This is a genomic window from Paenibacillus sp. FJAT-27812, assembly GCF_001273905.1.
In the GTDB taxonomy this organism is placed as follows: Bacteria; Bacillota; Bacilli; order Paenibacillales; family Paenibacillaceae; genus Pristimantibacillus.
Genome location: NZ_LIGH01000001.1, coordinates 413,919 through 529,261, shown reverse-complemented (window position 1 = coordinate 529,261; position 115,343 = coordinate 413,919). Strand labels below are relative to the sequence as shown.

General features: G+C 47.0%; 103 protein-coding genes and 8 tRNA genes (2 of these 111 cut by a window edge). 90 read left to right on the top strand and 21 right to left on the bottom strand.

The window, feature by feature from the left end; translation table 11 throughout:
• On the bottom strand, positions 1-1,192 hold the 5' portion of the coding sequence (locus tag ADU23_RS02325) for an NAD(P)/FAD-dependent oxidoreductase (protein ID WP_053372267.1). The gene continues 65 nt to the left of window position 1, outside the view; only the first 1,192 of its 1,257 coding nucleotides appear in the window; the start codon lies at positions 1,190-1,192; its stop codon lies beyond the left edge, outside the window.
• Between the two features lie 59 nt (positions 1,193-1,251).
• Between ADU23_RS02325 and ADU23_RS02320 the strand changes: the two genes are divergently transcribed.
• From ADU23_RS02320 to ADU23_RS02285, 9 genes are all read left to right on the top strand, one after another.
• Positions 1,252-2,091, top strand: coding sequence for an alpha/beta hydrolase (locus tag ADU23_RS02320; protein WP_063845928.1), 840 nt, complete (start codon positions 1,252-1,254; stop codon positions 2,089-2,091).
• A 112-nt stretch (positions 2,092-2,203) separates the two neighbouring features.
• On the top strand, positions 2,204-3,877 hold the full coding sequence (locus ADU23_RS02315; protein WP_053372265.1) for an ATP-binding protein: 1,674 nt from the start codon (positions 2,204-2,206) through the stop codon (positions 3,875-3,877).
• Positions 3,878-3,956: 79 nt separating this feature from the next.
• Positions 3,957-4,409, top strand: coding sequence for a GNAT family N-acetyltransferase (locus ADU23_RS02310; RefSeq protein WP_053377424.1), 453 nt, complete (start codon positions 3,957-3,959; stop codon positions 4,407-4,409).
• Between the two features lie 81 nt (positions 4,410-4,490).
• Complete coding sequence (locus ADU23_RS33095; RefSeq protein ID WP_176707731.1) at positions 4,491-4,631, top strand: hypothetical protein; 141 nt, start codon at positions 4,491-4,493, stop codon at positions 4,629-4,631.
• A 14-nt stretch (positions 4,632-4,645) separates the two neighbouring features.
• The gene (locus ADU23_RS02305) at positions 4,646-5,023 is read left to right on the top strand and encodes a DUF3905 domain-containing protein (protein ID WP_053372264.1); all 378 of its coding nucleotides are present in this window, start codon (positions 4,646-4,648) and stop codon (positions 5,021-5,023) included.
• A gap of 99 nt (positions 5,024-5,122) precedes the next feature.
• A complete protein-coding gene (locus tag ADU23_RS02300) occupies positions 5,123-5,557 on the top strand; it encodes a BrxA/BrxB family bacilliredoxin (protein WP_053372263.1) in 435 nt (144 codons plus the stop codon).
• Between the two features lie 14 nt (positions 5,558-5,571).
• Positions 5,572-6,381, top strand: coding sequence for an ammonia-dependent NAD(+) synthetase (gene nadE, locus ADU23_RS02295; protein ID WP_053372262.1), 810 nt, complete (start codon positions 5,572-5,574; stop codon positions 6,379-6,381).
• A gap of 176 nt (positions 6,382-6,557) precedes the next feature.
• Complete coding sequence (locus ADU23_RS02290) at positions 6,558-7,388, top strand: hypothetical protein (RefSeq protein ID WP_053372261.1); 831 nt, start codon at positions 6,558-6,560, stop codon at positions 7,386-7,388.
• A gap of 7 nt (positions 7,389-7,395) precedes the next feature.
• Positions 7,396-7,794: a ribosomal maturation YjgA family protein gene (locus tag ADU23_RS02285; RefSeq protein WP_053372260.1), complete on the top strand. Its 399-nt coding sequence runs from the start codon at positions 7,396-7,398 to the stop codon at positions 7,792-7,794.
• Between the two features lie 61 nt (positions 7,795-7,855).
• Here ADU23_RS02285 and ADU23_RS02280 read toward each other — a convergent pair whose 3' ends face one another.
• Positions 7,856-8,995, bottom strand: a complete 1,140-nt coding sequence (locus ADU23_RS02280; RefSeq protein ID WP_053372259.1) for an SGNH/GDSL hydrolase family protein — start codon at positions 8,993-8,995, stop codon at positions 7,856-7,858.
• 163 nt (positions 8,996-9,158) lie between these two features.
• Here ADU23_RS02280 and ADU23_RS02275 point away from each other — a divergent pair, with 163 nt between their 5' ends.
• The 5 genes from ADU23_RS02275 (at position 9,159) to ADU23_RS02255 (ending at position 14,902) form a co-directional block, all read left to right on the top strand.
• Entirely contained in the window at positions 9,159-10,790 is a 1,632-nt protein-coding gene (locus ADU23_RS02275) for a hypothetical protein (protein ID WP_053372258.1), read from the top strand.
• Between the two features lie 116 nt (positions 10,791-10,906).
• On the top strand, positions 10,907-11,968 hold the full coding sequence (locus ADU23_RS02270; protein ID WP_053372257.1) for a DUF4198 domain-containing protein: 1,062 nt from the start codon (positions 10,907-10,909) through the stop codon (positions 11,966-11,968).
• A gap of 9 nt (positions 11,969-11,977) precedes the next feature.
• On the top strand, positions 11,978-14,119 hold the full coding sequence (locus ADU23_RS02265) for a copper resistance protein CopC (RefSeq protein WP_053372256.1): 2,142 nt from the start codon (positions 11,978-11,980) through the stop codon (positions 14,117-14,119).
• A 98-nt stretch (positions 14,120-14,217) separates the two neighbouring features.
• A complete protein-coding gene (gene acpS / locus ADU23_RS02260) occupies positions 14,218-14,610 on the top strand; it encodes a holo-ACP synthase (RefSeq protein ID WP_053372255.1) in 393 nt (130 codons plus the stop codon).
• A 67-nt stretch (positions 14,611-14,677) separates the two neighbouring features.
• Positions 14,678-14,902, top strand: coding sequence for a hypothetical protein (locus ADU23_RS02255; RefSeq protein ID WP_053372254.1), 225 nt, complete (start codon positions 14,678-14,680; stop codon positions 14,900-14,902).
• 66 nt (positions 14,903-14,968) lie between these two features.
• Here the strand turns inward: ADU23_RS02255 and ADU23_RS02250 are convergent, their stop codons facing one another.
• Positions 14,969-15,313 carry a c-type cytochrome gene (locus ADU23_RS02250; RefSeq protein WP_053372253.1) on the bottom strand — a complete coding sequence of 115 codons (345 nt, stop codon included), beginning with the start codon at positions 15,311-15,313 and terminating at the stop codon, positions 14,969-14,971.
• Positions 15,314-15,489: 176 nt separating this feature from the next.
• On the opposite strand from ADU23_RS02250, the gene ADU23_RS02245 reads away from it, so the two are divergent.
• From ADU23_RS02245 to ADU23_RS02225, 5 genes are all read left to right on the top strand, one after another.
• Positions 15,490-16,368, top strand: coding sequence for a helix-turn-helix transcriptional regulator (locus ADU23_RS02245; RefSeq protein WP_053372252.1), 879 nt, complete (start codon positions 15,490-15,492; stop codon positions 16,366-16,368).
• Complete coding sequence (mutY, locus tag ADU23_RS02240; protein ID WP_053372251.1) at positions 16,368-17,615, top strand: A/G-specific adenine glycosylase; 1,248 nt, start codon at positions 16,368-16,370, stop codon at positions 17,613-17,615. The genes ADU23_RS02245 and mutY overlap by 1 nt, the downstream gene beginning before the upstream one ends.
• Positions 17,616-17,643: 28 nt before the next feature.
• Positions 17,644-18,276, top strand: coding sequence for a bifunctional 4-hydroxy-2-oxoglutarate aldolase/2-dehydro-3-deoxy-phosphogluconate aldolase (locus ADU23_RS02235; RefSeq protein WP_053372250.1), 633 nt, complete (start codon positions 17,644-17,646; stop codon positions 18,274-18,276).
• Between the two features lie 18 nt (positions 18,277-18,294).
• Positions 18,295-19,272 carry an alpha/beta hydrolase gene (locus ADU23_RS02230; protein ID WP_053372249.1) on the top strand — a complete coding sequence of 326 codons (978 nt, stop codon included), beginning with the start codon at positions 18,295-18,297 and terminating at the stop codon, positions 19,270-19,272.
• 174 nt (positions 19,273-19,446) lie between these two features.
• Entirely contained in the window at positions 19,447-20,631 is a 1,185-nt protein-coding gene (locus ADU23_RS02225; protein ID WP_053372248.1) for a transglutaminase domain-containing protein, read from the top strand.
• Between the two features lie 164 nt (positions 20,632-20,795).
• On the opposite strand, the gene ADU23_RS02220 is transcribed toward ADU23_RS02225, so the two are convergent.
• The gene (locus ADU23_RS02220) at positions 20,796-21,950 is read right to left on the bottom strand and encodes a virulence factor (RefSeq protein ID WP_053372247.1); all 1,155 of its coding nucleotides are present in this window, start codon (positions 21,948-21,950) and stop codon (positions 20,796-20,798) included.
• A 291-nt stretch (positions 21,951-22,241) separates the two neighbouring features.
• Here ADU23_RS02220 and ADU23_RS02215 point away from each other — a divergent pair, with 291 nt between their 5' ends.
• From ADU23_RS02215 to ADU23_RS02170, 10 genes are all read left to right on the top strand, one after another.
• The gene (locus ADU23_RS02215) at positions 22,242-23,348 is read left to right on the top strand and encodes an MBL fold metallo-hydrolase (RefSeq protein ID WP_053372246.1); all 1,107 of its coding nucleotides are present in this window, start codon (positions 22,242-22,244) and stop codon (positions 23,346-23,348) included.
• A gap of 211 nt (positions 23,349-23,559) precedes the next feature.
• The gene (locus tag ADU23_RS02210) at positions 23,560-24,627 is read left to right on the top strand and encodes a Gfo/Idh/MocA family protein (RefSeq protein ID WP_053372245.1); all 1,068 of its coding nucleotides are present in this window, start codon (positions 23,560-23,562) and stop codon (positions 24,625-24,627) included.
• 116 nt (positions 24,628-24,743) lie between these two features.
• Positions 24,744-26,189: an FAD-binding oxidoreductase gene (locus tag ADU23_RS02205; RefSeq protein ID WP_053372244.1), complete on the top strand. Its 1,446-nt coding sequence runs from the start codon at positions 24,744-24,746 to the stop codon at positions 26,187-26,189.
• Entirely contained in the window at positions 26,186-26,767 is a 582-nt protein-coding gene (locus ADU23_RS02200; RefSeq protein WP_053372243.1) for an MFS transporter, read from the top strand. The genes ADU23_RS02205 and ADU23_RS02200 overlap by 4 nt, the downstream gene beginning before the upstream one ends.
• Positions 26,768-26,813: 46 nt before the next feature.
• Positions 26,814-28,433, top strand: coding sequence for an ABC-F family ATP-binding cassette domain-containing protein (locus ADU23_RS02195; RefSeq protein ID WP_053372242.1), 1,620 nt, complete (start codon positions 26,814-26,816; stop codon positions 28,431-28,433).
• A 275-nt stretch (positions 28,434-28,708) separates the two neighbouring features.
• The gene (locus tag ADU23_RS02190; RefSeq protein WP_331459218.1) at positions 28,709-29,722 is read left to right on the top strand and encodes a LacI family DNA-binding transcriptional regulator; all 1,014 of its coding nucleotides are present in this window, start codon (positions 28,709-28,711) and stop codon (positions 29,720-29,722) included.
• A gap of 283 nt (positions 29,723-30,005) precedes the next feature.
• Complete coding sequence (locus ADU23_RS02185) at positions 30,006-31,403, top strand: ABC transporter substrate-binding protein (protein ID WP_053372241.1); 1,398 nt, start codon at positions 30,006-30,008, stop codon at positions 31,401-31,403.
• Positions 31,404-31,563: 160 nt separating this feature from the next.
• The gene (locus ADU23_RS02180) at positions 31,564-32,646 is read left to right on the top strand and encodes a carbohydrate ABC transporter permease (protein WP_053372240.1); all 1,083 of its coding nucleotides are present in this window, start codon (positions 31,564-31,566) and stop codon (positions 32,644-32,646) included.
• Position 32,647: 1 nt separating this feature from the next.
• A complete protein-coding gene (locus ADU23_RS02175; RefSeq protein ID WP_053372239.1) occupies positions 32,648-33,739 on the top strand; it encodes a carbohydrate ABC transporter permease in 1,092 nt (363 codons plus the stop codon).
• A gap of 94 nt (positions 33,740-33,833) precedes the next feature.
• Positions 33,834-35,495: an alpha-glucosidase gene (locus ADU23_RS02170; protein WP_053372238.1), complete on the top strand. Its 1,662-nt coding sequence runs from the start codon at positions 33,834-33,836 to the stop codon at positions 35,493-35,495.
• Between the two features lie 61 nt (positions 35,496-35,556).
• Here ADU23_RS02170 and ADU23_RS02165 read toward each other — a convergent pair whose 3' ends face one another.
• The 3 genes from ADU23_RS02165 to ADU23_RS02155 are packed head-to-tail and all read right to left on the bottom strand — an operon-like array spanning position 35,557 to position 38,487.
• Positions 35,557-36,372 (bottom strand): ABC transporter ATP-binding protein, encoded by an 816-nt coding sequence (locus tag ADU23_RS02165; protein ID WP_053372237.1) that lies wholly within the window; start codon positions 36,370-36,372, stop codon positions 35,557-35,559.
• A gap of 59 nt (positions 36,373-36,431) precedes the next feature.
• Positions 36,432-37,475, bottom strand: coding sequence for a FecCD family ABC transporter permease (locus ADU23_RS02160; RefSeq protein ID WP_053372236.1), 1,044 nt, complete (start codon positions 37,473-37,475; stop codon positions 36,432-36,434).
• Position 37,476: 1 nt separating this feature from the next.
• On the bottom strand, positions 37,477-38,487 hold the full coding sequence (locus ADU23_RS02155) for a FecCD family ABC transporter permease (RefSeq protein ID WP_053372235.1): 1,011 nt from the start codon (positions 38,485-38,487) through the stop codon (positions 37,477-37,479).
• A gap of 265 nt (positions 38,488-38,752) precedes the next feature.
• On the opposite strand from ADU23_RS02155, the gene ADU23_RS02150 reads away from it, so the two are divergent.
• Positions 38,753-39,751 carry an ABC transporter substrate-binding protein gene (locus ADU23_RS02150; RefSeq protein WP_053372234.1) on the top strand — a complete coding sequence of 333 codons (999 nt, stop codon included), beginning with the start codon at positions 38,753-38,755 and terminating at the stop codon, positions 39,749-39,751.
• Between the two features lie 255 nt (positions 39,752-40,006).
• Positions 40,007-40,912 carry a cation diffusion facilitator family transporter gene (locus ADU23_RS02145; protein WP_053377422.1) on the top strand — a complete coding sequence of 302 codons (906 nt, stop codon included), beginning with the start codon at positions 40,007-40,009 and terminating at the stop codon, positions 40,910-40,912.
• Between the two features lie 74 nt (positions 40,913-40,986).
• Here ADU23_RS02145 and ADU23_RS02140 read toward each other — a convergent pair whose 3' ends face one another.
• The 3 genes from ADU23_RS02140 to ADU23_RS02130 all read right to left on the bottom strand — a co-directional run bounded on the left by ADU23_RS02140 (position 40,987) and on the right by ADU23_RS02130 (position 44,653).
• On the bottom strand, positions 40,987-41,640 hold the full coding sequence (locus ADU23_RS02140) for a YqaA family protein (protein WP_082198202.1): 654 nt from the start codon (positions 41,638-41,640) through the stop codon (positions 40,987-40,989).
• A gap of 397 nt (positions 41,641-42,037) precedes the next feature.
• Positions 42,038-43,453: an NAD-dependent malic enzyme gene (locus ADU23_RS02135; protein ID WP_053372233.1), complete on the bottom strand. Its 1,416-nt coding sequence runs from the start codon at positions 43,451-43,453 to the stop codon at positions 42,038-42,040.
• A gap of 84 nt (positions 43,454-43,537) precedes the next feature.
• A complete protein-coding gene (locus ADU23_RS02130) occupies positions 43,538-44,653 on the bottom strand; it encodes an MGDG synthase family glycosyltransferase (RefSeq protein ID WP_053372232.1) in 1,116 nt (371 codons plus the stop codon).
• A 203-nt stretch (positions 44,654-44,856) separates the two neighbouring features.
• On the opposite strand from ADU23_RS02130, the gene kapB reads away from it, so the two are divergent.
• Positions 44,857-45,252 carry a sporulation phosphorelay system protein KapB gene (gene kapB / locus ADU23_RS02125; protein WP_053372231.1) on the top strand — a complete coding sequence of 132 codons (396 nt, stop codon included), beginning with the start codon at positions 44,857-44,859 and terminating at the stop codon, positions 45,250-45,252.
• Positions 45,253-45,258: 6 nt separating this feature from the next.
• On the opposite strand, the gene ADU23_RS02120 is transcribed toward kapB, so the two are convergent.
• Entirely contained in the window at positions 45,259-46,602 is a 1,344-nt protein-coding gene (locus tag ADU23_RS02120; RefSeq protein WP_053372230.1) for a stalk domain-containing protein, read from the bottom strand.
• A 426-nt stretch (positions 46,603-47,028) separates the two neighbouring features.
• Between ADU23_RS02120 and gltB the strand changes: the two genes are divergently transcribed.
• Both gltB and ADU23_RS32620 read left to right on the top strand, forming a co-directional pair.
• On the top strand, positions 47,029-51,633 hold the full coding sequence (gene gltB, locus ADU23_RS02115; protein WP_053372229.1) for a glutamate synthase large subunit: 4,605 nt from the start codon (positions 47,029-47,031) through the stop codon (positions 51,631-51,633).
• A 214-nt stretch (positions 51,634-51,847) separates the two neighbouring features.
• A complete protein-coding gene (locus ADU23_RS32620) occupies positions 51,848-52,009 on the top strand; it encodes a hypothetical protein (RefSeq protein WP_157265553.1) in 162 nt (53 codons plus the stop codon).
• Here the strand turns inward: ADU23_RS32620 and ADU23_RS02110 are convergent.
• Positions 51,984-52,352, bottom strand: a complete 369-nt coding sequence (locus ADU23_RS02110) for a helix-turn-helix domain-containing protein (RefSeq protein WP_053372228.1) — start codon at positions 52,350-52,352, stop codon at positions 51,984-51,986. The two genes, ADU23_RS32620 and ADU23_RS02110, sit on opposite strands and share 26 nt — an antisense overlap.
• Positions 52,353-52,481: 129 nt before the next feature.
• Here ADU23_RS02110 and ADU23_RS02105 point away from each other — a divergent pair, with 129 nt between their 5' ends.
• From ADU23_RS02105 to ADU23_RS02085, 4 genes are all read left to right on the top strand, one after another.
• Positions 52,482-52,922 carry a PilZ domain-containing protein gene (locus ADU23_RS02105; protein WP_053372227.1) on the top strand — a complete coding sequence of 147 codons (441 nt, stop codon included), beginning with the start codon at positions 52,482-52,484 and terminating at the stop codon, positions 52,920-52,922.
• 53 nt (positions 52,923-52,975) lie between these two features.
• Positions 52,976-54,358, top strand: a complete 1,383-nt coding sequence (locus ADU23_RS02100; RefSeq protein ID WP_053372226.1) for a sugar phosphate nucleotidyltransferase — start codon at positions 52,976-52,978, stop codon at positions 54,356-54,358.
• Between the two features lie 532 nt (positions 54,359-54,890).
• A complete protein-coding gene (locus tag ADU23_RS02090) occupies positions 54,891-55,811 on the top strand; it encodes an ABC transporter ATP-binding protein (protein WP_053372224.1) in 921 nt (306 codons plus the stop codon).
• The gene (locus ADU23_RS02085) at positions 55,804-56,598 is read left to right on the top strand and encodes an ABC transporter permease (RefSeq protein ID WP_053372223.1); all 795 of its coding nucleotides are present in this window, start codon (positions 55,804-55,806) and stop codon (positions 56,596-56,598) included. The genes ADU23_RS02090 and ADU23_RS02085 overlap by 8 nt, the downstream gene beginning before the upstream one ends.
• 85 nt (positions 56,599-56,683) lie before the next feature.
• On the opposite strand, the gene ADU23_RS02080 is transcribed toward ADU23_RS02085, so the two are convergent.
• The 3 genes from ADU23_RS02080 to ADU23_RS02070 form a co-directional block, all read right to left on the bottom strand.
• Positions 56,684-57,130 (bottom strand): bactofilin family protein, encoded by a 447-nt coding sequence (locus tag ADU23_RS02080; RefSeq protein WP_053372222.1) that lies wholly within the window; start codon positions 57,128-57,130, stop codon positions 56,684-56,686.
• A gap of 5 nt (positions 57,131-57,135) precedes the next feature.
• Positions 57,136-58,149 (bottom strand): M23 family metallopeptidase, encoded by a 1,014-nt coding sequence (locus ADU23_RS02075; protein WP_053372221.1) that lies wholly within the window; start codon positions 58,147-58,149, stop codon positions 57,136-57,138.
• Between the two features lie 177 nt (positions 58,150-58,326).
• Positions 58,327-60,321, bottom strand: a complete 1,995-nt coding sequence (locus tag ADU23_RS02070; protein ID WP_231637571.1) for an O-antigen ligase family protein — start codon at positions 60,319-60,321, stop codon at positions 58,327-58,329.
• A gap of 582 nt (positions 60,322-60,903) precedes the next feature.
• Here ADU23_RS02070 and ADU23_RS02065 point away from each other — a divergent pair.
• From ADU23_RS02065 to ADU23_RS01965, 21 genes are all read left to right on the top strand, one after another.
• Positions 60,904-62,208 carry a glycosyltransferase gene (locus ADU23_RS02065; protein ID WP_231637291.1) on the top strand — a complete coding sequence of 435 codons (1,305 nt, stop codon included), beginning with the start codon at positions 60,904-60,906 and terminating at the stop codon, positions 62,206-62,208.
• A 1-nt stretch (position 62,209) separates the two neighbouring features.
• On the top strand, positions 62,210-63,286 hold the full coding sequence (locus ADU23_RS02060) for a mannose-1-phosphate guanylyltransferase (protein WP_157265550.1): 1,077 nt from the start codon (positions 62,210-62,212) through the stop codon (positions 63,284-63,286).
• 43 nt (positions 63,287-63,329) lie between these two features.
• Positions 63,330-64,331: a GDP-mannose 4,6-dehydratase gene (gene gmd / locus ADU23_RS02055; RefSeq protein ID WP_053372219.1), complete on the top strand. Its 1,002-nt coding sequence runs from the start codon at positions 63,330-63,332 to the stop codon at positions 64,329-64,331.
• A gap of 16 nt (positions 64,332-64,347) precedes the next feature.
• Positions 64,348-65,280, top strand: a complete 933-nt coding sequence (locus ADU23_RS02050; protein WP_053372218.1) for a GDP-mannose 4,6-dehydratase — start codon at positions 64,348-64,350, stop codon at positions 65,278-65,280.
• Positions 65,281-65,299: 19 nt separating this feature from the next.
• Complete coding sequence (locus tag ADU23_RS02045; protein ID WP_231637290.1) at positions 65,300-65,929, top strand: acetyltransferase; 630 nt, start codon at positions 65,300-65,302, stop codon at positions 65,927-65,929.
• Between the two features lie 14 nt (positions 65,930-65,943).
• Positions 65,944-67,065 (top strand): DegT/DnrJ/EryC1/StrS family aminotransferase, encoded by a 1,122-nt coding sequence (locus ADU23_RS02040; protein ID WP_053372216.1) that lies wholly within the window; start codon positions 65,944-65,946, stop codon positions 67,063-67,065.
• A gap of 41 nt (positions 67,066-67,106) precedes the next feature.
• The gene (locus ADU23_RS02035) at positions 67,107-67,892 is read left to right on the top strand and encodes an ABC transporter permease (protein WP_053372215.1); all 786 of its coding nucleotides are present in this window, start codon (positions 67,107-67,109) and stop codon (positions 67,890-67,892) included.
• A gap of 19 nt (positions 67,893-67,911) precedes the next feature.
• Positions 67,912-68,655, top strand: a complete 744-nt coding sequence (locus ADU23_RS02030; protein WP_053372214.1) for an ABC transporter ATP-binding protein — start codon at positions 67,912-67,914, stop codon at positions 68,653-68,655.
• A 20-nt stretch (positions 68,656-68,675) separates the two neighbouring features.
• On the top strand, positions 68,676-70,922 hold the full coding sequence (locus ADU23_RS02025; RefSeq protein ID WP_053372213.1) for a glycosyltransferase: 2,247 nt from the start codon (positions 68,676-68,678) through the stop codon (positions 70,920-70,922).
• Positions 70,919-72,511 (top strand): glycosyltransferase, encoded by a 1,593-nt coding sequence (locus ADU23_RS02020; protein WP_053372212.1) that lies wholly within the window; start codon positions 70,919-70,921, stop codon positions 72,509-72,511. Before ADU23_RS02025 ends, ADU23_RS02020 begins: the two co-directional genes overlap by 4 nt.
• Before the next feature lie 14 nt (positions 72,512-72,525).
• Positions 72,526-73,101, top strand: coding sequence for a hypothetical protein (locus ADU23_RS02015; RefSeq protein ID WP_053372211.1), 576 nt, complete (start codon positions 72,526-72,528; stop codon positions 73,099-73,101).
• Positions 73,102-73,150: 49 nt separating this feature from the next.
• Positions 73,151-73,894 (top strand): sugar phosphate nucleotidyltransferase, encoded by a 744-nt coding sequence (locus ADU23_RS02010; protein ID WP_053372210.1) that lies wholly within the window; start codon positions 73,151-73,153, stop codon positions 73,892-73,894.
• Between the two features lie 16 nt (positions 73,895-73,910).
• Positions 73,911-74,468 (top strand): dTDP-4-dehydrorhamnose 3,5-epimerase, encoded by a 558-nt coding sequence (gene rfbC, locus ADU23_RS02005; protein WP_053372209.1) that lies wholly within the window; start codon positions 73,911-73,913, stop codon positions 74,466-74,468.
• Between the two features lie 9 nt (positions 74,469-74,477).
• Positions 74,478-75,500 carry a dTDP-glucose 4,6-dehydratase gene (rfbB, locus tag ADU23_RS02000; protein WP_053372208.1) on the top strand — a complete coding sequence of 341 codons (1,023 nt, stop codon included), beginning with the start codon at positions 74,478-74,480 and terminating at the stop codon, positions 75,498-75,500.
• Between the two features lies 1 nt (position 75,501).
• On the top strand, positions 75,502-76,350 hold the full coding sequence (rfbD, locus tag ADU23_RS01995; RefSeq protein WP_442950598.1) for a dTDP-4-dehydrorhamnose reductase: 849 nt from the start codon (positions 75,502-75,504) through the stop codon (positions 76,348-76,350).
• A gap of 8 nt (positions 76,351-76,358) precedes the next feature.
• Entirely contained in the window at positions 76,359-77,297 is a 939-nt protein-coding gene (locus tag ADU23_RS01990; RefSeq protein WP_053372207.1) for a glycosyltransferase family 2 protein, read from the top strand.
• A 95-nt stretch (positions 77,298-77,392) separates the two neighbouring features.
• On the top strand, positions 77,393-78,799 hold the full coding sequence (locus ADU23_RS01985; RefSeq protein ID WP_053372206.1) for an undecaprenyl-phosphate glucose phosphotransferase: 1,407 nt from the start codon (positions 77,393-77,395) through the stop codon (positions 78,797-78,799).
• Positions 78,789-79,763 carry a glycosyltransferase family 2 protein gene (locus ADU23_RS01980; protein WP_053372205.1) on the top strand — a complete coding sequence of 325 codons (975 nt, stop codon included), beginning with the start codon at positions 78,789-78,791 and terminating at the stop codon, positions 79,761-79,763. Before ADU23_RS01985 ends, ADU23_RS01980 begins: the two co-directional genes overlap by 11 nt.
• Positions 79,764-79,916: 153 nt before the next feature.
• Positions 79,917-81,347, top strand: a complete 1,431-nt coding sequence (gene cls / locus ADU23_RS01975) for a cardiolipin synthase (RefSeq protein WP_053372204.1) — start codon at positions 79,917-79,919, stop codon at positions 81,345-81,347.
• Between the two features lie 124 nt (positions 81,348-81,471).
• Positions 81,472-81,657 carry a hypothetical protein gene (locus tag ADU23_RS01970; RefSeq protein WP_053372203.1) on the top strand — a complete coding sequence of 62 codons (186 nt, stop codon included), beginning with the start codon at positions 81,472-81,474 and terminating at the stop codon, positions 81,655-81,657.
• Positions 81,658-81,704: 47 nt separating this feature from the next.
• A complete protein-coding gene (locus ADU23_RS01965) occupies positions 81,705-81,890 on the top strand; it encodes an H-type small acid-soluble spore protein (RefSeq protein ID WP_053372202.1) in 186 nt (61 codons plus the stop codon).
• A gap of 62 nt (positions 81,891-81,952) precedes the next feature.
• Here ADU23_RS01965 and ADU23_RS01960 read toward each other — a convergent pair whose 3' ends face one another.
• Together ADU23_RS01960 and ADU23_RS01955 are read right to left on the bottom strand one after the other, a co-directional pair.
• Positions 81,953-82,264: a hypothetical protein gene (locus tag ADU23_RS01960; RefSeq protein WP_053372201.1), complete on the bottom strand. Its 312-nt coding sequence runs from the start codon at positions 82,262-82,264 to the stop codon at positions 81,953-81,955.
• A gap of 84 nt (positions 82,265-82,348) precedes the next feature.
• Complete coding sequence (locus tag ADU23_RS01955; protein ID WP_053372200.1) at positions 82,349-82,795, bottom strand: cupredoxin domain-containing protein; 447 nt, start codon at positions 82,793-82,795, stop codon at positions 82,349-82,351.
• Positions 82,796-82,961: 166 nt separating this feature from the next.
• On the opposite strand from ADU23_RS01955, the gene ADU23_RS01950 reads away from it, so the two are divergent.
• The 6 genes from ADU23_RS01950 (at position 82,962) to ADU23_RS01925 (ending at position 88,554) form a co-directional block, all read left to right on the top strand.
• The gene (locus ADU23_RS01950) at positions 82,962-83,570 is read left to right on the top strand and encodes a DedA family protein (RefSeq protein ID WP_053377418.1); all 609 of its coding nucleotides are present in this window, start codon (positions 82,962-82,964) and stop codon (positions 83,568-83,570) included.
• 62 nt (positions 83,571-83,632) lie between these two features.
• A complete protein-coding gene (locus ADU23_RS01945) occupies positions 83,633-84,199 on the top strand; it encodes a thioredoxin family protein (protein WP_053372199.1) in 567 nt (188 codons plus the stop codon).
• 7 nt (positions 84,200-84,206) lie between these two features.
• Positions 84,207-84,872, top strand: a complete 666-nt coding sequence (locus ADU23_RS01940; RefSeq protein ID WP_231637289.1) for an MBL fold metallo-hydrolase — start codon at positions 84,207-84,209, stop codon at positions 84,870-84,872.
• A 21-nt stretch (positions 84,873-84,893) separates the two neighbouring features.
• Complete coding sequence (locus ADU23_RS01935) at positions 84,894-87,152, top strand: Tex family protein (RefSeq protein ID WP_082310965.1); 2,259 nt, start codon at positions 84,894-84,896, stop codon at positions 87,150-87,152.
• A gap of 102 nt (positions 87,153-87,254) precedes the next feature.
• Positions 87,255-87,701 carry an RrF2 family transcriptional regulator gene (locus tag ADU23_RS01930; protein WP_053372197.1) on the top strand — a complete coding sequence of 149 codons (447 nt, stop codon included), beginning with the start codon at positions 87,255-87,257 and terminating at the stop codon, positions 87,699-87,701.
• A gap of 178 nt (positions 87,702-87,879) precedes the next feature.
• Positions 87,880-88,554 carry a nitroreductase family protein gene (locus ADU23_RS01925; RefSeq protein WP_053372196.1) on the top strand — a complete coding sequence of 225 codons (675 nt, stop codon included), beginning with the start codon at positions 87,880-87,882 and terminating at the stop codon, positions 88,552-88,554.
• Positions 88,555-88,731: 177 nt separating this feature from the next.
• On the opposite strand, the gene cmpA is transcribed toward ADU23_RS01925, so the two are convergent.
• Positions 88,732-88,875 (bottom strand): cortex morphogenetic protein CmpA, encoded by a 144-nt coding sequence (cmpA, locus tag ADU23_RS32615; protein WP_141680301.1) that lies wholly within the window; start codon positions 88,873-88,875, stop codon positions 88,732-88,734.
• A gap of 77 nt (positions 88,876-88,952) precedes the next feature.
• Entirely contained in the window at positions 88,953-89,315 is a 363-nt protein-coding gene (locus ADU23_RS01920; RefSeq protein WP_053372195.1) for a hypothetical protein, read from the bottom strand.
• A 130-nt stretch (positions 89,316-89,445) separates the two neighbouring features.
• Between ADU23_RS01920 and ADU23_RS01915 the strand changes: the two genes are divergently transcribed.
• The 11 genes from ADU23_RS01915 (at position 89,446) to ADU23_RS01865 (ending at position 92,815) form a co-directional block, all read left to right on the top strand.
• Entirely contained in the window at positions 89,446-89,925 is a 480-nt protein-coding gene (locus tag ADU23_RS01915) for a SprT family protein (protein ID WP_053372194.1), read from the top strand.
• Positions 89,926-89,952: 27 nt separating this feature from the next.
• A tRNA-Asn gene (locus ADU23_RS01910) sits at positions 89,953-90,028 on the top strand.
• Between the two features lie 5 nt (positions 90,029-90,033).
• Positions 90,034-90,124, top strand: a tRNA-Ser gene (locus ADU23_RS01905).
• 106 nt (positions 90,125-90,230) lie between these two features.
• Positions 90,231-90,305: transfer RNA gene (locus ADU23_RS01900), tRNA-Glu, on the top strand.
• A 49-nt stretch (positions 90,306-90,354) separates the two neighbouring features.
• Positions 90,355-90,430 (top strand) — tRNA-Lys (locus tag ADU23_RS01895).
• A 54-nt stretch (positions 90,431-90,484) separates the two neighbouring features.
• A tRNA-Leu gene (locus tag ADU23_RS01890) sits at positions 90,485-90,569 on the top strand.
• Positions 90,570-90,747: 178 nt separating this feature from the next.
• Positions 90,748-91,062 (top strand): hypothetical protein, encoded by a 315-nt coding sequence (locus tag ADU23_RS01885; RefSeq protein WP_053372193.1) that lies wholly within the window; start codon positions 90,748-90,750, stop codon positions 91,060-91,062.
• Positions 91,063-91,163: 101 nt separating this feature from the next.
• A tRNA-Glu gene (locus ADU23_RS01880) sits at positions 91,164-91,238 on the top strand.
• Between the two features lie 50 nt (positions 91,239-91,288).
• Positions 91,289-91,364, top strand: a tRNA-Lys gene (locus ADU23_RS01875).
• 58 nt (positions 91,365-91,422) lie between these two features.
• A tRNA-Leu gene (locus ADU23_RS01870) sits at positions 91,423-91,507 on the top strand.
• Between the two features lie 156 nt (positions 91,508-91,663).
• Positions 91,664-92,815, top strand: coding sequence for a Gfo/Idh/MocA family protein (locus ADU23_RS01865; protein WP_053372192.1), 1,152 nt, complete (start codon positions 91,664-91,666; stop codon positions 92,813-92,815).
• 6 nt (positions 92,816-92,821) lie between these two features.
• Here the strand turns inward: ADU23_RS01865 and ADU23_RS01860 are convergent, their stop codons facing one another.
• Both ADU23_RS01860 and ADU23_RS01855 read right to left on the bottom strand, forming a co-directional pair.
• On the bottom strand, positions 92,822-93,721 hold the full coding sequence (locus ADU23_RS01860) for an AraC family transcriptional regulator (RefSeq protein WP_053372191.1): 900 nt from the start codon (positions 93,719-93,721) through the stop codon (positions 92,822-92,824).
• 82 nt (positions 93,722-93,803) lie between these two features.
• Entirely contained in the window at positions 93,804-94,142 is a 339-nt protein-coding gene (locus tag ADU23_RS01855) for a L,D-transpeptidase (RefSeq protein WP_053372190.1), read from the bottom strand.
• Between the two features lie 157 nt (positions 94,143-94,299).
• Here ADU23_RS01855 and ADU23_RS01850 point away from each other — a divergent pair, with 157 nt between their 5' ends.
• From ADU23_RS01850 to ADU23_RS01785, 14 genes are all read left to right on the top strand, one after another.
• The gene (locus ADU23_RS01850; protein ID WP_053372189.1) at positions 94,300-95,439 is read left to right on the top strand and encodes a GntR family transcriptional regulator; all 1,140 of its coding nucleotides are present in this window, start codon (positions 94,300-94,302) and stop codon (positions 95,437-95,439) included.
• Between the two features lie 228 nt (positions 95,440-95,667).
• On the top strand, positions 95,668-97,221 hold the full coding sequence (locus ADU23_RS01845; protein ID WP_231637288.1) for an S-layer protein: 1,554 nt from the start codon (positions 95,668-95,670) through the stop codon (positions 97,219-97,221).
• Between the two features lie 165 nt (positions 97,222-97,386).
• The gene (locus ADU23_RS01840; RefSeq protein ID WP_053372187.1) at positions 97,387-98,358 is read left to right on the top strand and encodes a carbohydrate ABC transporter permease; all 972 of its coding nucleotides are present in this window, start codon (positions 97,387-97,389) and stop codon (positions 98,356-98,358) included.
• The gene (locus ADU23_RS01835; RefSeq protein WP_053372186.1) at positions 98,355-99,269 is read left to right on the top strand and encodes a carbohydrate ABC transporter permease; all 915 of its coding nucleotides are present in this window, start codon (positions 98,355-98,357) and stop codon (positions 99,267-99,269) included. Before ADU23_RS01840 ends, ADU23_RS01835 begins: the two co-directional genes overlap by 4 nt.
• Positions 99,270-99,307: 38 nt before the next feature.
• The gene (locus tag ADU23_RS01830) at positions 99,308-100,693 is read left to right on the top strand and encodes an extracellular solute-binding protein (protein WP_053372185.1); all 1,386 of its coding nucleotides are present in this window, start codon (positions 99,308-99,310) and stop codon (positions 100,691-100,693) included.
• 32 nt (positions 100,694-100,725) lie between these two features.
• The gene (locus tag ADU23_RS01825; protein ID WP_053372184.1) at positions 100,726-102,954 is read left to right on the top strand and encodes a GH92 family glycosyl hydrolase; all 2,229 of its coding nucleotides are present in this window, start codon (positions 100,726-100,728) and stop codon (positions 102,952-102,954) included.
• Positions 102,951-105,053, top strand: coding sequence for a GxGYxYP domain-containing protein (locus tag ADU23_RS01820; RefSeq protein WP_053372183.1), 2,103 nt, complete (start codon positions 102,951-102,953; stop codon positions 105,051-105,053). Before ADU23_RS01825 ends, ADU23_RS01820 begins: the two co-directional genes overlap by 4 nt.
• An 87-nt stretch (positions 105,054-105,140) precedes the next feature.
• Complete coding sequence (locus ADU23_RS01815) at positions 105,141-106,682, top strand: GxGYxYP domain-containing protein (RefSeq protein WP_053372182.1); 1,542 nt, start codon at positions 105,141-105,143, stop codon at positions 106,680-106,682.
• Between the two features lie 417 nt (positions 106,683-107,099).
• Positions 107,100-108,392 (top strand): ABC transporter substrate-binding protein, encoded by a 1,293-nt coding sequence (locus ADU23_RS01810; RefSeq protein WP_053372181.1) that lies wholly within the window; start codon positions 107,100-107,102, stop codon positions 108,390-108,392.
• Positions 108,393-108,472: 80 nt separating this feature from the next.
• Positions 108,473-109,372, top strand: coding sequence for a carbohydrate ABC transporter permease (locus ADU23_RS01805; RefSeq protein WP_053372180.1), 900 nt, complete (start codon positions 108,473-108,475; stop codon positions 109,370-109,372).
• A 41-nt stretch (positions 109,373-109,413) separates the two neighbouring features.
• Positions 109,414-110,241, top strand: a complete 828-nt coding sequence (locus ADU23_RS01800) for a carbohydrate ABC transporter permease (RefSeq protein WP_053372179.1) — start codon at positions 109,414-109,416, stop codon at positions 110,239-110,241.
• Between the two features lie 81 nt (positions 110,242-110,322).
• Positions 110,323-111,444 carry a GntR family transcriptional regulator gene (locus ADU23_RS01795; RefSeq protein WP_053372178.1) on the top strand — a complete coding sequence of 374 codons (1,122 nt, stop codon included), beginning with the start codon at positions 110,323-110,325 and terminating at the stop codon, positions 111,442-111,444.
• A 210-nt stretch (positions 111,445-111,654) separates the two neighbouring features.
• A complete protein-coding gene (locus ADU23_RS01790; protein ID WP_053372177.1) occupies positions 111,655-114,798 on the top strand; it encodes an alpha-mannosidase in 3,144 nt (1,047 codons plus the stop codon).
• A 1-nt stretch (position 114,799) separates the two neighbouring features.
• Positions 114,800-115,343, top strand: the 5' end (the start) of a protein-coding gene (locus ADU23_RS01785; protein WP_053372176.1) for a glycoside hydrolase family 125 protein. The gene runs 740 nt beyond the window's last position; only the first 544 of its 1,284 coding nucleotides appear in the window; its start codon is at positions 114,800-114,802; the stop codon falls past the right edge of the window.

Here is a 115,343-nt window from a genome sequence, read left to right as displayed (position 1 = left end):
CTCCGGTATAGCCATGAATGTCCAAAATCTCTCCACAGAAGTACAGCCCATCCATCAGCTTCGACTGCATCGTTTTTGGATCCACTTCCTTCAAGTTAATGCCCCCGCCCGTTACGAACGCATCTTCTATGGAAAGCGATCCGTACACTCTAATCGGAAAATGTTTAATAAGCTGGGATAGAGCTATCCAATCCTGCTTTGGAATATTATCGTAAGTAAGGCTATCCGGCAAACCTGCCTTCTGGAGCAGAATCGGAATCATTTTTTCGGGCAAATAACCTTTAAGCACATTTTTAATCGTTTTTTTGGATTCGAGCTCGGTGAGCCTCATCGTTTCTTTGTATACCTCGTCCTTGCTTTTATCCGGCATGAGGTCGATCGCAACTTCAATATTGCCCGTGCCGAATTGCTTCAAAGCTTTGACCACGAACTGGCTGCACCGCAGGACGATTGGGCCGGAGATGCCAAAATGCGTAAACAGCATGTCTCCTTGGTGCTGTATGATCTGCTTTCCCTTCGGGTTCATGACCGACAATGCCACGTCCCTTAAGGATAAGCCCTGCAGCTCCTTGCTCGTAATGAAAGGCTCATTCGACGTGAGCGGAACCTCGGTAGGGAACAGCTCGGTAATCGAGTGGCCGGCTTTCTCCGCCCAAGCGTAGCCGTCTCCGGTCGAGCCGGTCTGCGGCACCGATTTGCCGCCGGAGGCGACGATTACGCTTCTGCTGCGGAACGTCTCGCCGGATTTGGTGCGCACGCCTGTCACTTTTCCTTCGCCATACATGATATGATCGACGGGAGCGTTTAACATGATTTTGACGCCTTGCTTCCGAACTTGATTAACAAGCGTATCCACGACGGTTTTGGCTTTGTCAGACACAGGGAACATGCGGCCATTGTCCTCTTCCTTGAGCGCAATCCCAAGCTTTTCGAAAAAAGCGATAATGTCTTTATTGTTGAAATTGGCAAAGGTGCTGTGAAGAAACCGGCCATTGCCGGGAATATGCTTGATTAGCTCGTCCAAATCTTTATTATTCGTTACATTGCACCGGCCGCCGCCTGATATGCCGAGCTTGCGGCCTAATTTATCTCCTTTATCGAGAAGGAGCACTTTAGCGCCATCCTTGCTTGCGGCTATGCTCGCCATTAACCCGGCAGAGCCGCCGCCAATTACAATTGCATCATATTGCATCTCGTTCCACCTGCTATATTATTAGTAGATATATAATACCACAAATGAAAGGCGGCGTTATGATGCTGCGTGAGGAATGGCAATTAACAGGGGCAAAGGGCTCAACCTTATTTTTGCGGGAATGGAAGCCTGAAGCGCATGAATTAAAAGCTGTCGTCTGTCTTGTACACGGAATGGGCGAGCATGGCGATCGATATAAGCATGTTGCAGCTCATTTTACGGAGGCTGGCATAGCCCTTATTGCGCTTGACCAGCATGGGCACGGCCGCTCATCAGGGAAGCGGGGCCATATGCATTCGATTGGCGCAGCTGCGAGCGATGCCGCACTGATGATCGAAGACGCAGGCAAGCGCCATCCTGGCGTGCCAATTTTCTTATACGGCCATAGCATGGGGGGCAATGTCGCTTTAAATTGCGCGCTGCGCCTTCATCCGCCTATTCATGGACTCATGCTGACAAGCCCATGGCTGCGACTCGCTTTCAGGCCGCATCCGGCGGTGGAGTGGTTCGGACGCCGGCTTGCCTCTATCGTTCCGACGATGCAGCAGTCAACGGGCTTAAATCCCGCCGATTTATTTCGCCCTGGCTATGATCAAGCGGCGCCAATAGTGGAAGACCCTTTATGCCATACAAAAATTACGCTGCATACCTTCACCGAGGTTGGCGCAGGCGGCGAGTGGGCACTCGCAAATGCCGCTAATCTGCAGGTTCCTTTGCTGCTCATGCATGGAACCTCCGATCGTGTCACTTCATTTGATGCCAGCTCCCTTCTTGCTGAAAATGTTGCAGCGTTATGTCATTTCAGACGGTGGGATGGCGGGCTGCATGAGCTCCACAACGATATAGAAGGAGAGAAGGCTATTTTAGAAATGATAAATTGGATGGAGGAACAATTGTAAATAGCTGCCTTTTATGTTTTAATCGGATTAATAGATTCATATACTTGGTAATGAAAGGCTAACTAAATAAGGGACATGCATTCGGAGCGCGAGTAGGGGGAACCGATCGGCTGTGTTAAAGGAATTGCTGTTACAATTCATTTTATCCTTATTGCCTGTTTTCGCCTTCCAGCTTTGGCATGACAAAGAGCAAGGCTGGAAGGGAATGCCGTTTTTTATGGGCATTTTTTGTGGAACTTCAATGATACTATGCATGCTGACAGCTCCAAATGTGTTCGATTATGAAGTTGATTTTCGTCTTATTCCATATTTGCTAGGCTCGCTCTATGGAGGTTTTCCAACACTGACCGTACTAACCTTCATTTACATAGTCCTTAGAGTACCGATGCTGGACAGCATATGGGAATCCGTCAGCTTTATTTTGTTTGTCGTTGGCTTTGTTACGCTAATGCTGTTTTCCATCCGTCCTTTCAAGCGAGCATCGGCACTCAGCAAGGAATATAAAGGCACACTTCTAATGATCATATTAATGCTTTATTTCAGTATTTCGGTTACCGCTTTTATTTCATTCAGCGAGGCAACTTGGTCGTTTGGCATAGTTATAGGGCTTATTCTTTCCATATCTGCATCACTGACGGCAACGTGGCTGTCCATCTTTATGATCGAGAGCGTGCAGGAAAAGAAGCTGCTCAATGATGAAGTGAAACGGATATCGGCTAATTATCGAAATGAAGTAGAGAAGCTGCAGCAATTTATAGACGAGACATCCTTTGGGGTAATCGTCGTTGATCGTGAAGGGCAAATAACGCATTCTAACGAAATGGCAACGAGATTGTTAAGCTTGGGATCAGAGTATATAAGAGCAAAGCAGCTGCTGGGTACAGCCTTTCCGCTCGTATTTCAGAGCGGATACGGAGATGCTTGTGTCAAGCTGCTCTATCAAGCGCTTAATGGCAAGAAGTCCTCGCTTGTTCCGTTCGCCGATGGGGACAAAATGCTGCTGTTAACGACGATATCGCTGCGAACCTCCTTAACGGATCAAAATGCGGGCGCGGCGCTTATCGCACAGGATATTACGGAGCTGAGTCAGCTTAAGGACGAGGTTGGCCGAATGGAACGGCTAAGCCTAGTCGGTCAAATGGCGGCGAGCATCACGCATGAGATTCGTAATCCAATGGCGGTTATTCGCGGTTTTGTGCAGCTTATACAGGAACGCAGCCCAAATAACCAACAAGAATATTTCCGAATCGTAATCGAAGAGCTTGACCGGGCGAACATGATTATTAGCGACTTTTTGTCGCTCGCACAAAATAGGGCGCTCACGATGGAGCCGTCATCTCTGCATGATATTATTAACGAGCTTATTCCGTTATTGAACGCGGACGCGAACCTGCGCGGGCAGACGATTGAAGTGGAGCTTTGTGAAGGCCTGCCGCTCATCATGATGAACAACCGAGAGATTAAGCAGCTGTTTCTCAACATTGCCCGCAACGGCATGGAAGCCATGAGTGAAAAAGGCTTATTATTTATTAGCACGAGCTATTACGATAACAAAGTAGAGCTGCGAATAGCCGATCAAGGCGTAGGCATCTCTCAAGAACAAATGAAGCATTTGTTCGAGCCGTTTTTTTCAACGAAGACGCAGGGTACGGGTTTGGGACTGCCGCTTTGCCTTAGCATCGCGGAGCGCCATAACGGACGGATAGACGTGGAGTCCAAGGAGGATCATGGGACAACGTTTATCGTCACCTTCTTCCTGCCCGAGGAGAAAGCTAGTTTAGCGTAAAGTGGGCTGTAAATGAGTGTTCATTCATTTATGGTTCTTTTTGCATTTATGTAGCGATGGAAAAAAAGGAGCGTTGCAGGTGGAAATACGAGAGCTTTTAAAGGAAGAGCAGCCTCCGATGGAACTGCTGCTGCTGGCAGACCCCTCTGAGGCGCTTGTTTCGCAATATTTAAAGCGCGGTAAGTGTTATGTCGCAGTTCTAGATAACGAAATAATCGGGGAGTATGTGCTGCTGCCGACTAGGCCGGATACGGTCGAAATCGTAAATGTGGCTGTCGCAGAAAACCACCAAGGCAAGGGGATAGGGAAGCGGCTGGTGAAGCATGCGATTCAGCAAGCAATGAAGCAGGGCCACAAAACGATTGAAATAGGCACGGGCAACTCAGGCGTTGCCCAGCTTGCTCTCTATCAGAAATGCGGCTTTCGCATGACGAGCATTGACCGGGATTTTTTTATAAGACATTATTCGGAGCCGATTTATGAAAACGGGATACAGGTTGTCGATATGGTGCGGCTCTCACAGGATTTATAAGGAAGGACGGATTGGCGCATACTACCTTTGAACGATAACCCGCACTATAGGTTATAAGTATAAAGGGAGGAGGCGTTAGCATTGTCACAGCAAAATGAACAAAAAAACCGTTCGGCCGAGCAGGCGCAGCAAGCTGCGAAAAACGCGGCAGAGCAAGGCAAGTCGCCAGAGTCCGCTGGTTTTGACAAAAAGCTGGATGGACCCAATCGTCCGTCCATTTAGCCGGAGGTGATCATGTGCCAGCGGATAATCATGAGAGCAAGAAGCATGTCGATGATCCGTCCCTAGATCCGTATGAGATCGAGTTTTTGCCTATATTTCAGGATGGACGCGGAAGCCGCGAGCCTTTTGTGAATCAATATGGCATCGTCATCGGCGATCATCAATATGAGTCGCCGGATTCGCCGCTCTCACAGTGGAGCGAGGACACCGATCCGGCTATCATGGCGGGCGACGAATGGGTGCATCCGTTTAAGGACATAGGCTTCTTGACGGCGGAGAACCGGGATATTTTCGAGAAGGGGCTGCCGCCGAAGGAAGGATTGTTTGCCCATCCTGACAAAAATGCAGCGTATGGCCTCGATGATCCGAGCCGTTCTCCCGATTCCACATGAAAAAAAGAACAGCCGGAGTGATTGCGCTCCGGTTGCTTTATTTTGACTACGGAAGGTATAATAGTAGCTAAAATAAAGTAATTAAAGGAGTGTGTTTCGATGTCGATGTCATTCGAACGATACATGTTAGATATGGTGCAACCTATGCGGGACGATCTTACTCGCATCGGTATTCAGGAGCTTCGCACACCTGAGGAAGTAGAAGCAAATCTGCCAAACGCAAAAGGTACGGCACTTGTCGTAATCAATTCCGTATGCGGCTGCGCAGCAGGCCAATGCCGTCCAGGCGTAGCTGACGCGCTTCAGCATGATATTACCCCTGACCACTTGTTTACTGTGTTTGCAGGTCAAGATAAAGAAGCAACTGCAAAAGCTCGCGAATATTTTGCTCCATATCCGCCATCTTCCCCTTCCATCGCATTGATGAAAGATGGAGAGCTAGTACACTTTATCGAGCGCCACCAGATCGAAAACCGTTCCGCATCGGATATTGCAGCCGATCTGTCAGACGCTTTCGATCGGTTCTGCCGCTAATTGGGAAGGTAACTATGAGCTTACAACAAGAAATCATTGAAAGACTTGGCGTAAAGCCAGAGATTGATCCGGACGTTGAAATTCGCAAACGGGTCGATTTCTTAAAACAATACGTGAAACAATCCGGTACGACGGGGCTGCTCATCGCCATTAGCGGCGGAATTGACAGCGCCGTTGCTGCTGGCCTTTGCAAGCGTGCAACGGATGAGCTTAGCGCAGAATCCGGACGCGAGTATATGACGCTTGGCGTCTTCCAGCCTTACGGCGAGCAATCGGATATTTCCGACAGCTACGCGGTTGCAGAAGCTTTCCAGCTGAAGCACCGCGCAGAGACGAATATTGCGGAAGCAGTGGACGAGATCGCGATCGAGGTGGAGCATAGCTTCAAGTCGCTTGGCATCCCGCGCCATCTGAGCCGCGGCGGCAAAGGCAATGTGAAGGCAAGAACGCGCATGGTCATGCAGTATGCCCTCGCATTTGATCTTAACCTGCTAGTCGTTGGCACGGATCATGCGTCCGAGGCAATTACCGGCTTCTATACGAAGTGGGGCGACGGAGCAGTTGATGTTACACCGCTAAGCACGCTCAACAAGCGTCAAGTGCGCCAGCTTGCTTCCCATATCGGCGTGCCGCAAAGCGTGCTCGACAAAGCGCCAACCGCAGGCTTATGGGATGGGCAGACCGATGAGGGTGAGCTAGGCATCACTTATGGTGACAATAGCGATTACCTTGAAGGCAAGGACATTAATGCCGAAGCTCGCGAGAAGCTTGAAAAACAATACTTGAAAACCGAGCACAAGCGCTCCCCGATTCCGGGCATTTAAGCTGCTTTCGCTGCTCGAAACGTGATAAGGACTGTCCCATTAAGCCGAGTGATCGGCATGGGGCAGTCTTTTTTTTATGCGCAGCAGTTAAGTGGTTTATTTAGTAAGGCAGTTGCTGAGGGCAGGAAAATAGTTTGGCGGAGAGAATATGTAACTGTTGGAAGGGGCTGTTACGGATGAGAAACAGAAAGCTAATTGTTGTGGAAGGCTTGCCCGGCTCAGGAAAAACAAGCACGGCACGATATGTAAAAGAAATATTGGATAAACAAAATATAGCTAACCGCTTATTTTTGGAAGGCGATTTGGAGCATCCGGCTGACTATGACTGCGCGGCTTTTTTGACGGACGAACAATATAAGGAGCTGCTGCACAAGCATGCGGAACGCGAGCAGCTCATCGAACGGCATTCGGAAGCGCAAGCGGACGGATTTATCGTTTATTACGGCAAGCTGATGAAGGAATCGGATTTGTTCCACGGGGAAAATTTTGACGCTTATGATGTGTACAGCTTGCCGCTCGCGAAGCATCAGCAATTAATAAAGAGCAAATGGAGCTCATTTGTGAAGCGGGCAGCAGACGGGGACGAAGTGTACATATTGGAATGCTGTTTTTTGCAAAATCCATTAACGGTCATGCTGGCGCGTGAAAATCAGCCTCAGTCTGCGATCGCTTCCTACATCCACGAACTTCATAGCCTTATAAAGCCGCTTAATCCATTGTTAATTTATTTGCACCAGCGTAATTTTAAGGATGATTTTTCTAAGGTCATAGCTGAACGGCCTGCTGAATGGTTGGATTTTATTACTTGGTATTATACGGAGCAAGGTTATGGGAGAAGCAAGGGTTTAAAGGGCGTTGTTGGACTGCTTGAAGCGCTTGAGCTGCGAAAAACATATGAACTGGCGATATTGAACGATTTGCCGATCGATCATCTGTTGTTCGAGAAGAGCAGTACCGATTGGACGACGATACGCAGCCGTATTAGCTTGTTTTTGCAATCCGTATAAAGTAGGTGTGTATGTATTGAAAGCCGGATTACGGTACTTGATTGCAGTATTTGTCGCGATGATACTTGGCTTTAGCTCTAGGCGTTATGCGGATATGCTGCCTGTTTTTGTTGCAGAGCATGCGGGGGACGCGCTTTGGGCAAGCATGATATATTTTGGCATTCGTCTCTTATGGGTGCGGAAGAGCTTGCTATGGGCTGCGCTGGTTGGCATTTTATTTTGCTTTGGCATCGAGTTTAGCCAGCTTTATCAAGCTGAATGGATTCAAGCGATCCGCAGCACTTTTCTGGGAGCGTTAGTGCTTGGGAGCGGGTTTTTGACCATTGACTTAGTCAGGTACAGCGTAGGAGTTGCCGTGTCGCTGCTGCTTGATCGATATTTCGGCAGACAGGGCATCAGGTCATAGGATTAAATGGAAGCACAGCGGGGGAAGCAAGATGTCTTGCTTCCCCCGCTGTTTATTCCGTTTACCTTCTATACCAAGCTAGAAAAGCATCGGCAACCGCAGTGCCAGCAGCTCCGTTCGGATGAGGATCGTTAAAAGGGCTCATAAATTCAGGACGGAGCAGCTCTCCATTAGGCTCGGCTTGTCCAAGCACCGATGCGATGTCGAATACGCCGAAAACGTGGGCAGCGGCTTCGGTTCGAATCCAATCGTTGACCGTGCGCCATACCTTCTCTTGCTCGCCCGAGAAGTTGAAAGCAGGCAGCGTGCACAGCCAGATTGCAAGGTTAGGCTTGCTTTCTTGAAGCTGCTCGATAATGGCGCTTAAATCAGCGATCAATTGCCCGGCGCTTCGGCTCGCGGTGCCGATGTCGTTAACTCCGAGGCAAAGGACAACCTCGTCGCCTTGCTTCGCTTTGGCAAGCCACCTGCTGTCGTTCACCAAATCGTAAGCGTGTGCCCAGCCGCTGCCGATGTTCCACACGCCGATGTCGGGCCCGAGGCCCGCCGCAATCTTTGCAGCCCAGAAGGCGTAGCCATCCTGCTCGGTGCGAACGCCTTGCGTAATCGAATCGCCGAGAAAGACGATCGTTTTTTGGACGTTCTTTTCGTAAGCGAGCAGAGAAGGAAGCACCTGGCGGTTGCCGGCCGGAGCATAACCTTCGGAAGAAGCTTGGCCGGCAAGGTCACCATCCGCTTCATACGCGCTCGCGAGCAATGTCTCGGTATTAAACGGTATGCCTTCCGCTGAACCATCTAAAGTAAGGGCCCAGCTAAATGCCAGAAAATGATTTTCGGGCAATGCGATCGCGACGGGGTCGCTCCAAAATTGCTCGCCCTGCTGCACGTTCTTAGAGGGTGCACCGCCAAATGTAACGCCACACACAGATCCATTGACGATTGCTCCATCCGGCTGTGCGCCGCCGTCTGCGACAAAGCAGGATTCGATCCGCCAGCATCCGCCAAGATCATTGGCTTTGGATTCAGAGCCGTCTGCCCATGTAGAATCGACTGAATTGCTATGCCAGAGCTTGAATGACAACAGGCCATACTCTCGCGGCTGTATGTACGTGCGGAAGGTAACCGTCGTTTTCTTCTCCGCTTTCCATTTAAAGTTTGCTGCGCTAGATAAAGAGGTGATCGATGTGTACCCGGTTTGCAACGTTTCCAGCTCCCTAGACGATTATGATGAGCTCCCTGCGGCGAAGGAGTTTAATTGCTTCAAAGCTATCATTATTTTGGGTAGAAAACAATGAAAAGGTTTCCATCACTATTGAAATTATATATGCTAGTAAGAAAGACAGGCGAACAAGGAGATTAGTAAAATGACCTTTACAGCTAGACAAGTCGAGATTGCGAAAAAAATAGCGATTGCAGCGTGGAACCAGCCTCTGCTAAGCAGCGGACTATGGTTTCATAACGATATACGCGACAACTTCTACTATGCCTCCTATCTATTCGCTGCGGCAGTCGGCATGCCGGAGCAGCTGCCCTTTGAAGCGGAGCCTGCTAAGCAGACGGCTGAGAGGGTATTGCTAGAGGTGCTGCGACTTCAAGACCAAAACACTGAAAGCGCTACCTATGGACATTGGCCGTTAAATCTAGGGCAAGAGCCGAGGCATGCGAAACCTAACGTATTGCCTGTGGAGCTGATGGGGAGCTTGATGGCTTTTTTTACGGATCGTTACCGCGCACATTTTTCCGAAAATGTTGCACATGCGTTTGAAACGGCGCTCGTCCATATTTACCGAAGCGGCTTCTACAGGCACAAAATTGTATATGGCCATCACGATGCCAAGTATACAGCGGCAAAGCTGATCTTCGGACAACTTTACGGGGACGCTGAGCTATTGGAAGCTGGCCGCACCAATCTCCAGCTCACCTTGGCGCATGTTCGCAAGCATGGGATGTCGGAATACGGCAGCTTGCCATGGTTTTGGCATTGGGTGCAGGCCTTTACATGCGCATGGCTGCTCATTTACGATTCGGCGATTAAAAAAGAGCTCGGCGGCATGCTTGATTATCTCTGGTCAGAGAGAGCGGCGTTTTACTTGAAAGGGACTTGGGCCGGCGCGCACTGCCGCGGACAGAAGCATGATATTCCGCTCGACGGCAACGTCCTGCATGACTATGTGCAATTCGGTGATTTTGTTCTGCCTGCGGAGCTGCCTCGGACGGAGTACGCCGGTCTGCTGTATTATAAGGCTCCCGAGACGGCACGCCAAACCGCGCTGCATAGAGACGAACCTGTAGAAGTGAAGAAGCAGCTCGCAAAGCTGTCGGATGATGGAGCGAAGAGCCTGCATAGCTATGCGTATATTACCTCTGATTTTGCGGCGGGCGGAATGTGGGAGCGGTATGAGGAGTTTGACAATGAGCAGCATCGCTGGGATATCACATTTCCGATTGGCGAAGTAAGCGGCGTAAACCAAGCATACTTTTTCCATCCGGCCGAGCAGAATGCCAAAGACGATCCGAGGCACCAGAGCAGACATACCGAGGTTCTGTTTCATAAAAATACGATCGCTGCCCTTTATCCTCTCCCAGCAGACGCGGTGAACAAAATCGTCGGGGTATTGCCGAATACGGATTGGCTGCAAGAGCCCGGCATTATGCTCGGACAGACGAATAACGTATACGTGGCGGTCTATTTGATGCAGCCTTACGAGGTTGATAAGCTGGCTGATCGTTATGTCGTTACAAGCGATGGCGGCCGTAACGGGGTCATCATTGAAGCCATTCGCAAGCAAGAGGCGCGGCAACGGGGGATTAGCAGCCTTGAGGCGTTTGCAGCGGAAGCAAGGCTTCATGCTCCTGCTTGGTCGTCTGACGAGAAGCTAAGCGTCCGATATGCGACCTTGGAACAGAATGAGCTTAAGCTAAGCATTGGCGGTCAAGGCAGCATTGTCAAAAGCGTAAATGGGCTTCCGATTGATTTTTCCGAGTACGCGCTCTAATTGGCTGACATAATTCACATATCGTTCACAGCACTATAGCTCTTATGAGTCATGTGCAGCGTGCCCCCTACTGATACAATTTGGAGAGTTAATCCAAGTCGATGGGGGTATTTTTAATGGCATTTCGGAAAAAGATCGTAGGAGCAGCGCTTGCTGCTGTATTGACACTCGGTGCGGCGGTTCCGGTATTCGCGCATGATGGGTGGTCACAGACAAGCGCGCCAATCGTAGCACAGGGCCAAGTATCTTATGTTGAACTGATGTACGGCAACCACTCCAACGAGCACAAAAGCTACCGTCTCGAAGGGCAGTGGAGCAGCGCCTCGAAAGTTTACGTTACTACGCCGGCAGGCGTGAAATCCGACATTACAGACACACGCTTCTATACGGGCGAACCGGCAACAGAAACGACGCCAGCTCTAAACAATTATTCGGTAGCTTCCTTTAAATCGAATGTACCGGGCGCTTACATCATTTCGACAGAAGGAGACAGCGTGTTCAAGAGTGCAGAGGCTTCAAGCCGAACGCTGCGCAGCGCAAAATCATTTGTGGCGGTAGGCGATATTCCCATGCTAGAGCGTGTCAAGGCACTGAAAGGCTTCTCTAAGCAGGTAAGCCCGGATCGCGCGGAGCTTGTCCCGGCTTTTAACCCAGCTGCTGTTACACCGGACGAGAAGGTATCGATTCAATTGCTCCTAAAAGGCGAGCCGCTTGCAGATACAGCCGTAGATATTATCCGCCGCAGCAATTCGGAAGCAACCCAGCTGAAGACCGATGCGACTGGCGTTTTTACGTTCACGACTGGCGCTGCTGATTATTATTTGGTTCGCGCCAAGCCTAGCACGAAGGAGTCCAAGGAAGGCGAATACAGCACAACTAACTATGAAGCGACCATGACATTTACGGTTCAAAATAAATCGGTAAAGCTTCCCGGCTCCGTTACGACAGCTAAGCCGCATATTTACGTAAACGGTAATGTGGTTGCCGTGAACAGCTTGACGATTGCGCAAGGTACAACTAAGGTAGATGCTTCTTTCATCAAACAATATGTTGACGCAGCTTACAAAGGCACCGGCTCTGTAACACTCCGCGCGGCAGCAGAGGCGGCTGGCGCAGCCGTTGAATATTTCCCGGCAGTCGGCGGCAATCAACCGGCAGTTGCGATCTACACGAAATAAGGCATTCTCATGAAAAAATTAATAAATCGTTTGGCTATACTTATTATGTTATGGGCATGCATGCCGAGCTTAGTCTCGGCGCATGCCTATATTGCGAAATCGACGCCTTATCAGGATGCGGAGCTGGCGGAGTCTCCTGCTGCGATTCGAATAACTTTTACAGAGAAGATTGATTTAAAGCTAAGCAACGTCACACTTGAGCGTGAAGACAGCGGCACCTCGATCGCTGGCAAGCTGAGCGGCGAAGATGACCTTACGCTTATTTATACGATTCCGAAGCTTGAGAAAGGCGTTTACCAAGTGAACTGGAAGGTGCTGTCGCTTGATTCCCATATGACCGACGGCTCCTTCCGATTCGCCGTAGGTACGAAGCTTGCGGATGCAGCGCCGGACGATACCGTATCCCTTGACGGCAATTCCTCCGGAAACACAGGAATCGGGGCGAAACCAACCGCCAAACCAACCGCGAAACCAACCGCCAAACCAGCGGCTACGGCGAAGCCGGCTCAGACGAAGGCGCCTACCGAGCAGCCTAAAGCAGCCGTGACTCCGAAACCTATCGTCACTCCTTTGCCGGCCGTAAGCTCCTCGCCTAGCGAGACTGCGGCTCCAGAAAGCAAAGAGGACGTCGTATTAGGGACGGAGCAAGCATCCGGTGACGGCGTTCCCGGCAGCGCTGCTGATTCAGCCGGCGAGATAGCAGGCTCAGACAGCGTTGATTCAGCAGCTGGCTTGCCTGCGGCCACGGATACGGGAAATACGCAGCAGCAGCCTGCTTCGGGTGAAGCGGCAAGCAGTCATGCGAGTCATGGCGAGCATGCTGGCAGCAGCCACGCCGAGGAAGGCGAGCACGAGCATCCGGGCGGCCAGCAGCTTATGGTTATGCTGCGCGTGCTAGATATTTTGGCGGGCGTGATGCTGGCTGGCATTTTGTTTTTCCGATACGTGCTTTGGAGAAGCGATGAGACTCAGGCTCCCTATGGCTTTTCTCTGCGAGCGGAGCGGTTAGTTATCGGAATAACGGCTGCAGTCTGGGTGATTTCCGGCTTAACAAGGCTTTCCATGCTGTCGAATCAATTCGGCGGCGTTACGATAGTTGAGCTGGTTAACGGAACGATGATTGGGAAGATGGCAGCGCTGCGGCCAGCGCTCGCATTGTTTGCGCTGCTGCTTGCATTCGCTCCTAGCCGAGAGCGGAAATGGGCGAATCCACTCAAATTTGGCGCAGCAGCTGGGTTGATTTTGACATTTCCTTTGACGGGCCACGCGTATGCGGCCATGAAGGACGCAGCCTTGGCGATCACTACCCATGCGGTTCATATGAGTGCCGCGGCGATATGGTTTGGCGGCCTCGCAGGTTTGTTTTCGCTCACCTTCAGCCGCAGCGCCATAGACCACTTAAACCAAGCGGCCGTGCGTTTCTCGCGATGGGCGCTGCCAAGCATGGCGCTCATTTTGATTAGCGGCATCTGGCTGTCGGCAGCAAGGCTTTCAGCATGGGAGCAACTGTATACGAGTGCATATGGCAGGCTGATTGTTGCTAAGTCCATCTTTATGCTGCTTGTGCTTGTTATTGCTGCGCTTCACAAGCTGGTGTTCATGCCCCGGATTGCGCAGTCGAAAGCGCCAAAAGCAACACGCGGCTTGCTGCTGGGCGTTCGAATAGAAGTGCTGCTCGCTGTTGCTTTGTTTGTGCTGGCAGGCTGGCTATCGTCGACTTCGCCGCCGGAGGCGGCTGCCGAGCAGAAGCTTTCCGAGCCGATTTATTGGCATGTGATGGGCGAGAAAGCGCATATGAGCATGCGTATTTCTGCTAACGAGAAGACGGGGGAGCAAGCTGCAAGACTTGATGTCTGGCTGCCTGAAGGACTAGGCGCGCCTGTATTGGCTAATGCTGACATAACGCTGGTTGCTGATGATTCCGCGGCTGACAGCAATCAAAATACGAATAAAGAATCGATTCCGCTCAAGCTGCAGCCAGCGGCGAACGAGCCGTTCGAATTTCCCGGCTTCACCAAATACACGTACCGGGCAACAGGCGAGTTCATAGACGATAAGCAGCAAAGCTTAATAACGGTGGACGTTAAGGATGCAAAAGGAAATGACTTCCACTATGAACGGGTAATCGGCGGTGGCCAGCAAGTGCCTTAATCAACCTGATGTCCTAATCGAGATGCCGCATGCGGCTAGGCTTGACTTCAAACGAGCCATCTGCTAATCTCACCATCAGGGAAAAGGCAGGTGTTAGCATGATCATCGGCATCGGACATGATTTATCGGATATAACCCGCATCGTAAAAGTATTGGAGGGACCCTCGCGCAAGCGATTCTTATCACGCGTGCTGTCGGCAGGTGAACTCGCGCTTGCTGAGCAGTATTCGGGCGAGCGGCTCCACCAATTTACGGCGGGGCGATTCGCGGCGAAGGAAGCGGTCGTGAAAGCTTTTGGCTGCGGAATCGGAAAGGTTATGGGATTTACGGATATCGAAATATTGCGCGGAAGCTGCGGCAAGCCGGAGTGCAGCTTATCGGCTGCCGCTTGGGAGCGGCTTGACATGAGCCCGGAAGCTGTGCGGATCCATGTTACCATTACCCACGAGCGCAAGCTGGCTTCAGCTTTTGTTGTTGCGGAACGGATATAGCTGTAACCTTTTGCCTATACTTGGAATGTAATATACCAAGCTAGCGAGTCGAGAGGGGTTGGCGGGAATGAAGGAGCAACGGCAGCAGAAGAAGCGTCGGTTTAAAACAGGACAATGGGTCGAATATGACGGTTTGTACTCAGATGATTGGGGCGGGGATTTGATGCTGATCCAGGGCGATCTATTTCCGGCTCATCCCCAAATGGGTGAAACGCACTGGACGTACGCGGGCCAAGCTGCTCTTCATTTTATGAAATCTCCCAAAATAAACGGTCACCATATCGGTTATTAGCCAATATTGAAAAAAGGATGCCGGCGGCAATCAATTCCGCTTAGGCATCCTTTTTGTTGTTTACGATCATTTTTTGGCAGCGAGCCAATCGGATAATCCGGCAATTTCTTCGGCAGTCAGACGTTCTTTGAAGGCAGGCATTGTGTCGCCTCCTTGTTCAATTTGCTTCGTAATGTCCTCGGCGCTCATGCGTTCGCCAACCTTCTGCAAATTCGTTGCAGGACCTACTCTGCCCTGCAGCCCGGTGCCGTGGCAGCTAACGCAATTCGCCTTGTAAACGGCTACGACCTCATCCGGTCCATCCAAAGCTTTGTTTTTCTGTGAAGAGCTTCCGGACCCGCCGCCGCAGCCTGTCATAGCGAGCAGCAGTCCCGCGGAAGCAATAAAAATAATCACTTTTTTACTAGACATTCACAACTCTCCTTACATCTTTTCAAAAATATGGTTATTTCGGGTTTGTTTTGGGTTTTTTCATGAATCCCATATGAATTTGAATCGTTAGTTCGTATAATAGAATAGGTAGTTTTGTGTTCATATCAAATGGTAACGACTATTATTATATCGCAGTTTTACCTATAGGAGAATTTATGAAACCGACAATTGAGAGTATATTACAAAATCAATTGAATAAGATCCAAGCTGAGGTTATCATGACCGCTTATTCGGAGAACCTGCCGGGCTGGAAGGTGCAGAAAACGGAACCCGATTTTTATCGATTCTGCTATCCCGACAAGGGAAGGTCATGGCTGGAAATCGATGATGAGCGCTATATTCTTGAACCGGGGACCCTTTATTTTTTGCCTGCAGGTACGGTACAATCATTCGGTACGGAAGGCGACGAGCCGCACGGCTGCTATTGGTGCCATTTCCGTTTGGAGCTCGGCGATATTGAATTCATCAATTCCATCCATTTGCCGCCGTTCGTTTATGTGCGGGACAGGCAGATGATGAACGATCTTTTTGCCAAAATGTATACTTTTCAATATCACCCTACCATCACGAGAGAGCTGCGTTTAAAAGCGATTTTTCTTGAGATGTTCTCCTTTTATCTAGATGAAAGCCAAATTCAGACACAAACGCTCCAAGACCCTAGCTTTGAGGTAAAATGGAATGAGGTGCTCGCCTATATCGAAGCGAATTTGCACGTGAACATTCAAATCGAGGATCTTGCGAAGGTCGCCTTCCTTCATCCGAATTATTTCATTACCTCTTTTAAAAACTTTATGGGCTGCTCGCCGATTCAGTATGTGACAAATCGCCGGATCGAGCTTGCGAAGCAGCTGCTTATGGAAACGGACTTTCCCGTCGCAACTATCGCCAAGAAGGTTGGGATGCAAAATCATTATTTATCAAGACTGTTCAAAAGGTATATGGGCCTCACGCCCATTCATTATCGACGGATCGTCAAGCATAGCATTGGCAATCGCCTGGAAACCGCTGTCACATCTGAGGAGGACTACAGCTAGTGGAACAAGAAGCAATAAAACAATTTTTTAGTACGGAGCTGCTGACCTGGTACCGGCTCATTAAGCGCGATCTGCCTTGGCGGAAGAACCGCGACCCTTACCGGGTATGGGTTTCGGAAATTATGCTGCAGCAGACGAGAGTAGACACGGTCATTCCGTTTTACAACAACTTTATGGGCAAGTTTCCTACCGTCACAGCGCTTGCGGAAGCGCCGGAGGAAGAGGTGCTCAAAAGCTGGGAGGGACTGGGCTACTATTCGCGCGCGCGCAATTTGCAAGCAGGCGCCAAAGAGGTCGTTGCGCGCTACGGCGGCATCATGCCGGATGATAAAGCATCTGTCGCAGGACTGAAAGGCGTTGGTCCGTACACTAGCGGGGCGATCATGAGCATCGCGTTCAATCGCCCGGAGCCTGCGGTCGATGGCAACGTCATGCGCGTGCTCTCCCGTTATTTTTGTTTGGAGGACGATATTGCGAAGCCCTCTACGAGAGTCGGTATCGAGAAGCTGGCTGCTTCGTTGATTCCTGAAGGAGCGGCGGGCGATTTTAACCAGGCGCTTATGGAGCTTGGAGCGCTCGTTTGTACGCCGAAATCGCCAAGCTGCCTGCCATGCCCCGTGATGGAGCATTGCGCAGCTAGGCTTGCAGGCAGGGAAACGGAGCTGCCGATCAAGACGAAGGCGAAGCCGCCGCGCCCAGAATTCAGGGCGGCAGTGATCGTTGCAGGCAGCGGCAAGAACAAGGGCAAAGTGCTTGTAAGGCAGCGTCCAGCCACGGGGCTGCTAGCCCAAATGTGGGAGCTGCCTCACCTGTTATTGGAGCCGGACAAAACGAAATGGCTCGATGAGTCCGCTCCGAAGGAGCAGGGTGAGCTTGCCGAGATGATCAGCCGCATGCTGGAGGAGGATACGGGGCTGCTTATCCGCCCGCGCAGCTGGTTTACGGATGCGGATCATATTTTTAGCCACATTCACTGGAAGATGCGTTTTTATTTAGCTGATTTGGGTGAAGAGGCCGACGCCTATAAGGAGCTGGCTGCAGCGAATAGCACGAATGTGGCGGCGGAGTCAGCTCCCTTATACGACACATTAACACCTGCTGATGCTAACAACGCGGCTCTTGAAGCCGTTTCCGATGGCACAGGGGATACGGAATCTGGCTCTTATCGATGGATTGGCAAGGAAGATATGGAAACTTTACCGTTTCCGAACTTATTTTTGCGAATTTTAAATCAAATTTGGGAATAAATGAAAGTATAGACCGGAGGAGAAGCGAATGAACGGGATGCTTGAGCTGCTGCTGGAGCACAAAATTGTAGCCATTTTGCGGGGAATCGAAGATCGCCATGCCGATGCTGCGGCGCAGGCTTTAATAGACGGCGGCATTCATATGATGGAAATTACGATGAATACGGAGGGCGCTGCTGCCATGATCGAGCGGTGGCGCACGAAGTTTGGCGCTGAGGCGGCAGTCGGCGCAGGCACGGTAACGGATGTTGCGCTAGCTGAGCAAGCGGTTGCCGCTGGAGCCCAGTTTCTTATCTCGCCTAATTTGGATGAGGACGTTATCGCCTTCGGACGCGAGCGCGGACTATCCGTCTGGCCCGGGGTCATGACGCCGACAGAGATCGTGAAGGCGTGGAAGGCAGGAGCCGATGCGGTCAAAATATTCCCGATGGGTACGCTTGGCATCGGATATTTGCAGGAAATTCGTGGTCCGCTGAATGAAATACCGATGATCGCAACCGGCGGAGTAGATCTACATAACATTGCCGATTATTTTAAAGCAGGAGCGAATGCCGTCGGAATGGGCAGCAAGCTCGTTAATTTGGATTGGGTTCGCGAGGGGAAATTCACGCAAGTAACGGAGCGGGCACGGCAATTTGTAGAAGCCGTGCGGGCTTTGTAAGCCAAAGGGGGAAATATGGTGGGAAATGCCTTATGGTTTTTGGCTAGCTTGTTAATTATCGTTGGATTGCTAGCTGCGCTTGTCTGGCAAATGGGGGCGCGCAGCCAGAGGCCGCGCAAGCTTTCGAATCCGGAAGCCCCTGCCGTGGACACGCAGTGGCAATCCTTGTCCTTCATGAGCGGCGGATCTAAGCTTGAGGGCTGGCTTCTCCATCCGGCGCCTGAGGCGAGTTCAAACCATGAACAAATTCCTCTTATCGTGATCGCGCACGGCTGGGGCTCCAATCGGAATAGAGTTTTGCGTTATACCCGCCCGCTTTATGAAGCGGGCTTCGCTGTATTTATGTACGACGCGCGAAGCCACGGCAACAGCGATTCCATATCGGCGCCTTCCGCGCTTATGTTTCGCGACGATGTGCTGGCTGCGGTCGAGACCGCTAAGCAGCTTCCAGGCATCGACCCTGATCGGGTCGCGGTGCTCGGCCATTCGCTCGGCGGCTTCGGGGCGCTGCTTGCGCTTGATCACGGGATGCAGGTAAACGCGGTCGTAACCGACTCGATGCCCGTTCGTTTCGAAACGATGATGAAGTCAGAGCTGAAACGAAAAAAGCTGCCGCTTTTTCCGCTTGCCTATCTAATTCCGAAGATTTGGCTCATTCGTGCACGTATTTCGCGGGCGGAATTTAAGAAGGCAAGCATTCCGTTAGTACTAACGAAACATGCGGGCAGCCCGGAAGAAGGCAGGACGCCGGTTATGATGATTCATTCGAATGGCGATGATTTTATTAGCGCGGAAGATTTGCGAGAGCTCAAGGAACAGCTGCCCGACGGCATGATCAATACGCTGTTCGTATCTGCGAAGGGGCACAGCGCTTCGGAACAGGCGCCGGCATTTTGGGAGAGTGTCATCCCTTTTTTACAGAAGGCGGTCGTACATGCCTCGGCAAAAAAGGAAGCCTGCGGCACGGGGCTGCAGGCAACAAGAGAGAATATATAATAAAGGGGGGTCATGAATTCATTATATAAGCATAAGATGAAACCAAGATGAGAGAAATATTACAGTTTGATTACATAGCTTTAAAACGTAACGGCTGTATTAAAAAACAGGCTCGTGAACGATAGCCGCGGTATTTCGAGGCGACTTGCTTCACAAGCCGTTCAGGAGGTACGAATGCATAGAGTAGCTTCCAAGTTGTTGGTGGTAGTTATCGTCATAATAGCTGCGTTCTATCTTGACTTAAAGCTGGATCTGTTTCCTGCCGCAGCGGAGTCGGAGGAGGTCGCCGTAGTGGATGAGACGAATAAACTGGATCGGCTGGAGCTGGAAATCGCTAAACGCTTCCAAGCGCGGTCTGAGCATTTTTCGGTGGCATACACAGGGGACAAGCAGGAGCTATCAGGAAAGCTGACGGAGATAATTCGCGCAGCCCTTCGTCATGATGACTATTCAGCTTACATTCTAGAATCCTATATCTATACGATTCGTAGCTGGGGCAATAAATCGACGATTGCCCTCGAAGCAAGATACCGGGAGACGCCGGAACAGACAGCTGCCGTTGACCGCGCAGTCGCGAAGGCGCTCCAAGAGATCATTGAACCGGGCATGAACGACCATGAGAAAATAAAAGCGATTCACGATTGGATCGTGAGCCATGTTGAGTACGATCAATCCTTAAAGCATTATACGGCTTATGACGCGATAACGCTTGGGGAGACAGTCTGCCAAGGGTATTCGCTGCTTGGCTACAAGATGCTCAAGGAAGCGGGAATAACGGTATTAATTGCCGAGGGCACGGTGAATACGGGCGAGCATGCTTGGAATATGGTGCAGCTTGGCGGCGTTTGGTATCACCTCGATCTAACATGGGATGATCCGGTCAGTACGGCAACCGCCGGCAAGGACGCTGCAGCGAAAGCAGCCGAAGAGAATAAGAATACAATCCGTTACAATTATTATTTAAAGACGGACGCGGAGCTGCGCGTAGACCATCAATGGACGAAAACCTATCCCGCAGCAACCGTATCCTATGCGGATACGATTCGCGAGCTTGAGCAGCAGGGGCAGGCGACGGAGCGCAATCGATTCAGCAGGCTGAAGCTGGCGCTAGGCCTTCACTGGCTTGAGCCTGAATATACGGTATCAAGCTCGGAGCAGCTTAATCAGATCATTCAATCGGCGCTTGACTCGCGCACGGCAAGCTTAGCGTTTAGGTATGAGGATGGCGCACAATTCCCTGCTGCGCTTAAAGCGGCCTTCCAGGGCGCGAACGTGGCTGTTGGCTACCGGGCAAGCTATGAGCCGTATGCAGGCAATAACTCGCTTATCGTCCATATACAATTGGAGTACGCCCGTTAGCAGCGTTATCCGATCGAAGAAATCCGGGGTGCAGAGATGCGCCTCTTTTTTGTTGCTCGCGGGAGGAGGCAATAACGTAAAAAGGGATGCATCGCTGCACCCCTTTTTGCGTATTGCACGTTCTTATTATTGCAGGCTTAGCCGTTCAAATAAAAGGTAATGTTTTATTGCTCGCTTTTGCGAGCCGCAGTCATTTGCTGCCACACAGAGCCGGCTGCTTCCTCGCCGCGCTCGATTCGCTCAAGCGCCATCTGGGCTTGGAGCTGTATTTCGAATTCGCTGTCCTTCGCAGCCTCACGAAGCGCCTCTATCGCCGATTCGTCGCCTGCCTCGTACAGAAAGCGTGCAGCGCGCCAGCGTACAAGCTTGTTCTTGTCGCGAAGCGATTCGATCATCGGCCCTACCGCAGCCGGATCGCCTAGATCGGATAACGTATCGCCGGCCGTCCGCCTGACGGATGTCGAGGAATCGCGCAGCGCAATGAACAAATAAGGCAGCGCTTCAGGGGACCGTAGATCGCCAAGATAAACGACCGCCAATCGGCGAATCGAGGTGTTCTCGTCTTTAATGGCCGCAGCAAGCAGCGGCAAACCCTCGACGGCGGATACATAACGCTCAAGAGCGGCATAGCGCACCTGCCAATCAGGGGAAGCGAACTGCTCCTGTGCTTCTTCAAAGGTAAGCGGAGCAGGCCTGACAACCGCAGCTGAAGCTTCTTCCGCACCGCCAGTATTTCCAAGCTCGATGGCAGCTTGTACGAGAGCTTCTAGCCGCTCTGGCGTATACGAGGCTTCCAGCTCGCGCACGATCTCAGCCGCGATTTCCTCGGGCTCCCCATAACGGACGCCAAATTCCTCCAGCTTGCGCTCGCGAATCATGCCAGAGCCGGCTGCAACGCCAACCGCCTCAGCGAACTGCGGAGGCAGTGCCGAGCGAACCTCGCTGTCCCCCATGCGTACGCGTACCTGCATCGGAATGCCGCGGTACATTTGAACGAGTACCTGCGCTTCGCCGTAGCTTGCCGAAGGACCGCTCTTGCCGTCAACTCCTTCAGCTGCCTTATCCTGTTCAAGGAGCTGTCCTGCTGCAGCCAGTATGGCTGCCCAATCCGCCCCAGGCTTCCGGTCTAGGGCAATAAAGTCAGCGGTACGGAACAGGCTTTTTACGCCGTTGATTTGCAAAAGCTGCTGAAGCGGCTCAGGAGCATTGCTTGCTTCGCTAGCTTTGTAGGTAAGCCTGCGCCCGCGCGGAAGCATCTCATCGACATTCAGCTTCATGGAATTTGGACTCGGAGTTGGTTCTATTGAAATTAGTTTCATAAGGAAACCTCCTGGAAATGATTATGGGATTGATGTTTTTTTGCTGGCTTAGAGTAACAAATGCTGCGTCGAAAGCGTAGTCTTATGTGTAAAACCTATATAAGGTAGTTTAACTGATTTCATGTTAGGATGCTAACGACGAGACGGTTAGATTGTGAATATTCGCTTATTGCCAGAAAGGGCTGACCCGCACAGATGAGCTTTTTACGTATAAATAACATATTTGCATTGGGAGCCGTCAACTTGGTATCTTATAAAAACAACAGATAATTGCGAGGGAGGGATGGACGGTTGAGGTTAAAACGATTTGCTAACATAGATCCTATCGAGCAGCATACGTCTTTGAAGCAATTCAAAAGATGGCGTCAGGAACGCATTCGCAGGCTGAGAATGAAGGATTATTCATTCACCGTTCCGAATGTTGAACCTGACATCGCATACTTGGAGGATAATAGAAAACGGCCTTCCATGACATGGGTAGGCCATTCGACTTTTTTCATTCAGCTTGGCGGATTAAACATCATTACGGACCCTGTATGGTCAACCCAGATGGCTTTTCAAAAAAGACTTTCGCCGCCGGGAATCAAAGTAGAAGACGTACCGCCAATTGATGTCGTACTTATTTCACACTCCCATTATGATCATTTAAATATAAATTCGCTGCGCAGGCTAATCGGCGCCAGACAAATGCTTGTGCCTGCCGGCCTTGGAGCTAAGCTGCGGAAAAAAGGCTTTATAAGAATCAAGGAGCTGCATTGGTGGGAGTCGGTTATGATCAACGGCGTGAAGTTCACCTTTGTGCCTTCGCAGCATTCGACCCGCCGGAATCCTTGGGATACGAATAGCTCGCACTGGGGAGGCTTTGTGATCGAGCGCCCTGCATCGCGGAGCGGCAAGACCGTTAGCCATGTTGGCGTCAAAACGGATAAACAGCCTGGCAGCTCGGATGAGGGCGAAGCTCGTGCCCAGATCGCAAGCGCGGCCGAGCCCGTGGCAGCTTGGGAGGATCCATACTTTGGGGAGCTAAACCAAGTGGATCGGCCTGTCGTCTCGGAGTCGCCGACCATCTATTTTGCTGGGGACAGCGGTTATTTCCAAGGCTTCAAGGAAATCGGCCGCCGCTTTCCAATTGATGTTGCGCTTCTGCCTATCGGTGCTTACGAACCGGAATGGTTCATGGGGCCGCAGCATATTACGCCGGAGCAGGCACTCCAAGCGTTTGAAGATTTGAAAGCCAAATGGTTCGTGCCGATGCATTATGGCGCCTTCAAGCTGGCTGACGACACGCCGCGCGAAGCGCTCGATCGACTGGAGAACGAACGCAGAAAACGCCGCATCGATGAAGAGCGTATTCTGATTATGCCGCATGGCGAGACGTGGCGCCTGTCCGGAAAATGACAAACGAGGACAAGAGTGCGCCAAATGCGGACAGTGACGGCGAAAAGCGAAAGCGGTATACTGAGCAAGTAACCGTATAGGAAATGATGAAGCAAGGTTTGCATTCGCAAACCTAAGCCTAATCTTACGAAGCAAGGTTTGCATTCGCAAACCTAAGCCTAATCTTACGAAGCAAGGTTTGCATTCGCAAACCTAATAGGAGGAGCAATACATGAGTCACGCAAACATACGTCTTGGTGTTATCGGCGCGGGTGCGATCGGAAGCATTCACATGGAGACGTTTAATAAAGTAGAGGGCATCGACGTCGTTGCTGTTACGGACGTATATCTGCCGCTTGCCGAGCAGCGCGCCGCGGAGCATGGCATTCAGCTTGTACATGCAAGCCCGCAATCGCTGCTTGAGGATCCGAGCATCGATGCGGTTGTTATCGGCGTACCGAACCAGTTCCATGCGGGGCTTGCCATTGAAGCGCTGAAGCAAGGCAAGCATGTTCTTCTAGAGAAGCCGATGGCTATCGATTCGGAAGCGGCTCGCGCCATCGTGGAGGAAGCGAAGAAATCAGGCAAAATACTAATGATGTCGCATCAAATGCGCTGGTCTGGACTTAGCCGTGCTTTGAAGCAGCGTATCGACAACGGCGATGTTGGTCCTATCTATAATGCGAAGGCAGGCTGGTTCCGCAAAAAAGGCATTCCCGGCTGGGGCTCATGGTTCACGCGCAAAGACCAAGCAGGCGGCGGCCCGCTTATCGATATCGGCGTTCATATGCTTGATCTGTCCCTTTATTTGATGGGCAATCCGAAGCCGATTTCAGTTTACGGCTCAACCTACGCGGAATTCGGACCAAAGCGCCAAGGTACCGGTACTTGGGGAACGCCGAATTGGGATGGGTATTATGATGTTGAGGATCTTGCTTCGGCACTAATCAAGCTCGATAACGGGGCAACCTTATCGCTTGAGGTGAGCTGGGCGGCGCATTCGGCTTTTCTGCCGGAGGACCCGTTTATTCATTTGATGGGAACGGAGGGCGGCGTAGCGATCATTGGAAATAACGGCAAATATGTTACGCATACGGACAATGAGGTTGTGGAGAGCGACATCACGCCGCTTGAGGGCGAAGATGACCGTATACTGATGAGCCGCCATTTCGTAGAATGCATCCGCGAAGGCAAGGAGCCGATTACGTCCGCGCTGTCGGGCTATACGAACAACCGCATTCTCGACGCCATTTACGAATCATCCCGCACAGGCAATGAAGTCAAGCTGAACTGGGATTAATGCTTTTAAAGCTCAAGCGAAACAGCGTTTAATAAATAGCAATGCCTCCTCTAATGAGATGACAGGATGTTGGTCATTTTGGGGAGGCTTTTTTTTGTCTACAGGAGGTCAATAGTTTGAAAAAAGGGATCGTATTGCTTTTGCTGGCAGCCTTGGCTGTTATGCAATATGTAAGAACCAGCTCGGAGGATCAGAATCCGTATCTTGTGACCGATTACAGCCGCCTCCACCCTGTAAAGGTGCAGCGCGTTATTCAAGGCAAAGCAGAAGAGCAGCTCGCCGAGCTTGTGCGGGAAGCGAAGGATAAAGGGATAAAAATATCGATTGCCGGACAGCGCCATAGCCAGGGCGGCCACACTTACTACAAGGATGCCATCGTTGTCGATATGACTAGCTACAACAAGGTTATATCTGTAGATCCGAAGGCTAAGCGCATTGTCGCGCAAGCGGGGGCGACGTGGGAGGATGTGCAGAAGGCGATTAATCCGTATGGGCTGTCCGTAAGGACGATGCAGTCGCTCAATACTTTTACGATTGGCGGTTCGATCAGCATCAACGCTCATGGAAGGGATATACGCAGCGGCTCGCTTATCAAAAGCGTCCAGTCCTTCCGCCTCCTAACAGCAGACGGAAGCATTCGAAATGTCAGCCGTACGGAAAATGCCGAGCTGTTTCCGCTCGCGCTTGGCGGTTACGGGTTGTTTGGCATTATTTTGGAAGTGACGCTTGCGCTGACAGACGACGAAATATATCGAGAGTCAACGGTGCTGATGAAGCTGGAAGATTACCGTTCTTATTTTCAAAATACGGTTCTAAAGTATTCTGACATTCGGCTGCATATCGCTCGTATTTCAGTCGCGAATGACAGCTACTTTACCGAGGCATTTGCCAAAAACTATACGATAGACCGCTCATTGCTGCTTGCAGACCATAGCAAGCTCAAGAGCAATGAGAAATGGGTTGCACCCGGCAAGCTGATGTTTCATTTGAACCGGTATACCGATTGGGGCAAAAACCTACAGTGGAATTTGCAAAAATATTTTTTCGTAGAGCAGTCAGACAAGATCATAAGCCGGAACAATGCGATGAGGGCAGCCTCGGCATTTATGGAAAATAACGAGCCGACAGAGAATGACCTGCTGCAGGAATATTTTATACCCGTTAATCAATTTGATGGTTTTGTAACACGATTGGGCGCGATTGTGAAGCAAGAGGATATGAATTTGCTAAATATAACGATTCGTTATGTGAATAAGGACGAGGAGGCGATCCTCTCTTATGCCAAGCAGGACATGCTGGCACTTGTATGCTTGTTCCATGCGCCTTTGTCGAAGGAAGGGCAGCAGCGGATGAAGCAAGGCGTGGAGCGGATTATCGAAGAGGTCATTACGTATGAAGGCTCTTATTATTTGCCTTATGTCGCTTATCCAACAATAGGCCAGTTTAGAGCCGTATATCCGAAGCAAGAGCTGTTTTTCTCGAAAAAAAAGCAGTACGATCCTGACGACGTTTTTATGAACTATTTTTATGAGCAATATGGACCATTAGGAGGCGGCATATGAATTTGAAGTGGCTCATACGCGCGCAGAGCATGATGACTTTAGCGGCAGGCATGATCTATCCTTATTATTTGCTGTTTCTCAAAAATTTGGGTAACAGCTTCTCCAAGTATGGCTTAGCCTTTGCTGTATTTACGATTAGCTCGGCAGCCGTATCGCAGTGGCTTGCGCCCAGGCTCGATAAGCATGGCGCAGCGATACTCGTTCTAAGCTCAGTCGGCATGATGGGGGCGATGCTCGCTTTTCCATGGACGGTATCCTACGGCTGGGTGCTTGTTTTACAGCTTGTCATGGGGATATGCAACGCGATGCAAAAGATGAGCGAGCGCCTGCTGCTCGCCGACTATACGGAAGCGGGAGCCAGAGGGCCGGCAATCGGATCGTTTCATTTTTGGACATCGGTCGCATCAGGCTTTGCCGTCATTGTTGGAGGTTATTTAATAGACTGGCTGACGATCAACATTTTGTTTTATTTGAGCGCCTTTCTGTACGGATTAAGCGCTTGGACGATTTGGCGGATGAGCGGAAAGGTTGACGGCAAGGCAAAAGAAGGTTCGGTTTCCGCGCATACTGTGGTATAATAGTTCGATATAAAGCGATTTTGTAGTGAAGGACGGGATTAAACGAATGATTAGTACAAGTGGCATAACGCTCCGTTATGGGAAGCGGGCGCTTTTTGAAGATGTAAGCATCAAGTTCACGCCAGGCAACTGTTACGGTTTGATTGGCGCTAACGGCGCAGGCAAATCGACTTTTCTAAAAATACTATCAGGCGAAGTGGAGCAATCGCACGGGGAAGTTCATATAACGCCGGGCGAGCGGCTAGCCGTTCTGAAGCAGAACCATTACGAATACGACGAGTCCGTCGTACTTGAGACGGTAATGATGGGTCACAAACGTCTTTACGAAGTGATGAAGGAGAAGGACGCTCTTTATGCAAAAGCGGACTTCACGGATGAAGACGGCATGCGCGCAGGCGAGCTTGAAGCTGAATTTGCTGATATGAACGGCTGGGAAGCAGAGTCGGAAGCGGCAGAAATGCTGAATGGCCTAGGCATCACGCCTGAGCTGCACGATAAGAAAATGGCTGACCTAAGCGGTAACGAGAAGGTTCGCGTATTGCTGGCACAAGCGTTGTTCGGCGCGCCGAACATTCTATTGCTCGATGAGCCTACCAACCACTTGGACATTGAGTCCATTCGTTGGCTCGAAGATTTCCTTGCCGATTACAAAGGCACTGTTGTCGTTGTCAGCCATGACAGGCATTTCCTGAATACGGTTTGTACGCACATTGCGGATATTGACTTCGGCAAAATCCAAATGTACGTCGGCAACTACGACTTCTGGTACGAATCCAGCCAGCTTGCTTTGCAGCTGATGCGCGGTGAGAACAAGAAGAAGGAAGACAAGATTAAAGAGCTTCAAGCGTTTATCCAGCGCTTCAGCGCGAACAAATCGAAGGCGAAGCAAGCGACATCCAGGCAGAAATTGCTTGAGAAAATCTCGCTTGACGATATTCGCCCATCGAACCGCAAGTATCCGTTTATCCTCTTCAAAGGGGAGCGTGAAGCCGGCAAGCAGCTATTGCTTGTTGACAGCTTGACGAAAACGATCGACGGCGAGAAAATTATCGACAACCTGACCATTGCGCTTAACAAAGGCGACAAGGTTGCTTTTGTTGGACCAAACAGCTTGCCGAAGACTTTGCTATTCCAGCTGCTTGTCGGCGAGGTTGAAGCGGATTCGGGCAGCTATTCATGGGGCGTAACGACTACGCAGGCTTATTTCCCGAAAGACAACTCTCCTTATTTCGATGGGGTAGACTTGAACCTGGTGGAATGGCTTCGCCAATATTCGAAGGACCCGGATGAGACGTTCATTCGCGGCTTCCTTGGCCGTATGCTATTCTCCGGCGACGATGCGATGAAGAAAGCAAGCGTATTGTCCGGGGGCGAGAAGGTTCGCTGCATGCTCTCCAAGATGATGCTTGAGGGCGCCAACGTATTTATTCTCGATGAGCCAACGAATCACTTGGATCTTGAATCGATTACGGCGCTTAACAACGGCCTTACGGACACGGATTGTACCGTTCTGTTTACATCGCATGACCATCAGTTCGTTCAAACGATTGCTAACCGCATCGTTGAAATTACGCCAAACGGCGTTATCGACCGGATGATGACTTATGACGAGTACCTTGAGAGTGCTGAGGTTAAAGCACTCCGCGAGCGTATGTACGCCGTATAAATCTTATAATAGAGCGCCAGCCTGCATAGGAGACTTTGCAGGCTGGCGCTTTTTTTTGATGCTGCAAGGAGCAGAGGGAAGTAGACAAGCATATGAAATTTAAGGTTGCACAATAAGCAAAAAGGGATTATACTACGTTTGAAAAGGTTTTCAGAAAAGCTTTTCAGTAAGCCCTTTCATAAAGGGTCAGAAGATAATCGATTTAAAATAATTTGATCTAGAGCAAGCTAGTATACATTCTGACAAACGATCTCGCTCATCAAGAAAGGCGTGCAATGATGAAATCGACCATACGCGATGTCGCAAAATACGCAAACGTATCCATTAGCACGGTATCCCGGGTTATGAACGCGCCGGAAACCGTAGTGGAAGAAAAGCGTGTGAAGGTGCTGGAAGCAATTGAAGTATTGCAATACCAACCGAATGGATTCGCTAGGGGGCTGATCTACAAAAAATCAGATACGCTTGGCGTTATGATTCCGGATATCGAAAACCCCTATTATGCCGGCTTGATCCGGGGCATGCAGGACGCAGCCGTTATGCTGAACCACAGCCTAATGATCTGCAATACGGATCGCGACAAGCAGCGGACGATTTCTTACGTGCAAAGCTTTTTTGAAAAGCAGGTTGATGGCATCGTCTTTACGAGCGATTCGCTGCACGAAGAGTATTACGAGGAAATGCAGCGTTACCGCCTGCCCTTCGTATTGGCATCAACCAATGCTCCCGAATACGATATTCCTTCTGTCGACATCGATGATGAGCAAGCCGCATATGAAGCGGTTAAGCATCTGGTAGAGGCAGGCCACCGCAAGATTGGAATGATCGGTTTTCCGTTAGGGTATACGATCTCTGGGGAGCCGCGTTATGCGGGCTTCAAGAAGGCATTGCGGGAGTTTGGGCTTACGGAATATGAGAATAACATCACGTTTGCCGAGCATCGGTTCGAGCATGCTTATGATGCAGCGGAGCTTCTGCTAACGCGCTGCCCCGATGTGACGGCCATTTTTGCAGCATCCGATGAATTCGCAATGGGCGCGATTTCGTTTTTGCGTGACCATGGCAAATCGGTTCCCGAGCATATGTCCGTAGTTGGCTTTGACAATATTCGCATGGCTCAAATGTTTATACCGAAGCTTACAACGATTGATCAACCGACTTATGATATCGGCTATCGTTCGGTACAGAAGCTGCATGAGCTGATTACGACAGGAGAAGTAGCCGTGCTTAGAGAGAAGCTGCCTCACCATTTGATCGTGCGCGAATCGACCAAACCTATTCCGCAGTAACGTCAAATGAGCAGCAAATGATTTTTGCGAAACGGGCTTTTGCCGCTAAAAAGGGCTTTAGGCGTTTACGCTGTCGAATCTTGAAAAGCTTTTCAACCCAATGTAAGCGTTATCTAATGGACGACATTCGATTTCAATCTAACCTGGGCATAAAAAGAGGCTATGTTGGCACTTTAAGGAGGTGATGACTCAGCTCGTCTTCTATTTTTAAAATCGCGTTTCAAAAGGGACATGTACGTGTAACTTAGTTACTGAATTACTTAAACATGAAAGGATGAGGTCTATGTATACGAGAAAAACAAAAAACGCATTGACTGTCTTTATTCTAATGCTTGTGCTGGCAATGGCAATTACGGCTTGCGGAGGAAAAAATACAAATAACACGACGAACAAGCCGACGGAGAAGCCAAGCGATACAACTGAGGGCGGAACGAATGCTGGCGCAGGCGACAGCGCGCTGGCGCAGGCGTTGAAGGGTGATTTTAAAGGGAAAAAGGTTACGATGTTTGGTCCATTTACGGACGCGGATGAAGTGAAGTTTAACGAGAGCATTAAAGCGTTCGAGGAGAAATCCGGCATCGATATCGCTTATGAAGGCTCAAAGGAATTCGAAGCGACGATCTCTGTTCGCGTGAACGGAGGAAATGCACCTGACATTGCGGATTTCCCGCAGCCGGGCTTGCTCAAAGGGTTCGTGGGCTCCGGTAAGGTTGTCGATGTGAAATCGTTCCTGAGCGATGAATATTTGAAAAAGCAATACAACCAAAGCTGGCTCGACATGGCAACGATGAAGGGTGCCAGCGGTGACGTAATGTCAGGCGTTTGGGCACGCAGCAGCGTGAAAAGCTTAGTCTGGTACAACAAAAAAGCTTTTGCGGAAGCTGGATATACCGTTCCGAAAACATGGACAGAGCTTATGGCTCTGACTGACCAGATCGCGAAGGACGGCGACCCTGCTTGGAGCATTGGCATCGAGAGCGGTACGGCGACTGGCTGGCCGGCTACAGACTGGCTGGAGGATATTATGCTCCGTACGACGACGCCGGAAAATTACGATAAATGGGTATCAGGCGAGCTTCCTTTCACAGATCCGGTTGTCAAAAAAGCGGCTGAAAAAATGGCGGAGATTTGGTTCAACGAGGATTATGTATACGGTGGAAAAAAATCGATCGCGACAACATCGTTTGGCGATGCGGTTAAGCCGCTGTTCGACAACCCGCCAAAAGCATGGCTTCACCGTCAAGCGGGCTTTATTACAAGCTTCTTCCCAGAAGGGCTGACTGCTGACGATTACGATTGGTTCCCAATGCCAGCAATTGACGAGCAATATGGCCAACCGGCTCTAATCTCAGGCGATATTTACGCGATGTTTAACGATCGCCCAGAGGTTCGCGCTGTAATGGAATATTTCACAACGGGTGAATCGCTCAAAGCTTGGATTCAAACGGGCGGCGTAACTGCGCCGATGAATGATGCTGATCCATCTTGGTACCCTAATGATCAAGAGCGCAGAATGGCTGAATTCGTGAAAACAGCGGATACGATTCGTTTTGACGGCTCCGATTTGATGCCTGGCGCAGTTGGCGCAGGCACATTCTGGAAAGGGATGACGGACTGGGTAAGCGGTACGGTCGACCTGGATACGGCGCTTAAAGAAATTCAATCGGGCTGGAAAAAATAATTGGCTGCTTGAGGATTCGGGGGCTTCTCGCCGGAAGGCGAAAGCCCCTCCATAATCCCAGGAGTGAATTGCAGCTTACGAAGACAGGTTTGTAATCACAAACCTTGGGTTATGCTTACGAAGTTAGGTTTGTATTCACAAACCTTTAAGGAGGATTCTAATGGAACTACAGGCTAGGAAAGGCAATGCTCTGCGGCTACTGTTGTTATCCGTGCTCGTGCCAGTTTTTAATATTGTCGTTCACGGGTGCATCTTTATATTTTTCCGCGACTCCAATCTGCCGCCAATCGTCAACGCTGTACTGGCTGTCCTGTGGGGAGCACTTGGCATTTATTTTATTTACTACTCGTTTAACTGGGTAGTCGAGAAATATCCGGATCAATGGAAGCGGAGAATATTGCCTTTTGTATTTGTTGGTCCGGCGGTGCTGCTGCTTGGCTGGCTGCTTGTTTTTCCGACATTGCGGACGTTGTATTTAAGCTTCTTTGATGCCGGCTCCGTCAATTTTGTCGGCTTTGCCAACTATGTAGCTGTATTTTCGGACCGACTGCTCGTTATGGCGCTTCGTAACAACCTGCTTTGGGTATTTTTCGGCACGCTGGCTTGCGTAGGCTTAGGTCTTCTTATTGCCATTCTGGCTGACCGAAGCAGCTTCGAGAAGCTTGCAAAGGGACTTATCTTTATGCCGATGGCGATCTCGTTCGTAGCGGCAGGCGTCATTTGGAAATTTATTTATTACTATCAGCCAGGCGAGGAGCAGATCGGCCTGCTAAATGCGATCGTCGTGAAATTCGGAGGCGAGCCGCAGGCATGGCTTAGCATGATTCAGCCTTGGAACAACCTGTTCCTTATCGTTATTCTCATCTGGATGCAAACGGGCTTTGCTATGGTTATTTTCTCTGCGGCGATTAAGAGCATCCCAGAGGACATGCTGGAAGCTGCCCGGATGGATGGTGCGGGCGAGATTCGCATTTTCTTCAAAATCATGATTCCGTATATCGCGGGAACGCTGCTTTCAGTTACGACGACGATTATTGTATTTACGCTCAAAATATTCGATGTAGTCATGATCATGACCGGCGGACAATATGAGACGGATGTTGTGGCAACGCAGTTTTATCGCCAGCTGTTTATGTACCAAAACGCAGGTTATGGCTCGACTTTAGCTATCGTGCTGCTCATTGCGGTCATACCTGTCATCATCATCAATCTGCGCCAGTTCCGTAGAGAGGGGGGCTTCTAATATGAGCAAAACTAAAAAAGTTCGCAAGTCCAAATGGCTCGTGAACACCGTACTCGCTATCATTTGCTTGATTTGGACGATCCCGACGCTCGGCCTGCTCGTATCCTCATTCCGGCCTGCCGCAGATATTTTAGCAACGGGCTGGTGGAACATTTTGCCCCATCGCGATTGGCAGACGACAGAAAAGCTGCAGCTGCCAAAGGACACAGATCTCCGTGAACCGATCAAAGTAAACGGGAAAACCTTCTCTGATGATCAACTGCGTGCAGGTGTGCAGATGGACGGGGAACGTCTGATTTGGGAAAATCGGCGGGCTAGGACACTAAATGTGCAGGAGAAGCATTGGACGCTCATTTCTCACTTTACCACTCAGAACTACGAGACCGTGCTTGGCGGGAAAACCTACGCGATTACGATGCCTGACGGAACGACAAAAACGGAGAAGGGAAGCGGCATGTCGCGTTCCTTCTGGAATACGATTGCGGTTACGATACCGGCGACCGTCATACCGATTTTTATTGCATCCTTTGCGGCTTATGCCTTTGCATGGCTCCGTTTCCCGGGGCGGAAAACGTTGTTCGTCATCGTCATCGCGCTGCTCGTTGTGCCGATTCAGGTGGCGCTCATCCCGATTTTGCGCGACTACACGTCGCTTGGGCTCAACGGTACCTATTTCGGGATATGGCTCGCGCATACGGCGTTTGGTTTGCCTCTGATTACTTATTTCATGTACACCTCCATCAGCCAGCTGCCAAAGGATTTATTCGAATCGGCGTTTATGGACGGGGCAACCAACTTTACGATTTTTAGCAAGCTTATATTACCGCTCTCGGTTCCCGCGCTTGCGTCGATCAGCATATTCCAGTTTTTATGGGTATGGAATGATTATCTGGTGTCGCTTATCTTCCTCGGCAGCCAGCCGGAGGTACAGGTATTGTCCATGAATATTGCGAATATGGTCGGTTCTCGCGGCAATGACTGGCATTTGCTCACAGCAGCCGCGTTCGTCTCCATGCTGATGCCATTAGCCGTATTTTTCGCTTTGCAAAAATATTTTGTTCGCGGCATGCTTGGCGGCTCGATCAAAGGTTAAACGTGTTTTATATCGGATAAAAAAGAATGGCGCAGCGTCTGGGCACGGTGTCCCCTCGCGCGCCATTTGTATGTAGAGAGAAGGAGAGATTGGCATGCAGGCAAAGCAGGCTTGGTGGAAGGAATCGGTTGTATATCAGGTTTATTGGCGGAGCTTCCGTGATACAAACGGAGATGGCATCGGTGATCTGCGCGGTGTTATCGAGAAGCTTGATTATATTCAATCGCTCGGCGTGACGATGGTGTGGATTAATCCATTTAACGAATCGCCTGACAAGGACAATGGCTACGATGTGTCTGATTATTATACGGTGATGAAAAAGGCAGGCACGATGGCGGATTTTGAGCTTTTGGTCAAGGAGACCCATGCGAGAGGCATGAAGATCATGATGGACGTCGTCGTCAATCATACATCGGACCGTCACCCGTGGTTCCTTGAATCGCGCTCGTCGATCAGCAGCCCGAAGCGAGACTGGTATGTGTGGCAGGACGGCAAGGACGGGGAGCCGCCAACGAATTGGCGCTCTTATTTCAACCCTTCAAGCTGGGAGCTGGACGAGACTACGAACCAATATTACATGCATTCGTTTGCGATCGAGCAGCCGGATTTGAACTGGGCAAACAAAGAAATGCGGCTGGAAATTTATAAAATGCTGCGCTTTTGGCTGGACAAAGGGGTAGACGGGCTTCGTCTTGATGCTCTTGCGCTGCTGGCTAAGCCGCAAAGCTTTACAGATGTGGAGGACCCTCGCGATATTCGTTATTTGACGCATAATCCGGGGCTTCACGAATATTTGCAGGAAATGAACCATGAGGTATTTCGCCATTATGATATGATGACCGTCGGTGAAATCGCCTTTGCTACGCCGGAGCTAGGCGCATTGTTTGTTGACGAGGAGCGCCAAGAGCTGAACACGCTGTTCCACTTTGAAGTGGCCGATGAAATGCCGGAGTGGGATATGGTTCGCTTCAAGCATATTCAAAGGCAGTGGGCAGAGGCTTTGGAAGGACGCGGCTTCGGCTCGCAATTTCTTAACAACCATGACCATACCAGGCAGGTATCGCGTTACGGCAACGATAAGGAGTACCGCGAGGAATCGGCTACGCTGCTTGCGACGATGATTCATACGCTGCCAGGCATTCCGTATATTTATCAAGGCGAAGAGATCGGCATGACGGGCGTAAGGTACGAAACGATTGGCGATTACAAGGACATTGCCATGATTAATAAGTATGTGGAAGAGGTCGGCAAAGGCAAGGACCCTGCGGCGGTGTTCCAAGCTCTGCAGCCGCTTAGCCGTGACAACTCAAGAACGCCGATGCAGTGGAATGGCAGCCGGTATGCAGGCTTTGGCAGCGAAGAGCCATGGATAAAGCTTAATCCGAATTATGAGGAAATTAACGTGGAGCTAGCGGAAAACGATCCCCATTCGGTGCTGGCTTTTTACAGAAAGCTGATTGCCCTGAGAAAGAGCCATCCTGTAATGGTATACGGCAATTTCACCGATATCAGCGAGGATGATCCGCATTTATATGTTTATGTGCGCGAGCTGGATGAGACCGAATGGATTGTGCTGCTGAATCATGGAGAAGAAGCACGGACGTTCACATTCTCAGATCCGATTTGCGGTGCCGAATCAATGAATCTGCAGCTGGTGCTTGGCAATTATAAAGATACGCCCAGCATTTGGAACGAGGAGAACAGAAGCGTCGAGCTGCGGCCTTTTGAAGCGCGAATTTATGAGGTATTGGGTTAATTTATTACAATATGAAAAATGGTGGAGCAGGAATCATCCCTGCTCCACCATTTTTTATTGTTCAGCGTACGCTTGCATGTGCAACGGACAGCTTGCGTCCCTTGCCGTAAGGGATGCAAAGCGGCGTTCCAAAGATAGGGTCAGTCGTGATTTGGCATTCCATCTCAAAGACGGATCGGATGAGCTGTTCGTTCATAATGGCTTCCGGTGATCCTTGTGCGTGAATGCGCCCGTCTTTCACGGCCACGATATGATCGGCATAACGGCAAGCGAGATTAATGTCATGCAGCACCATCACGATTGTACGGTTTTCTTGCTCGTTTAAGTCAAACAGCAAATCAAGAATCTCGATCTGGTGGGCCATATCAAGATAGGTGGTCGGCTCGTCTAGCAAAATAGTCGGCGTGTTCTGAGCCAGCGTCATCGCTATCCATGCGCGCTGGCGTTGGCCGCCGGACAGCGAGTCCACCGAACGGGAGGAGAACTCGTCCATATGCGTAACCTCCAGCGCCTTCTTTACCATCTTCTCATCCTCTTGCGACCATTGCTGAAGCCAGCTTTGGTAAGGATAACGTCCTTGCTTCACGAGCTGGTGAACGGTAAGCCCCTCCGGCGCGATGGGACCTTGCGGCAAGATCGCGAGACGTCTAGCAATTTCCCTGCTCGAGAGCTTGGCTATTTCAGCCCCATCAAGCAGGATAGAGCCCTCCTGAGGCTTCAAAAGGCGGGCAAGGGAACGAAGCAGCGTTGACTTTCCGCAGCCGTTGCTGCCGATGAATACCGTGATTTTACCTGGCGGAACAAGTAAATCAAGATTGTTGAATATCGCTTTTTGCCCATAGGACAAGGTTAGGTTTTTCGCTTGAATGGAGGACATGAGAACCACTCCCTTTATTATTTATTCATTTATTTACTTGCTTGTCTTAGAGGTGGTTGCTATCCATTACGATGACGGTAGAGCAAATAGATGAAGAACGGCGCCCCGATCGCCGCTGTGAAGACGCCAGCGGGAATATCAAGCGGAATAAATGCTACCCTTGCGACAAGGTCTGAGAGCAGCAGGACAAGTGATCCGATTAATGCGGATACGGGTATGACCCCGCCATAAGAAGGGCCAACGAGTTTCCGTGCAATATGCGGAGCCATTAGGCCGATAAAGTTGATAGCGCCGCCGATTGCAACCGCAGCGCCGGCAAGCGCAACGCTGATGATAAGTAGAACCGTCCGTTTCACTTGGACGGAGCTGCCTACGCTCGTCGCGACCTCATCCCCAAGCTCCTGTACGTTAAGATGTCTGGCGAAGAGAAGAGCGATTGGAAATAAAACGATAATCCATGGAAGCAGCGTCGCAACATCTCTTTCCCACGATACCCCATAGATGCTGCCGGTCATAAACGTAAAAGCTTTGACCGCTACCGCAGTAGGCGTAAAGGAAGCCGTCAAGATGAGCATATAGGTTACGGCTGTCAACGCTGTTGCCATCCCTATGCCGATAAGAACGAGTCTAAGCGGCGTAATGCCCTTGCGGTAAGCGAAAATATAAATAAGAAAAGCAGTGCCAAAAGCGCCAATGACTGCGCTCAGCGGCATGAAGACGATGCTGACATGCGAGAAGTATAGGATGAATACCACGGTTCCAAGTGAGGCTCCCCCGGTTATTCCGATAATATCTGGCGAAGTCAATGGGTTGCGTACGATTCCTTGCAGCAAAGCGCCGGATATGGCTAGCGCCGAGCCTACCAGTACGGCAATCAAAACACGCGGCATCCGAAGCGAGAAAATAATCATGGAATCGGATGAATCAGCGGCTCCAAATAATGCGCGAATGACGTTAATAGGGCTTATCGTTTTGCTGCCAAGGCCAACGCAAATGACGATTGCGGCTAAATTCGCAACGGTCAACAATAAAATAATCATTAATGTTCGGCGGTCCAGCTGATAGGAATGCCTGCGGCCTCTGATTGTAATCCATTTGTTCATATTAGGAACGGCCTCCTCTTCTGGCGATAAACACGAAGAAAGGAACGCCTATGATCGCAGTCATAATGCCAACGGGAACTTCCTTCGGAAAAGCAATATACCGTGAGCCGATATCGGCTGCCAGCAGCAAAATAGCGCCATATATCGCGCAGTATGGAATGACCCAGCGATAATCGATACCGACCAAATACCGCATTAGGTGAGGCACGATGATGCCTACGAATGCGATCGGGCCAGCCATGGATACCGAGCCTCCCGCAAGCAAGACGATAATGACTCCTGCTGCCAATTTGATATAAACGGTTTTTTGTCCCAGCCCAACGGCTATATCTTCTCCAAGTGACAGTACGTTCATATGTCTGGCAAGCACTAGCGCGCCAATTAGGGCTACGGCCATATATGGAGCTGCAGTCGTGAAGATTTTCATATTGCGATCCGATACGGAGCCTACAAACCAATTCAGAACTTGGTCAAACGTTTGACCGTTCGTAAGGAGCAAGCCAAGCGCTAGAGACGAGAAGAACGCGGTCAAAGCAGCTCCTGCCAGCGTGACCTTAAGCGGTGTCAGGCCATCATTCCCGATGGAGCCAAGCGTATAAACAAGGATCGCCGTGAAAGCGGCGCCTATGAATGCGAGAGATGCGAATGTCGTTAGGCCGCTTGCGCCAAAAAAGGCGGTGCCTACAACAATGAAAAAAACCGCTCCTGCATTAATGCCGAAAATGCTGGGGGAAGCGAGTTGATTGCGCGTAATGCCTTGCATAAGAGAGCCGGCGACAGCCAGAGCTGCTCCAACGATGGCTGCGATGAGCGCACGAGGCATTCTAGCCGTTTGAATAATAAGATGCTGCTGTGACTTGCTGTCAAATGCTTGATAGGAGTCTAAGATGGTACGCCAGCTGATGTTGGTCGTTCCGAAGGCGATGCTGCAAACGATACCCGCAGCAAATAGGAGCAGTCCCGCAATTAGCCCTGCTACCTTAAGCGTGCGCGTATGCAATAGAGTATCCATAATTTCCTCTTGCCTCTTTCTCAGTGTTTAATAGGTATGACTGTACCGTTTCAAGGAAAAAACGAGATATTTGAACGAGCGTGCTCAACATTGCCTTGGTATTGAAGCTATTAGTGCTACTCCAACATTTTAGGGTATCGGTTAGATAGTGTCAATGAAGTTGAAAATCATTATCAATAGTTATTGACTTTGCGTTGCACAGCTGGTATAGTTTCGTTTGGGATAACAATGAGAATGATTTTCAATAAGAGGGAGAGAAAATAAAATGTTCCATTCATTAAAGAAGAAATTCACTTGGACTGCAACTACTATGTTGCTTACGCTAGCCGTAGTCGTATCGGGGTGCGGCCAATCCGGGTCAAACAATAGCAAGGGGAATGCGGCTGCAACGGATGATTCCGGCACGCCGAAGACTGAAGAAGCAAGAACGATTACGCATGCAATGGGCGAAACGAAAATCGAAGGAACGCCAGCACGTATCGTCGTATTGACGAACGAAGGAACGGAAGCGCTGCTTGCACTCGGCATTAAACCGGTAGGCGCAGTTAAATCGTGGACAGGCGACCCTTGGTACGACCATATCAAAGCAGACATGGAAGGCGTTACGGAAGTCGGCGAAGAAAGTCAGCCGAATATCGAGCTGATCGCCAGCCTTAAACCGGATCTCATTATTGGCAACAAGCTGCGCCAAGAGAAAGTTTATAACCAGCTAGCGGCTATTGCGCCAACAATCTTCTCCGAGACATTGCGCGGAGCATGGCAATCCAACTTTTTGTTGTATGCAGATGCAGTCGGCAAGAAAACCGAAGGAGAAAAGGTTATTGCTGAATACGACGACCGTGCTGCAGACTTTAAGTCTAAAGCGGGCGACAAGCTGAACCAAAAAGTATCCGTTGTTCGTTTTATGGCTGGCAAAACGCGTATCTATCTAGAGGATACTTTTACAGGCATTGCGTTCTCCAAGCTCGGCATTACACGTCCTGATAGCCAAAAATATAAAGATACATTTGTAGAAGAAATTACGAAGGAACGTCTGCCAGAGGTTGATGCGGATATGCTCTTCTACTTCACTTATGAGACTGGCGACGGCAAAGGAACGGCGATGGAAGAAGAAATGCTGAAGGATCCGCTATGGCAAAGCCTGCAAGTTGTGAAAAACAACAAGGCCATTCGCGTAAGCGATGCGATCTGGAATACAGCTGGCGGCGTAATTGCAGCTAACCTAATGCTTGATGAGCTTTATCAAATTTATGAAATTCAATAAATCATGTGAAAGCAGCCGGACATTGCTCCGGCTGTTTTTTATTTTTTTACAAGGAGGAATCTACATTAAAAAACATGTCAATGCTAATCATTTAGCCATCCGATAAAGCACTGAATTGTTGCGTAGATGCATAAAAGTGCGTACCTGGTAAACACTGTTTCTCTAGACCCACACAGGTTCTCTCGGGTATGATACCGATAGATTATTTTCAAGACTCACAAATACATACGGTTCTCGTTTGGGGAGGTATTGAAACTGGATCAATATGAAGAAATAAAACAGGGCGAGAAGGGCGCTTGGATAAGCATCGCCGCTTATTTGGTGCTCTCTGCGATTAAGCTTGGCGCTGGCTATTGGTTCGTTTCCGGGGCCCTCGTTGCAGACGGGTTTAACAACTTAACGGACATCGTTGCTTCGGCGGCGGTTTTAATCGGATTACGCATTTCTCAGAAGCCGCCTGATAAGGACCATCCTTACGGACATTTTCGCGCGGAGACGATTGCAGCGTTAATTGCCTCCTTCATTATGGCAACGGTCGGCATCCAAGTGTTAATTGGAGCAGTAAAGTCATTGTTTGCGAGCGACCACCATGTTCCAAATTTAATGTCGGCATGGATCGCTTTGTTTGCGGCAGCCTGCATGGGCGGCGTCTATCTATACAATCGCAAGCTGGCAACGCGCATAAATAATCAAGCCTTGCTAGCGGCCGCAAAAGACAATTTGTCAGATGCGCTAGTGAGTATTGGCGCAGCTATAGGCATTATAGGAGCACAGTTCGGCTTGCCGTGGCTCGATCCTGTTGCTGCTTTGGCGGTAGGCGTTATTATATGTAAAACCGCATGGGAAATTTTCTACAGCTCTACGCATGCGCTAACGGATGGTTTTGACGAGAACGAGCTTTCTTCCCTGCGGACGACAATCGCCAAGACGAAAGGCGTAAAATCGATAAAGGATATTAAAGCAAGAGTGCATGGCAGCCACGTGCTCGTGGATGTTATCGTACAGGTGGATCCCGAGCTTACACTCATCGAAAGCCACCGGATTAGCGACGAAATCGAGCAGCGTATGGGTCGCAAGCACAACATCATGAGCGTTCATGTACACGTTGAGCCGGATGTGCTTGTAGAGCATATCGAGGTCAGTACGACAGGGAAGCATTAGAAGGCTTGTTATTCATAATAAAAGGCAGGTTAGGGGATTCCCTGACCTGCCTTTCTCATTCATATGCGTTTCATTTAAGAATCGATTTGTATCGTAGTGCTCTCGGCTTGTTTGATTGGTTCAGCCTGCTCGCTCTGAGTCTCGGCTGCTTGTTTGCTCGCCAGCGCTTTTTTCTTGTTGCTTCTTTTGCGAAGCAAAAGATACACGACTACGAGCGGTACGGCCACTACGAAAATGTATAAGGATACATCCTTAACCATATGTTCCGCGGCGCGTCCGTAAAAATAAAATAAGGAACCAACGATATAGAACTTTAATCCTCGGCCGATTGCGGCGTAGCCGATCAATCTCCATAATGGGAAATTCAGGCAGCCGGATAAAATGGTAAACACTTTGAACGGGATCGGTGTAAACGAGCCAATAAGAATAGCGGCTTCGCCGTTTTTCTGGAATTTATCCGTGGCAGCGTCGATCCATTCTTTTTTTAGAAATTTATATAGGACTGATTTGCCCATTACTTTCCCTAGATAATACCCGACAGGCGTGCCTAAAAGACAGGCGATATAGCCCACGGTAGCCAGCCATAGCGCAGTTGATGGATTGAGTAAGCTTAATGAAACTTGCAGAAAGAAAGCAGGAATGGGAAAAATGACGGCATCAAGAAAAGAATGAATAAACAATCCCAATGGCCCGAATTCTTTTAAAAAGTCAACTACAGCTTGAAACATTACCAGGCTCCCTTTCCGTCAACTAACCTGCACATAAAGCCTGCTTAACGAGATATGCCATTTGGAACTTCCCCTATGTGCTAACATATGCTGCAGTTTGTTGAAAAAGCGCTTTAGCGCTTGATATTTTAATTATAGCATAATTAAATCGGTTAAAAAGATGATAGTTGTCATGTGTTTGTTGGAAATTAGCAAATGCGAGCTTTAGTGCACTTAGTTCATTGGATCTATGGCAAGTTATAAGAACGAATACGTTTGTAGGCGCGTTCAGGTTTCAATCCGTTTTTTAGATAGAGGCTGTGGAGATGTTAAATTTTGTTTAAAAAAAGCCCCTTGCGGATGGGAGAAATGCTATCCCATTTACAAGGGGCTTTTGCATCTAGGCGCCAGGAGCTTGTTACTCGCGTGTCTGGCGGCGCGAGACGCCGCTTAGCTGAGCAGCTTGGATAACGCGGCGGCGAACCTCTTCAACGACTCTGCTATTGAAAACACTCGGTATGATATACATCGGGCTTAACTCATCGTCGCTAATGGCAGATGCGATGGCTTCCGCCGCCGCAAGCTTCATTTCTTCATTAATCGTTGTTGCGCGGCTGTCGAGCGCCCCGCGGAAAATTCCCGGGAAGCAAAGGACGTTGTTAATCTGATTCGGATAGTCGGAGCGTCCGGTCGCGAACACGGCTACAATATCCTCCGCTGCCTCCGGTCTAATCTCAGGCTCCGGATTCGCCATCGCGAATACGATCGGGTCCTTGGCCATCGTCTCTATGTGCGCACGAGTCAATATGCCGCCGGCTGATACGCCAATGAATACATCGGCTCCAACAAGCGCTTCCGCAAGCCCGCCGCTGCGGCGCTCCGGATTCGTATGGTCCGCATACCACTGCCACATCGCATTTTCGTAGGATCGGTCGGCGGTTAAGATGCCTTCGCGGTCAACGCCGACGATATGCCGAGCTCCGCCTGCGAGCAGCATTTTGGTGCAAGCGGTGCCTGCCGCTCCGATTCCGCAGATGACGATGCGAGCCTCGCTTAAGGTGCGCCCGGTGAGCTTAAGCGCATTAAGAAGGCCGGCATATAAGACGACTGCCGTACCGTGCTGATCATCGTGGAAGACGGGGATATCCAGCTCTTCCCTCAGCCTCTGCTCGATTTCGAAGCAGCGCGGCGCTGAAATATCTTCTAGGTTAATGCCGCCAAAGGCAGGGGCAAGGTTCTTGATCGTCGCGATGATCGATTCTGTATCCTGCGTGTCCAGGCAGATCGGAAAGGCATCTACATCGGCAAATTGCTTAAACAGCATCGCTTTGCCTTCCATGACCGGCATAGCCGCATACGGGCCGATATTGCCTAGACCGAGCACGGCGCTGCCGTCGGAGACGACTGCGACCATATTTCTTTTTACGGTGAGCGTAAATGCCTTGGAGGGCTCTTCAAAAATAGCTTGGCAAACTCTAGCGACATCAGGCGTATAAACGCGGGACAAATCGTCGCGGTTCTGAATGGGGGTTTTGGGCTGGATCGTTATTTTTCCGCCAAGATGCAGAAGGAAGGTACGGTCGGAAATATGGACTAAGCGGATACCGGCTAATGTTTTTAGCGCCGCCGTCAGCCGCTCGGCCGTGCCTTGCTCCATAATTTTGACCGTTAAGTCGCGTAAGCTTTTGTTTTTATCCGTATGTATGACGTCAATGGCGACGATATCGCCGCCGGCTTTCTCGATTGCTGTGGCAGCTCGTCCAAACTGGGCGATCTTGGTATCGATTTCGATCCTCAAAATAATAGTTTTCCCGTCTGTCATATGCGAACTCATAAAAAAACAGCTCCCTTCGTCATTTATACTATTTGGATAAGGGCTTACCATTTATGCTTCATTCATTTATTAGAAAGAAAGCCGTCACTGCATGAGGCGCAGGACGGCTTTCGGGCAACTCGTCGGGTCGTATTGTTGATTCCGCTTGGTAAGCAGACCGTCTCTGAATTGACCAGAGGCGTAAGGCTCGTGGATAAGCGAAAACCATCGATCTACGGTATCGTTTGAGTCGAGCATTTCCCCAAAACCATTGCTTATAAAGTATTCGCAGTTTTCCTCTTCTTGACCCGGGATCGGTTCATAAAAGAGCATCGGTATTCCCTTGCTCATCCCCTCGGTGCAGGTCATGCCGCCGGGCTTCGTAATAAGCAGATCCGATATGTCCATCAGCTTGTTAACCTCGCGCGTGAACCCAAGGATACGGATGTTCGGATGCTGGAAAAGCGGATCGGCGAGCATCTTATCCTTCATCTTCTCATTCGAGCCAACGCAGTATATAAGCTGGGTGCTCTCCCGCCATTTGGTCATGTACTCGAGGGCATTGTCCTCATACATGATGCCCCAGCCGCCGCCCATAATAAGTACCGTCGGCATGTTTTTTAGCTGGAACTGTTCTCGTACTTCCTCTTTATCGTATGTATGCCAGAAATTCGGATGAACGGGAATACCCGTAACCTCAATGCGATTATCCGCGATGCCCTTGTCAATAAGGCGATCCTTCACAAGAGGAGATGACACCAGATACCGGTTCACCTCCGTGTTTACCCAAGAGCCATGCGCGTCGTAATCGGTTATAAGCGTGTACAGCGGGATATCCAGCCCTAAACGTTTAAGTCTAGCTACAACGGCGTTGGGGCCGGGATGCGTGCATACAATTAAATCCGGCTTAAGCTGCGAGATGACTTGAGACGTTTGGGTATAAAACATGCGATGAAGCGCAAGCTGTGTAAGGCGGTTAAACGATTTTTTATAGTTACTGCGGTACATAAGACCGACCATCTTAGGCTGTTTGCTTACCGTTTTGCGATATGCAGATATGATCCATGGACCAAGCACCGGATTAAGAAATTTTCCAAGCTCGATGACGCGGGTCTGAATCCCCGGACATAATTGCTTTAGTCCGACAGCGAGCGCATAGGCAGCTTGAGTATGACCGGAGCCAAAGCCTTCAGAGAGCAGAAGCACTCTTTTCTTACGCATTCATTCCACCTACTTTTCTAATTCCATATTACGATGCAAGTGCGACTAACACAAGTTTTATCCGATAGTGTTGCGAATATAGCGGTCCATAATTTATCCTTAAAAGCAGATGAGCATATTATTATGATATGTATCCTTAGAGTCAACTATATTTACATATATTTTACAAGTGGATAAAAAATAAACAGCAAGGATGATGCTAAATGGAATTATTTGATCAAGAAGATCAAAGTTTGAAAATTGGGGATTTCGTTCGAGCGGAAATCCGCTCTGGCCAGTATATCGGCGAGCTTCTCGAATTAAATGGACCGCGCGCGCTCGTTAAGGTGCTGGCTGTAGTCAAGCATCCTGAGCAAGGCGATTTGCATAATCCGTATAACCCGGATGTGCCTATTTTTCACGAGCGGCGCGCGCTTAGCTATACGGAGAAAACGAATGTTCTGATTCGTGACATAAAGAAGCATACTGGGAGCATTCCGGAATACAACGCTTCGCTAAGAGCTGCTGCAGAAGCGGAAGCAGCCGGGCTTGATCGCTTGCAGCGTTGGGCTGCAAAAGGGCTTGAGCAAATGCAGCAGCTTCTTAAGGAATACAAATAAAGCCGTTTATTTATTAATGAAGACCGTTTTTAACGTATCGCGGTAAACGACTTGAAATTGCAAGCCTTCGGATATGGCGGCCAGCGGCACGTAAAGCGTGCTTGAATGGCCGCTCGAATGGATGAAAGCGGGCGGCGCCTGCAGCGGCTTAGTCACGCTGTTGCTCCTATATGTAGTCGAACCGGCGGTAATATCTACTGTTCCGCTTTGCAGCTTGATGGATGCAGTCTGAGTTTTGGCATTCCATGTAATGGCGGCTCCCGTCGCATCCGTAATGCTGCGGAGCGGCAAATAGGTTCGATTTTGAACAAGAAGCGGTTTATTGGCACTTATAAGCTCTTTGCCTTTGACAACAATCGATACAGGCACATGGCTCTCCCTCGGCTTCACTACCCGGTAATCGTTCCAAATGGCCTTCGCAAACGCCTTGCCCATTGCCGCATAGCCGGCTCGGCTAGGATGAATATCTCCTTTGGCAATAGAGGTGAAGTCAAGCTCATTGCCTACAAATGAAGAGGCGACGTTTGCGATTCGAATGCGAAAGCCATCCTTTGTTAGTCGTTCCGATACCAAATTAAGACGCTCGCGCAGCTGTTTGACGCTATCTAGAAGAAACAAACGATCACCTTCGGGATACAATGGAAAAAATAACTCTCCTACCTTGATAGGCGGCGGGATCGGCAAATACTGATCTGCAATGACGATCTCTGCTTTCGGCTGCAGGCTTAGCATTAATCGAAGCGAGGCTTCCAGCTCAGCCTCGTAACTGGCAAGCGTGTTTTCACGTACGGCTGCTGCTTCCGTTTGATCCGCTCCGGCTTCGAGCTTCGCAAGCACGGAATACATGTCGTTGCCGCCGATCGTCATTACGATCAAGCTAGCCTCGGTTATAGCCTCCCGCAGCTGCTTAGTCTCGGCGAATATGCGGTCTGCGCGAGGGTCGGGAAGATTGCTTTGAATATCCGCGCTTTTCACGCTCTCTCCGCCAGCTACCGCCTCCATCCAACGCTTCAGCCCCGCAGTCTTCAGTCCCAACACGCCATAATTGGAATAAGCTGATCGAAAGCCGTGGAAGAGAGCCTGCTCGTAGACATGCTCAACATAGCCATACGGAATCGAGTGCTCGGTAAACCCAAACTCGTAACCGGCTGTTACGGAATCGCCCACTGCGACGATTTTGTAAATCTTCTCTTCAATAGGATTGTCCGATTGGGATGCTGCATAGGCGACTGCCGATTGCCCTCCGTTTGGAGCAACCATGAGAGGCTGGGCAAACGCTGACGCCATCAAAGCGGAGATCATGACACCGGCCGCAGCGCGCAGCAAGACTTTCCTAAACTTGCTATACAAAACGCACACATCCTTCTGATAAAATAAAATGAATGCAAAATTAGAACTTATGATATGCTTATCACTCTCACAGACGGAGGTTGTACGGCCAAAAAGCCGACATGTGAAGTTTATGATTGTAGTAAAATAGTGCAAATAATTATGAAAATATTAAATTGATTCCGCTATTGCCTAATGTTAAAATAATATAATAATCGCAATGTCGCGGTATAGGCCCGGTATATGGTCAATTAAACGAATGGCGCTCATGAAGACGAGTCGCCGGCCGTTTAGCTAATGAATGGCAAGGAGCAGGCCGATGCGCCTCGCTGACTACCATTCTATGATAAAACAAGCCAAAAATGAAGCGTAATGCGTATTCATCGGTGCTTATTTTCAACACGTTCACGCTTACCCAAAAATCTTCTCATAGAAAGGTTGCACACAATGAAAGAACATATTTTGGGATTGCCGCCGAAGCAGGGGCTCTATGATCCGCAGTTCGAGAAAGATGCATGCGGCATGGGCTTTGTGGCCAACATCAAGGGAATTAAATCACACAAGGTCATCCGCCAAGCGCTGATGCTGCTCGAGAATATGGAGCATCGCGGCGGTCAAGGCAGCGAACCGAATACCGGAGATGGAGCGGGTATTTTGCTTCAAATTCCGCATGCTTTTTTTGCAGCTGAATTAAAGAAGCAAGAGCTCGAGCTTCCGGCCGAAGGCCGCTATGCTGTCGGTATGATTTTTATGCCGCAGGATGAAGCAGCCCGCATCGCAATTGAGCGTGAAGTGGAGTCGATCGTTCAAGAGGAGAACCAATCGGTAATCGGTTGGCGTACGGTACCGACGGATGACAACAAGCTGGGTGAATCCGCATTAGCGGTGAAGCCGTATGTTCGTCAGCTATTTATCGGAATGAACGATAGCTTGAAGGACAATATGGCATTTGAACGCAAATTATATGTGATTCGTAAGCGTGCAGAGCTTGCGATTCGTTATGCCGGCAAAGAAGGCGGCAATATGTTCTACTTCTCGAGCTTATCCTCGCGGAAGATCGTTTACAAAGGGATGCTTACGACCGAGCAGGTTCGCTCGTTCTACACCGAGCTTAATGATGAGTCGGTTGTATCGGCAATGGCGCTCGTTCACTCCCGTTTCAGTACGAACACATTCCCAAGCTGGGAGCGTGCGCATCCGTTCCATTACATGATCCACAACGGCGAGATCAACACGCTTCGCGGCAACGTAAACTGGATGCATGCCCGCCAGACGTTGTTTGCAACGGAACTGTTTGGCGATGACATCGAGAAAATCAAGCCGGTTATTAACCCTGACGGCTCTGATACCGCGATGTTCGACAACACGCTTGAGTTTCTATTCTTGTCCGGCCGTTCGATGGCCCATGCCGCAATGATGATGGTTCCGGAGCCTTGGTCCAATCATGAGAGCATGAGCGACGAGCGCAAAGCTTTCTACGAATACCACAGCACATTGATGGAGCCGTGGGATGGACCGGCTGCGCTGGGCTTTACTGACGGCGTGAAAATCGGAGCGGTTCTTGACCGGAACGGTCTTCGTCCAGCTCGTTACTATGTAACGAAGGACGATCACATTATACTTGGCTCCGAGGCAGGAACAGTTGAAATTCCGCCAGAGGATATTTTATACAAAGACCGCCTGCGTCCTGGACGCATGCTGCTTGTTGATACAGAGAAAGGCCGCATCATCTCCGACGAGGAAGTGAAAGCGGAGATCGAAACGGAGCATCCTTACCGCGAATGGCTGGATGAGCATCTCGTTGATTTGGAAGACCTGCCGGAAGCGCCGGAATTGCCGGAGCCGAACCATGAAACGGTTCAAATGAGACAGCAAGCATTCGGCTACACGTTTGAAGATGTACGCAAAGTGCTTGAGCCGATGGCTGGCAGCGGCGCGGAGCCAATCGCTTCGATGGGCTACGATGCGCCGCTTGCGGTATTGTCTGAGCGCCCGCAGCGTTTGTACAACTACTTTAAGCAATTGTTCGCCCAAGTAACGAATCCGCCGATTGATGCCATCCGTGAGGAGATCATTACGGCAACTGGCACTACAATTGGACCGGAACGCAATCTGCTTAACCCGGAGCCGGAAAGCTGCCGTCATATCAAATTGGCTACGCCGATTTTATCCAACGAGCAATTCGCTAAGCTGCGCCATGTGCGCCGCCCTGGCTTCCGCTCGATCACGCTTCCGATCTTCTTCCCTGCGAATGAAGGCGAAGCAGGCCTCCGCGCAGCGCTTGCTCAAATGTGCGAAGCGGCTGACCGCGTTATCGCGAAAGGCCACAATCTGCTTATTCTATCCGATCGCGGCGTCGACAAGGACAATGCTGCCATTCCGGCACTGCTAGCGGTATCGGCGTTGCATCATCACCTTATTCGCCAAGGCACTCGTACGAAGGTAGCTCTATTGCTTGAGTCGGGCGAGCCGCGTGAAGTGCATCACTTTGCCTTGTTGCTTGGCTACGGCGTAAGCGCCGTTAACCCGTACCTTGCTTTCGAAACGCTTGATGACATGATTCGTCAAGGCATGCTTCGCGGCGTATCGCATGACAAAGCAGTCAAAAACTTTATTAAAGCAGCCACTAAAGGCGTTATTAAAATATTGTCCAAAATGGGTATTTCGACGATTCAATCGTACCGCGGCGCACAAATTTTCGAAGCGCTCGGCTTGAAAGAGGAGGTCATTAACGAATACTTCACATGGACACCGTCCCGTATCGGCGGCATCGGCCTCGATGTTATCGCTGAAGAGACGCTTAAGCATCACAACCGCGCATTCGCTGAGCAAGAAGGCGGAGAGAAGGAGCTTGACTCCGGCGGCGATTACCAATGGCGCAAAGACGGCGAGGATCACTTGTTCACGCCGCAAACGATCCATACGCTTCAAATGGCTTCGCGTGCGAACGACTATAAGCTTTACAAGAAGTTCTCGGCGCTGGTTCAGGGCGAGGACAAGAAGCATCTAACGCTTCGTTCCTTGCTTAAGTTTAAGGATGGCCGCCAGTCCGTGCCGCTTGAAGAGGTTGAATCGCTGGAATCTATCGTTAAACGGTTCAAAACAGGCGCGATGTCATTTGGTTCGATCAGTAAGGAAGCGCATGAGAGTCTGGCGATTGCGATGAACCGTCTCGGCGGCAAGTCGAATACAGGCGAAGGCGGGGAAGATCCTGCACGTTTCATTCCTGATGCAAACGGAGATTCAAGGCGCAGCGCGATCAAGCAGGTTGCATCCGGACGTTTCGGCGTAACGAGCAACTACTTGGTTAATGCCGACGAAATTCAAATTAAAATGGCTCAGGGCGCTAAGCCTGGTGAAGGCGGACAGCTGCCTGGCCTTAAAGTATATCCTTGGGTAGCCGAGGTTCGTGGCTCAACGCCTGGCGTTGGTCTAATCTCGCCGCCGCCGCATCACGATATTTATTCGATCGAGGATTTGGCTGAGCTTGTTCATGACTTGAAAAATGCCAACCCGCGCGCTCGCATCAACGTTAAGCTCGTATCGGGCGTTGGCGTAGGAACAATCGCGACCGGTGTTGCGAAGGGCCGTGCTGACGTTATTATGGTCAGCGGCTATGACGGCGGAACTGGTGCTTCTCCAATGGGCTCGATCCGTCATGCCGGTCTTCCGTGGGAGCTTGGTCTTGCAGAAACCCACCAAACGTTAATGCTGAACAAATTGCGTGATCGCGTTGTCCTTGAGACAGACGGCAAAATGATGAACGGCCGCGACGTTGCAATCGCAGTATTGCTTGGAGCTGAAGAATATGGCTTCTCAACTGCTCCGCTCATCGTGCTTGGCTGTATCATGATGCGTGTATGTCAATTGGATACTTGTCCAGTAGGCGTAGCGACACAAAATCCAGAGCTCCGCAAAAAGTTTATGGGTGATCCTAGCCATGTGGTTAACTATCTTCGCTTCATAGCGGAAGAGCTGCGTGAGATTATGGCTGAGCTAGGCTTCCGTACGATTCAAGAGATGGTTGGACGCGTCGATATTTTGGAAACGAAAGAGCTGCGTGAGCATTACAAAGCGAAAGGAATCGACCTTTCGGGCTTGCTGTACGAGGCTGACCTTCCGCAGGATGCCGTTCGCTACAACATTCAAGAGCAAAACCATGGTCTTGAGCTATCGCTTGATATGCAGCAGCTCGTTCCTCTGGCGCAAGCTGCGCTTGAGAGCGGTGAGCGCGTACGCGGTACTTTCCCTATCCTGAACACGAACCGCGTAGTCGGAACGATTCTGGGCAGCGAAGTCACACGTCGTTACGGCGCTGCAGGCTTGCCTGAGGATACGATTTCTTATCACTTCGTTGGAACAGCGGGCCAAAGCTTTGGCGCATTCGTGCCAAGAGGCATCACGCTATCGATCGAAGGCGATTCGAATGACTATGTCGGAAAAGGTTTGTCAGGCGGTAAAATTATCGTAGCTCCATCACCGAAGGCAACTTTTGCTGCCGAGGAGAACGTCATCATCGGAAACACTGCGCTATATGGCGCAACTAGCGGCCAAGCATATATCCGTGGTGCAGCTGGCGAACGTTTCGCGGTTCGGAATAGTGGAGCTAATGTTGTCGTTGAAGGCGTGGGCGATCATGGCTGCGAATATATGACAGGCGGACGTGTTGTTATTCTCGGTAATACGGGACGCAACTTTGGCGCCGGTATGTCCGGCGGCGTAGCATATGTCTACGATGAGAAAGGCGATTTCTACAACCATTGCAATTTGGAAATGGTATTGCTGGAGCGTCTTGAGGATTCGCAGGATATTGCAGAGCTGCGCGGCTTGATTGAATCCCATGTACAGTATACGGAAAGTGCTATCGGTTCCAGGCTGTTAAATGATTGGGATGTATCGCTTGCCAAATTCGTCAAAGTCATTCCGAAGGACTACAAACGGATGCTTGAGCAAATCCGCAAAGTCGAAGATACCGGCTTAGTGGGCGAAGAAGCATTGCTTGCAGCCTTCGAAGCGAACAAAAAAGAGCTTGCTCGTGCAGGCGGCAAATAAGATTGCAAGACTAATAAGGTTATAGGTTTTAAAATAAGGGACTGTCCCTGGAGTAGAATAACTACTTCAGGCGACAGTCCCTTTTGTTTTTCGACAAAATGCCAGCAAATTAGAAAAAAGCCGCACCCACTAACCGACATATTCCATCCGATAGCTCAGGTATAATGATGTTAATATATCTTTCATTATCATTACACGATTAGGAGTCGGTCGTATGTTAAGAGATGAAATAGAAATGTCGATCGAGGATGATGCTTCGCATTCAAAGATTACCTCTCTTGAAATACATGACATACTCGATCAAATTGGCATTCCGCAAGAAAGTTGGATTCCAGAGAAGGATGCTGACGCTAGCGCAGCAATCGCTCAGCCCTAATAAAAGCAATGAAGCGTTTTGTCTCATCTGGAGTCAGCGCCCGTCCATCTATGCTTAAGTGATAGCTCTTTAATAGCTCTTCGTCTGATAGCTCGAGATGGTCGACAAAGGCACGAACCTCATCGGTTAACGTTTGCTGGGGGATTGAAGTCCGACCAACCAAAAAGTCGACTGTGACCTGAAATAAATCCGCGAACTTCGACAATGTTTCGGTATCAGGCTCTCTTCGATTTTTCTCGTAATGCGATAAAGCCGCTCGTGATATGCCTAGTGCAGTGGCTGTTTGCAATTGCGTCCACCTTCGCCCGTCCCTCAATGCTGCAAGCCGATTACCGATGCTCATCGAATTCCTCCTGTCTTAGAAAGGCTGCTGATTCTATATTAATACGTATTCGCGACAATTGCATGCATTTAGCACAAATTATGAGTGATTTGAATCATTTTTGTTATTCGTATGATGGAGGAATTGAGTATGGCGACGAATTCGAACGATCTCTCGCGCGCCCACATCAGGCTTCGCTTCACAGAAGGCGTTAAGGCAGAGCTTAGACTTATAAGTAAAGATGGACAGCTGTTGACCCCCTCGACGACGACGGTGCTGCTGCTCAACTTAAGCCCAAACGGCTTATGCTTCCTATCAGGCTTGCAACTACCGATTCAACATAATTATTTCGTCGAGTTTAAAATGACGATTTCCAACGTACAAATTATTGTGCGCGGGCGAATCGTATGGAATTCAAAGACGGATAATCAATTTGCGCATGGCGTCATTTTTGAATGCACGAATACGCTTCGTTCACTTATTATTGGCGTGATGAACCAAGAATTGCTGGAAAGTCAGCCGCAGCAGCGGAAAATCCATTATTTATACAGCAGGCTTTTAAATACAAAACGAATGCATTACAGCGGCTAACCTGTTTTTGGTTTTTAAAAATTGGTAAGCGCTTGATTGAAGGGGGACATGCTTTGAAAATCATACTGTTATCAGGCGGATCTGGGAAGAGATTATGGCCCTTATCGAATAGTAAGCGAGCAAAGCAGTATTTACCGGTATTGGAAGGTCCGCGAGGCGGCATGGAATCGATGCTGCAGCGCTTGTGGCGTCAGCTAGACGAAGCGGATTTACAGGAGCATACCCGTATTGCGACCTGCCGCGAACAGGTAGAGATTTTGCAGAGGCAAGTAGGTTTAGAAGCACCGCTTATCATTGAGCCTGAGCAACGAGATACCTTTCCGGCAGTGGCACTCGCTGCTGCTTATTTGTATTCCATCGCGGGAGTGTCTTTAAGCGAAACGATCATTATTATGCCGGTAGATGCATATGTTGATAATGATTTCTTTTCATGCATAAGAGGGCTGCCTAAGCTTTCAAGGGAAAGCAGGGCAGAACTGCTAATGGTTGGGACAAGGCCCAGCTTTCCGTCCGAGCAATATGGCTACATCGTTCCTGAGATAAGTCCTTATCAAGAAGATGAGGGCATGTGCGAGCGTAAGGTGCGCAGATTTAAGGAAAAGCCATATGAGGCGGAAGCGGAATCGCTTATTGCGGACGGGGCATTTTGGAATAGCGGCATCTATGCCTTTCAGCTTGATTTTATAATTGCCATGCTTATGAACCGCGGTCTTCCTATTCATTATGATGAGCTATATAAGCAGTATTCTAAAATACCGCGTGGAAGCTTTGAAGTGGAAGTTACGCAAAAAACAGATGCAAGATCGGTCATTGGATATGACGGTGAATGGAAGGATTTGGGAACTTGGAAAACATTATCGGAGGAACTATCCTTTGATCGACTAGGCTTGGGTGAAGTGTCGGCGGACAGCGAGCAATCACAGCTTATAAATGAACTAGATATTCCGATCTCGATAATTGGCCTGAGCAACGTGTTTGTAGCCGCAAGCCCTGACGGTATTCTAGTGACAAGCAAGGATGCTGATTCCGTACTAAACGCGAAGCTGCGGTCGATGAATGAGCGGCCAAAATATGAGGAACATCGATGGGGACATTCGAGGGTTATTGATTCAGCTGTCATGGCTTCAGGTTTACATAGCGTGACGAAACGAGTTTTTATATCGGCAGGGCAAAATCTGAGCTACCAGATGCATTTTAAACGAAAAGAGGTGTGGACGATTATAGCTGGAGAAGGTCTGATTGTTATCGATGAGCTGTTCCGCCACATTGCGCCAGGTGATACGATCGTTATTCCGGAACGCTCCAGACACAGTCTGCGCGCGATTACGGATGTTGAGCTTATCGAGGTGCAGACAGGACAGCAAATTAATGAAGATGACGTTATCAGGCTGGGCGTCACATGGGATGAGATTACTAGTCAATTAAATATGGCATAGTAAACTCGGTTAAGATGCATTTCTTAATTTTATAGATGGATTGCAAATCGACGTTATGATCGAACATCTGCCATTTAACGTATCTTGTGTACTTAATGTGAAGAGGTTGATACAGTCATTACGAAAGAGAGAGGGAGCGATCTATCGGATGATATGTTCAGAGGACCGATTTTATTGTGTTAGTTGCGGAGAGATGGTAGCAAATCCTGATGCAGATATTTTGTTTCGGACAGGATTTTTCCGAGTGGTACATCCAATGGGTTATTGCTTAACATGCAGCATGGAGCAGGATAAGCTGGATGCTATAGTAGGATCGCCGGGTAAGACCAGTAACTATGACTATAAAATGTTCCTTCGAGCAGACGCAAAAGTTGCCGAACACGTTATACAGCCCTATCGAACGAATGATAACGAGAACCTCTGCCCTACAGTCTAACTGTAGAGCGGAGGTGTATTTTTTTGTAAACTACCAATTGTTTCCTTAATCGTTTATAATGAATAGGATTTGGATCTTTTGAGGAGGAGCTTAGAGATGGAGCAGCCTATTGTTAGATTGCAAAATGTAACTAAAAAAATCGGCAAAAGAACGATTATTGATCGGTTGACGCTTGATTTGCCTCTTGGCGAGGTGTTTGGCTTTCTTGGTCCTAACGGATCAGGCAAAACGACGACCATTCGGATGATGGTTGGCTTAATGTCATTGACCGAGGGCGAAATTACGATTAGCGGACATAGCATCACGAAAAATTTTGAAAAGGCTATTCGCCATGTTGGAGCTATTGTAGAGAACCCAGAGATGTACAAATACTTAAGCGGATATGACAATTTAATTCATTATGCCCGTATGATTCCAGGCATTACGGAGCATCGTGTTAATGAGGTTGTTAAGCTTGTCGGCCTTGAAGGGCGAATTCGCGATAAGGTGAAAACCTACTCGCTTGGCATGCGACAGCGGCTGGGCGTAGCGCAAGCCATCCTACATAAACCGCAGCTTCTCATTTTGGATGAGCCGACTAACGGATTGGATCCTGCAGGCATTCGCGAGCTTCGTGATTACTTGCGCTTGCTCTCGAAGGATGAAGGGATTGCGGTATTTGTATCGAGCCATCTATTGTCCGAAATGGAGCTGATGTGCGACCGCGTTGCCATTATTCAAAACGGCAAGTTGATCGATGTTAGAACGATACGCGGCGAGCATGCTGCCAAGGCGAATACGAGGGTTGTCATCGAAGTTGATCGTCCGCAAAGCGCTATCGAGGTGATCCAGGCTGCTGGTTTCGCAGGGGAGCTGGCGGGAGAGAATACGCTGGCGGTTGAAGTCGATAAGGAAAGCACGGCCGCGATTAACGCATCGCTGGTTTCAGCCGGCATAAAGGTATATGGCATTCGGTCACAAGTCAAAACGCTTGAAGATCAATTTTTGGAAGTAACAGGAGGGGAACGCATTGGGTAATTTCTTGCCGCTTATTCAAAACGAAAACATGAAAATATACAGTCGTCCCCGTACGTGGGTGATGACGGGCATTATGATACTCCTTGTACTGACCATATCAATTATGTGGCTGATTTTTGGCGGCAGAGATACTTCGATGTGGGATGTCAGTTTTATGGAGTCTTCCATTTTATTTTTGCTTGTCACGATATTTACGGTAGTCATTGCTGCTGGCGGAGTTGCGGAGGAGTTTACGAGCGGTACGATTAAGCTGCTGCTGATCCGGCCTTGGTCGCGTTCGAAAATATTGCTGTCCAAATATATTTCGATCCTGCTGTTCGCTATTATGCTCGCCATCCTATTGTTTGCAAGCACATTACTGGTGAATTGGATCTGTTTTGGCATCAACGCTTCGCCAGATTTGAAGCCAACCTTCGTAGGCGAGGAAGGCTCAAATCCATTAGCATACATGCTGAAGTATTATGGGCTTACCTTAATTTCGCTCGTTGTGACGGTTACGCTTGCTTTTATGCTATCGACCGTGTTCCGCAGCAGCGGACTTGCGATCGGCATGGCTTTGTTCCTTCTGCTTGGCGTTAACAGCTTTATCGGTTTGATTGCGATGCTCAAATACAAATGGATCGATTACTTGTTGTTTATCCACTTGAATCTAACGCAATATTTGGATGGCAACCCGATGCGAGAAGGCATGACATTAGGTTATTCGCTTAGCGTGCTTGCTGTCTACTATGTAATATTCATCGCATTAACGTGGTACATTTTCAAAAAGCGCGACGTTGCTACCTAAGCCATTTAATTAGCAAAAAAAGCCGTTCCTGCTGCTCCTTCCTCGGAAGGAAGACAGCAGTTGAACGGCTTTTTATTTTTGCAGCTTAGCCGGCTTGTCTCGATTTCTCCTTTGTCTCCTTAGGCGATGCTTCCTTGCCATGGATTTGAGGCGAATCGGATTCTTGCAGCGCACGGTTTTTGCTGTCTAAGGCCTGCTCCATGTGGCACATGCCGTTTAGTCGGCCTCCGTCTTGGATAACGATCGTGCTCGCCGTAATCGTACCGGTCAAATGGCCGGAGGAGGTGATGATGAGGCGCCCTTTCGTCACGATATCGCCGAAAACTTTGCCAGCTATCGTAACGTCTCTTGCCGTAATATTCGACCTGGCAATGCCGCACTCCCCGATGATGACATCCGCTTTGCATTCAATATCGCCGCGGTACTCTCCTTCAATGCGCAGGCTGGCCTCGCAGTTCATTTTGCCTTCGCTAAGCGTTCCTTGACCGATCAGCGTATCGGTTGCCGCAAGCCGCTTGTTATCTTTAAACATAAGTTCTAGTCCTCCTTTATGAGCGCCAGAAATTTAATAGGATTGACTGGTTCATTTTTCTGCATGATCTGAAAATGCAAATGCGGACCTGTGCTTCTTCCGCTTGAGCCCAATAAGCCGATTTTCTCTCCGCGGACGATTTCATCGCCTTCACTGGCTTCGATCTGTTTTAAGTGCATATAGGCGCTTTGAAGGCCTCCCAGATGATCGATAACGATATAGTGGCCTAAAGAGCTGTTAAAGCCAATTTCGGATACTGTGCCGTCTGCTGCGCTAAGTACGGGATCACCAAGCTTGCCTGTTATGTCTATGCCAGCATGAAACGTGGAACGCCCGGTAAACGGATCGCTCCGATAACCAAAACCGGATGTCAGCAGCTTAGAGCGCGTCGGCCAAGTAGAGGGATAGGCATCCACGGAGGATTTTGTCGTTTGCGCCAGCTCAAGCGTGAGCGCAAGCGACTCCTCCATCGTATCGACCATCCCATGAAGTGAAGCGAGATCATAGCCGGTGTTTTGTGCGAGTAATGCGAACTTTTTTGATTCTTGCAAGCTAGTGGAGTGAATGCTGGATATAGAGGACAAAATAGGCAGCGTTCGCGAGGAAGATGATGATGTTTTGCTAGGCGCAAGGTAAGATGAGGGAGCAGCTTTGTTCCCATAGTTCTCAATGAACTGCTTCAGCTTGAGCTCGAGCTGCTGCAATTCATCGAGCTTTGCTTTCATCTCAAGCGTTTGACTCGATAGGTCTAGTATTTCTTGCTGCAAAGAGGTGATTGCTTCGTCTTTCTCGGTTACGGTTTGGGAAAATTCTGCATCCTGCATGGACAATTGTTCCTCCAAATGATGCAGCTCATAGGCTGACTTTATTTGGAGCCCTCCAATGCAGCCCGTAACCGCTAGAACCGCGGCCGTAGGCGCGGCTAAGACAGATCGCTTTGACACGTGAAACTGCTTCACGGTTTTATCCGCGCCGCGCATCACGACAAAGGACCACTTTGGCTTCCGCGCATGTTTCAATAGCCTGCTCCTTCCGGCTGAGCTTAAGACTTGATTGATCAGAACGTTCTATTGCTATTTATTCGTGGAAGCCTTAAAACATGCCATAAAACTTGCGCTAGAAAGAAGAAAGACCGCCCGCCATGCACGAATGGTGCGGGCGGACAGTCATTGGTAATGCTAGTGATAGGAAAGGATCTATTGCGCGGCTGCGAGCTCGGTCTGAGCTATAGCTTCCTGCATAGTTGGCGTGATAGCGAAGGAACGGCCCTGCTGCTGTTCAGGCGGCAAGGAAGCAAGCTGCTCGATTCTTCTTTTTACTTCATTGGAGAGATCGGTAACGCGCTGCGCGTATTCCTTGGCTTTATCCCCTTTTTGTTCCGAGAGCGCGGTCTGATTTGCTTTTGCATATGAGGTTACAGCAGCTTCATAAAGTTTGATGTCCCAAGGAAATTTGCTGACGCCTTCATCAATGATAGCAAGCGAATCCTCGAATTGCCCCTTCTGTTGAAGAAGGCGGTATTGTGCCAAGAGAAGTCCGCGGTTATAGGGATCTGAGTCGCGGCCTTGTTTTACCGTGCTTATTGCTTCAACAAGGTAGTTTGAATCAGACGTTTGTTTGTATGCTTGCTCGAGCCAATCTGCTTTTGTCATTAAGAAAGTAGAATGAGTAGGTGATATTTTTATTGCTTTTTCTAATGCCGGTAGAAGTTGATCCAATGGCGTTTGTTGTTCAAGGGCAAGTGTATATGCTTTTTCGTATCTTTGAACACCAATGTTTTCTCTAATGGCAACGAAGAGCAGGGAAAGTGACAATAGAGCAACAACCGCTGGATAAGCAACCTTTTGCCATGGATGCTTCGTCTTACCATTGAGCCTTTTAATTAGAAGCTTATTGCTATAAGGTGCAAGCATACAACCAAGAGAGATAAATACAAGTGCACTAATAAACAGATAACTCATATCGAAATCAATTGCGCTGTGAATAAGCAACGATAACGAAAGAATAAAAAAGATAAAGTGACTGCCGCGTAGCTCAGGGTACCGTATGAAAGAGCGAATATATAAGCTGTATACAAACGCAAGAAGAACAATTAGAGCTATTAATCCGACCCAGCCGGTTTCCACAAGCACTTGAACAAAGAAGCTATGTGCTTGTCTGCTCCAATAAGGATTGTTCTGATATTGCTCATACATCGCTTGCCATGCGCCGCCTCCTCCGCCAAGAAGTGGATAATCCTCAGCAACGTGAAGGCCATCTTTATAGAACGTCAATCGTTCTAATACGCTGTGCTGCTGCAAATTAATATTTTCGAAGCGTGTGGCAATTTTTTCCGGAAGCAAACCCCGAATGGCACTGCTGCCTAGTAGGCTTCCTGCGGCAACGGCTGCAAGGACGATAGCCACTACAGGTACAACAGTAAATGACCATTTGAAAGCAGAGAGCTTTGTAAGTCTTGCTTCAAGGAAAACATTGGCCTTTGTATGATAGAGTAAAATCAAGCCGGCAGTTATGACCATTCCAAGCAGCAGTAGTCCCCAGCTTTGCAAAGGGAGAGAGCTGAATAATGAAATTGGGCTTTGTGCTTTCGATTCGGTAGGTTGTACAAGTGCAGCAATCGCATCAGCATTCGTGGTGAGTTTTCCCAGTATAGCCATAGAGACAACAACAGATAAAACCATAAAAATGAGGTATGCGATTTGTTTCGTAAAGCGCAAAAAAGGTAGAAGAATCAAGACCATGACCGGGATAACAACAATAGCGCCCCGCGAATAAGTAAACATGAACGAAATCCAAATCGGTACAAGCATCGCTGCATGAATGAGCCGTGCAGAAGGACGAATGCAGTGAACGGCATAGTATAGACTAACAAGAAATAAGGCGACTAGGAAGCTAGCATATGTATTTGAATATTGAAAAACAGATGCAAGGCGGTAGCCGTCATGTGCGAGCCAAAGGGCATCTCTATAATACATTTGACCGAAGAGATTTAATATACCAAAGATGACGACTAAATAGGAGGAGAGCATAAGAGCATATTCAATCGTTTTGCGTGAGAGCTTGGATTCTGCAAAATAAAGCCCGCTTATAAAGAGAGCAGCGAGCAGGAAAAAAACGAGAGTCATAAACTTTGCATAATAGCTGGATACCGCTTGAAAGGAAGATAACCAATAAATGAGCGGAAGCACCATCACGGCAATCGACAAAATACCACGGTAGCTGTTTATCAGCGTGCTGCGGAACATATATGCTGCCGTTACGATCAATAGGATGTATCCAAAGATAATGGCTCCATATATGGGGGCTTCGAAGCCCAGCTCGTAGCCATTGAACAATCCTCTTTCATATGGGAAAATAACCAGAAATAGGGCAAGTCCTATCGTCCCAATCCACCTCAATAGCGATAGATCTGCGGCGTTAGGCTGCGTACTGCTTTTTGCATTGTTTCGTGCGCTCATTCGTAAGTACTCCTCATCCATAGTTATGTATATATGAAACAGATAAAGCTTCTCTTTGTATTTTAACAAATGGAGGAGTAGATTACTATAATGGAAAGCTTAAAAATGTATGACGTTTACAAATTTGTAGGAAATGGGTTTTGTCGAAAAAGCATACATTTCGCAAAATTTCTACATTTTGTTCGGTGATGGAAGTAGAATAAGGTATGAATATGGGAGGAACTTTGGTAGAATAACAAGAACAGACTAGTCCAAAATGCTTTTTTGATGTTCGTGCGTGAGAAGTTTTTACTGACTTATGTTGGAATTGTGATATTGGAAAATGCGGTGGTGGATAAGATCAAGCGGATAATTATTAAATTATTATATAAACTAACAGTGCCCTTTAAAAAAAGTATTTCACTTGTCATTCCAACGCATGTGTTACAAAAAGCAAAGAAAAACTTATTAGATATGACGAATTCTGGAAAGTATAAGAAACAAGAGAGTTTAAAAGAAATAGGAACAAAAGGTGTAAACCTAATCGGATATTCTAGAGCTGAAATGGGTATTGGAGAGTCTTGTCGACTTGCTGCTAATACAATATCAAATACGGGTATTCCTTTTGGAATTATAAACTTTTCTGGAACAAACAGTTCTAGAAAAACTGATTTGTCTTGGATACATAAAGAAATTAATGAACCGCTATACAATATTAACGTCTTTCATATAAATGCAGAACAAATGCCAGAGATTAATCTCTTATATGGAGACTCATTGTTTTTAAAAAGATACAACATCGGATTTTGGCATTGGGAATTGCCGGATTTCCCAGATGAATGGCTTGAAAGCTTTAATTATGTTGATGAAATTTGGGTCCCATCAACATATGTATGGGAATCTATTTCTTTAAAAAGTCCAGTTCCGGTCGTGAAAATTCCTCATTCAATTGAAGTGAAGATTATGGATCAAAGAAATCGTGAATCATTTGATTTACCTGAAACATCATTTTTATTTCTAACTATGTATGACATAAATAGTATACAAGAACGAAAAAACCCACAAGCATCAATCGAATCATTTAAATTAGCTTTTGGTCCAGAAGACATGAGCGTAGGATTAGTAGTTAAGATAAATGGTTCTATTGCTAAGGTAAAAGAGAATAGTTACCTTAGTGAACTAGTAGAAAATTACAAAAATGTGTATATCATTGACGGAACGATAAGTCGAAATGATATTAATTCTTTAATGAATATTATTGATAGTTTTATCTCATTACATAGAAGTGAAGGTTTTGGACTTGGGTTTGCGGAAGCTATGTATTTAAGGAAACCTGTGATTGGGACAAATTGGTCATCAAACACCGATTTCATGAAACATACCAATTCATGTCTTGTCAATTATGAACTAATTCCTCTAGGTAAGGACTATGGACCCTATAAAGCCTATCAATATTGGGCTAACCCTGACATTAATCATGCGGCTGAATACATGGCTAAATTAGTAAATGATAAAGTTTACTACAACGTGATTGCATGTGAAGGTCAAGCCTACATTAAAAAACATTATTCTCCTCAGCGAGTAGGAGAATTAGTGAAAAAAAGACTAAACTATATTTATATGTGGAAATTTGGAGGATAGAATGATAACTACATGTTTAATAATGGCTGGGGGAAAAGGTGAGAGATTTTGGCCTAGAAGCAGAGTCAATTTACCTAAGCAATTTCTGAATATATCTGGTAATAAATCCATGATACAGCAAACGATCGACCGATTGAAAATAATTATTCCGGTTGAGCAAATATTTGTAATAACAAATGAGCTATATGCAGAATTAATAAAAGCTCAAATACCAGACTTACCGATAGAAAACATAATTATAGAACCTATTGGCCGGAATACAGCACCTTGTGTAGGACTTGCATCAATAATAATAGAAGAAAAGTTTCCAGAAAGCTCAATGATAGTAATCCCTTCAGATCATATTATAAAGAACGAAGAAGAATTTATTCACATAATGAAAACAGCAGTTGAAGTGAGTAGTTCTGAAGAGAGACTCGTTACATTAGGCATTACCCCCACATATCCAGAAACGGGCTATGGTTATGTTGAGAGTTCCTCAGAAACTATTCAAGTTAATAATTCGATAGTTCATAAAGTAAATAAATTCATAGAAAAACCAAATGAAGCTAAGGCGAAGCAGTATTTGGAGGCAGGAAACTATTATTGGAATAGTGGTATTTTTGTATGGAAAATTGAAGTGATTCGTAAACATATCGAAAATCTAATGCCACAAATGCACGATCTACTCGAAACAATGAAGTTAGGTTTTCGACATTATAATCGAGATGATGTTATTCGTTCTGAATTTTCTAAGATGCCAGATCAATCAATTGATTATGGAATTATGGAAAAGGCACATAATATATATGTTATACCCTGTATGTTAGGATGGGATGATGTTGGAAGTTGGACTGCATTAGATAGAATTAATAACCAAGATGATAATGGGAATGTAATTAAAGGTAATACGCTTAATATTGACACAAAACGTTGTATAATTGAAAGCAACGGCAAATTAATTGCCACTCTTGGTGTTGAAGATCTAATAATTGTAGAAACTGATGATGTAACACTCATTTGCAAGAAGGACAAAGCACAGGAGATTAAGTCCTTAATAAAGGAACTTAAACTACAGAAGTTAGAACAGTATTTATAAAATGATTTGATAACTTAAACATTACAATAAGGGGATTTTTAACATGACTAAGCGTGCACTTATAACTGGAATTACTGGACAAGATGGTTCTTATTTAGCGGACTTATTATTAGAAAAAGGTTATGAAGTTTTTGCTATTCGAAGAAGAACGAGTGTTCCAATTATGGAAAATATCGCACATATCGCTGATCGAATAGAGATTATTGATGGTGATTTATTGGATATAAGTTCACTTATTCAGGCAGTCAAAATTTCTGATCCAGATGAAGTATACAATTTAGCTGCACAATCTTTTGTTGGAACATCATGGGATCAGCCTCTTTTGACAGGACAGGTTACAGCACTGGGAGTTGCTAACATGTTAGAAGCTGTTCGGATTGTTAAGCCAACCGCACGTTTTTATCAAGCTTCAAGTAGTGAAATGTTTGGGAAAGTTGTTGAAACTCCTCAGACAGAAACCACACCGTTATATCCAAGAAGTCCTTATGGAGCTGCAAAAGTATACGGTCATTGGATGACGGTTAATTATCGTGAGAGCTTTAATATGTTTGCATGTTCAGGAATATTGTTTAATCATGAATCCCCACGAAGAGGCATTGAATTTGTGACGCGCAAGATAACTGATGCTGTAGCTAGAATCAAATTAGGTCATCAGAGTGAGTTAAGGCTTGGTAATTTAGATTCTTTGCGCGATTGGGGCTATGCTAAGGATTACGTTGAATGCATGTGGCTGATGTTACAACAGGAACAACCTGATGATTATGTTATTGCTACAGGTGAGATGCACACTGTAAGAGAGTTTTGCGAAATTGCATTTGGTTATGTCGGATTGGATTATCAAGATTATGTTGTTACTGATCCTAAGTTTTTTAGAGCTGCTGAAGTAGATTTATTACTTGGCAATCCAGCTAAGGCAGTAAAAACATTAGAGTGGACTCCGCAAAAAACAACATTTAAGCAACTTGTTCAACTAATGGTTGATGCAGATCTTGAAAGAGTAGCTCGGACTTACAGCCACATATCGCCTGTTACTAGTAATGCTTAAAGAAAGCGAGTTTTAGATGAGAGCTCTTATAACTGGGGTCAGCGGATTTGTTGGAACTTTTTTATGTGAAAAGTTAATAGATAATGGCTATGAGGTTGTAGGGCTTTCACGAACCCCCGCTCAAAATCAAAATATTGAGTACATTTCTTGTGATATTAGTGACCCGGAAAAAGTGTATAATGCCTTGAAAAATGTTAAACCAGATGAAATATACCATTTAGCCGGTTCTGGTTTTATCCCGCTTTCTTATAGTAGGACTGAAGAAACATATAATACTATTGTTAATGGGACTTTGAATTTGTATGAGGCATTAAGAAAACTGGATATGGATACAAAGGTTTTATTTGTAGGATCAGCAGGTGTTTATGGCGATGGTAAAGGAACACCTTTTACTGAATCAGACTTATTACATCCTAATAATCCTTATGCTGGTGCAAAGGCTTGCGCAGATCTGATAAGTGAACAATATGCAAGATCCTTTAATATGCGAATTATTAGAGCTCGACCATTTAACCATACAGGTCCGAGACAGTCCTCAGATTTTGTATGTTCGAGTTTTGCGAAACAAATTTCCAACATAGAGAATGAGAGATCAGAACATATTCATGTCGGAAACCTAGATGTCATGCGTGACTTTCTTGATGTCAGAGATGTTATTAATGCATATGTTTTATTAATGAAAAAAGGTAAATTTGGGGAAGCGTATAACGTTTCCTCAAACGAGGCTATCTCAATATCAGATCTGCTAAATATGTTACTAGAATCTTCGAATATAGAGAACCCTCTTATCAAAGTGGATTCAAATAAGGTCCGTGAAACAGATGCTTATATTCGTATTGGTGACAATTCTAAATTGAGATTGGATACCGGCTGGTCACCAGAGTATAAATTAAAGAATACTATGATAGACTTATTAAACTACTGGAGAGACGCTAGTTTGAATGCATAATTCCATTAAGGAGTGTAACTTGATAACTCAGAAAGTAATCGTTATAGGGGGCGGAGGACATTCAAAAGTTGTTATTGATATACTTCAAGCTTCGGATGAGTACGAAATTGTAGGATTCACATCTAATTCAGATACTGATAAAAGCCTTCTGGGCATACGCTATCTCGGAGACGATTCTATTCTTTCTTCTTTATATGAAAGTGGGGTTCAGGCTTTTATTGTAGCCATCGGAGATAACAAATTGAGGAAAAAAATTTTTGACAGCATTTTAAAAATGGGGTTTGAACCAGTTAATGCAATTAGTCCATTTGCTCATGTATCAAAACATGCCAAATTAGGACGAGGTATTGTCATTTCTCCTGGAGCAGTAATCAATGCATGTTCAGAAATTGGCGATAATGTAATCATAAATACGTTAGCGGGAATCGATCATGACTGTTATATAGGATCAAATGTTCACATTGCTCCAAGAGCATCATTAGCTGGTTCTGTAATAGTCGGAGATGGATCATTTATTGGTGCTGGTTGCACTGTAATTCCTGAGACAAGCATCGGAGAATGGACAGTGGTAGGGGCTGGTGCGGTTGTAATCTCGGATTTACCGTCTAATGTTAAAGCAGTAGGTGTTCCGGCAAAAAAATACATCTAAAGGGATGGGGAAAAATGAAGGTTGTAAAAAGAATTCCATTAGCTGGTCCTGTTCTTAATGGTAATGAGAAAAAATATGTAATGGATTGTTTAGATACGGGATGGATATCTTCAAACGGAAAATATGTCAATGAATTCGAACAAAAGTTTGCTGAATTTTGTGGAGTAGAGCATGCACTAACTTGTGCTAATGGAACAGTAGCCTTGCATCTACCTTTATTGGCTTATGAAGTAGGTCCCGGCGATGAAGTAATAATACCTACATTTACATATATCGCAACAGCTAATGCGGTTAAATATTGTGGAGCTACCCCAGTTCTAGTTGATTGTGAACCTGATACATGGAATATAAATCCTAATTTAATTGAGGAAAAAATTACCGAGAAAACCAAAGGGATTATAGTTGTGCATTTGTATGGTCACCCAGTAGAGATGGGACCAATTATGGAAATTGCAAAAAAACATAATTTATTTGTTATTGAAGATGCTGCTGAGGCTCATGGTGCTGAAGTAAACGGAAAAGTTGTTGGATCAATAGGTGATGTTGGTACTTTTAGTTTTTTTGGAAATAAGATCATCTCTACAGGTGAAGGTGGAATGATTACAACTAATAATAAGCAACTAGCTGACAAAATGAGGTTGCTTAGGGGGCAAGGGATGGACCCCGATAAAAGATACTGGTTTAACGTCGTCGGTTACAATTATCGTATGACTAATATGCAAGCTGCTATTGGGTTGGGGCAACTTGAAAACATTGATTGGCATCTTGGTAAACGGAGAAGTGTTGCAAATTCTTATATAAATAAGCTCAGTCAATATTCAGAGTTATTTACATTGCAACCTGAGATGGATTGGGCAAAGCATTCCTACTGGATGGTTTCCATTTTATTGAAAGACATAGTTAAGATAGATAGAGACGAGTTGATGAAGTTGCTAGAAAGTGACGGAATCGAGACAAGACCATTATTCTATCCAATGCATCAAATGCCTCCATATTATGAAGAATCAACATTTCCAGTGTCTGATCAGATTTCAGCAAGAGGTTTAAATATTCCTACCAATGGAGTTCTTAACGAAGAAGATCTAAATTATATCTGTGAAAAACTTATATTCCATTGCAAAAATAATATTAGATAATTAAAGGTCTGCTATAAAGAAATGCTGTTGGAGGTTAAGTCTTGAGTGAAACAGTGAAGAAAATATACAAAACTCGCTACTTTTGGTCTCATTTAGTTAGAGCGGAGTTGAAAAACAAATTTAGACGATCAAAGTTAGGGATACTATGGACGTTTATGAATCCTTTATTGCTTACTTTATTAATGTCTACTGTCTTTGGGACAGTATTTAATATGTCCTTTGCGGATTATGCCCCTTATGTTCTTTCGGGACTAATAGTATGGGAACTTATTAGTTCATCATTTGTAGGTGGCGGATATTCAATAATGACCGGAGAACAGTATATACGCCAATTTAATCATCCAATTATAATATATACACTTAGGTCTGCGTTAGTATTTACAATTACTTTTGTAATTGCAATGACATCCTTAATCATTTGGATGTTATTTATTAACCCTATGCACGTTATTATTGGTATTATAACACTGCCACTTACAACTGTTTTATACTTTTGTATGTCTTGGGCAATTACTACAATTGCAGGATTTACAAATGCAAAGTACCGTGACTATCCTCAAGTGACTGCTTTAGTTATTCAAGCGGTATGGTATGTATCACCGGTATTTTTTAAAAAAGATATGTTTACTTCAAATCCACTATTAGAAGGTTTGTTTAATGTTAATCCAATAACACATTTGCTGGCTCTTGTTCGAGAGCCATTTTTGTATGGAACGATGCCTACTTTGAGTAATTATTTATTTACCATTGCTACTATTACTTTTTTAACTATTATAGCGGCTTGGGTTAATAAAAATAATCAAAGTAAAGTCATATTTTATCTATAAGGATATGAGGAATCATAATATGGAAAATTGTTATATAAAACTCGAAAAAGTTGATTTATATTATCCATCTCACATATATAATGCAACAACGTTAAAACAAGAGGTTTTTGCATTATTAAAATTGAAAAAGAAAAAAGAGAGATTAGATAATGTGCACGCCCTGAGAAACTTCAATTTGGAAGTTCGGGAAGGAGAAAAATTAGGAGTTATTGGACATAATGGGGCAGGAAAGAGTACTTTATTAAAAACGATTGGTGGTATATATCCAATTCAATCTGGAACAAGAGATGTTAAAGGTGAGATACGCTCTCTTTTTGATTTAGCATTAGGGTTTGATCTTGAATCTACAGGTAGAGAAAACATAATGTATCGAGGCCTATTACTGGGTGAGACACCAATAAAGATCAAGGAGCAGGAAAATGATATCATCGATTTTGCTGGACTAGGCGAATTTATTGACTATCCTATTAGATCTTATTCTTCTGGGATGTTGATAAGACTGGCATTTGCTATTTCTACATCAATATCTGGTGAAATTCTATTATTAGATGAGGTTATTGGAGCTGGCGACGCTTCTTTTGCTGCAAAAGCGAAAGAAAGAATGACGGGACTAATGAGTAAAGCAAAAATACTAGTTCTAGTTTCACATGATTTATCAACAATAAAAGAAGTTTGTAATAGAGTGATATTAGTAAAACAAGGAAACATTATCAAAGATGGAGATCCAGATGAGGTTATTAATTATTACCAAAATACTATTTGACACTGTTTCGGGGGATTTTTATGAAAGAAAAAAGAATATTATGGTTATTGAATCATGATACATTAAGTAAATTTGAATTACCTTTAATAAGAGAGTTAGGTTTTGAGATATATACTCCCAAAATAGCTTCAAAAGAAATCTTCCAATCCAGTGGTTCTATAACATTTGACTATGATGATACGCTTACAATACCACAAGAAGATTTGCAATTATTGAACGAGTATAACTTTTTCTCGAATTCAAATATGCCACTGCGTATAAAGAAAATTCTAAATACTCATTTTAAGACAGCAATAACATATACAGATACTTCTTTCTTTATACTACGAAAACTAATTCATAACTTTGATGGTTTAATGTTTTTTCGCGCATTTGGTGTAGGTATGGTTAATTTTAAAAATTATACTGAATTACTTGATTATTATTTTGATAATAATGATAATTTGAAATTAAAACAAATTGGTGAAAGATTCTGGTTTTCTCAATGCTATACTAATTTATCTGAAATTGAAAATCAATTTTTAAGAGATAATACCGTGTACATGCCACTAGGACTACCTGAAGAATTTTATGATATCGAAAATCAATGGACAGGTGAATCTGATAATATTTTATTTTTCTGCACTAGAATAAAATTATCTTCTGAGTCTGAACAAATCTATAAGGATTTCAAAAGAGATTTTAAAGGGTTTGAATATTTAGTGGCCGGAAATCAACCAGTTTCTGTTGATGATGAGAAAGTGTTGGGATTTCTAGAAAGAGAAGATTTAAATGAATTATATAAAAATTGCAAAGTTATGTACTATCACTCTACTCATCAAAGACATTTGCATTATCATCCTTTAGAAGCCATGATTGCTGGAATGCCTGTTATTTATATGGATGGAGGGCTATTAAGCATTATAGCTGATGGTCATAGACAGAGCGGTAATTGTAAAAATATTAATGAAGCTAGAAAAAAAATAAAGAGGATATTAGATGGTGATATCCAGCTAATTGAGAATATTAAAGAAGACCAAAAAATAATATTATACAAGTTTTCGTATGAATTCAATAAAAGGGAATGGGAAAGAAATTTCTTACCTATTATTAGTGATTTCGATATTAATTTCAATGAAAACAGACAATTATCCAAGAAGATTAGTATATTTAATCCAGACCCATATTCTAAAGCGCATAAACATGATTATTCTGAACTTGTAATGGCGATAAGTAAAAGTATGAATAAAGTCTTTTCTTCTACTAATATCAGTTATAATGTTTTATCTGATAATTATAATTTGGATGAGGATTTTCAGAGACTTCAAAAAGATGGCGTTGCTATAAGAGAATTTAGTTTTGAGAGTATTACTAATAAGAATATATCAGACTCTTTAGGATTAATGTTTAAAAAAGAGGATATATGGAATGGTGAGTACGTTCTTCCTACCGACCATGCACAAAATTACAATGATGCTGATTATTGGTTATTTCTTGATGATAAAATAGAAAATTTAATAGCTCCAATAATACCTTTTGGTATTTATGTGGAAAATATTGATGATCGATTTTGTCATAGAATTTCTAAAACTCGAATTGCAAATTTGAAAAGTGCATCATTTATTATTACAAGCTCAAAACAAACGAAAATTGATTTAATAAAGCATTTAGGATTACATGCAGATAAAATATTTATTATTCCATTTTTTTACGCTGAACCCAGGTGGAAAAATTCTATTACACTTAATGACAAACATATTCTAATAGAAGTAGATATGATTGATAGTGAATTTATTAGGAGTCTAATAAATGATATTCAATCTTACTTTAGTTTGTATAAAAATCATCAAAATATCATTATTAATGTAAATGGATGCATTAAAAATAAATCGGAAAGAATAATTACAGAATTTAAAAATATGATTTTAGAATCAGATTTGTTGACGGATCACTTAGTGCTTCTTTTCGATAATGGAATTAATGAGTACGATGCACTCTATGCACATGCTAAAAAGGTCGTTATACCTAGAAACATTAATAATATAATTTACAAATTGTCAAAGGCAGCGATTTTTGAAAAACCTGTAGTTTTGAACAACTATCCTTCCTATAGGGATTTTGAGTTTTTATCCGATAATCTTCACTATAAGAACTTTTTGTCGAAGGACAAAGTGCTTATTGAGGTTTTACATGAATCATCTGAATTGCAATCAACTCAATATGAACCCTTGAGTAACTTAGAAGTAAAGATTGATGAATTATCGCAAGTGTGGAGGCAAATTTTATGAGTAGAATTGGAGTTTTCCTAGGGTTCCAACCAGGTGTTAGATTAACAACAGAGGGAATTGGCCGTTTACTAGCGTTTATATTAAAGGAAAACAATGATAATAAAATTGTAATCATTTGTCCCGCATGGCTGATTGATTCAATTGATGTTTTATTAGAGGATAATAAAATACCGAAAGGGAAATTTGAAATTTTATGCACTAAAAGAGTGCCTATTGGTGTAAAGTTCAAAATGATAATGCAGAGGAAAAATAGAAAATTAAAAACAAAATCAAAGTTTTCTGTTTTTTTATCAAAGTTTAAATCTAAATTAATTAATTTAATAGAAAATAAAATTGCTAGTTACTTAAGCACAGGTGCTATTATTTCATTAATATTAAAAACAATAGTTTATATGCTTATTGGTTTATTATTGCTTCCATTTACGTTAATATTTCTACTTAGTTTTCTTCTCTATAAAATATCCAACAAAATAATTAAAGTAGTTAGGAGAAAAGTAATAGGGTTTAGTCTCGGTAATCCAATACTGCAGAAAATTAAATTATATGCAAAAAGCGGTCAACATATAATTTATCAAATTGTAATTGACAATGAGATCAGCAGACTTGTTAAATTAGTAAATGAAAAAAAAGACATATCTTCATGTTTCATTCCTTCTATGATCTGGCCTCAAATAAATAATTTGAATTGTTACAAGATACTTGCTGCACCAGATATCGTGTTCTATGATTTTCCTACTCAATTTCCTGGCGTGGAAACTACACACAGAAAGATTCGCCAAAGTATTGAGGCAGCTGACCATTTAATAAGTTACAGTGATTTTGTTAAGAATGAGCATTTAGTTAATAAATGTGGTGTTGATAAGAGTAAAATTACCGTTATTAAGCATGCAAATGTTGATATGAGTGAGCATTTGAAACTAACAAAGTCTGTAAAAAAATATTATTCAATGAAGTCTAATGCTAAGGATATAATTAATAAATATATAGCTGATAAATACAATCCAAATCATGTTCTTTATGATTGTGATATTGAAAATTTGGATTATATCATATTTTCATCGCAACAAAGACCACATAAAAATATATTAAATCTTGTAAAAGCGATTAAGATTGTAAACAATGATATGTACAGTAATATTAAATTGGTATTAACTGGTGATATCTCTGAGGTAGCGTATATTCAAAATTATATTCGAGATAATCATTTGGAGAATGATGTTTTTGTAATGCATGGTCTTTCTTCCAAAGTGTTAGCGGCATTTAATAAAATGGCGGCCTGTGCGGTAAATCCTACTCTTTTTGAAGGTGGGTTTCCTTTTACATTTTCAGAAGCATATTCAGTTGGAACACCTTCAATAATGAGCAAAATTCCTGTTGTAAGTGCAGAAATTGAAAATTCTGAATTACAGGAAATGATGCTGTTCGACCCATTTAATCCGTATGAAATTGCTGACAAAATAGTGTGGGCATTAGAAAATCGTCAAAAGTTATTTGAGGCGCAAGATTCACTTTATCGACAGTTTGATCAAAGGGATTGGAAGAAGGTAGCTGGAGAATATAATCAAGTTTTCAGAAAATTCATGAGTTAAAATAGGGTGGAGACATGAGAAAAGGTTGGATAGCATTCTTTATAATTTTTGGATTGGTATCATTTTACTTCGTTAATGTTAGTGCCGAGACAACTAATGATGTGAGTATCACTGTAAACTCAGAAAAGGAACAGTACGCTAAAAATCTCAATGTGGACTTGTCTATTAATTTTAATAAAAAGGATCTTTATAACGAGAAGGTCTTTTTATCTTATCATTTATATGATAAAAATAATCAAGAGTTGTCATGGGAAGGTCAACGATTCCCCATTACAATAAATGAAAATGGAATTAGTAATGTAAATATGAGTATTGATTTAATGTCAAGTAAAGGTTCTATTACTGATTATGCAATAGTCAGATTTGATCTCGTAGATGAGAAAAATGTTTATTGGTTTTCGACAAATCCAGAGATAAAAATGACCGTGGATGAAATTGTATTCAAGAACAATTATTACAAAAAAATGGTCTCTACTATTAAAAAAACAATCACTACAAGTCCAATTACTTTTTCGTTAAATGTATTGTTTTTTATAGTTTTTATAATATTGATTTATAAGATACGCATGAGTCAATTATTCAAAAATTAACATTTAATCTATTGATTAATAAAATACAATGATAATGAGAAGGTGTGCTATGAAAGGAATCATTTTAGCTGGCGGTACTGGCACTCGGTTATTTCCTTTAACCAAGGTCACGAACAAACATCTCCTACCTGTCGGAAAATACCCTATGATATTCCATGCTATTGCGAAGTTAAAAGAAGCAAAAATTGAAGATATTTTAATTGTAACGGGTAAAGAGCACATGGGAGATGTCGTTGGTCTGTTAGGTAGCGGGAGCGAGTTTCAACTATCCTTTACATACAAGGTCCAAGATGAAGCAGGCGGAATAGCTCAGGCATTAGGAATGGCGGAGCAGTTTGTGAATAATGACCGTATGGTAGTCATTCTTGGGGATAATGTCTTTAGTGATTCAATCGTAACATTTGTAGAAGGATTTGAGAAACAGCAGTCTGGTGCAAAAATTCTAATTCAACAAGTTTCTGATCCACAGAGATACGGTGTGCCTGAGCTTGTTGGGAATAAGATTGTTTCAATTGATGAGAAACCGATTGAGCCAAAGAGTAGTTATGCCGTAACTGGAATATATATGTACGACAATCGTGTGTTTGATATTATTCGTTCCTTGAAGCCATCTGACAGGGGAGAATTAGAGATTACGGATGTCAACAATGCGTATATAAAGTCTAAGGAGCTTTCATTTGATATATTGAATGAATGGTGGACAGATGCAGGTACTCATGTTTCGTACAGTAAGGCTAATGAACTTGCAAAAGATTTAATTTATGGAGATGAATTTGGCAGGTTTAAAATGTAATAGGTGGTGATAGGTATTGAAGATAAGAGAGACTAAACTCCTTGGAGTAAAATTGTTGGAACCTATAGTATTTGGTGATCATAGAGGTTTCTTTATGGAAAGTTACAATGCAAGTACTTTCGCCCAGCAGGGTCTCGACTATGGCTTTATTCAAGATAATCACTCCCTTTCTATTGAATCGAATGTTCTTAGAGGCATGCATTATCAGCTTAGTCCAAAAGGACAGACGAAACTTGTTAGAGTAACAGCAGGGGAAATATACGATGTTGTCATTGATATTCGAAGGGGATCACCCACTTTTGGTCAATGGGAAGGCTTTATTTTGTCTGAAAGTAATAAATTCCAATTGTTAGTTCCCAATGGATTTGCCCACGGTTTTTGTACACTTACTCCCAATTGCGAGGTTCAATACAAAGTTGATGCCCTCTACTCCCCCGAACACGACCGAGGCATCGCCTGGAATGATCCGGCGCTTGCGATCGACTGGCCGACATCGAATCCGATTCTGTCGGATAAGGATGGCAAGCATCCCGTGCTGGCCGAAGCGGAAATCAACTTTGTATATGAAGGGTGAGTTAGACTCGTGAAACTACTAGTTACCGGCGGAGCCGGTTTTATTGGGAGCAACTTCGTTCTCTATATGATCAAAAACTATCCAGACTATGAAATCATTAATGTGGATGCATTGACCTACGCAGGCAACCTTGAAAACCTGCGCGCGATCGAGCAGCATCCGAGCTATACTTTCGTGAAGGCGGATATTGCCAAACGCAGCGAACTCGAGCCATTGTTTCAACAAGGCATCGATGCCGTCATCAATTTTGCGGCGGAATCACATGTGGATCGCAGCATTTTGTTTCCGGAAATTTTTGTGCAGACGAACATTTTGGGCACGCAGACGCTCCTCGACCTTACGAAGCAATACAATGTAACGAAATTTGTTCAGGTGTCTACGGATGAGGTATATGGGACGCTAGGCGAGACAGGACTCTTCACAGAGGAGACGCCTATTACGCCAAATAGTCCGTATTCGGCAAGCAAAGCTGGGGCGGATCTGCTAGTCAGAGCGTATCACGAAACATTTGGCCTCAATGTCAACATTACGCGCTGCTCCAACAACTATGGTCCCTATCAGTTCCCGGAGAAGCTGATTCCGTTGATGATTCAGAATGCTCTACAGGATAAGCCGCTGCCTGTATACGGAGATGGTCTGAATGTGCGCGACTGGCTGTACGTGGAGGACCATTGCAGCGCGATTGATCTCGTTCTTCACAAGGGCCGCAATGGCGAAGTATATAATGTGGGCGGACGGAATGAGCGGAACAATCTGCAGGTTGTACGCACGATTCTCGAAGAGCTTGGGAAACCCGAGTCGCTTATCTCTTATGTCAAAGATCGTCTAGGCCATGACCGCCGTTATGCGATCGATGCGGACAAAATCCGCAATGAACTGGGCTGGCAGCCGAAGTTCAACTACGAGGACGGAATTAAGGAAACGATTCGTTGGTATTTGAGCAACGCGGAATGGATGGAGCAGGTTGCTTCCGGCACCTATCAGCAATATTACGAGACGCAGTACAAGGAGCGCCTGGAGGCGGGCGAATAACATGGCTAAAATAAAAATCGTCATTACAGGCGCGAGCGGGCAGCTTGGGCGTGAATTGGCATTGTGGGCGACGGATACGGCTGACATTATCGGATTTGGCCGTGAGGAACTGGATATTACAAGCTTGCCTGCCTGCCGCAATCTATTTGCGCTTCATCGCCCTGATGTCGTTATACACTGCGCTGCTTATACTGCTGTAGATAAAGCCGAGTCCGAGCCGGACGAGGCTTTTCGTGTGAATGCAGCTGCGACTCGCAACGTAGCAGTAGCAGCGCGTGAGGTTGGCGCTAAGCTTTGTTATATCAGCACGGACTATGTATTTGATGGAACTGGCACCGCGCCTTACAATGAATACGACCCGACGAATCCTCAAACGGTTTATGGCAAGTCAAAGCTTGCTGGCGAGCAAGCTGTGCAGACGCTGCATGACCGCTTCTACATCGTTCGTACTTCATGGGTGTACGGTAAATATGGAAATAACTTTGTGAAGACAATGCTGAAGATGGCCGGCGAACGCGATCAGCTCAAAGTAGTGGCGGATCAGATCGGATCGCCAACTTATACGCATGATCTGGCCGCATTTTTATTAGAGCTCGTGCATACCGATTACTACGGGATCTACCACGCATCCAACAGCGGAGTCTGCTCATGGTATGATTTTGCCAAAGCGATATTCGAAGATAGCTCTATCAATATTTTAGTTGAGCCATGCACGACGGCTGACTTTCCAAGGCAAGCACCTAGACCTGCTTACTCGGTTATGGACCACAGCGCGATTCGCAGCAATGGGCTAAATGTGCTGAGACCTTGGCGGGAAGCGCTAAACCACTATCTCAAAGACAGTGAGTGATATCAGTTATGCCTACAGTTAGCGTTTGTATTGTGACTTACAACAGCGCAAATGACATTGAAAGCTGCTTGCAAGCCGTTCTTAAGCAGAGCTTCCCGGTTGAGCGCATTGTCGTGATCGACAATGCGTCGACTGATGGAACGCCTGAGCGAGTGCGGCGGTTTGCGGATAACGTTCATTTTATAGCGAACGAAGTGAACAACGGGTTTGCCGGCGGCCAAAATCAGGCTATCCGTCAGACCCGTTCCGATTATGTGCTCGTTTTAAATCCGGATGTTACGCTTGATCCGGACTATTTATCCGAAATCATTACGTACATGGAGCAGAATCCAGCGGTTGGAAGTGCAACCGGGAAGCTTGTTTTTGCGTCTAATATAGAAGTAATGGATAGCGCGGGACTAGGGATGAAGCGGACGAGAAATGCTTTTGACCTTGGTGCCGGCGAACCGGCAGCAAACTGGCGCAAGGCGCAAGCTGTTTTTGGCGTTTCAGGTGCGGCGGCGGTATATCGTGCGGCTATGATTCGTGATATCGAATATGAAGGACAATTTTTTGACGAGCATTTTTTTGCGTACAAGGAAGATGTTGATGCAGCCTGGCGTGCGAAGAAGCTTGGCTGGTCGTCTTATTATGTGCCGGCAGCTTATGCGCTTCATCATAGAGGCTGGAAGAAGGGCGGACGCAGCAGCGTTCCGTTGTTCGTCAGACAGCATTCCTATCAGAACCGTTTTTTCACGCTAGTAAAAAATGAACCGATCGGCTGGCACTCGCTTGCCATAGGCCCTCTTATTCTAGCTGCCGAAGCCGTGAAGCTTGGTTATATTGCTTTGCGCGAGCCGGGCTTGCTTCGCTGTTGGCCTACTATTTTTCGCCTGCTGCCAAGCATGCTCGACAAACGGAAGTGGATCAACGATAAAGCCAAACGCAAACGAAGCTTATCTCTTTAGAAAATTGTGGTAAAATATGGGGTTCTCCTGTCATTCTATTTTTGGTACAATGCAGATAGAGTCGAAATTTAAGAGAATGCGGGTGAAAGCGGCGAATGCTTAGGCAAAATCAAAGATTTTTAACGCAATTATATATGTTGGCGGATTTATCCTGTACATTGGTCGTATTTATGACTGCGTATTGGCTTAAGTTTTATAGCAATCTGCTGCCAAGCTATAATTCCGTATCGTTCTCGACCTACCTGCTCTGGGGGACGATTTATTCCTTTTCGGCCGTATTGGTCGGCTTTTACTTTCAGTTTTACTCGCCGAAGCGGCGCAAAAATTATTCCTATGAAGTGCTTCGCATTTTACAAATCCAAATGATAAGTTTTCTTGGCTTGCTCAGCTTGTTCTTTTTTACGCGTGAAGTACATATCTCCCGTGAGTTTCTAGCCATATTCTTTATTATGAATTTCGTTGCCATAACGTTATACCGTTTTTGGGTAAAATCGATTCTTGCGTCGTTCAGGCGCAAAGGCTTTAACAAACGATTTGTACTTATCGTCGGGGCGGGCTCGGTTGGACGCAGCTTTTATACGAACCTTCAGCAGCACCCGGATCTAGGTTATGAGGTTGTTGGATTTTTAGATGATTATCAGACGGACCATGCGCCGGAGTATCAGCATATGAAGCCGATTATTGGCAGGCTGGATGCATTGATGATGAAGCTGGAGAAGGAGCCGATTGATGAGGTCATCATAGCACTTCCGCTAGAGGCTCATGAGAAGTATGCGGAAATTATTGAAAAATGCGAGCAGACCGGCGTGAAGACGCTTATCATCCCTGATTTCTTCGATTTGCTGCCTGCACGTCCGTTTTTCGATAATTTTGCAGGCATTCCGCTTATTAACGTAAGGGACGTGCCGCTCGACGAGCTAAGCAATCGGATTCTTAAGCGCTGGTTTGATATTTCTTTTTCATTAATGGCTATTATTATTACTTCTCCTGTCATGCTGTTTATCGTTTTAGGTCTAAAGCTGACCTCGCCTGGTCCGATTCTGTTCAAGCAGGAACGAATGGGGCTGGATCGCAAAACGTTCCATATGTTCAAATTCCGTTCGATGCATGTATCGAATGATAAAGTATCCGACACGCAGTGGACGGTCGAAAATGATCCGCGCCGCACCAAATTCGGCAGCTTCCTGCGCAGCACGAGCCTCGATGAGCTCCCGCAGTTTTTTAACGTGCTGCTTGGACATATGAGCGTCGTAGGACCTCGGCCGGAGCGGCCATACTTTGTTCATCAATTCAAACAAGAAATTCCAAAATATATGATTAAGCATCAGATCAGACCGGGCATTACGGGCTGGGCGCAAACGAATGGCCTAAGAGGCGATACTTCCATTAAAGACCGGATTATGTTTGATATTTTTTATATCGAGAACTGGACTTTTTTCTTCGATATCAAAATCATTTTCAAAACGGTACTGAAGGGCTTGATTAACAAAAATGCTTACTAACAGCGAATCGGCAAGCCGCGTATCTGTTATTATTCCTACATTAAATGCGGGACCAGAGCTTGAAGAGCTGCTGGAGTGGCTGCAGCGTCAGACTGTCCCTCCGTGTGAAATCATCATCATTGATTCAGCTTCGGAGGATGGAACGCAGGAGCGGGCACGCAAGGCAGGCGTGCGACTGATGAGCGTTGAGCGCAGCGATTTTGATCATGGCGGAACGCGCAATCAAGCAGCCAATCAGGCGCACGGCGATATTTTGCTTTTTATGACGCAGGACGCGCTTCCCTATGACGGGAAGCTCATTGAGAATCTGATCAAACCGCTTATCCAAGAGGAGACCATCGTTTACTCTTATGCCAGGCAGCTTCCAAGACCAGGTGCAAATGTTTTGGAGCAGCTTGCAAGACAATATAATTATCCAGCTCAATCGCAAGTCAAAGCTTATGAAGATATTGAGCAAACGGGCATCAAAACGTTTTTCTGCTCCAATGTTTGTTCAGCGATCAAGCGTGAAACGTTTGAGGCGATGGGCCGTTTCCAGCAGCCTGTCATTTTTAATGAGGATTTGTTTATGGCTGCAAAATGTATCTTAACGGGCTACAAGGTAGCCTATAGCGCGGATGCAGTCGTATTCCATTCCCATGATTACTCGATTAGGCAGCAATTCAAGCGTTATTTCGATAACGGGATATCGATGCGCTGCAACTCATGGATAACGCCGTACAGCGCAGTAGGCAAAGCTGGCTCTAAGCTCGTCAAGCTGCAGCTCCAGGAGCTTCATCAGTCTCGCCAGTGGCATCTCGTCCCTAAGCTGGTTGCCGAGTCGGCAGCTAAGCTTGTCGGTTACAAGCTTGGCATGAATTTCCGCCGACTGCCTGCTTTTATTACTAGAAAACTTAGTATGCACCGGCTTATTCTTACCCATATCGAGAATATGAACAGTCCTGGCGCAACGATGAAGCAATAATCCAAAAGAATGATCTTTTTGCAGCAAAAGCCTATCCGATGAACCATAATCGGATAGGCTTTTTTTCTTAGCTAAGAATACGTTTCATACGCTTCGTTCAAACTAGGGAAACTTGTCAGCTGCCTCACGGCGAGCAGAAAAAGAGGTGTTTGAATGACAACCTGGTGTATATGGTTCATTGCGGTATTAATAATCTATATTGTCCAATTAGCCATTGTTTTTATGATGGAGCATCGCCGGCCGGCGCAGCTAACGGCATGGCTGCTGATTGTTTTTATATGCCCAATCGTTGGTTTTATTGCCTATCTTGTACTAGGTAAAGATTTCACGAGACGCAGGCGCATTGAACGTTATAAGCAGGAGGTTATACGCAGCGCGAACCAAATGTCACAAAAGGTGACTGAGGCTAAAGACATTGGTAATTCCCAGCTGGCGATAAAGGATAAGCTGTATGCCATGCTTACGGGACTAGTTCCATTTCCGATTACACGAAACAATGAAACGGTTGTGCTGACCAATGGTTCTGATACTTATGAAGCGATATTGAAGCAGCTTGAGCGTGCGAGTCATCATATACATATGGTTTATTACACGTTGCGGGATGATGAAATCGGCACACGTTTTATGGAGGTGCTTACGCGTAAAGCGCGGGAGGGCGTTGAGGTTCGCGTCGTTTATGATGGAATCGGCAGCATGCAGCTAGGCGAAGCATATCTAAATAAGCTGCGCCTTGCAGGCGTTAAGACTAGCTGCTTTTTACCGCCGAGAATCGCTTTTTACGACAGAAAACTAAATTATCGCAATCATCGTAAGATCGTCGTAGTAGACGGACAGGTTGGCTATTTCGGCGGCATTAATATTGGCGATGAGTATTTAGGGAAAGACCCAAAGCTGGGCTTTTGGCGCGATACTCATCTGCAAATGAAGGGCGACTCCGTTTATTACTTGCAGGAGCTGTTCTTGAACGATTGGGCATTTGCCGCAAAAGAGGAGCTTGATGGGAAGGCATATATGCCGCGCCATCACTGCGAGGGTGACGAGCGAGTGTTAATCGTGCCAAGCAAGCCCGGTCAGCATGAACATAAAATCGAGGAGGTTATGTTTGCCGCCATTACAGCAGCAAGCTCGCGGATTTATATAACTACCCCTTATTTTATTCCCGATCCCAGCCTGGTGATGGGACTTAGAACAGCGGCTTTAAGCGGCGTCGATGTTAGGCTTATCATTCCGGGCATAGCAGACTCCAAGCTCGTGCTGCTGGCTACTTTATCGTATATTCAGGAAATGCTAGAAGCTGGCGTTAAGGTTTACAGGTATGAAAAAGGCTTCGTTCACGCAAAGGTAATGATTGTTGATCGCATGCTGGCAACTGTTGGATCAGCGAATGTCGATATGAGAAGCCTTCTTTGCAATTTTGAGCTTAGTGCGGTGTTATTTGATGAGGGGACAATTGATCGGCTGGAAGCGGATTTTATGGAGGATTTACATCATAGCAGGGAGTTGGATCTTCCCACTTTCATGAATCGGCCAAAGGGGCAAAAGGCAGCAGAGTCTCTGATCCATATGCTCTCGCCGCTTCTTTAACCAATGCATGGCGAATAGCCATTTCGGGCATATTTTTCGTAATGGCTCTGCACGACGAGCCGTCAATGCGAATGCAGGCGCAACTCGCCTTAAGCATCCGCAAAACTTTTGGGAGGGTACTAAAGTGACTGATACGAATAATGACGAGAAGCAAGCTGCTGCCGAGCCGAAGCATGAGGGACGAGAGGATTATTTTATGGACATCGACAGGATGGTAAATGAGGGCTTAGGGGGCGGCAATGTCACGCTGCAAAACGGCCTGATCGACGAATCAACGACCGATACGATGGAGCGGGAGATCAGAGAATAATTTGCATTCACGCATTATTCACTTTAAGGTGCAGGAGGGTTTGGGCAATGGAAACAGCGCGTGCAAAACAAATTTACGAGTCGGAGCAGACCTTTGCGGTTCTTCTTGACGAGGATTCGGTTTGGATCGAAAATGTGGACGAATCAAACGGCATGGCGACCGTTATGGTCGGAAACAACCCGGTAAATACAAAAACCGTATCCTGTGATCGATTGAAAGAAGTCACCCATTAAAAACGACTAGAGGCTATCCCGTTAAAATGATGGGGTAGCCTCTTTCTTTCGCATATTCGGCTTTAACCGCCATACGCTTCACGAAACGCAGCGCAAAGCTGGGCACGATCGACTTCCCATAGTTCCGCAATTTCAGCGCTGACGTTTTCGTCCCACCAATCGCATTGGATCTTGCGGTTGCTCTGATTTTCGACGATCCAAGTAAGCTTAAGAATAACCTTTTTAAAATAGAGCTCTTCGGCTTGATCCATTTTTTCCTTCGATATCCACAGCTTCATTCGCTTGACGGTACGGTAAAGCTCTTTGCTGCAGGCTCTACGAAATTTTCGCGCGGTCGGATAGCCGGCATTATGTTTTGGCGCGTTAGCTTTCAATGTAAACCGACTCCTCTCTATATCCCATATGTATGCGCCTGGAAAGGAGGAGGTCACTCACAAATCGCTTTAAAGCTTAAAGGGTCACTGGACGACGATATAACCGACCATCGGGCCGCCGTGACGCATATCGGTATGAGTCAAGCATTGGATCGGATAAGTGCCTTCCTTATCGGCCGTAAAACGGACAACCGTAGTTTTGCCTTTCGTTACTTCGCCTTTAATGCCAAGCCCTTCTACGACGAACGGATGACTGTTGCCGTTCACGCCGCTAATTTGCAGCTCAATGGACTCGCCTTTATTTACGATAATCGTACCCGGGTCCCAGCGGTATACTTCAAGCTCCTTGCCGTCAGCGGTTTGGGTTTTGTATTCACCGGTTACGAGCTGGATGACCCGTGCCTCAGCAGCCTGTCCGCTAACCGTGCGAGACTGGTTCCAGCTTAAGTAAACGCCGGTTAAAATGATCAACGCGGCTACTACGATAAACAATTGAATCTGTCGTTTACTTACAATGAATACTTTGGACATGAAACGCTCACCTCAACTTTTCGTATCATTTAAGGCTAGTCTATGCAGGGGCTTGTCAGCACATGACAAAAGTGGATGGCTGTCTGTACGTATGTTAGAATAGCTTCAGTACTGGTGTTGCAAACGAAAGTTACATTTTATGAAGGAAGGCGGATTGAGAGCAGGAATGGATTTGATTCATGAGATTTTGAATGACGTGCTGCTATGGGTGGAGAGCTTAGGGTATTTTGGTATTTTAATCGGACTATTAATTGAAGTTATTCCTAGTGAAATCGTATTGGGCTTTGGGGGTTACCTCGTATGGAAAGGAGATATTTCCTTCTGGGGGGCTGTTCTTTTCGGTACGTTAGGCGCTATCGGGCAAAACTGGATCCTTTATTGGATCGGCCGCTATGGCGGACGCCCAATTGTAGAAAAGTACGGCAAGTATATTAAAATCAAGCAAAAGCATGTCGATATCTCTGAAAAATGGTTCAACAAATACGGTGCGGGAATCGTGTTTACGGCACGTTTTGTTCCTGTAATGAGACAGGTTATTTCAATCCCGGCCGGTATGGCTCGCATGAACTTTGCGCTATTTACGCTCCTAACGGCGCTTGCTTCCCTGCCTTGGTCGATTTTGTTTATTTATTTAGGAAAATCTCTGGGCGAGAACTGGGATAAAATCGACGAGAAAGCCGCGCCTTACGTACAGCCAGCAATTTTAATCGCAATCGCGCTGCTTATCGTATATGTCCTATTCAAATTTGTACGCTCGCGCCGCAAGTCGGTATAATGGAACAGTGGACATTAAGAAAACGAATCATTAACCAATAAATGGATGGAAGAGGGATTCTTATGAGCAAAAGCATTGCAGACAAGCTAGGCAAAGGAATTAGCCCACAGCAGTTCATTGACGGCATGACTAAAAATAAAGAGCAATTTATCGATTGGTCCGAAAAATTCGTCTGGACCGATGAGAGCGACAAGGAATATTTCGAATCGCTGAACAATCGCGATGATCTTCGTGTCTTGATTTTGATGGCTGACTGGTGCGGTGACGTTGTTCGCAATATTCCCGTTGTGTTCAAAGCGCTTGAAAATAGCGGCATACCGACAGAAGTGCTTATTATGGAAGAGCATCTTGATACGATGGACCAGTTTCTAACGATGGGCGGCCGTTCCGTACCTGTCGTTATTATTGCAGACACTGGTGGAGCCGTTCTCGGACAATGGGGACCGCGTCCTAGTCATGTACAAGAGGCGATGATCGCGTTCAAGCAGCAAAATCCGGATCGTGAAGCAGCGGATTATCAAGCTAACCTAGCGGTAACAAGGCAAGAAATCGGCCGTCGTTATGGCGAAGGCACAGCATATCAATCCGTCATCGTTAAAGAGCTCCGCACTTTATTGGAGTCGTTTTAAGAGAGGCATGCGCACATCTATGAAAATCGAGACGTTTACATTAGGACCCTTGCAGACGAATTGTTATCTGATTACAGTGACGGAACCAGCAGCGAATGAGAGCGGGCAGCCTTTGGAGCGGGCTATCGTCATTGATCCAGGCATGAATCCTAGAAAGCTGCTTGAGAGGCTTGAGGGCGTAAAGGTGGAAGCCATTCTGCTGACGCATGCGCATTTTGACCATATGGGCGGAGTAGATGAGGTGCGCAATGCAGCGGATTGCCCGGTCTACATACATGATTTGGAGGCGGATTGGTTAACCGATCCGCGCAAAAACGGTTCAATGAGATGGCAGGATGTAACGCCGCCGCTTTCGACGGACGCAGCCGAATACGCGCTTGCGGAAGGTCAAAATTTAAAGCTGTTAGGCTTATCTTTCCAAGTTATGCATACGCCCGGCCATTCGCCTGGCAGCGTCAGCTTCTTGTGCGGCAGCCATTTGTTCTCTGGCGACGTGCTGTTTAAATTATCGGTAGGCCGTACGGATTTGCCTGGCGGACGCGAGCGGGACCTGTATGATTCCATTCGTTTGAAATTGTACAAACTAAACCCAGAGGTCATCGTTTATCCGGGACATGGCGGACGTACGACGATAGGCTATGAAATGGCAAACAACCCGTATACGGGAGCATGATGTAAGGAAGGGGCATGACGTTTGGCGGATACAAAGGTACAGCATTTTATAGAGGAATCAGAAGAGGGTACGGGGAAAACGAAGCTTACAGCAGAGCAGAAGGCAGCAGAAAGCCAGCGGATCATGAATGGTATCGCTGCGCAGCTATCCATCCCGATCACGAAGGTGAAATCGGCCGTAAGCTTGCTTGATGAAGGCAATACGATTCCGTTTATTGCCCGTTACCGCAAGGAAATGACCGGCGAGCTTGACGAGAACGACCTAAGGTCGATCGAAGAGAAGCTGCAATATATGCGTAATCTGGAAGAGCGCAAGCGCGAGGTTATACGCCTTATTGATGAACAGGGCAAGCTGACGGAAGCGCTGCGCACGGATATCAATAAGTCGGTTAAGCTGCAGGAAATCGAGGATCTCTACCGTCCTTATCGGCAAAAGCGCAAAACGCGCGCCAGCGTCGCGAAGGAAAGAGGGCTGGAGCCGCTTGCTGAATGGCTGTGGGCACAGCCGCGCAGCGGCGATCCGCTTGCTGAGGCAGCAGCGTATGTCAATGCGGAGAAAGGCGTGCCGACCGCTCAGGATGCTCTGAACGGCGCGATGGATATCATCGCGGAGAATATTGCCGATGATGCTTCTATCCGTGCGTGGGTACGTAAATTTACGTTCGATCAAGCGCTGCTGAAAACAGAAGCTAAGAACGCCGCTGAGGAAACGGTTTATGAAATGTATTACAGCTATCAAGAACCGGTCCGAAAGCTGCCTCCGCACCGCGTGCTCGCCATCAACCGGGCAGAGCGGGAAGACGTGCTGCGGGTGTCTTTTGACGTCCCGGCAGATCGCATTCACGAGCATATTCAGCGGAAGCTGCTTAGAAACGGTACGGCCCAGCCGGTTCGCGATGTGCTTGCTGCCGTTATTGAGGATTGCTATAAGCGATTAATTTCGCCTTCCATTGAACGCGAGGTGCGAGGCGAGCTGACCGAGAAAGCGGAGGAGCATGCGATCTCGATTTTCTCGGAAAACCTGCGCAATCTGCTGCTTCAACCGCCTGTTCGAGGCAATATCGTGCTCGGTGTAGACCCTGCGTTCCGTACGGGCTGCAAGCTGGCGGTTATCGACGATATTGGAAAGCTGCTGGAGGTTGCCGTTTCTTATCCAACTCCGCCCAACAATAAGGTAGCGGAAGCGGAGAAGCTCATTAACGGGCTGATTGATAAATATAAAGTCGAATTAATCGTAATCGGCAACGGCACGGCTTCACGCGAGACGGAGCAATTTATCGCGACCCTGATAGGCAAGCGCAAGGCGGCTGCTCCGGGCGGTACCGAGCTGAAGTACATTATTGTTAATGAAGCAGGCGCAAGCGTATATTCGGCCTCCAAGCTCGCTCAGGAGGAGTTTCCGACATTGGATGTGGCGGAGCGCAGCGCGGTATCGATTGCCCGCAGATTGCAGGACCCGCTCGCTGAGCTTGTCAAAATCGAGCCCAAAGCGATCGGCGTAGGCCAATACCAGCATGACGTAAGCCAAAAGCGTCTCGATGAGACGCTCGGGGGCGTAGTTGAGTCGGCAGTTAACCATGTCGGAGTCGACGTGAATACCGCTTCGGCATCGCTGCTTTCCTATGTAGCAGGCATAAACGGAACGATCGCGAAAAATATCGTAAAATACCGCGATGAGAACGGTCGTTTCGTGAAGCGCGCGCAGCTCCAGAAGGTGCCTCGTCTCGGCGCGAAATCGTATGAGCAATGCATTGGCTTTTTGCGTATCGTGGAGCCCGTCAATCCGCTTGACAGCACGCCTATTCATCCCGAGTCCTATGAGGTGGTAGACAAGCTCTTTAAGGAGCTTGGGCTTACGCTTAAGCATTTGGGCTCTGAGGAGCTTAAGGTTAAGCTTGGACAGCTTGATGCGGACCGGGTAGCGCCAACGCTGGGAGTCGGCGTTCCGACGCTTCGCGATATCATGGACAGTCTTCTCAGACCGGGACGGGATCCGCGCGAGGAGCTTTCGCCGCCGATTTTTCATACCGATGTGCTGAACATTGAAGATTTGAAGCCAGGCATGGAGCTTCATGGGACAGTTCGCAATGTGATCGACTTTGGCGCATTTGTCGATATCGGCATCAAAAATGATGGACTCGTCCATATATCCCAGCTGAGCGATAAATTCGTTAAGCGTCCGATGGATGTTGTATCCGTCGGCGATACGGTCACCGTCTGGGTGCTGGGCGTTGATGAGAAGAAGGGCCGCGTAAGCTTGACAATGCGCAAGCCTAACTAATAGCAGCCAAAATTAAGGGTTTGCCTGTAACCAGGCAAGCCCTTATACTTTAAGTAAAGCATGGACATCCCCTACTACCATACAAAAAGGAGTGAGATGACTATGAAAGCTGACAAAAGCATCAGCACCGCCCATCCAAAATGGTTCGGACTATCGCTGCAGGCGCTCGTCATTTTGTCGCAAAAGTCAGAGATTTACCCTAGTGCAGCAATTGCCGATTGCTTGAAGTCGGAGGCGACCCAGCTGCGTAGAGTGCTTGCCAAGCTCGCGGCAGCTCAGCTCATTGAAACCAGGGAAGGCCGCGACGGAGGCTACAGATTGAAGCGCTCGCCTGAGACGATTTCGCTTGCTGAGGTATATACCGCGCTCAAGGTCGGAGAGCCTTTCTGCAGCGGGATGCTGGACACGATCGGCATTCATGATACAGAACTGAAAATGAAATCGGCTTTTACCGATATTGCGCAAGAAATTGAGCAGAGAACGATTGATACGCTGCAAAAGTACACGATCGCTCAGCTCGCAGAAAGAACGTTATCCAAGTCCTCATAAAAAAGTAAATTTAACAAAGTTAGTTAATTGACAAACGTAGCGGCACGTTTTATACTGTGTATATAAATTATACAGTTAACCGGCAATGAACTGTGCAGATAATTTCACAGTATAATTATAATAAAAACTGTGAGTAATTCTACACAGATAAAAAAATATTCCTTTGGAGGGAAACCCAATGTCATCTACTCAAATCGATTCGCAAGTAAAAGTTCAAACAAATGAAAGCTCCCAAGCTGCTTTTTTCGATGTGCTGAATGGTCGTCGTTCTGTTCGTAAATACGATACCAACTTCGTTATTTCGGAAGAAGAAATTCGTGAGATTTTGGAAATTGCTACAAAAGCACCATCATCCTCGAACATGCAGCCTTGGCGTTTTCTTGTTGTAACGGATCCGGAATTGAAGCAGAAGCTGCTTCCAATTGCTTTCAATCAACAGCAAGTTGTAGATGCTTCAGCGATTATTATCGTGCTTGGCGATTTGGAAATGTACACGTTGTCCGACAAAATCTATAATGCGACTGTAGAAGCTGGTTACATGACGGAGGAAGTGGCAAGAAATTTCATTGACAACTCGGTCAAAATGTATTCATCCTTGCCTGCTGAGCGCTTGAAAGATATCGTTGTTTTCGACACTGGCCTTGTGGCTATGCAAATCATGCTGACAGCACGTGCTAAAGGCTATGATACGGTACCAATGGGCGGCTATAACAAAGATCAATTGAAAGAGTTCTTTAATATTTCGGATCGTTATGTGCCAACGCTTATGCTGCCAATCGGCAAAGCGGCTGTTGAGGCACACCCGACAACACGTTTGTCTGTTGATGATGTAACTTTTTTTAACGGGCTGTAATAACGAGCTTAAGTGAATTAACAAAACCCGGCCACTCACATGATGAGGGGCCGGGTTTTTACGTTATAATAAGTAGTTATTTGATTATAATGACACCCTGCTTATATGGCACCGCGAAATGAGCCAACCTGCTCTCAGGTTTTTGCCGTACGCGATTATGTGAGCAATGGGAATTCACTATTGAAATTCGGTGCCGTTTCCTTGTTCCTTCGGACTTTGTTTGTTACGGTAGAAATACCAGCAGTCATTAAGCAGCTTAATTTGCCTGCGGTCTTTCTTCTGAAATGCGCGCATCAGTTGGTTGCACAGCCACTGTGGCATTACATTGTCCTCCTCCCGTGCCTAACTTGTTGTAATACTACAATATGGAGGAGGGCGAGTGTCCGTGCAGGTCCAACCTAAATGCTCTGTTCTTCTTCGTATTCCTCATACCATTGCTCAAGCTGGGCTTGCAGCGCGCGTATTTCCGTCAATAAAGAGATAAGCGGGTATGATTTTTCTTGTACGCCAGCAAAATCCTTCTCCAGGCTGTTGATGTAATCAAGGCCGGATACGATCGCGATTGATGAATCATGAAGCTCGACATCGTTGCATTCCGCAACCGCGTAAGGCAAGCTCGGAACATGCTCAGCCGTCAATTTATCGATTTCTTTATGAAGCCGCAGATTAAGCGCGCTTAGCTGATAAGCGTGCGAATCAGGCATTTCGACGAATAAGATGCTGTCGTTTTGTTTCAGTAGGACGTAGCGCATTGTTGCCATAATAGTTATTGATCTCCCCTCGGTATGTTACCGTGCATCATCTGCAGATTTTTCTACAAATTCATAATTCCTACTTGACAGTGTAGCGTATCACGGCTTTAAAATTCAAGTAGTTGGGGGAGAATAATCAATGAATAATGAAGCGCTGCAGCAATGGGTCGAACAAATTTCTACGACATGTTTTGGCCGGCCGTTTCTTCATCAAGCGACATTCAACAGTCGCTTGAAAGCAACGGGGGGACGCTATTTTACGCGTTCGCACAATATCGAGATCAGTCCGCATCAGCTTTCCACGTTTGGACATGAGGAAACCGAGAAAATTATTAAACATGAGTTATGCCATTATCATTTGCATATAATGAAGCGGGGATACAAGCACCGGGATGCTGATTTCAAAAATTTGCTTGCCCACGTGGGCGGGTCCCGTTATTGCCAGTCGCTCCCGGAGCGGGCGCAGCGCAAGCCACAGCCTTTTCGGTACAAGCTTATTTGCACCAAATGCGGGATGGAATATTTGCGAAAACGGAAGATTGATCCGGCCAAATATGCATGCGGAAAATGCCGCGGAAAATTAAAGCTAATAATGATTGACAATCAAAATGCAACATGATATATTATTACTTGTCACTTTTACTTTTCCCTGATAGCTCAGTTGGTAGAGCACTCGACTGTTAATCGAGTTGTCACAGGTTCGAGTCCTGTTCGGGGAGCCAGATTTGGAGAGATACCCAAGTGGCTCAAGGGGACCCTCTGCTAAGGGGTTAGACTGCGTAAGTGGTGCGAGGGTTCGAATCCCTCTCTCTCCGCCACATTTTTTTCACAAGTGCTGTAACGGGAAGACCGTTCATCCGGTCTTTTTTATTTGCCGCTTAAGGTTGCGACATTGTGAGAAGCTATTATTGATGTGACACATACGGCCCGTTGGTCAAGTGGTTAAGACACCTCCCTTTCACGGAGGTAACAGGGGTTCGAGTCCCCTACGGGTCACCAATTTCCTCAAAGTGTACCAGCTCTAAGGAGCTCGATTCATTCACAGCGAGAGCCATTAGCTCAGTTGGTAGAGCACCTGACTTTTAATCAGGGTGTCGAAGGTTCGAGTCCTTCATGGCTCACCATTTTCTTAGCAAGTTTGAGGGAATGCGAGCGAAGGATGTTCGACTTATAAATGTGCGGTAGTGGTGGAACGGCAGACACGCTATCTTGAGGGGGTAGTGTCCCATGGACGTGCAGGTTCAAATCCTGTCTACCGCACCATAACTTACTCTTTGCCGATGTATATAGGTGAACTTAGAAGGTGTCATAATGCACTTTTCTGATAGATGATGCCACTTTATATTCAGATCATAAAAATCTGACTAGAGAGTGGTTTTTTCGTTATAAGTTACTCGAACCGTCCAAACAGATGCATCATTAGAGATGAGGAGCTGTAAACATGAAAATAAACTTAAACTTTACGAACAAGGGACAAGCGGCGATTGGGAAATTTAATAACGAGGAATTGCTTGAGATTTTTGGCCGTTACAGCAACACGTTAATGAAGAAATATTCCATTGAGGTAACGGTGCCTGCTGAAGGCAACGAAGCGATTATCGAAAAAGGCACGCTTTCGGTTTATGTAGACAAAATCGAATGTGATGTTGAGACGTTCTTCAAGGAATTGGGCAGAGATGTTAAGGTGCCTTTGAAGAAAAGACTTACTCCTGAAGACAAGTTGGACAACGTGTTTAAAGCGGAGACGATTGAATAATCGCGCTCAAATATTTTTGAAAAAAATGCTTGTACTTCAGTTAAATAGCTGATATAATCATTTTTGTTGTCTCAGACAGCATTTGATTTCAAGTTATAAACGGCCCGTTGGTCAAGTGGTTAAGACACCTCCCTTTCACGGAGGTAACAGGGGTTCGAGTCCCCTACGGGTCACCATTTTCCTCAAAGTGTATCAGCTCTTGAGAGCCTCTATACAGTCACATTGAGAGCCATTAGCTCAGTTGGTAGAGCACCTGACTTTTAATCAGGGTGTCGAAGGTTCGAGTCCTTCATGGCTCACCATTTTCTTAGCTAGTTTAAGGGAATGCGAGCGAAGGAACGACATTCAAACTTAAAATGTGCGGTAGTGGTGGAACGGCAGACACGCTATCTTGAGGGGGTAGTGTCCCATGGACGTGCAGGTTCAAATCCTGTCTACCGCACCATATCAAATACATTCAAGTCCTTGCGGAAGCAAGGGCTTTTTTTATTTATGCGTTGCGGAAAACCGCAAAGTAGCGTTATTTTCGCACAAGGTAAACATACATTTGAAATCGCATGCTTGGTAAGCTGATTGCAACATGCTTAAGGGGGATTCCATTATGCTAAAAGTTGCGATTATAGGTGCAGGTGCGATTTCGACTGCTCATATTGAAACGTATTTAAAGTTCCCGGAGCGCTGCCAGGTGGTGGCGATCAGCGATATTTATGCCGAGAAGGCGGAGGCTCGCATCCGGCAGCATCAGTTGGAAGCCAAAGCGGTTTCAGACTATACGGAGCTGCTAGGGCAGGATATCGACCTTGTATCGATTTGTACGCCGCCTTACACGCATGCGGAGCTTGCTGTCGCATTTCTAGAGGCTGGCGTGCATGTGCTCGTAGAGAAGCCTATGGCTTCCTCCTTAGAGGAGTGCGACCTGATGAACGAAGCGGCTAGTAGGAGCGGAAAGCTATTGTCAGTTGTTGCTCAGAACCGCTTCAAGACGCCTATGATGAGACTGAAGTCGATACTGGAGAGCGGCCTGATGGGGGATATTGTACATGCCCAGGTCGACTCCTTCTGGTGGCGCGGCCACTGCTACTATGACTTATGGTGGAGAGGGACATGGGAGAAGGAAGGCGGAGGCTGCACGCTGAACCATGCGGTTCATCATATCGATGCTTGGTTGTGGATGATGGGGCAGCCGGCCGACGTGCAGGCGTTCATGACCAATACGTCCCATGACAATGCCGAGGTCGAGGATTTATCGGTTGGCATTTTTCGCTATAAGAGCGGTGCGCTCGCGCAGGTGACAAGCTCAACCGTGCATCATGGGCAGGAGCAGCAGCTGATTTTTCAAGGGACGAGAGCTCGTGTCTCCGCCCCATGGCAGGTGAAGGCGTCTACGGCGCTGGCTAACGGCTTCCCGGAGGACAATCATGATCTGGAGGCGGAGCTTCAGCGCTGCTATGAGGCGTTGCCAGAGGTCGTCTATGAAGGGCACGCCGGTCAAATCGATAATGTGCTCACTGCCATTGAGGGCGGCGGTCCTGTGCTTATAGATGGATTAAGCGGCCGCCAGACGCTGGAGGTTATCATCGGGATCTATAAGGCAGCCAGTACGGGATTGCTTGTGCAATTTCCGATACAAAAGGATGATCCATATTATTCGCGAAGCGGCATGCAGGCGAATGCGACTCATTTTTATGAGAAAAAAACCTCGGTGGCCAGCTTCGCCGACCTGACGATTACGACGGGAAGCGACTACAAATAAAGCTTTTTAGCGCGGCAGCGGGTACAGCTTGCGATGGAACTGCTTGCGGTATTGATGCGGCGTGATGCCCATTTGCGCTTTGAACATTTTGCAAAAATAAGAGCTATTCGTAATGCCGACCTCCTCGCCAATTCGGGCAATCGACTGCTCGGAGGCGGTTAGGAGCATAATCGCTTGCTGCATTTTTTTGGCGGTAACGTAGTCGGAAATGCTGCTCCCCGTACAAGCCTTGAACAGATGGGAGAGGTGGTAGGGGGAGAGATGAAGCTCGCTTGCCATATGCTCCAGCCGAAGCGGCTCCTTGTAATGCTTATCCAGCCATTCCAGCATAAGTTCCGCCTGATGGGGCTTGCGCGATGTATTTCCACTATGGGGCGGTGCCGGCTGCTGCTCCCATAGCTGCTTGAACGTTCTCAGGAAACCTACGAGAAATAAAGAAAACTCCTCGAAATAATCGCCTTTGGCTAACTGCGGCAGAGTCTGCTCCCAGCTTCTCAGCAAGCTGTGCAGCAGCTCAGCATCTCCCGTATGATACATGCAAGGCTCAGGTAAGACACCCGTATGAATACGCTTATAAAAAGCTTGCAGCATAGGCCATTTGTCAAAATAGCTTTCGTATAAGCTTGGCTCAAAATGAACGATGGAGCGAATAAAGGGCGTCTCGGCGCTCAGCTCCACCTGAACGTGATGCAGCTGATAGGGCTGAAATATGCATAGCATCCCAGGCGCGAGCGAATAGCTTTTTTGCTCGATGATGAGCGTGCCTTTGCCTTCATGGACGATCAATATTTCGACTCCTTGATGGGCATGAAAGGTCCCTTGATAGTGATCGGGCTCTTTGCTTGTGCGTTTATATGCAAAATAAAGCGGGACATCCCGCAAGTTAACGGTATGGATGTAAGACACCTCAAGCACATCCTCGCTAAAAAGTAGTTGCGCTCTATTAGTTTAACATAAGGGCACGGCTTTTTTTGGAGGATGCGGAAGCTTATGGCCTGATCGTTACACGCGTGTTGAGGGGGACGATTCTGGACAGTGCGATGACGTCGTCGTTATACATTCGGATACAGCCATGTGAAACGATATGACCGATAGACGAAGGGTCGTTAGTGCCATGTATGCCGTAATGAGGCTTCGAGAGTCCCATCCAGAAAGCGCCGAACGGGCCGCCGGGGTTAGGCTGCTTGTTGATGATCGTATATTCGCCGACAGGCGTTTGGGTGAGCATTTTGCCAATGCCAACGGGATAGGCTTGCGTAACGATATCGCTATCCAGCAAATACAGTTGACGATCGGAAAGATCGACGATAATGCGGTAGTCGGGCATAAGGGCTCCACTCCTTTTTCTCTTATGTTATGTAGAGCAGCGGAGCTTTGCTTCAATTGTTAATATTAAGGTTACTTCGCACATTTATTAATGCTATGTTATATTTATATATAATCATTATAGTAAACTTTAAATTTAGCCTTGGAGGCTTGGGAAGATGAGCGTAGATAGAGAACCTCTTTACATACAAATTCAGAACTATTTTAAAGAACTCATCAGCACGAGGCAGTTGAAGGAAGATGAAAAAATTCCGACGGAGAAAGAAATGATCGAGCAATTCAAAGTGAGCCGGATTACGGTAGCGAATGCGCTGAACGAGCTCGCGAGGGAAGGCTGGATTTACCGAATACCCGGCAGGGGAACCTTCGTTAAAGGGGTGCCTGAGCAGGAAATCACGCCAGAGAGAGCTGCTTCTGCTCCTGTTTTGGACAGCTCGATTAAAGCGGAACGACCTAAGATTGGTCTCATTTTTCCTTTTGTAGACGATTATTTTGCGATTCGGCTCATACGGGGAATTACAGACGCGCTGGAGGATAGCGAATATTCGCTGGTGATGATGTTCAGCTTTAACTCCAAGGAACGAGAGAAGGAAATTATCCGCGATTTAAAAAGCAAAGTCGAGGGCTTGATCATCTTTCCTGTTGATGCAGAGATCTATAACGAGGAAATTATAGCGCTCAAAATGTCGGAATATCCCTTTGTGCTTATTGATCGCTATCTTCCAGGCGTAGAGACGAATGCCGTATACTCAGACAGTCTGCTAGCGGCCAAGCTAGCGGTTGATCACCTATGGAGCCTAGGGCATCGAGAAATCGCAATTTGTTCGGATTCGCCGGTTCCTACTGTATCTGTTGACGATCGGATCAACGGCTACATGCAGGCTCTAAGGGAGCGTGGAGCGATGATAAACCCGGCTATGCTCCTAACGGATTTTGACTCCGATATGGATATGCTTGACCCGGAGCATCCATTGTTTCGTTATATTAAGAACCGCGTAGCTACCGCGTTTATTGCTTTGAACGGGAACTTGGGCTTCAAAATTTGGTCGATCGCCAAACGGGCTGGCATTAAGGTACCAGAAGAGCTATCTATCGTAACGTTCGATAATCCTAGCCCAATGATGGAGGATCTCAGCCTGTTTACACATATTGACCAATCGGAAAGCGATATGGGCTTGAAGGCGGGAGCGCTGATTTTACAAATTTTGAAGGGCAGGCTGCTTTCGACTCAAAATATAAGGACAGTATTGGAACCTAAGCTTGTTATCAAGCAAACAACCGCAGCGATTAACGAATAGCAGTCATTGCAATATATCTGAATGCAGCATAGGCAATTCATTTTGGACCTGACCGAGCTAGGTTAGGTTTTTTTGCGTTGCGTTCGTATTTATCGCAATAAAAATGGCATTTAGTTATGATGAGAAGTATTAATATTATCTATATTAAATATATCATTGTCAAAAACAGAAAATCGTTTTATACTGTAAGCGTTTACTGAATCTAAATATATGCTGGAGGGGTTCATGATGTCAAAGAAACGTGTATCCGTAATACTTGGGCTGACGCTTGCTGCAACGATTGCAGCGCAAGGCGCTTCTGCTTCAACGGACCAAAAAGAAGCCGTTAAAAACGGCAAATGGTTAACCGGTGAATATCATGTGCATACTTATCAATCCGATGACGCGCAGCATTCATTGACCTACCTGCTGGATCAAGGGTTTGAGAATTACGGCCTCGATTGGATGGGGTTTGCGGATCATCTGCGAATGGAATCGAGAGATGACAACGGGCAACCGCTGCCGAATGGATCAATCCCGTTCTCGCAAGGGATGCTGGAATATCAGGTTCCAAAAATCAAGCAGCTTCAACAGGCTGGCAAATACCCGGGCAAAATCATTTTCTCCGGCTTTGAGTGGGATATGCCGACCTATGAGCATGTTGGGATTGGAATTATTACGGACAAGCCGGGCTCCGAGCAGAGCTTGAAAGCGGCAAGTCAGTTCGAGTATTTGTTCACGAACCGCGAAGAGAAGTATTTTGATCCGGCCGATGCAGCCGAATGGACATCTAAGGACAGCCGGGCTTTTTCTACGCGCGAAGATGCGCGTACAGCATTGAATTGGCTGGAGACCAATTACAAGAAAACCAGCTTTGCAATGTTCAATCACCCATCGAGAAAAACGGTATACACAATATCGGATTTCCGCGATTTCAACAATATCGCTCCGACGGTTGCTTTCGGCTTTGAAGGCATGGTCGGCAATCAAATGGAGCCTGACCGCGGAGGCCTAAATTTAGCAACGCCGAAGAACCGGACATACGGCGGTGCGGACTACATGCTGGCTCAAAAAGGCGGCGCTTGGGATGCGCTTCTCGGAGAAGGGCGCCGGTTCTGGAATTTTGCCAATTCGGATACTCATTTCTTCATTAGCGACAATCGCCTTTATTCCAGCGGATACCGTCCGGGCGAATATTCGAAAAACTATACGTGGGTCAATGGCAGCGACTCGCTTGCTGTTCTGAACGGCATGCGTTCGGGCAAATCGTTCTCCGTATTCGGCGATTTGATCAATGCCCTTGATTTCAATATTACGAAAGGGAACAACAAGGCGGAAATGGGCGGGGAGCTGAAAGTGAAAAAGAACGAGCAGCTCACCGTAACGATTAAATTTAAAAGCCCGAAAAAAAATAACAATGGCGATGCCGTTAAAGTCGATCACGTGGATCTCATCTCAGGCGATGTGACAGGAAAAGCGCAGCCGGGTACTGCTGCGTACAACAAGGAAACAAACGATTCGACCAAGGTGCTCAAGCGTTTTACGAGCAAAGAGTGGATAACGACGAAAGACGGTTACAATGTCATTACGTTCAAAGTAAAAGCTTCCGACAAAAATCAATACTTCCGGCTTAGAGGTACTAATTTGGGCGTTAATGTGCCTGGGGAAACACTGAACGGAGAGCCGTTGATGGATGAAAAGACGGATATCGAGGATAACGAGGCTCGGTTTATCGAAATCAACAAAAGAAACTACAAAGATCTGTGGTTCTATTCCAACCCGATTTTTGTAAGTGTAAAATGATGACGGCAACACGGACATCGAAATAATAAAAGACTTCAATTAACGAAAACTGCAGCCGCTTGGCTGCAGTTTTTTTGTATCGTTTAATGACATATGGCCATATTGACATATTTGCAATATTAAATATAATAAACATAGAACTACAAAGAACGGAGGCATCTTCTATTGATTTCATCCTCTAGACCGCAATTATTCCCTTCGGATAGCAAAGTCAGTTTTAAAACGAAGCTGCGCCAATTTCGAAGGCGCAAGAGAGATCCGATCGCCGCTCTGCTTATTTTGGGACCGCTCGTGCTATGGTGGTTTGTCATTGGCGGCGTTCCGACACTGTTTGGCTTCTTGCTCGGCTTCTTTGACTGGGTTGGGCTCACGGCTAAGCCTGAGTTCATCGGGCTCGGAAACTACGTACAGTTTTTCACTGACCCAATCTATTATGAATCGCTGTTCCGGGCCGTATGGATGGGCATGCTTGGAACGGGCTTAACCATCCTATTCGGGTTTGGCGCTGCGCTGCTAATGAATTTGCCTTTAAGGGGCAGAGGCATTTACCGGACCATTTGGTATGTTCCTGTCGTTACTTCCACGGTAGCTACAACCCAGGTATTCAACATTTTTCTTGATCCGAGCAATGGCGTCATCAATAACGTGCTGGTCAGCATGGGGCTTCAGCCGATTTTGTGGGGATATTCCACATTCTGGGGCGTGTTCTGGATTATCGTGTACACGGTATGGAAAGGCATTGGAGGCACGGCGCTATTATGGCTGGCTGGGCTGCAGTCGATCGATAGGCAGCTGTACGAAGCGGCGCAGATGGACGGCGCAAATGCTTGGAAGCGATTTCTGCATGTGACGATGCCAGGCTTGAAGCCAATTACGACATATGTGATGATCACCGGCTTTATCGGAGCCGTTCAAATTTATGAACAAGTCATGTTCATAACGGGCGGCGGTCCTTACGGCACGACGGAGGTTCTTGTCTTCCGGATTCTTAGGGACGCTTTCTGGGACTTTAATTTAGGGATGGCGGGCGCTTCATCCGTCATACTTGCCGGGGTCGTCTTCCTGTTCACCGTCATTTATTTCCGAATGATGACCGAGAACGAGAGAACGAGCCGCAAAAGGAGGGAGAGAGGATGAGCCATATGATGTCGGCTAAACGGCGCAAGCCGCTTTATCTGTTGGGACATCCGTCCTTGCTGCTTGGCGGTTTGGTTCTTCTGTATCCGATTCTGTTTATCGTATTGGTCGGCTTCATGACGAAGGAGGAATATGCGTCGACCGTAATCGGTCTGTTCCCATTGCCGGAAGAAATGACGTTTAAAAATTATGCGACGCTCTTGTTCGGGTCTGCAGACAGCAATGTACAAACCTATTTCGCCAACTCGCTCCTTCGAACCGGCTATAACGTAGTCTGGGCTTGCCTGACCTCATTGCTTGCGGGATATGTGTTTGCAAGATTGAAATTTGCTGGACGGGAAACGCTTTTCCTTGCTTTGCTGGCATCGCAAATGATTCCCGGAGTCGTGGGCCTGATTCCTACCTTTATTCAGTACGCAAGATGGCCTTATGCCGGAGGAAACGACGTATTTTTCGGCGGGCAAGGCATCTTGGATACCTTCTGGGTGTACGTAATCGGCGGTCCAGCCATCAACATTATGGGAACCTTCCTAATGAAGCAATCGCTCGAGAAGCTGCCTTATGAGCTGGAGGAGGCGGCCAGAGTGGATGGGGCGAGCTTGATCCGAATTATCTTTGGATTGGTGCTGCCGCTTCAAAAGCCGATCTTGGCATTTATTGCGATTACGACGGCAATTGGAACCTGGAATGATTGGTCGACGCCATTCTTCTTCACGAGCAGCGACAGTCTCCAGACCTTGCCTGCCGCGATTACGAGGCTCAGCTCTATCGCCTCGAACCCGATGAGCATTCCTGATTATCCGCTCATCATTACGCTGGGCCTTGGCGTCACGCTGCCTGCTCTGCTCTTATTCTTTTTCTTTCAACGGTACATGGTGGAAGGGCTTGCGAACAGCGGGCTGAAAGGCTGACAACTGCTTTTGACAGACATACGCGGAGGTTGACTAACTTGAAAAAAATATGCAAAACAAAAATGCTGCTTGTCTTGCTCGTTATTATGGCTGTTCTCGGTACGGCTGCATGCTCGGCATCTAAAGGCAGCGGCAAGGAGGCGGCCGAGACCGATGGAGCTTCTGAAGCTGGCAATAGTCCGCTTGTCGTACTTGCCGACGGAGCAATTAATCTAGGAACAGGCAGCGGAGATGAAGTTGTAGCACGCAGAAAGAACGATATGCTGACAACCGAGTACGGAAATGACGGTAAATTTCAATATGAATGGACCTCAACTATCAATGAAGAGATGAAGAAGCAAGGCGTTGCTCTCAGATATGAAGATTGGGGCTGGGCAGAGCCATTGATCCAGAAGCAATCCACTGCCATCCTCTCTGACCAAGGGCCGGATATTATGATCGGCGAGACGCAGTCACCGGGGTTTGCGGCTCAAGGGGTATTCGAGCCTTTCCCGGAGTGGCTTGATCAAGAAATTCGCGAAAACATCGTAGAAGGCGCTTGGAAGCCAATGGAGGTTGACGGCAAAATATACGGCGTTGCGGTGCAGCCGGGAGTCAGCAATTTGTATTGGAACAAGGAGCTTTTCCGGCAGGCCGGCCTGGATCCGGAGAAGCCTCCTGCTACTTGGAGCGAATGGACCCAGATGTCCAAACAAATCGCCGAAGCGGGTAAAGGGAAGTTTTTTGCGGGAGGCGTCTATGCGGGTCCGAATTTCGGAGGCGTGCTGCGGTTCGGCTCCTTGTTAATGGTAAGCGGCGGCGGATTCGTAGACAAAGAGAACAAAGCGGCGTTCAACCAGCCGAGCAATGCTGCGGCCTTCGAACTTATTCGCGAGCTGGCCAAATACAACAACAAAGGCGCATTGGTATCGAATGCGGAAGCTCCGTTCTGGGATGGATTTCAGAAAGGGCAATTGGCTTTCGCGGTGGACGGGCCTTGGCGGGCTCAAATTTGCAAGGATTTGAAGATGGATTGCGGCATTGCGCCGCTGCCGATTCCTGAGGGCGGCAAAGTAGGGAATCTGACGATCGGAGCAGCGTTCCTATCGGTTCCGGCTTACTCGAAGAATAAGGAAAATGCGTTCAAGTACATTCAAGCGGCAATCAGCCCGGCATCGCAGGAAATCGTCGAAAAATTCAACATTCGTCCCGTTATACGCAAAGATATCGGTGAAAGCGAAGACTATCGTACCGAGCATCCTGAGCTCTACCAGGTTTATCAGGGGTTGAAGGAAAACGTGCAAGGGCTGCCGACATTTGACAAAGCCAGCTCCAAAGTATGGCAGGCCTTTCAGGAAGCGGTGGCTAAGACGTTCATGACGGAAGAGCCGATCGATAAACTGTTGAACGAAGCGCAAGACAAAGCGGAGAAGCTGACCCGCTAACGCGCTATCACGAATAAGGGAGACTAGATCAAATGAAACTTTTGGACTTCGTTAATCCGCTGCAAGGTACCGCATCCGTCATGAAATTCTCAAATGGCAATACGCTGCCCCTCATTACACGTCCGTTCGGCATGGCATCATGGAGTCCGCAGACGGATGAGGCGGGCGAAAGATGGTTTTTCCATCCTTCCCACCGCAGCCTGCAAGGCATCCGCCTTACTCATCAGCCAAGCCCATGGATGGCTGATTATGGACATTTGCTGCTAATGCCTCAAGCAGGTCCGTTATATTTGTCTCCATTTGATTGGGCGTCTTCTTTCAGGCCTGAGGAAACAATCATCAAGCCCGATTATTACCGGGTCCGGCTCCTTCGCTACAGAGCGACGCTGGAGCTTGCGCCAACCGTACGCTGCGCCGTCATTCGAATCCGCTTCGAGGAGCGGGACGGCGCTCGGTTTCTCGTATCGCCATTTGAGGGAGAGTCTTCCATTCAGATCAACTCGGCTGCCCGCTTTGTGACAGGCTTCACCAGAGCGAACAGCGAAAATCTCGTACCGGAAAATTTTGCCCAGTACTTTGCTATTTCATTCGATTGCGATATTAATGACGGGCAAAGCGGAACATTCGATAAGGAATTTGCTCAAAATGATTCTATGGCTGCGAGCGGTAACCGTGTCGGCGCGTATGTCGGTTTGGAGGTTCCGGAAACGGGCTATGTGCAGGCAAGGGTCGCGACTTCGTTTATCAGCGTCGAGCAGGCTCTTCTTAATATGAAAAATGAGATCGGCGAACGCAGCTTTGATGAGGTTAGAACTGAAGCGGCTGAAGAGTGGGAGACTACGCTCGGCAAAATCCAAGTTGAGGACAAGGACGACGAAAAACTAAAAACGTTTTATACGAGCCTGTATCGCACCTCGTTGTTCCCGAGGGTTTGGTATGAGTATGACGATAATGGCGATCAAGTCCACTACAGCGCATTCAGCGGCAATGTAGAGTCAGGCCCTATGTATTCGGACAATGGCTTCTGGGATACGTTTCGTACGGAGTATCCGCTGCTCTCGATTCTCTCGCCAACGCTCGTAAGCGAAATGCTGCAAGCTTGGGTGAACGTGTATAAGGAAGGCGGCTGGATGCCGAAGTGGGTGTCGCCAGGGGAGAGAAGCTTAATGCCTGGCACGCTGATCGATGCGGTATTTGCAGACGCTTATGTCAAAGGCGTTCGCGGCTTCGACGTTGAGGCCGCCTATGAAGGCTTGATAAAGCATGCAACCGTGGATTCCGGGAAAGAAGGCATTGGGCGCAAAGGTTTGGCCGATTATGTGAAATATGGATTTATGCCAAGCGACAAGTACCACGAAAGCGTAAGCAACGCACTCGATTATTATTATGGCGATTTCTGTATCGCCCAGCTTGCTGAAGGGTTAGGGAAGCAGGAGGAGAGCCGGCAAATGCTGGAACGATCTAAAAATTATGCTCGGCTTTACGATCCGCAGGCCGGCTTTATGCGCGGGCTAAAGGCAGACGGAAGCAGGGAGGACGAGTTCGATCCCTTCGCTTGGGGCGGCGATTATTGCGAAGGCGGCCCGTGGCAGACAAGCTGGGCGGTGCAGCATGACTTGCTGGGGCTCGCTAAGCTTATGGGCGGAAGAGAGAAGATGTATAACCGTTTGCTCGAGCTGTTTGCGACGCCGCCGCACTTCCGTATCGGTTCGTACTCTTTTGAGATTCACGAAATGTCGGAGATGGCCGCTGTTGATTTTGGACAATTCGCGATCAGCAACCAGCCAAGCTTTCACATTCCTTACCTATTTACAGCCATCGGTTATCCGTCGGAAACGCAGTATTGGGTAAGAAAAACGATGGAGGAATTGTTCAGCTCGCATCCAGACGGTCTGCCTGGCGATGAAGACAATGGAAGCATGAGCGCTTGGTACATTTTTGGAGCACTCGGCATCTATCCGTTATCTCCGGGAACGCCGGAATATGTATGGGGCAGTCCGCTATTCAAAAAAGCGGTGCTGACTTTGGAGAGCGGTGTGCAGCTTACCATCGAATCGGAAAATAACAGTACGGAAAATGTTTACGTTCATGCCATTTACGTGAACGACGAGCTTCAGGATGGCTTGTCAATTCCTCATGAGACGATTATGGCCGGCGGTACGATCCGATTTGTAATGACGGACCGCCCTGCAAATAAAGAGTATGCCGAAGAGCAGCTGCCATTCTCGCTCAGCAGCTGCATGAAGGAGAGTTTGCTATGACCAAAACAAGGAAGAGAGCCTCGAGCGCAATAGCCTTATTGCTGGCAGCAATGATCATTTTGTCAGGCTGCCAGAAGACAGCTTCAGAATCGGAATCCATATTTCCTCAATTAACGATAGCCAAGCATCTTTATGTCATTAAGGGCGATGATCTTAAAGAAGAAGAGTGGGTGCTTGCCGAAACGCTTCAAGGCATCGTGGCGCAGGAGCAAGCGGAAATCTATATCGACAACGGCAACGCATATACCGTATGGCTGGAAGATATGAAAGCAAGCTATGGCATTACCTACGAGTATGTTCAGTCTGTCTGGGATCTCGTGGACAAATTCAAAGGCAAGCTAAATGAAAATGGATTCGTGCAGTTCAAAAGAAGCAATACTTCTACTGTCAATGCAGCCTCTACGGTCAGTGGCGCGATGAAGTATGTGGCGGTGGAAGAGTCGCTTGCGGATGCAGCTGTCCAGCACGGGCTAGTCAAGAAGCTTGATGTAAGCGACAAGGATGAAATGTGGGCTTTAACCGAATATGGGGACAAGCTGAATAAAGATTTTATATTCAAACAGGCGTACAGCTTGAACTCCCTTCGGGATTACGGGGCTGCGGTAAAAGGTTTATACATGTACGATGCCAGCCTCGCGGAAATGAAGGAAGCGTTCGATTGGACGAATCCGAACAGTGCCATTATGGGATGGCATTCGGATGAGCTGTCTGGCGTCGATACGGCTTCTCGTCTGGGCAAAATGACGATCGCATCAGACCATGCGCATAATCTGTCGGTCTTCTCAGCGCTTCCGCGCGAGCAATTGAAGCAGAAAAAAACAAAGAAGAACGCAAGAGACGGCGAGAAGGTTCACTACGTTACTTTCATTATGAGCGATGGCGATAATGTGCAATGGTATGTGAACGGAGCGCCGCTCGCTTCCAAGATGCAAGGCCATAAGGACAAGGGGAAGGTTCCGTTTGGCTGGTCAATTGCGCCGAGCTTAGCGGATCTTGCACCGAACCTTATGAAATACAGCTATGAGAAGGCGACGGAGAATGATTATTTTGTAGCTGCCGTATCCGGCATCGGCTACATCAACCCGTCGCTCTATCCCGAAGAGACATTGAAAAGATTTATGAAGGATACCAACGCTTTCATGAAGAGAGCTGATTTGAAATATGTCTCGATTCTTGATAATGAAATCTCACAAGACGTGATTGACCAATATGCCGCTCAGGATCAGATCGAAGGCGGATTCTACTTCATGGGCTACAAATACGGAGATGGAAAAGGAGCGCTCTCTTGGTCGAACGGAAAGCCGTTTATAGCAGCGCGTGAAACGCTTTGGGAGACGGAGCCGCTAGAGATGGCCGTACGTTTGAACAGCTACAAAAAAGACCCTAGCGTAATAGAGGGCTACACCATGGTTAATGTGCATCCGTGGTCCCACAACTATCAGGACGTCTTGGACATCACGGCTAATCTTGGCCCAGATGTCGTTGTCGTAACGCCTGATGAGTTCATGGAGCTGATTAAAAAAAATGTGAAGCAGGAAAATGTAAGCGAGCTGGACGATGTGACCTCCTTTGATTATTCCGCTGTGAAGAAGAAATTAGACGAGGGAATCATTGATTTGGACGAGGTCGCTAATATGGCAGCCGATACGAAGTATATATATACCTTTGATAAGGACTCGGAAGGCTGGGAAGCGGTCGATGCCGGCAAAGAATACGATAAGGCGGGCTGGTTCGAGCAAGACGGCAACGGTTTTTTGCAGATGGACGGATCTGACCTTGGCAAAAAGGATCTGAAGCCGAATGGTTATTTCTATAAGAAGCTCTTATTGCCGACCGGCAAGGTGACGATGAGCTTCGACATCAAGTCGAAGAGCTCGGATCACGACGGGGATTTTCAAATTGAGATTATTCAGGAGGATCAGTCGATTACGACCTTGGCGCCGTGGGAGACGATCAAAACCGGGGAGTGGACGGCCAAGACCGTTGATTTGAGCGCGTTTGCCGGCAAGGCGGTTACGATTCTTCTCGAGCAGTCCGACAGCGGACAAGGAGACGGCGAGTATATTCATTTGGACAATCTAAAAATTACAAGCAACTAACGATCGATCTATGTTAAGCCAAGGCCAAGCATCCTTCTGAGTAAGGGGCTCTGGCCTTATGGCATGACGACACGGGGGAGTGAGAAAATGATGAAATTTGCTAAATGGCTGGGGATAGCGATTTTTGTACTTATTTTGGCCGGTTGCAGCGGTGCGAATGCAAAGACCTTTAGTTATTTTCCGAAAATTGAAGCACCTGAGCATTTATACGTCATTCAAAAATCGTCCTTAAGCCCGGAAGAGCTTGTCCTGGTGGGGACGCTGCAAGGGGTCTTGGCTCAAGACAAACCAGAAATTTATATTACAGACGATGCTTACGATGATTGGCTGGAAGAGCTGAGAGCGAAGCATGGCGTGAAGACCGAGGAGATAAAAGATGCTTGGACACTGATGGAGAAGTTTAAAGATCGTATTCAAGGTTTTTACGCCTACGAGAACAATACGCCATCCGTGAACGTGGCCACCTCGCTGGCCGGGCTGAAACAAGCCGTTGCAGCCGAGAAAGCATTGTCCTCCAAAATGGAGTCCATCGGCTTGAAGCAATTGGAGGATGTAAGCGATAAGGATGACATGTGGCTGTTCAAGCAATACGGCGACCAATTCAACAAGGATATTATCGTGCAGCTGCATCCGGAAAGAGGGGAGCTGCGTGATTATGGCGTGGCTCTGAAAGCGATGTATATCTACGACAGCGCAAACGATGAAGAGCTGCCTGAAATCTACAAATCATTGAACCCTGACGCGATTCGCCTCGGATGGGGGAAAGGGAGCGAATCTGAGCATATCGCGCCAGCGAGCCTGCAAGGCGTTGCTGCGATTCCTTCGGATTGGGCGATGAATTTGACCGCTTTATCAGCTGTGAAGCCCCAAAAGGCATTCAAGCAGCCTTATCATGTCAAAGCGGGAGAGGCAGATGCGAAAGCGCATTATGTGTCGTTTGTAATGAGCGATGGGGATAATGTGCAATGGCTTCTGAATGATTTTGTTAAAAATAATAAATATTATGGAAGCAGCGAGCGCGGGCAGTTTCCGATGGGCTGGCAGATGGCTCCGACACTCGCCGACTTGGCGCCGGACGCGCTATCGTTGATTTACGAAAAGGCGAAGAAGGATCATTTTGTGGTCGCGGTCTCAGGTACGGGCTATTTCTTTCCCAGCGAGTATCCCGAGGAGGCTCTCAAGGAAAATGTCAAACGGCTTGACGCTTATATGAAAAAAACAGACATGCAGCTGGCGGTGCTTCTGGATTGGAATAGTCCGGAGAAAGCATCCATCGAGCAATTCGCTTCGGTTCCCTCCTTAAAAGGAGGCATTCTCGCATATGGAGAAAAATACGTAGGAGGAGCAGGCAAGGTGTGGTGGGCGAAGGACAAGCCGTTCGTTAGCGTAAGAGAGACACTGTGGGATGCCGATCCCGTAAAGATGGCGGAGCGCATTAACGGCTATACGACCGACCCGACAAAGGAAGAGGGCTATACGATTATTAACGTGCATCCATGGAGTCGGACGATGAGCGATGTGCGGAGCGTAATCGACCATTTGGATGCCCACGTGAAGGTTGTTTCGCCGGACGAGCTGTTTGACCGTATCGTTCGGGACGTGAAGGCGAGGACGCCGCTTGCGGAGTAATCGCACCTGCAAATTTTACCGATAGACTTTATTGCTGGAACGTTTACTATAAGTGTAGAGGGGGATGTATAACAAATATATTATTAGGTATATAAATATGCGAATGTTAAGCGGTACCATTAAAATAAGATATATAAATTAAATATATTTATGGGAATAACCTCTTGATTTTCAATCCATGATGATATATCATCTTATTACACCACTACGGGATGTTTACACAATAAGTTATACCAAATGTGGTGAGATTCATTTTAGATACGATTTGTAAGCGTTTTTTTGAAAATGGCAGTCACAGAGGTGATTCCCATTACGATTGAGGGGGTCTGCACGAATTGATGTTATGACAGCGCTCTATTTATTGCTTCCGCTCCATGATGCAGTGCTTTGAATAATTCATACAGGGGGAACCAAGACATGAACAAAAAACTAACGTATTTGTTTGTACTTACACTGATTACTGCTATTTTTCTCTCGGCTTGCAGCGGAGGGAACGGAAATAAAGGAGAAAACAGTCCGAATAACGGGGGCTCCTCTTCAGAAGGCGGAAAAGTAAAATTAACGTTATGGTATTGGAACGGCGCGATTTCGGATTCGACGATCGAAGAAGCAAAGACAAAATTTCCGAACATTGAGCTGAATGCACAAAAGCTGCCTCCTGGCGGCGAGTACATGACTAAGCTGAAAACGTCGCTAGCCGGCGGCGCCGGCGGTCCGGATATAACGGCAATGGACAGCTGGATTACAGAATTGATTCAGTACAGCGACAAATTCGTTAATTTGAACGAATATGGCGCGGCTGATCTGAAGGATCAGTACTTGGAGTGGAAATGGAATATAGCATCGGCTGACGAAGGCAAGGTTCAAATGGCGTTGCCGATCGACGTCGCGCCGACGGTTATGTTCTACCGCGAGGATCTGTTCAAGCAAGCCGGTGTTCCATCTACTCCGGAAGAGCTTAAAGCTCAGGTGAAGACATGGGATGACTACATTGCGTTATCCAAGACGGTTCATGAAAAAACAAAAGGCGGCATGGGTACGATCGTGGATATCTACCGCAACGTTATCGGACAATTGCCAACTCGCTACTTCGATGAAACAGGTAAATTCATTGGCGAAGATGGTCATGTGAAGCAAGCTTGGGACACTGCGGTCAAAGCTTATCAATCGGGCGCAACGTTCGGCATGTCGTCGAGCTCGGAGAGCAATGCGGCGCTTAACAACGGCACGATGGCATCCATTATCGGTGCTTCTTGGATGAAAGGCGACATCATTGCTGCAGCTCCGGATACGAAAGGCAAATGGCGGATTGCTTACCCAGCAGGCGGTGTAGGCAACCAAGGCGGTTCCTTCTTCGGTGCTCTGAAAACAACGAAACATCCGAAAGAAGCAGCTGAGCTTATTAAGTTCCTGACGAGCACGGACAGCCTTAAAAAAGGATTTATGGAATTCGGAAACTATCCTTCAACGCCAGGCATCTATGAAGATGAAGACATGAAGCAGCCGGACGAGTTCTTCGGCGGGCAGGCTGTCGGCGTTGTGTTCGGCGAAGCGGCTAAGGATGTTGTAATCTCGCATTCCGATCCAAAAGACGGCAAGGTAGAGGACGCTATTATTGAACAGCTCGGCTTGGTTGATACAAGCAAAAAAGATCCGGAAGCAGCTTGGAAAGAAGCTATGGAAAACGTAAAAAGAGAATTGAGCCGTTAAAACGGTAATGAGGAAGGGCGATGGCCTCTTGGTCTCGTCCTTCTTTCACCCATGCATCGAGACGTTAGGAGGTTGGCAATATGGGTACTAATGTAAGGCATACGTGGAAAGAAGTCCTTAAAAATAAGACGCTGTATCTGTTTATTTCTCCCTTTTATCTTTTGTTTTTAGTTTTTGGTCTGTTCCCTATCTTGTTCTCAGCCTATCTTGCGGTTAACAAATGGGATGGGATCGGGGATTTGGAGTATGTAGGATTTTCACAATTCCAGTTTCTGTTTAAAGACCCCAAATTTTACGATGCCGTACAAAACACGTTCACGATCTGGGCGATGGCTAATATTCCGCTATTATGCAGCGCGCTCGTGTTCGCCTTTTTAATTAATTTGAGTATCGTTCGATTTAAGGATTTTTATCGTATTGCCTTCTATCTTCCAAACGTAACCGCAATGGTCGCTGTTGTTATTATCTTTCAATCCTTTTTTGGAAACCATTACGGCTTTGCAAACTACCTTTTGCAAAAAATCGGCCTGAATGAAGTGGCTTGGCTGAATCACAAAATAAGCGTGCAATTCATTATCGCGACGATGATTTATTGGAGATTCCTTGGCTATAATATGATCATTTATTTGGCTGGTCTTCAGAAAATTCCAAATGATCTTTATGAAGCTGCTAAAATTGACGGTGCAACCATGTATGATACTTTTTCAAAAATTACGATACCGATGCTTCGGCCGATTATTTTGTTCACAGTTATGATGTCGACAATCGGCGGCTTGCAAATTTTCACGGAGCCTCAAGTGCTCGCAACGCTCACATCACCTTATCCAGGTTCTGAAACGATTGTGCTCTACTTGTTCCGAGAAGCATTCAAGTATAACAACTATGGCTACGCAGCAGCAGTTTCTTGGGTAATGTTCGCGATCATTATGGTCATCTCATTCCTGAACTGGAAACTATTCAAGCCTGCGGATGATCGTTAACCCGGTGATAGATACGACAAACCTTTCGTGAGGTGCAGGACATGCCAAAAGAAATAATTAAAAAACTGACGATTCATCTGGTCTTGATGATCGGAGTTGTTATATCCATTTTCCCGTTTTATTGGTTGTTCGTGATGTCAACAAACACAACCAGCGCCGTATTCGCGTTCCCGCCGAAGCTCGTTGTCGGCGATCAATTATGGGTAAACATTCGCAGCGTGCTCGATACCATTGATTTTGGCCGCGCGTTTATGAATACCGTATTTGTTGCTGTCGTTACGACTGTCTTGCGATTGTTTCTCGAATCGCTTGCAGGCTTCGCATTTGCGAAATTCAAGTTTCCCGGCAGCAAAATATTGTTTGTCCTGCTGCTTGCGACGATGATGATTCCAGGGCAGCTGTCGCTTGTACCGCAATTCATGATTATGAAGGAGCTAGGCTGGCTAGGGGATTACAAAGCGTTAATCATACCTGGTCTAGCTGGAGCGTTCGGCATCTTCTGGATTCGCCAATTCGCTCAGGACGCGATTCATGACGAGCTTTTGGAAGCGGGACGGATAGACGGCTGCAACAATTTCAGGCTTTATTTCAACGTTGCGCTTCCGGTTCTGCGGCCGGCACTCGCTTTCCTTGGCATTACTTCCTTTATGGCAACGTGGGAAGATTACTTGTGGCCGTTAGTCGTATTGACCGATTCATCGAAATTTACGCTGATGGTTGCGCTCGCATCAATGAAAACAACACATACCGCGAACTATGCTATGCTTATGGCTGGGACGCTGCTGGCAACGCTGCCGCTCATCGTTTTTTTCCTAATCGTCAGCCGTCAATTTATTGCCGGGCTTTCTGACGGGGCGGTTAAAAGCTAATTTATTGGTATGCAAGCCTTACAGCCTCTGGTAAAATGGACATAACATTTAGATTAAAATGAACAGGGTGGCGGAGTGCTGATGCAAGGTAGCAAGCCCTTATATCTTCGGATTATGGAAGATTTGCAGCAGCAAATCAAAGACGGAGTTTACAGAGATAATGATAAATTGCCAACGGAAATAGATCTTGCGAACCAGTACGGCGTTAGTCGCATTACGTCTAAGCGGGCGCTAATTGAGCTTGAAAAGCAGGGTCTTGTGTATAGGAAGCGCGGGAGCGGGAGCTATGTACGCAACCATGAGGATACGGCAGGAATGGTGAAAGCTTCGGCTTCTTTCCGTACTCCGATCATCTCAATGATTCTTCCTTGGTCCTCGACTGGCCGGCTTGATTACATTCAAGGAGCCAATGATTACTTGGACCCTAGAGGCTATTTCCTAAGTATCCATATTTCAAACTGGAACGTGGAGAAAGAAAAAGAGCTGCTGCTCAAAATGTACAATAGCGGCCATAGCGGCATCATTCTCTACCCGTCGAGTTCTTCTCATAATATCGCAACGGTAAACACGCTTTTCATGAACGATTTCCCGATTGTGCTGATCGACCAGCATTATGAGGGCTTTCCAATCAGTAATGTCGTGTCTGACAATAAAACCGGCGGTTATATGGCAGCCGACCATTTGATACGCAAAGGGCATACCCGCATTGCTTTCCTAACCGCTATCGAGGTTGATCTTCGCAGCACGATTAGGGAGCGGTTTATCGGTTATTGCTCAGCGCATAAGGATCACCGGATTCCAATCCAGAGCGATTTTATCGTTTCGGAGGTTTATAAAGGAATCGCGGATGAGGAACGTATCGCAAAATTAACGACACTGGTTGAGGAATTGGTCGAACAGAATATTACCGCTATTCAAGCCGAGCATGATGATCTGGCGATTGATTTACTCAAGGCTTGCCATCATGCGGGCATATCGGTACCGGAGCAATTGTCCATTGTTGGGTTCGATAATGAGGAGAATGTCGGGTACGCACAGGTTCCTTTGACGACAGTTGCCCAAAATTACTACGAAATTGGACAAAACGCTGCCAGCTTTATCGTTGATTTTATCGAAAAGAAAAACATGGATTTCCGGCAGAAGCTCATCCCCGTTAATTTGGTGGAAAGAGATAGCGTTAAAGAGTTGGTTGAAGAAGAATAGTCTGTTTTTGGAGTCAACATGCAGAACGAAGCCCCTGGGTATCCCAGGGGCTTTTTTTATATCCGCTTCGGATGCGGGTATAACATATTCCAAATATAAGCATACCAAATTCGACTATTTTTTAATAATTAGTAATATTATTTTATTTACATCATATTTCATTAGATATATAATTGGTATATTACAACATGGTGTCAGGGGGGCTTATGCATGTTCTTTTTGGAAGACAAGATTAAGGCAAGATTAGACGAAATGGAGCCCTTGCGTTATCGCGATGGGGTAAAAATACCGGAATTCCGCTTTTTAGAAGATGAAAAGGGTGAAATAGGCACTTTTCCTCCCACTGATGAGGAAGCTTGGTCGATCATCGAAACAGGTTCCCGTTGGGAAGGCAGAGATAAGTATGCATGGCTTTCTTGCGAGGTTGATATACCTAAATGCTGGACAGGAAAAAAACTAGTTGGCAGATTCGACTTTGGCAAAACCGATGAAGGAACCAATTCAGGGTTCGAGTCGCTTCTATTTCTGCACGGACAGCCTTACCAAGGCGTAGATGCCAACCACAAGGAAGTGTTTTTGCCCGTTCAGGAAGCCGGTAACAAGCTTCGACTGGATTTCCGCCTTTGGTCGGGCCTGGAAGGCGGTGGCCCCAAAACCGTTCAAGCCCACCGCTTGAAAATGGCGGAAATAAGCTGGCTTGATGAAAGCGCGGATGACTATTATTATACGGTCAAAGCAGCATTGGAAACGGTTCTTGTCCTGCCTGTCGTCCAGTCGGAGCGACATCAGCTTCTCAAAGCGATCGATCGTTCCTTGCGCGAGGTAGAGTGGCAAAACAGGGAAAGCGAAGACTTTTACCGTTCGATCGACGCGGCACTTACAATCTTGAAGGAAGAGCTCGGCCGAATCGAGAAGCATTCGCGCATAACGGTCACTTGTGTCGGACATACCCATATCGACGTCGCTTGGTTATGGAGGCTTAAGCATACGCGCGAGAAGATCGCCCGCTCGTTCTCAACCGTCCTTCGGCTCATGGAGCAATACCCGGATTACGTGTTTTTGCAAACGCAGCCACAATTGTATGCCTACATCAAAGAGGATTATCCCGAGATTTACGCGCGCATTCGCGAGCGGGTGGCGGAGGGCAGATGGGAGGCGGCTGGCGGCATGTGGCTTGAAGCCGACTGCAATATTCCTTCAGGGGAGTCGCTCGTTCGGCAAGTATTGTTCGGTACACGCTTTCTGGAGGACGAGTTCGGAAAGGCATGCACTTATTTATGGCTGCCGGACGTATTCGGCTACAGCTGGGCGCTTCCGCAAATTTTGAAAAAATCGGGAATCGATCGGTTCATGACGACGAAGATCAGCTGGAACCAATTCAACCGTATTCCGCATGACACGTTTACATGGCGCGGGATGGACGGATCGGAGATCATGGCGCATTTCATTACGACTCCCGAGCCTGGCCACGGCAAAGATTCTTGGATGTACACTTATAACGGCAGACTAACAGCCTATGAGGCTTATCATATTTGGGATAATTACAGGGATAAAGAAATAAATGAAGAGCTTCTGCTCTCATACGGCTATGGCGATGGCGGTGGCGGCGTCAACCGCGAGATGCTGGAGATGCGGCGCAGGCTTGATGAAATGCCGGGGCTTCCGCATGTGAAGACAGGTACGGCAGGCGATTATTTTGAACGGCTTAAAGAGACGATCGATGAAACAACGCAATATGTTCATACCTGGGACGGAGAGCTGTACCTGGAGTATCATCGTGGAACCTATACAAGCCAAGCGAATGTGAAACGGATGAATCGCAAGCTTGAGCTCGGATACCGCGAGGGCGAATGGTTAAGCGCATTCGCAAGCCTGCTCGAAGGAAATTGGGGCAAATACGCTCAGCAGAAAATCAATGACGGCTGGAGAATCATTCTTCGCAATCAATTCCATGATATTATTCCGGGCTCTTCCATCCAAGAGGTATATGAGGATGCTGCGGCGGAATACGGAGAAGCGCAAGCCTTGATTTCGGATGTCCGATCGGAAGCGTTAAGACTGATGACAGATGCGGACGCAAACAGCTATACCGTATTTAACGGTTCGACTTGGGAGCGGGAAGATCTGCTTGAAATAGAAAGTCCGGCTCACGGCAGCGGCGTTTGGATCGATCAGGAAGGCAATGGGCTTGCTGCTCATAAAGGGCAGGAGGGATGGTCGGTGCTGGTGAAGGTGCCGGCGATGGGGTATACACAGATCCGGTTTATCCCCAAGCCAGCGGAAGGCTTTCAAACAACTTGCTTTGCGTTTACGGAGAGCGGGCTAGAGACCCCATTTTACAAAATGGCATGGAACGAACAAGGCCAACTGACGAACATTTGGGATAAGGAGCTTCGCCGCAATGTTTTGAAGAAGGACGGCCGAGGCAATGTCTTGCGCGTATTTGAAGACAAACCGCTCGCATTTGATGCATGGGATATTGATATTTTCTACAAGGAAAAGATGAAGGAAGTAACGGCGCTGGAATCGGCTGAGCTGCTGGAATCCGGTCCGCTATATGCAATCGTACGTTTCCGCTGGACTTATAACCGTTCTTCTCTCGTTCAAGATATGAAGGTGTACAGCCAAAATCGAAGAATCGACTTTGTGACGAAAGTGGATTGGCAGGAACAAAGCCAACTGCTGAAGGCTGCATTCGAGGTTGATGTTCGCTCGACCGAAGCGACATACGATATCCAGTATGGGAACGTCAAACGTCCGACGCACTGGAATACGAGCTGGGACTTGGCGAGATTCGAGGTTGTTGGGCACCAGTGGGCGGATCTCTCGGAGCGCGGATTCGGAGTCAGCTTGCTTAATGATTGCAAATACGGCTATGACATCAAGGACAACGTGCTCAGCTTGTCGCTAATCAAATCGGCTAATTTCCCTGACCCGGAGCAGGATATCGGCTTGCATCAGTTCACTTATTCTTTGCTGCCGCATAAAGGCGATTGGTATGAAGGAGGCACCGTTGCCGCGGCATGGAACTTGAACAATCCGCTGACAAGCCATCCAGGAACAGCGTCCCACACGCCAAAATCGTTGTTCAAGCTTTCGGCTGACGGCGTAATGATCGATGCGGTTAAAAAAGCGGAAGATGAAGATATGGTTATTATCCGGCTGCATGACTACTCGGGAAGCCGCAGTGAAATGACAATCGAAAGCGACCTTGACATCGTCTCGTGGCAGGAATGCAATCTGATGGAAAAACCGATTGGAGAGCTGAATTTGGGTCCTGCTATTGCAACGGCGTTTACGCCTTACGAAATTAAGACATTTGCAGTCGTCTTTAAAGAAAGGAACGATTTCTAAAATGAAGCTGACCGATCAAATGAGCCATTTTGTCGAACAAACGATTAGCAAGCTGGAGCGGCATCCTGAGCTGGAAAAGCTCGCCCCGATGTTTGGCCCATGCTTTGCGAGTACGTTTGAGACGACTTTAGAGCGATTAGAGGACGGAACAACCTTCGTCATTACAGGCGATATTCCAGCTATGTGGCTGCGTGACTCTTCCGCACAAGTGAAACATTATCTCCCGCTCGCAGCATCGGATGAGACGCTGCAGCAAATGATCGAAGGTTTGATTCGCAGGCAGCTGAAATATATCGGAATCGACCCTTACGCTAACGCCTTTAATGTAGAGGATAACGATAACCGCATCGACATAGATGAGACCGAGCTTAATCCGTGGGTTTGGGAGCGGAAATATGAGATCGATTCCTTGTGTTATCCGATATGGCTAAGCTACTTATATTGGAAAGAGACGGGGATAACGAGCTTGTTCGATGACTCCTTCCGAGCTGCCGTGCACCAAATTATCGATCTTTGGCGGCTGGAGCAGCGGCATACCGAGCAAT

Excerpts from the sequence above, each read along its gene's own strand:
- ADU23_RS01930 (WP_053372197.1), top strand. The coding sequence starts at position 87,255 with ATGAAAGCTGACAAAAGCATCAGCACCGCCCATCCAAAATGGTTCGGA.
- ADU23_RS01805 (WP_053372180.1), top strand. The coding sequence starts at position 108,473 with ATGGGTACTAATGTAAGGCATACGTGGAAAGAAGTCCTTAAAAATAAG.
- ADU23_RS02140 (WP_082198202.1), bottom strand. The coding sequence starts at position 41,640 with ATGTTTCAAGCTGTAGTTGACTTTTTAAAAGAATTCGGGCCATTGGGA.
- ADU23_RS02300 (WP_053372263.1), top strand. The coding sequence starts at position 5,123 with ATGTCGATGTCATTCGAACGATACATGTTAGATATGGTGCAACCTATG.
- ADU23_RS02270 (WP_053372257.1), top strand. The coding sequence starts at position 10,907 with ATGGCATTTCGGAAAAAGATCGTAGGAGCAGCGCTTGCTGCTGTATTG.
- ADU23_RS01815 (WP_053372182.1), top strand. The coding sequence starts at position 105,141 with ATGATGAAATTTGCTAAATGGCTGGGGATAGCGATTTTTGTACTTATT.
- ADU23_RS02255 (WP_053372254.1), top strand. The coding sequence starts at position 14,678 with ATGAAGGAGCAACGGCAGCAGAAGAAGCGTCGGTTTAAAACAGGACAA.
- rfbD (WP_442950598.1), top strand. The coding sequence starts at position 75,502 with ATGGCTAAAATAAAAATCGTCATTACAGGCGCGAGCGGGCAGCTTGGG.
- ADU23_RS01920 (WP_053372195.1), bottom strand. The coding sequence starts at position 89,315 with ATGGCAACAATGCGCTACGTCCTACTGAAACAAAACGACAGCATCTTA.
- ADU23_RS02165 (WP_053372237.1), bottom strand. The coding sequence starts at position 36,372 with ATGTCCTCCATTCAAGCGAAAAACCTAACCTTGTCCTATGGGCAAAAA.
- ADU23_RS01915 (WP_053372194.1), top strand. The coding sequence starts at position 89,446 with ATGAATAATGAAGCGCTGCAGCAATGGGTCGAACAAATTTCTACGACA.
- ADU23_RS02080 (WP_053372222.1), bottom strand. The coding sequence starts at position 57,130 with ATGTTTAAAGATAACAAGCGGCTTGCGGCAACCGATACGCTGATCGGT.
- nadE (WP_053372262.1), top strand. The coding sequence starts at position 5,572 with ATGAGCTTACAACAAGAAATCATTGAAAGACTTGGCGTAAAGCCAGAG.
- ADU23_RS02155 (WP_053372235.1), bottom strand. The coding sequence starts at position 38,487 with ATGGATACTCTATTGCATACGCGCACGCTTAAGGTAGCAGGGCTAATT.
- ADU23_RS02050 (WP_053372218.1), top strand. The coding sequence starts at position 64,348 with ATGAGAGCTCTTATAACTGGGGTCAGCGGATTTGTTGGAACTTTTTTA.
- ADU23_RS02170 (WP_053372238.1), top strand. The coding sequence starts at position 33,834 with ATGCAGGCAAAGCAGGCTTGGTGGAAGGAATCGGTTGTATATCAGGTT.
- ADU23_RS02245 (WP_053372252.1), top strand. The coding sequence starts at position 15,490 with ATGAAACCGACAATTGAGAGTATATTACAAAATCAATTGAATAAGATC.
- cmpA (WP_141680301.1), bottom strand. The coding sequence starts at position 88,875 with ATGCCACAGTGGCTGTGCAACCAACTGATGCGCGCATTTCAGAAGAAA.
- ADU23_RS32620 (WP_157265553.1), top strand. The coding sequence starts at position 51,848 with ATGTTAAGAGATGAAATAGAAATGTCGATCGAGGATGATGCTTCGCAT.
- ADU23_RS01865 (WP_053372192.1), top strand. The coding sequence starts at position 91,664 with ATGCTAAAAGTTGCGATTATAGGTGCAGGTGCGATTTCGACTGCTCAT.
- ADU23_RS01940 (WP_231637289.1), top strand. The coding sequence starts at position 84,207 with ATGCGCACATCTATGAAAATCGAGACGTTTACATTAGGACCCTTGCAG.
- ADU23_RS02020 (WP_053372212.1), top strand. The coding sequence starts at position 70,919 with ATGAGTAGAATTGGAGTTTTCCTAGGGTTCCAACCAGGTGTTAGATTA.
- ADU23_RS02060 (WP_157265550.1), top strand. The coding sequence starts at position 62,210 with ATGATAACTACATGTTTAATAATGGCTGGGGGAAAAGGTGAGAGATTT.
- ADU23_RS02320 (WP_063845928.1), top strand. The coding sequence starts at position 1,252 with ATGATGCTGCGTGAGGAATGGCAATTAACAGGGGCAAAGGGCTCAACC.
- ADU23_RS02275 (WP_053372258.1), top strand. The coding sequence starts at position 9,159 with ATGACCTTTACAGCTAGACAAGTCGAGATTGCGAAAAAAATAGCGATT.
- ADU23_RS02180 (WP_053372240.1), top strand. The coding sequence starts at position 31,564 with ATGGAACTACAGGCTAGGAAAGGCAATGCTCTGCGGCTACTGTTGTTA.
- ADU23_RS02185 (WP_053372241.1), top strand. The coding sequence starts at position 30,006 with ATGTATACGAGAAAAACAAAAAACGCATTGACTGTCTTTATTCTAATG.
- ADU23_RS02200 (WP_053372243.1), top strand. The coding sequence starts at position 26,186 with ATGAATTTGAAGTGGCTCATACGCGCGCAGAGCATGATGACTTTAGCG.
- ADU23_RS01990 (WP_053372207.1), top strand. The coding sequence starts at position 76,359 with ATGCCTACAGTTAGCGTTTGTATTGTGACTTACAACAGCGCAAATGAC.
- ADU23_RS02015 (WP_053372211.1), top strand. The coding sequence starts at position 72,526 with ATGAGAAAAGGTTGGATAGCATTCTTTATAATTTTTGGATTGGTATCA.
- gmd (WP_053372219.1), top strand. The coding sequence starts at position 63,330 with ATGACTAAGCGTGCACTTATAACTGGAATTACTGGACAAGATGGTTCT.
- ADU23_RS02150 (WP_053372234.1), top strand. The coding sequence starts at position 38,753 with ATGTTCCATTCATTAAAGAAGAAATTCACTTGGACTGCAACTACTATG.
- ADU23_RS01885 (WP_053372193.1), top strand. The coding sequence starts at position 90,748 with ATGAAAATAAACTTAAACTTTACGAACAAGGGACAAGCGGCGATTGGG.
- ADU23_RS02110 (WP_053372228.1), bottom strand. The coding sequence starts at position 52,352 with ATGAGCATCGGTAATCGGCTTGCAGCATTGAGGGACGGGCGAAGGTGG.
- ADU23_RS01955 (WP_053372200.1), bottom strand. The coding sequence starts at position 82,795 with ATGTCCAAAGTATTCATTGTAAGTAAACGACAGATTCAATTGTTTATC.
- ADU23_RS02070 (WP_231637571.1), bottom strand. The coding sequence starts at position 60,321 with ATGGTGCTTCCGCTCATTTATTGGTTATCTTCCTTTCAAGCGGTATCC.
- ADU23_RS02160 (WP_053372236.1), bottom strand. The coding sequence starts at position 37,475 with ATGAACAAATGGATTACAATCAGAGGCCGCAGGCATTCCTATCAGCTG.
- ADU23_RS01925 (WP_053372196.1), top strand. The coding sequence starts at position 87,880 with ATGTCATCTACTCAAATCGATTCGCAAGTAAAAGTTCAAACAAATGAA.
- ADU23_RS02225 (WP_053372248.1), top strand. The coding sequence starts at position 19,447 with ATGCATAGAGTAGCTTCCAAGTTGTTGGTGGTAGTTATCGTCATAATA.
- ADU23_RS02090 (WP_053372224.1), top strand. The coding sequence starts at position 54,891 with ATGGAGCAGCCTATTGTTAGATTGCAAAATGTAACTAAAAAAATCGGC.
- ADU23_RS02040 (WP_053372216.1), top strand. The coding sequence starts at position 65,944 with ATGAAGGTTGTAAAAAGAATTCCATTAGCTGGTCCTGTTCTTAATGGT.
- ADU23_RS01845 (WP_231637288.1), top strand. The coding sequence starts at position 95,668 with ATGTCAAAGAAACGTGTATCCGTAATACTTGGGCTGACGCTTGCTGCA.
- ADU23_RS01820 (WP_053372183.1), top strand. The coding sequence starts at position 102,951 with ATGACCAAAACAAGGAAGAGAGCCTCGAGCGCAATAGCCTTATTGCTG.
- cls (WP_053372204.1), top strand. The coding sequence starts at position 79,917 with ATGACAACCTGGTGTATATGGTTCATTGCGGTATTAATAATCTATATT.
- ADU23_RS01965 (WP_053372202.1), top strand. The coding sequence starts at position 81,705 with ATGGAAACAGCGCGTGCAAAACAAATTTACGAGTCGGAGCAGACCTTT.
- ADU23_RS02265 (WP_053372256.1), top strand. The coding sequence starts at position 11,978 with ATGAAAAAATTAATAAATCGTTTGGCTATACTTATTATGTTATGGGCA.
- ADU23_RS01950 (WP_053377418.1), top strand. The coding sequence starts at position 82,962 with ATGGATTTGATTCATGAGATTTTGAATGACGTGCTGCTATGGGTGGAG.
- ADU23_RS02210 (WP_053372245.1), top strand. The coding sequence starts at position 23,560 with ATGAGTCACGCAAACATACGTCTTGGTGTTATCGGCGCGGGTGCGATC.
- kapB (WP_053372231.1), top strand. The coding sequence starts at position 44,857 with ATGGAATTATTTGATCAAGAAGATCAAAGTTTGAAAATTGGGGATTTC.
- gltB (WP_053372229.1), top strand. The coding sequence starts at position 47,029 with ATGAAAGAACATATTTTGGGATTGCCGCCGAAGCAGGGGCTCTATGAT.
- ADU23_RS01795 (WP_053372178.1), top strand. The coding sequence starts at position 110,323 with ATGCAAGGTAGCAAGCCCTTATATCTTCGGATTATGGAAGATTTGCAG.
- ADU23_RS01945 (WP_053372199.1), top strand. The coding sequence starts at position 83,633 with ATGAGCAAAAGCATTGCAGACAAGCTAGGCAAAGGAATTAGCCCACAG.
- ADU23_RS01810 (WP_053372181.1), top strand. The coding sequence starts at position 107,100 with ATGAACAAAAAACTAACGTATTTGTTTGTACTTACACTGATTACTGCT.
- ADU23_RS02135 (WP_053372233.1), bottom strand. The coding sequence starts at position 43,453 with ATGAGTTCGCATATGACAGACGGGAAAACTATTATTTTGAGGATCGAA.
- ADU23_RS02235 (WP_053372250.1), top strand. The coding sequence starts at position 17,644 with ATGAACGGGATGCTTGAGCTGCTGCTGGAGCACAAAATTGTAGCCATT.
- ADU23_RS02220 (WP_053372247.1), bottom strand. The coding sequence starts at position 21,950 with ATGAAACTAATTTCAATAGAACCAACTCCGAGTCCAAATTCCATGAAG.
- ADU23_RS01835 (WP_053372186.1), top strand. The coding sequence starts at position 98,355 with ATGAGCCATATGATGTCGGCTAAACGGCGCAAGCCGCTTTATCTGTTG.
- ADU23_RS02175 (WP_053372239.1), top strand. The coding sequence starts at position 32,648 with ATGAGCAAAACTAAAAAAGTTCGCAAGTCCAAATGGCTCGTGAACACC.
- ADU23_RS02250 (WP_053372253.1), bottom strand. The coding sequence starts at position 15,313 with ATGTCTAGTAAAAAAGTGATTATTTTTATTGCTTCCGCGGGACTGCTG.
- ADU23_RS01850 (WP_053372189.1), top strand. The coding sequence starts at position 94,300 with ATGAGCGTAGATAGAGAACCTCTTTACATACAAATTCAGAACTATTTT.
- ADU23_RS02190 (WP_331459218.1), top strand. The coding sequence starts at position 28,709 with ATGATGAAATCGACCATACGCGATGTCGCAAAATACGCAAACGTATCC.
- ADU23_RS01800 (WP_053372179.1), top strand. The coding sequence starts at position 109,414 with ATGCCAAAAGAAATAATTAAAAAACTGACGATTCATCTGGTCTTGATG.
- ADU23_RS01980 (WP_053372205.1), top strand. The coding sequence starts at position 78,789 with ATGCTTACTAACAGCGAATCGGCAAGCCGCGTATCTGTTATTATTCCT.
- ADU23_RS01855 (WP_053372190.1), bottom strand. The coding sequence starts at position 94,142 with ATGCCCGACTACCGCATTATCGTCGATCTTTCCGATCGTCAACTGTAT.
- ADU23_RS02010 (WP_053372210.1), top strand. The coding sequence starts at position 73,151 with ATGAAAGGAATCATTTTAGCTGGCGGTACTGGCACTCGGTTATTTCCT.
- ADU23_RS01985 (WP_053372206.1), top strand. The coding sequence starts at position 77,393 with ATGCTTAGGCAAAATCAAAGATTTTTAACGCAATTATATATGTTGGCG.
- acpS (WP_053372255.1), top strand. The coding sequence starts at position 14,218 with ATGATCATCGGCATCGGACATGATTTATCGGATATAACCCGCATCGTA.
- ADU23_RS01790 (WP_053372177.1), top strand. The coding sequence starts at position 111,655 with ATGTTCTTTTTGGAAGACAAGATTAAGGCAAGATTAGACGAAATGGAG.
- ADU23_RS02025 (WP_053372213.1), top strand. The coding sequence starts at position 68,676 with ATGAAAGAAAAAAGAATATTATGGTTATTGAATCATGATACATTAAGT.
- ADU23_RS01825 (WP_053372184.1), top strand. The coding sequence starts at position 100,726 with ATGAAACTTTTGGACTTCGTTAATCCGCTGCAAGGTACCGCATCCGTC.
- ADU23_RS02195 (WP_053372242.1), top strand. The coding sequence starts at position 26,814 with ATGATTAGTACAAGTGGCATAACGCTCCGTTATGGGAAGCGGGCGCTT.
- ADU23_RS02130 (WP_053372232.1), bottom strand. The coding sequence starts at position 44,653 with ATGCGTAAGAAAAGAGTGCTTCTGCTCTCTGAAGGCTTTGGCTCCGGT.
- ADU23_RS02105 (WP_053372227.1), top strand. The coding sequence starts at position 52,482 with ATGGCGACGAATTCGAACGATCTCTCGCGCGCCCACATCAGGCTTCGC.
- ADU23_RS02030 (WP_053372214.1), top strand. The coding sequence starts at position 67,912 with ATGGAAAATTGTTATATAAAACTCGAAAAAGTTGATTTATATTATCCA.
- ADU23_RS02290 (WP_053372261.1), top strand. The coding sequence starts at position 6,558 with ATGAGAAACAGAAAGCTAATTGTTGTGGAAGGCTTGCCCGGCTCAGGA.